Below are 115,343 nucleotides of genomic sequence, written 5' to 3'. Positions count from 1 at the left end.
TCCACATTTCCATCAAATACCTGTCGATCAGCGTCAAGGAGATTACACAAGAATCGCCCTCGGAAATTATCAGTAACTGGCTAGTCACAGAAGCTAGAGCGCAGCTCACCATTTCTACCAAAACAATCAACCAGATCTCACAAGAGTTTAATTTTTCAGATCAATATGCTTTTAGCAAGTTTTTCAAAAAACATGTCGGCATAACACCTAAGCTATTTCGTGAACAACAGGCAAATCTTGTTACCAATTGAACATCATAAAGCAGTAATCAAACATTTCTTGTCACCCCAGGGCATGCTAACTTTGTAGCACATATATAAACAAAGTTAAATACCATGAATACAAAGTCAAGAGCCCGAAAAATAGGTTTTTACTTGACGTTATGCTTCTTTACATTCTTTTGCAATCAAACATACGGTCAAGACAGCATAAACAGCCGAAAAATATCAATTGAAAAACTGTTCGAACTTGCTATCCATAACCACCCAAATCTTATTGTTTCGGCGTCGGCCGTAAGTATCGCCCAACAAAAAACGGAAGTTGCAAAATTAAGAAGGCTTCCCGAAATCAGTGCTTCAGCATCGGCTTTTTACCTCGGCAACGCTGCGTTGATCGACAAAGACCTTTCGGGGTCGGAAAAAGTCCCTTTACCCCATTTCGGTAACAACTATGCATTGGAAGCGAAAGAACTTATCTGGAAGGGCGGTGTCGTAAAAAATAGCATCAAAGCATCCTCGCTGGGCGAAGAACTGGCTGAATTGGACCATAAGAATGAAGAACAGAACATTAAAATTTTGGTTTTAGGCTATTACCTTGATCTATTTAAACTGAAAAATCAAGAAGCTGTCTACAATCAAAATATTGAGCTTGCGCACAAGAGACTGGACCTGACGGAAAAATTATATAAACAGGGCATGATCACCAAAAATGATGTTATCCGCAACCAATTGCAAATATCCGAGTTGGAGTTAGCCAAAGAGGTGATTCAGAATAATCGGAAAATCCTGAATGACGAGCTTATAGTCGCATTAGGGCTACCGGAGGGCACAGTAATTGAGCCGGATGACAAACTATTAAACAGCAACTTTCAGCTGGCAGACCTCGCGAGCTTAAAACAAGACGCTTACGTTTCCAGTCCCGGTCTACAGCTTGCGGCCAAGGAAACCGAACTTTTACTGACAGAAAAGGCTATTACAAAATCAGAGCGATCCCCTGCCCTCAGCCTATTCGCGGGAAACAGTCTTGTGAAACCTATCACCAATGTGATGCCGGTGATCGACAAGTATATGAATACCTGGAATACCGGTATCTCCCTGAATTATACGATTTCTTCCATCTACACGACAGGAAAAAAGCTTAAACTAAATGATCTACAAATTGAAAAGAACGAAAAATACACAAGTGCTCTGAAACAAAAAACCAGCGTCGCTGTTAATACTGCATACATTAAATACAATGAGGCCTACTCACAACGCAAGACGCTGGAGTACAATAAAGCTCTTGCAGATGAGAACTATCGTATTATTGAGAAAAAGTACTTGAACCAATTGGCGTTGATCGTCGATATCATGGATGCTTCAAACTCAAAACTTGAAGCGGAATTGAAATACACAAATGCTGAAATCAATATTGTGTATGCATATTACAAACTTTTAAAAGAGACTGGAAAGATCTAGTACATTTTCCTTTTGCCTAATTTAATCAGTTTTATATATGTAAGGCCTCATTAAGTAATTAATGGGGCTTTTTTATCGACAATACTGCATCATCTTAACTCATTATTATGGCAAATTCATTTTTTAAAACAATCAGATCATCCATCAAGCACTGGTATATTCCATTGATTATCGGCATTCTATTAATTCTTTTGGGGTTCTATACCATTTACACACCTGTTGCCGCATTTCTTACATTAGCGATTCTATTTTCATGGTCATTTATTATTTCCGGTATTTTGGAAATTATCTTTGCCGTGCAGAACAAAGATGAAGTGGACGGTTGGGGTTGGTACCTCACCGGAGGGATTCTTTATACCCTATTCGGCATATTACTGATTGCCAACCCGTTGCTTTCAGCCAGCACGTTGGCGTTTATTGTAGGCTTTTATGCGCTCTTTAAATCCTTTCAGTTGCTATCCTTTTCTTTTGACCTCAAAAATTACGGCAGTAAATCTTGGGGCTGGAATTTATTATTTGCCATTTTAGGCATTATTTTCAGCTTTATCTTACTTTGGAATCCGCTATTTGCAGGTTTTTCGCTGGTCATATGGACCGGAATGGCCATAAGTACGGTGGGCTTTGCAGCCTGTGTCTTTGCATTTCAGCTGAAAAGTCTCAAAGACATCCCGAGCAAGCTGCCAGACGAGTGGAAAGAGCGTTATCAGAAGCTTAAAGAAGAATTTGATCAACACCGCAAATAGAAAAAGGGCTTAATTGCCCTTTTTTTATCAATATTGCTCCGACTGTTAAGTTTATTTACTTATTTCGACAATCTTAAAAGGCACATTATGAAGTGGAAAATCTTGTTTATCCGTCTTTACCCGACTGATTTTCATGATCACCTCTAATCCCTCATAAATCTCGCCAAAAACGGTAAAATCGTGATCAAGTCTTGGCTGTCCGCCACGAGCCAAGTACTCCTGACGTTGTGCTGCAGTATATTTTATCCCTTTCTTCAATTCCAGACTATCCAGTTCTGCTGCCGTGATTTTCTTTCCGACCACGAAATAGATCTGATTCAAAAAAGATGCTTTTGCGGGGTTTCCATCCCGTCCTGCACCCAAGGCACCTATTTTATGATACGCCCGGTCATCGAACTCTGCCGCCAATCGCGGTTTTCTATGAAGAGGATCTGCCGCCTCACGTTTTTCAATATCGATATCATGCTCTCCGCCCTGCACAACAAAATTTTCGATAATGCGATTAAACAATGCTCCTTGATAGACCGTATCCCGAATAGATCGCAACATCAAATCGCGATGATTGGGGGTATAATCATAAAGTACAACTTTAAAATCGCCAAAATCAGTCTTGAAAAGTAAATGTTTTGATTGGGCATAACAATTCCCCAATACAATAAAAACAAAGCTTAGGATGGTTAGAATTTTCCTCATCGTATGAATTAATCGTTTTCTTAGATTTCATATAAAAATACATTAAATTTCGATTTTTGAAAGACATTGAGCGGCAGTTTTCCAAATGCTCTCGAAGAATATCTGTACAGGATACTTCCAAAACTTTTCCTGCACTAAAAAATTACAGCCATGGTATGGAATTAAAACTTGCAAATAAGCGTAAATTTATCTTAGTTTGGATTAAAACTATTCAAGACTATGCAGTATACAGCAAATCCAGACCGATATCAAGATATGATCTATAATCGTTGTGGTCAATCCGGTCTTCTATTGCCTGCCATCTCATTGGGAATGTGGCATAATTTCGGTGACGACACAGCCCATCAAACGAAAGTTGATATTTGCACAACAGCGTTTGACCTGGGAATTACCCATTTCGATCTCGCAAACAATTATGGTCCGCCTGCTGGAAGTGCCGAAAGGGCCTTCGGACAAATATTAAAAGAACAATTTTACGGTTTACGCGATGAGATGATTATTTCATCAAAAGCGGGATATCACATGTGGAATGGGCCTTACGGAGAATGGGGAAGCCGTAAATATGTGATATCAAGCTGTGAGCAATCACTTAAACGCCTGGGTATCGATTACGTCGATATTTTCTATTCACATCGTTTCGACCCCAATACCCCCTTGGAGGAGACCATGCTGGCGCTAGATCAGCTTGTCCGTAGCGGAAAAGCGCTTTATGTCGGTATTTCATCCTATAATTCGCAACGCACAAAAGAAGCCCATGCAATCCTGAAATCATTGGGCACACCTTTTATTATTCATCAGCCTAGCTATTCTATGCTAAACAGATGGGTAGAAACCGATGGCTTGCTCGATACCTTGGATGAGATAGGCATTGGTTCTATCGTCTTTTCCCCTTTGGCACAGGGCATGCTCACCGATAAATATTTACAGCATATCCCCGAGAATAGCCGTGCGGCGCAATCCAAATCACTTCAGACAAAATTTCTGAATGAAGAAAATCAAAAGAACATCCAGGCCTTACATGCAATTGCACAGCGTAGAGGGCAATCACTGGCACAAATGGCTATAGCATGGGTTTTACGCAAGAAGCAAGTTACATCGGCGCTAATTGGCGCCTCAAGACCACAACAGGTCATTGATTGCGTGGGTGCGCTGAAGAATCTGACGTTTAGCCCGGAAGAAATTCACGAAATTGATCTTTATGCAAAAGACGGCCATATTAACATCTGGGCTAAATCGGCTGAGATTGATTAAGATCAATGCCATAAAAGTTTTCATCCGAGGAACTACTTCACGCATGGCTGAATTCCATAAACTAAAAACGAGCCCGGATAATACCGGGCTCATTCCGTTAATTAACCCATTTTTTTCAATATCTTTTCAAAGGTGTTGATATTCCGGCTTGTCATCTTATCTTTCAGATTCTTTTTCCCCAACACCTTTCCGAAGCTGGAATCCAAGGTATTGCCCTTGGGTACGCGCCAATAAAAGACCGTATCGACAATTTCTCCCTTCTCTCCCGGCACATGTGTCGAATTGCTGAATTCATCCATCAGTATTGTTTCGACACCTGTTGTCCCTACAAAAGCATAGACATGGAAGTCTGTATGTATTTCAAAAGGAATATTTGCCTGCAGCAATTCCACTTCTTCCTGTGATCGGATGAACAAAAAAGCTTCATAAGAAAAATAGGCCGACATGGAATCCTCTAGTAACTGCTTGAGCGAGGCGGGCGCTTTGTCCGACGAAAAAACAATATTTCCAGAAGCCAGTACCGAAGTAACGTCCGTTACACCGGCGTCCTTAAAAACCTGACTGACATCTGACATCTTCATATTGGTTCCCTTCACATTGACGCCGCGTAGAAAAGCACAGTATTTCATAGTATTACATTAATCGATTATTTCGTCCATCGGATCCCAAAACAGCTTTCTAAAGTCCTTGATCCGTAAATTATTGACAACAAGCCCCTCGGCTTCAAGCCGTTCTTGAAATTCAGGCACTGCAAGCGTGCCGCCACTGGATACAACACGGTGGGCAGGTACATCGCTGGGACATCCTCCCATAGCCTTTCCGACATGTCGCGAATGATTTGGATAGCCCAAGGCTTTTGCTATCGATCCATAGGTCGTCACTCTTCCTTTCGGAATCAGCTTTGCAACCTCATATACCTGCTGTTTGAATTGCTCATCCATGGTAATTTATATTTTATTTGCCTTGATTATACATGTCAAAAAATTTTCTTTCGCTATTTCTACAGCAAAAAAGGAAAGTAAACTAAGTTACAAAAAGCTACTATAAGCTGTACAGTCTTTAGTTGATTCAATTGTCTAATTTTTTATTTCCATATGCTTGTGGGGGAAAATATTCTTCCAATTGTTTATATACACGATTCCAGCTAGGGTTATCGTCAGCATTCAGTTTTACATATTGCCCCTTTTTTGTTGTAATGCTTATTTTTATATCTATTCCGTCGTATGGCTGACGCGATTCCTCTTCTTTAGCGGCAATAAATTTTTCCAAATCAATTTTATTTAATAGCAAGTTCCATTTATCTTCCGTGTTGACATATGATTTTAGGGTACTCTGCGCTGTATCAATTGCAGAAAACAGACAATAAATACTATCTCTTGTTATCTTCATCGTATAACCTTTTGAAGGTGTTACTGTAAATCCGCCAACCATAGAAATTGACACTGCTGTAATCTCATCTTTAGTATTTTCTGCCGTCACCCGATGTGAGTTATGGGTACAGCTTTCTCCTAAGAATAGCTGTCCGACCAAAAGTGAGAACTGTAGGATCAATTTTCCGCCCATATCTTGTTCCTTTAAACGTTAATAAGTATATAATCAAACAAAAAAAACGTTATCTGTTGTCAACAGACAACGTCTTTTGCTGCTTTCCTAATTTACAAAAGTTATTAGGATTTCGCGCTCCCAATCGCTATATTCCTTACGTATCAAATCGATCCCTCGAAATACAATCTCAGCGTAAAACCCACCAATAAGCAAAGCCGCAACTATCGTCATGACCAGCCTTGCCAGACTAAAGGCAACGCAGACTATTGCAGTAACATCTCCTAGGAAAAATACATTAGCGGTTAATTTTTCTTCATTCTCTTCGCTCTTTTCGTCGGGCTGTAATTGCAGGATCTGATTGCTGTATATTCAATTTTATATTCAGACAAAAGCTGTACAATTATTTCGTTGGTTTCGTTTTCGTTCAATTCCATTTTTTCTCCGAGATCAATTTCGTTTAGTTGACCATCATTGTCTATTAGTGCCCAGTAATATTTGTCTTTATTTTCCATGGTTATATGTTTTTTGTACCGCTATCATCATATGTGGACTGAACGGAAGAAGGTAGCTATCATTTTCAGTAATTTGAATAAGCTCCATGAGTACTCTCCGCCGTTGGTAGTTCTGCATATTGGCAAAAAAGTCTTTGTCCAACCATGCCATACCTTCAACTGCGTACGTATTTAAATAGGTTAATTGTTGATTTAAAAATTCATTCTTTAATTGTTCGGGCCTATGATAAAATGCTTCTGCTAAAAGCCAAGGGAAATCAGGGGGCGGATTATGTTTGCTAAGTGTTAGTTCTTCCTTACACATTTCAAAAAATGACTTTTTGTGGATTAACCCATTTAAAAGACCTACCAAAGTGGATGCAGTATAATTAATGGCAAAACCCAATATAACGCCGTTGTTTTTCAAAACTCGTTTGGCTTCACAAATGGTTAAATCCCGGTCCTCTTTCTCTTGAAGATGATAAAGTGGACCGTGTAGTATAATAAGGTCGGCATAATTATTTGAGAACTCTAATTTTCGAGATTCTCCTTTGTGCACAGCAAATTTGTTTTTCAATTTATTAGCTCTGTCGCGGGCTATTTTTAAATGTTTTGTAACGGGCTCTACCAAATGAACTCGATGTCCTTTCTTTGCAAGCCATTCCGAATACTTCCCTGTGCCACCACCGATATCAATTATGGTTAATGGTGAAGAGATGATGTATTTTTCAATAAGTGATTTTATTCTTTCAAACTCAAATACTCCCATTCCCTTATCAAGTCTGGTTTCTTCCGATACTTTATCGTAGAATAACTCTATTTCTCTACTTATTAATTGTTTACTATTCATTATATTCCTTGTATAATAAGCATTTTAAATGCTATAACATCGTAAAATGATAAACCAATCGATTTGATAATCAATTTTTCGGTTGTGATTTAATAAAATATGGGGATACAATTATCTGTGCACTGAAAGTCAAAAGATTTCATGCAGTTATAGCTCTTTTTCGAGCATGTCTTTTTTAGTTAAGACGCAGATAATATGTTAGATATAGTATAACAGACTACAAAGATAGATTTTTTTTTGAAAAAATTAATCTTTCTCACAAACTACTACTTGTGATTCAGCATGATACTTGAGCCTTTCAACAAAGTAATCTGGGCTTTCTAACAAACCTTCAAGGATGGCAGCGATGTAATTTTGTGTCAATAATAACGATGCTTTTGAGCGAAGTTTTAAAAGACAACAAAATGAAAATAATTAACCAACATTATGTCGATGGGCAATTTCGGCCTTCGACTGGTACCGAGAAGATGGATATCATTAATCCTTCGGATGAAAGCCTCATCGGTCATGTCATCTTGGGCAATGAGCAGGATATGGAGGCTGCAATAGTTGCTGCATCAGCAGCTTTACCTTCTTTTTCACAAACAATCAGAGCACAACGCATGGATTACCTACAGCAACTGCATGATGCGCTGATGGAGCGGCTCGATGACCTGCAGGAAGCAACCACAACAGAGTATGGTGCAACAGTACAACGGTCTCGCTGGTCAAACCAGTATGCCGCTGAGACTTTCCTCTACTTCAAGGAAATCCTTAAGGATTTTTCTTTCGAACGTCCCATAGGTCATTCGGTAATTTCTATGGTGCCAGTTGGCGTAACCGGTATTATGACGGCCTGGAATGCCAATTCAGGTTCCATATGTGTGAAGCTGGCTGCTGCGATAGCAGCTGGCTGTACCGTAGTAATCAAACCCAGTGAAATGAGTGCGATTCAGTCGCAAGTTTTGGCAGAGTGCTTCCACCAGGCAGGACTTCCAGCCGGCGTAATCAATATGGTACATGGACGCGGAGATATTTTGGGAACGCTATTGTCTACCCACCCTGCTGTGGCTAAAATCCTATTCACAGGTTCTACAATAGTCGGCAAGATCATTGCCCGCAATGCAGTAGATACGATGAAGCGCGTCACGCTGGAACTCAGTGGAAAATCACCCAATATTATTCTTGATGATGCGGATCTTGATACTGCAATACCAATGGCGGTAAGTGCAGCCTTTATGAATAGTGGTCAAGCCTGTATTGCTGGCACACGACTGCTGGTACCGGAAGCTGTCCTTCCAGAAGTTAAAGCTATCTTGCTGAAAACAATGGCTACACAAATAGTTGGTGACCCAAGAGATGAGCAGACGGTCATTGGACCAATGGCCAGTCAGAAACAGTTTGACCGGATACAACATTATATCAGGCTGGGTATCGACGAGGGCGCGGAACTTTTAGTTGGTGGTTTGGGTAAACCGGATGGATTACAGAGCGGATTTTACGTCAAACCCACTATATTTACAGGTGTAAGTAATGACATGACGATTGCGCAAGAAGAAATTTTCGGACCTGTATTATCCGTTATTACCTACAAAACTGAAGAAGAAGCTATTGCCATTGCCAACGATACCATATATGGATTGCATGCTTATGTAAGCAGTTCATACATGGAGCGGGCGCAACGAGTTGCTGCACAGATTAATGCCGGCAGGGTCGCGATCAATACGATCTATCACGATGCGCTGGCACCATTCGGCGGATTTAAACAATCAGGCCTGGGCAGAGAAGGAGGATTATATGGACTCGAAGAACAATTAGAACCAAAAGTAATCATAAGCTAATCGCTATGGAATGTAAAAATGATATTTCCGAAAAAGCAAAAGATGCAGCTAAAGGCCCCAGAATAGTGCTAAATACCTATTCCGGAAACACGATCGAGGGCGAAGCTTTTGTAGCAGATCATATCTTCAGTTATATTCTCCAGGGGAAACAGGATGTCTGGCTTGCTGATCAAAAGCATTCCTATCGGGAAGGTGACTTCCGCTTTTTTCGACGCAATCAATTAACAAAATACGTGAAAAGTACCACCGATGGAAGTTTCAGGTCTATAGCAGTGCATATCGATCAGTGCACCTTAAAGGAAATGAGCGAACAATATGGACTGAAAGCTGATAGCATAATTGATCCCCATTCCACACTGCTTATCCAGCCAGGTGCATTGCTGAAAGGTTTTGTAGATTCCTTGGTTCCTTATCTGCAACAGCAAACGGATGACCGTATTGTTGCGCTTAAAGCCAGAGAGCTTGTTTTACTACTTATTCAGCATAATCCTGCATTTAAAAATGTGCTGTTTGATTTTAATGAACCGGGTAAGATTGACCTGGAAGCCTTTATGAACAGCCATTATCGCTACAATGTACCAATGGAACGTTTTGCTTTTCTTACAGGCCGCAGCCTTTCGGGTTTTAAGCGCGATTTTGAAAAGCAGTTTCATACCAGCCCGGGCAGGTGGCTGTTGCAGAAGCGCCTGGATACAGCCCGCTTCTTGATCGAACAGCAAAAAGGGAAGCCGTCCGATGTATACTTGGATCTGGGTTTTGAGGACCTCTCCCACTTTTCCTTTGCCTACAAAAAGGAATTTGGTTATGCGCCAAATAAAAAACATTCATAGCATAAAAATCAATTAAAATGGACATACAATTAAAGGGTAAACGTGCCCTGGTAACCGGATCTAGTTCCGGGTTGGGCGAAGCCATTGCTAAAATGCTCGCAAGTGAAGGCGCCATGGTAATTATACATGGACGTAACCTTAAACGGGCCGAGGATGTAGCTGCACAGATTAACGCTTCCGGTGGATCTGCCACAGTAGCGATCGGAGACCTTGGGACGGATGAAGGCGCCGATGCTGTAGCTGCAGCGGCACTCTCCTCCGGACCGGTGGATATACTGGTTAATAATGCCGGAGTTACTTCCCACAAATCATGGGGCGAAGCCAGTACAGAGGACTGGTTAGCGCTGTACAACACAAATGTGGTTTCATATGTACGTATGATACAGCGCATCGTCCCACAGATGAAGGAGCTTGGTTGGGGCAGGTTAATACACATTGGAGGTGGATTGGCCATACAGCCCATAAAGGAACAGCCACATTATAATGCGACTCTTGCCGCGCGACATAATATGTCTGTATCGCTAGCTAGACAGCTTAAAGAGACAGGCATCACTTCGAATATCGTATCTCCCGGAGCCATTATCAATCCAATGGTAGAACAATGGCTCGAGCAGGCAGCACCTAAATTTGGATGGGGAACGGATAGGGAAGAGATTAAGTACAAAGCAGTTCAGGAGCTTATCCCAAATGATACGGGCAGGTTTGGTGCACCTGAAGAAATTGCGGGTGCCGTTGTCTACCTCTGTAGTCGTTTTGCTGACTATGTCAGCGGTTCTGTACTACGGGTCGACGGAGGGACGATCCGTTGTTTATAAAATCAGACCGACAAAGTGAAACAGCGGTTTATTTACCGCTGTTTTTCTGTTTTTGAAACTTTTTGCTTTCATATTTACTGTAATGCATCTGCTCTATAGACCAATATAAGATCTTCCTCACCTTTTCATCAAAGATGTGCAGCAAACGCCACAGTTACCACCGGTTCGAACATTTGTCTAAGTTACACGCAATTTATAAATATATCATTCAAAACGATCAATTATAGCATCATCTTGTTCGCGGATTAAAATAACCAACTCGACAGCTAATATGTCCGGTTCAACCGATTGTTTCTTTCCATAGCCTTTGGCTTGGTCTACATTTGTCTCAACAAAAAGAAATCAGGACAAAAATTCAAAACAAGAAACAATGAAAACAAAACTTACAACCGTACTCTTAGCAGCAGCAGCATTCTCGCTAAGTCTACCTACCATTGCCAGTGCTCAAAACAACAAAACTACCAGTACTGTTTTAAAAACAGACACCAGCATCCGGCCATTTAAGATCAACATTCCACAGTCAAAGCTTGACGAGCTCAAACGCCGTATCGCGGAAACTCGCTTTCCCGATAAAGAAACTGTGAATGATGAATCTCAAGGCATTCAATTAGCACAGTTGAAGGAACTGGTAACCTATTGGGGGAAAGGATATGACTGGAGAAAACTTGAAAAAAAATTAAATGCTCTTCCACAATACATAACAAAAATTGATGGTTTGGATATCCAGTTCATCCATGTACGCTCAAAAGAACCCAATGCACTACCGGTAGTCCTTACCCACGGTTGGCCAGGGTCACCGCTAGAATTCATAGATGCCATTGGCCCGCTGACTGATCCTCTAAAATATGGTGGAAAAGCAGAAGATGCGTTCGATGTGATTATCCCTGCAATTCCAGGATATGGCTTTTCAGAAATCCCCAAAGAAACAGGCTGGAATCCAGACCGCGTTGCCAAAGCTTGGGATGTATTGGTAAAACGCCTTGGCTACACAAAATATGTTTCGGAAGGTGGTGATCATGGTTCAGTGATCTCCGATGCATTGGCAAAGCAGGCTCCGTCCGGACTTCTTGGAATACACCTTACGATGCCCGCAACAATTCCCGCTGAATTGGTAAAACCGATTAACGCGGGTGACCCTACTCCTATCGGACTTTCAGAAGACGAAGCTAAAGCATATAATTCTCTAAGTACATTCTTTGGAAGAAATGCAGCCTATGGCGGAATGATGGTTACAAGACCACAGACAACAGGTTATCTTCTGTCTGATTCTCCGAGTGCACTTGCAGCATTCTTGTCCGAAAAAATTGCAGAATGGACAGAAAGTGACCTACAACCCGAAAAAGTAATCCATAGAGATGCAATATTAGATGACATTACATTGTATTGGTTGACGAATACCGGTGCTTCATCTTCACGGTTCTATTGGGAAAACAATAACAATAATTTCAGTTCAGATCATCAAAAAACCAAGACTATAAAAGTTCCTGTGGCTATTTCCGTATTCCCACATGAAATCTACCAAGCACCCGAAAGCTGGTCAAAAGCCGCTTATCCCACCTTGTATTACTACCATAAAGCAAAAAAAGGAGGACACTTTGCAGCATGGGAGCAACCTCAAATTTTTACGGAAGAGCTTAGAGCTGCATTCAAATCCCTTAGATAATTTAGTTTAATCCCTTATAAAATTCCAACAATGAAAAAGACCATAATCACAGCAACATTTTTAGCGATGTTTGTATTAGGAACTGTACCTACCCACGCGCAAATTGCCTCTAACAATACAGTTCAACTAGATCAGAGCATTCGACCATTCCACATCCGAATACCGGATGAAAAGATCTCAGATCTGAAAGCACGGCTACGGAATACAAAATGGCCGGACAAGGAACTTGTCAACAACGAAACACAAGGGGTCGAACTTGCTACCATGAAGTCACTTGCGGACTATTGGTTGACAAAATATGACTGGCGAAAAATAGAATCAAAACTAAATTCTTACCCGCAGTACATTACAAATATTGACGGAGTGGATATTCATTTTATTCATGTCCGCTCAAAGAATAAAAATGCGCTTCCAATAATTATTACCCATGGCTGGCCAGGATCGATTATCGAGCAATTAAAGATCATTGAACCGCTTACCAATCCGGAGAAATTCGGAGGAAAAAGAGAAGATGCTTTTGATGTGGTAATTCCGTCCATTCCCGGGCATGGTTTTTCGGGGAAACCCACAGAACTTGGGTGGAACCCTGTACGGGTAGCCAAGGCATGGATCACACTCATGGACAGACTGGGCTATCATAAATATGTAGCCCAAGGTGGTGACTGGGGAAATGCAATCTCCGAAAATATGGCGCTGATTGCTCCCAAATCATTACTTGGAATTCATACCAATATGGCAGCCACAGTACCAAGTGAAATATCGCAGGCCTTGGCAAAAGGTATTATACCTGCGGATTTAGGCCCAGATGAAAAGAATGCGTTCACGCAACTGGACTTTTTCTATAAAAAAGGTTTGGGCTACGCCAATGAAATGAGTCTACGCCCTCAAACGCTTTATGCAATTGATGATTCACCGGTCGGATTGGCAGCCTGGATGCTTGACCATGATGACCGGAGCCAAAAATTGATTACACGTGTATTCGCAGGTCAGCAAGAAGGACTATCCAAGGATGACATCCTTGACAATATATCCTTGTATTGGTTTACAAATACCGGAATATCTTCAGCGCGTCTGTACTGGGAGGCTTCTCAGGGATCCACAGCGGGATTTTTTGATCCAAGGAGATTAAAGATTCCGGTAGCGGTAAGTGCTTTCCCCGATGAGATCTATGCTGTTCCAAAAACTTGGGCCCAACGCGCCTATCCGAAACTGATCTACTTCAACAAATTGGAAAAGGGCGGGCATTTCGCTGCCTGGGAACAACCGGAACTCTTTACAAAAGAAATGAGAAATGCTTTCCGATCATTAAGATCAGACTTATAATGGCCATCATGAAAAACTAAAATAAATCATTTGTTTTGATTGTGCTGTTTTTATCCCGTCCACTTTTTCAATTTTGAAATAGTGGACTTTTTTTATCGCATTTCCCCTAAAATTTTTGATGTCCATAAGTGCCGGCTTCAATGGGAAAAAAGTCCGTTCTAACCACTTTTCACTATTCTGAAACTGTTATTTACCGTCTATTTGCATAACAAAACAACAGTTTTTAACTAAAAAAATAAGAAAAATGAACAAGCTAGCAATTTTAATGATCACAGTCCTAATGATTTTCTGCGGTTATTCCAAAGGTCAGACTTCCAATGGTCAGATAACATGGGAATGTATTCTCAAAAGAAAATCCCCTGACGAAGGAGAAATTTCAATGAAAGCAAAGATACCCCAAGCGTGGCATATGTATGCGCTGGGCAATAGTCCCCAGAGCCCCATTAAAATGAACTTTAAATTCCAGCCTGATAAATCTTATGAACTGGTAGGGAAAGTGGCCCAGCCCACACCACTCCGAAAGTTCGAAAAAGTATTGGGTATTCCTGTGACCTATTTTGAGAACGATGTTGAGTTTAGTCAAAGAATCAAAATAAAAGGAAAGAATGGCACGATCAGGGGGACAATTCAGTTTATGCAATGCAGCGATGAAATCTGCATCCCGCCTCAAGACTTCGGTTTTTCCCTCAAAATCTTCAGTTTATAATTGTCATATAAAAAACCCTTAATTCATCTTTTCATCAATAAAATAAAAATCAATAGCATGAAATCGATAAAAGAAATATTATACGTCTTAAGTCTTCCTTTGATCATCACACTGATTATGGCTTTCAAAGGATTTGCAGATGACCAGAAAATGGAAAACATCAAAGCAAAAAATTCGGATAAAAGCTTCGCTGTAGTCGAACTGTTTACTTCCGAAGGTTGCTGGAGCTGTCCTCCGGCAGACGAACTGATTGCTAAGCTCGAAAAGGATAACGAAAACAAGAAACTTTTTATTCTGGCATACCATGTAGATTATTGGGATCATCAGGGATGGAAAGACCGTTTCAGCAAAGCCAGGTTCACAGAAAGACAAAAAGAATATGCAACGTGGATGAACCTAGGGACGTTATACACGCCTCAGATGGTAATCAATGGCAAGACAGAAACAGTTGGCTCCGAATCCACCAAAGTATTACGCAGCATTCAATCGGCAATGCTGGAGACCCATGCGGAAAACCTGATTGTAAAAATTGAAAAATCCGAAGGTAAATCTATTCAGATCGGCTACACATCAAAATCAGCATTGAAAAACTCCACAATCCTCATGGCACTTGTTCAAAAGAAAGCCTCTTCGCAGGTCTCAGCAGGTGAAAACGCCGGAAAAGCGCTTTCACATGTACAAATTGTAAGGGACTTGCAAAGCCGAACACTTCAAGCCAATGGCAGCTTCTCATTCAAACTTCCGGATACCAAAGAAGATTGGGAAATTATCGCTTTTGAACAGAACCAGAATTCTGGAGAAATCATTGATGCGACCAGCGTAAGTTTATAGGAAACCCTGTCCGGTTCAACACCAGAAATGCTTTATTCACCTTTCAATATGTCCGGTTCATCGCCTTTGATCTTTTCGACTGGCATTGTTTACTCTAATTTTATCAAAACAAAAAAGAAAATATCATGAAGCACGCAAAACAAATAAGATTATTACCCATTGTATTACTCTGTATCTTAGCAGCTTTTATAGCCTTACAGTTTTTCAATGCGCCGATCGAACAAAGGCCGGTAACCGGGCCTATGAAAAATGTACCTAAAGAGGTCACTCAGATTTTAGAACGTTCCTGCTATGACTGTCATTCAAATGCGCAACATCTCACCTTCTTAGATAAACTCGCTCCGATTTCCTGGATCGTCAATAAAGACATCAGGAGAGCCCGCGAAGTAATGAATTTTTCGGAATGGGACAAATTATCCGAAGCTGAGCAAAAGGGAAAATTCTACGCAATATTCAATATGGTTCGTGCCGAGAAGATGCCTCTTCCCTCCTATGCCATGACGCACCCAGGAGCTAAACTCTCACAAAATGAGATTGAGACCATTAAGCAGTTTGCTTTGTCTCTTTCAGAAAAAGACAGTTTTATTCCTGCACATAGGACAATAAGCCCTGTTCAAGCTGGTCCTAAAGTAGAACCTTTGACCACTACCGTACAAGCTGGAGTCCCCGTTTCTCCCAATGGGATCAGCTACAATGCCGACTTCAAAAATTGGAAAGTGATCGGCATGAGCACACTCATTGACAACAGCATACGGGTAATCTACGGAAATGACATCGCTGTAAAAGCGATTCAGGAAGAAAATTTTCATCCATGGCCAGATGGAAGCGCAGTAGCAAAGGCAGTTTTCAAGCAGACAAAAAAAGCGAATGGTGAAATTGTACCGGGTGACTTTGTGAACATGCAATACATGGTCAAAGACGGGAAAGAATATACGGAAACTGAAGGCTGGGGATTTGCAAAATTCAATGGACAGGAATTGAAACCAACAGGGAAAACAGCATTGTTCGCGCAACAGTCCTGCATCAGTTGCCACAGGCAGCTAGCAGAATCGACAGGCTTTCTTTTCAATGTGCCGCCAAAAGTAAATTCCAGAAAATTAATTGAACACTATTTAAAAACCGCTCAAAATGAAAAAAGTCTTATCCATAGTTCTATTAACTAGTTTAATTTTTGGCTCATGTACCAAAAATCCTGAAAAAGAAACTGGAAAAATCCGCTTTATGTTTGATCCGGGAAGCCTGAAGTTTATTTCATCTTCCTTTAATCCAAACTTACAGACCATGTCTGCGCTTTATGGCAATCAAAAGGGAATTTCAGCACTGGAAACAAAAAAAGGAATCATAGGAGTAGATCTTAAGCTCGTGACCTATAAAATGCAGGATGACCCAAATTATTTTGGAAGTAAGGTCAGTGGTGAGCTGTTAAGTGTCGAGACCGTTAAAACCGATCAAATGGGAAATCTCAAATATGGAATCGAATTCGGAAAGGTTTCTTCTAATGAATCTAGCAGGCAACGTATTAATTCGATCCTTGAATACCAGCCCCTAAAATTACCTAAATAATACTTCGACCTTAAAAATTTAAATCAACTTAAATACTGAAACAATGAAAATCCAACTAAATACAATGTTAAAGATCCTCACATTTTCCATCATCATGATGATAGGTGCTGGAATCTCAAGATTAAATGCGCAAACTTCGGTTAATGAGAAAAACAGCGAAACAGAAGATATGATGAATTTTCAGCAGACTAAAACTATCCAAGCGGGACTCCTAAATGTAGGATATGCTGAAATCGGACCAAGTAAAGGTAAGCCGGTTATCCTTCTTCATGGATGGCCATACGACATCCACAGCTTTGAACAGTCCTCCGCTATCCTTGCTAAAAAGGGATACCGTGTACTGGTACCTTACCTTCGGGGGTATGGAACCACCACATTCCTTTCTGATAAAACCATGCGAAACGGGCAACAGTCTGCGGTCGCAATTGATATCATCAAATATATGGATGCACTGAAAATTGAAAAGGCGATTATCGGTGGGTTCGACTGGGGAGCCAGAACCGCGGATATTATCGCAGCATTATGGCCTGAACGTTGTTCGGCATTGGTCGCTGTAAGTGGATATCTTATTGGTAGCCCCAAAGCGAACGAAAACCCGCTTCCCCCAAATGCCGAATTTTTATGGTGGTATCAATATTATTTCGCCACTGAACGGGGCTATAAAGGCTACAAAGCAAATATACAGGCATTCAATAAACTGATCTGGAAAACAGCTTCACCAAAATGGAACTTTGATGACCAGACCTATAAACGTTCCTCAAAGTCATTCGATAACCCCGACCATGTGGATATTGTCATCCATAATTACCGTTGGCGGTTGGGACTGGCCAAAGGCGAAGAACAATATGACGAACTTGAAGAAAAGCTTGCCAAAGCTCCGGATATTATTGTTCCTACTGTAACCCTTGAAGGTGATGCAAATGGGGCAGCCTTTCCGCCACCAGCAAGTTATGCATCAAAATATAAAGGTAAGTATAAGCATCATACTTTAAACGGTGGTATTGGCCATAACCTGCCACAGGAAGCACCGGAGGCTTTCGCTGAGGCGATCATTGAAGCCGACCTAATGGCACAGTAAACAACGATTATTCATCATAACAGTATACAATAATTTTAATAACTCGCTCAAAAGGCAAAAATAATTGATCATGCAACATTCAACTTACACAAAAATTTATCTTGGCGGACGCATCTTTATGTCATTATGGTTCGGCGCAAGCGGTTTCTTTGAACTCACAAGGAATCCGGTGGTCTGGGATATTACGCTACAACTTGGATATCCTCCACATTTCATTTATATACTAGGTATATTTAAAATTGTAGGCAGTATCATTTTCCTTATTCCAAATCGTTTCAATAGGTTGAAGGAATGGATCTTTGCAGGGATGTTTTTTGACATCACTTTCGCTTTCTTCTCAAAGATTTTGGTGCTTGGCCTACCTTCGACAATCGATGCGATAATCGCCTTTTTAGTCCTGGCCATTACATACTACGCGTTTAACAAACTCCACTTAATTGATTACACTGAAAATTTGTCTCAAGATTAAAAAATGATTTTTTATGCGTTTTGATTTAAATAATCCATAAAAAGCATAACTTCAAACAGAAAATAACCTTCATTAAAATGTTTAAACCCAAAAAGCAAATACCTTTTGAGATTTCAGGTCGTCTGATATGGATTAGTTCAATTTCATTGGGAATATTAACCTCAATCCCTAAAATTGTAGACCATCACTTTGTTATGGCCGAAGGTATAGCCGATTTCGCTGTAACATCCGGTTTTGCATTATTGATCTGGTATTATAATATCTATTCGATACCTGCATATACAAAGAAAACAGGCAGTAAAAAAGTACTGTCGGGTCAGCTATTTAGGGGATTGGGAGTGGGTTTAATATTGATGTTTTTCCTTTCTTCTATACAGTATTACATTCTATCTCACCTAAATTTTGGCCCCCAAATATTAATGTACGAAGTAAGAGGGATATTGATCAACCTCACATTTTATATGTTTATCCATATATTATACCAGACTTATCTTAATCAACAATTTGTACGAGAACTTGAACGCTCGATGGCTGCAAATCTTGAAGCTCAATATGAACTTTTAAAACAACAGGTAAATCCCCATTTTCTTTTTAATAGTCTCAATACCCTAAAATACATGGTAGAGAGCCACGATGACCAATCTTCAGAATTTATACTAAAACTTGCTGACTTCTACAGATTTACTCTTGGAAGTCTAAAGCTTAAAGTCCTAACATTAAAAGAAGAACTGGCTATTATGGAATCGTACGTATATCTATTGAAAGCCCGTTTTGAAGAAGGCCTTTTTGTGAGACAAAATCTTGGGAGTGATAGCTATGACTCTTACATTCCTCCTTTTACACTGCAGCTATTAGTAGAAAACTGCATCAAACATAATATTGTTTCGTTGGAGAAACCACTTTACATTGCGATCTATCAGCAGGAAGATTATTTGGTTATCGAGAACAATCTGCAGGAAAGGAAAATTCCAGAACCCTCCACCGGACTGGGGCTCAAAAATATCAATCAACGGTACCTTCATCTTAGCCAGAAAAATATTATCATTACGGCGACTGACGAAAAATTTACCATAAAACTTCCCATATTATATGAACATCCTAATAATTGAAGACGAAATTAAAGCTGCGCGTTCACTGGAAAATCTGATATTGCATTTGCAGCCAGGTTCCCGGATTCTGGCAAAGATCCAAAGTGTAGAGGGCGCTATAGACTATTTGTCCAATAACCCATCGCCAGAGCTGATCTTTATGGATATCCAGCTGTCCGATGGTATTAGCTTTGACATCTTTAAAGCTGTCAAAATCGTATGTCCAGTAATTTTTTGCACAGCTTTCGGTGAATACGCCATGGAAGCAATTAAAGAAAACGGGATTGATTATCTGCTTAAACCATTTTCGGAAGATGATCTAAAAAATGCTTTTGAGAAAGTGCATAATTTTAAAAATATTTTCCAGAAAGCCTCTGCCAATGATCTTAACGATATAATCAGTCGGATCGGTGATCAAGAAAGGAAGAAAACGAGTTTCCTGGTTTTTAAAAACAATAAATACCTTACAGTCAAAACGGATGATATCGCCTATATTTATATCAATTATACCTCCCCTTCCCTTGTCACCTTTAAAGGCGAACAATATGATATGAACCAATCTTTGGATCATTTGGGAAGCATCCTTTCCGATAAACAGTTTTTTAGGCTCAATAGACAGTACCTCATCAATTTTTCTGCCGTAAAGGAAGTTGAGCATTATTTTGGAAGAAAGCTCTTTGTAAAACTGACCGTTCCAACAGAAGAAAAGCTTTTGATCGGCAAAGATAAAACTGCCATGTTCCTGAATTGGTTGGAAGACCGCTAAACTAGATCGGGGTAAATGGGATAAGAAATGACATATTTTATGCGGCAATGAACGGATACGGATTCCCATTTGCATATTTTTATCTGCTATAAAGTTCCGATATAAATATTCTTGACAAGCGAACAAACGACTTTGGCATCAGGAAAATTAAAGTTTTGACCAAATCGATAAAAGATCACAAAGGCTCCTTACTGGAGACATTCTGTGCTAGAGTCTTTCCTCAAAAAAGGTATTCTATTAAAGTAATACGATCTTTAAACCTAACAGGCGATGATGTCCTGTTAGGTTTTGATCAATTATACGCTGCCCGAAATTGCCTGAGCAATACACACGATCTTAACCATTCGATTTTCGAGCAGCCTGTTAACCTAAAAAGTGCAGCTTAACGCTAACAAAATTTCCGCTAAGAGTTTATTGACACTATCCAATTAATACAACACGGTCTTAAAAATATAGTTAATCAAGACATAAATAAATCTTGATTTTTTTTGCTGTCAGATATATAGTATTGTCGCAAATCCTCATTGTCCATTTCATTATTTTATTTGTCCACTTTAACCGCTATTATGTCCATCTGGGGCACTTTACACTAGTTTGATAGGATATTTTATGGTCTCTTTGTACTATCAAAATAGTAGAAAAGACACCGAAAAAAATAAAAAATAAGGTCTAACAATAAAATAAATAAGAAAATGAATAACATCGAAAAAGTACTCTACACAGCAAAAACCCATACGGTTGGAGGTAGAGAAGGGAATGCTAAAAGCAGCGACGAAAAATTGGATATCATACTTTCCGCACCAGGATCCATTGGGAAAGGAACTAATCCTGAACAGCTATTTGCCGCAGGTTGGTCGGCCTGTTATATTGGAGCACTTGGTTTAGCAGCAAAAAAACTTGGTACAATACTACCAAAAGATGCTTTCGTCGATGCCGAAGTCGATTTGGGATTGACAGGTGATGCATTTCTTCTGCAAGCAAGATTATCTGTCGGTCTTCCAGGAATTGACAAAGAAATCGCCGAACAGCTTATTGAACTTGCACACCAAACCTGTCCATATTCCAAAGCAATAAAAGGAAACATCAATATTTCAACAACACTAATCTAAACAGTCATGCTAAAAAAAATCCACTTTGCAATTTTACTTTTAGTAACTATATTTTTGGGCTTAGGTAATGCACAAGCTCAAAAAAAGAACACCAATACCAAAATTAAAAACATAGTACTTGTACATGGTGCTTTTGTTGATGGATCAGGATGGAGAAGCGTATATGATATCCTTTCAAAAAATGGCTACAATGTAACAATTGCCCAGATTCCATTGACTTCATTAAAGGATGATAATGCAACTGTACGAAGAATATTGGATAAACTTGATGGACCGGCAGTACTTGTAGGCCACTCATGGGGCGGTACAGTAATTACGGAATCAAGTTCACATGCCAATGTTGCCTCTCTAGTTTACGTAACTGCATTTCAACCTGATAAAGGTGAAACAACAGATAAATGGTATTCGTCCCAACCGGGTCTTCCAGAAGCTGGTATTTTACCTCCGGATAATGAAGGGTTTGCCTATTATGACCTGGAAAAATTCCATGCGGGATTTGCGGCTGATCTTAGCCATGAACAAGCAACTTTTATGGCACATGCCCAAAAACCGATCCTTGCTTCATCGTTTACCACAGCAGTAACAGCTGCAGACTGGCATACAAAACCGACATTCGGAATTGTTCCAACGGCGGATAAGAGCATCAATCCTATTATATTAAGAAATATGTACAAAAGGTCAGATACGAAGATCACCGAGATCAAAGGAGCGAGCCATGCCGTATTCATCTCACATCCTCAAGAAGTCGCCAATATAATTATGGCAGCCTCAAAATAAGCCGCATTTTATCCCTGGTCCATATAGTTTAATTTATTCGTTTTGAAATAATTTTAAGTAATTATTTCAGCAAGAATGCCCGGTAGTTTTATCGGGCATTTTTGCATTTATGTTTTATCTATAGCCAGCATATAATAACCACGAGCAATTTACCTCAGCAATGACCGTCAACAGAAAACCATTCATAAACTTCTCATCGATCATTTCCACTAGGCATTAAAATGTCTTCTATAAATTTGAGAATCTTCACAATATTATAAATAGATCAGCTCAAGGAAGTCTAAATGGTAAGGTCATTACAAAATGATGTTTGCTTTTAATTCGAAAAGATACTTTTCCTTTTTCCCATTCAACCTTAAACAGTTCTCTACTTTAAAAATTATATTCCCGGGTATTATTTAAAATAAAAATGGGCAGATCAACTTTAGTGTTGATCTGCCCCGGAATTAAAGCTTTTTGATATTTAGTATGTTATTGAGCTAAAAATGCGCATGCTTTTGTTATGAATGCTTCATGATTCTGATAAAAAGCCGCATGTCCAGAATCTGAGAACTCAACTAATACAGCGTTCTCTAAATTTTGTTTCATATTATATGCATTTTGAACAGAAATTGGAAGATCCTTATCTCCATGAACGATTAGAACAGGTTTTTTAATGGTTTTAATTTCCTCAAGTGCATTTGCATCAGGTTGCGCCCATGCTAATACTGCAGTAAATTGAGCGGTTGAAGTAGCATCACTTAGTGCCGGATCTCGATCAACAGTGCGTTGATGGACACGGGCAAACGACGCTTTTCCTGCTGCAATGCTTGTTTGTGAATCAGTAAATCCGAATTTTAAGTAGGATTCTTCTGCGCTAAGTCCAGCAGTTCCTGCAACAATATTTGGAAGATTGGCAAGACCGATTGCTCCTTTAGGTCCACTATCGGCCAAAATAATCTTATTAACTATCGCTGGCTCCGTTAACACAATTCTTTGGGCAACAAATCCTCCCATTGAGAATCCCATGATATTTACTCTTCCAAGGTTCATTGCTTTGATAAAATCAATAGCGTCATTAGCCATTGCTTGGACAGAATTAGGAGTGGTCCCTTTGGATGAAGCTACTCCCTTGTTATCAAAAATGATTATTTTATATTGTTTTGCGAGTCCATTGGTGACCGCGGGATCCCAATCGTCCATAGAACCTCCAGTTCCTGGCAATAACACTAGAGGTATTCCACCTTCCTTCCCCCAGCTGCGATAAGCAAACTCTACTCCTTTCACGTTGATAAAGTTAGTTTTTGCATTGTTATGATTTGCAGGCGACGATTCCTGTTCTGTCGGAAATTCGTTATCATCACTACATGAAATTGCTACGGCGGAAAATAGGGATACGCATAACGCACTTGCGATTGTAAATTTTCTAATTGTTTTCATTATTGTCTTTTTTAGTATTATTATAAAACAAACTTAGACCAATCACACAAGTTAAATAAGAACAAAATAGTTAAACCGGACACACTAGCACCTGGATTAGACATTCTAGATGGTAAAGAAACAATGGGCCCCAAAATGATTCTAAAAAGATATTGAGTTCTTTAGCCTCTCCTTGGTACCTATTACTTTCTCCTCCTTTTGGTTCCATCTGTTAATATCCCACTTCCTTTTTGTTGATGTTTCTTTAGGGATACAATCTACTGTAATCCGAACATAGATGAAGTGGATTGATTTGCTCTTCACGTTTAAGCTCCTTAAAAAGAAAGAAAGCCATAAACAAAAAAATCCTGCAAATCATTGATTTTGCAGGATTTATCTATTTTTTAGTGCTTTTTAAAAACTTTAAATTTGCACCTGGCGGAGAGTGAGGGATTGCCACCTACCCTTCTATCAATCTACAAACCAACTAGTTACGAATTGTAAATCGAAAGATGCCACATATGGGCCACCCGCTCATCTATCTTGTTAATTCTCTTAAAATCTTAATTACAATAAACTAAGTTCTTTACGCAAATATAAGCATTTTTAGGTCAAAACCCTAAATTCTTAGCTATTTGTATTTTCACGTAAATCCCTCTCACTGGGGATGGTGGGCTTCAGTCGAGGACTTGATTCCACTATTATCCTTCTTTGAAAGCATTAAATAAGATAAATCTACTAGAGGACTCGCGAAGTGATTCAGGGCCATTTTCTGGAAATTTGGCAGCCGGGTCAAAGGTCTATTGGGTCCTTCCATCCGTAAGGTCAATCATATCAAGCGCACAATTTCTCTAGAAACATTCAACTTCGCAAGCCAGTATTTACGTAATCAGAAAATGGCAAAATTGATGAAATTTTTCAAACATGGCTAAGGCTTTTTCCTTTTCATTCATTGCTGCGTAAACGTAGATCATTTTGTAAAACGAACCATGGCCGCCGTTATTAATCAGAAAAGATTCCATCTGGTCTTTTGTATTCGGATTTTCCAGACAACATGCCACCCCCAGCTCGAAGTATTTTGAATTGGAAATTCCCCAGAAACCGGATGTTAGGAATTGTTGTTTATCCGTCAAAGCCATAAAAAGATCAATATTCCCGTCGATGGATACCATTTTTTCGATCCACCTTCGCCATATCTCTTTATCTTTAATTTCGATTTTATTATGATAATTACCGTACATTGAACATAAGTCCTGAAGACCATTATGATCCACGACCTTATCTATGAGCGCCGAAAATTCACCTTGGCTGATGTCCTTATCGCTTCCATAGCTATCTGTTTTGGTAACTAATATATTTTTCTTTCCATAGAGTGTACAGTAAAAATCATATAACTCATAGTAATTGTCCAATACCCCGTCCTGATAATCAAACTTACCCTTTACCATATCAACAATATTATATGCTTTATCAAAGGAGAGCTTTTTGACCTGATCATCATAAAAATCACTGCTAAGGACCTCCATTTCGACGTTAAATAAGGACTGTTCATACTTATTACGGAATCTCCAACTATTTAGGATGTCACCCACTTTATGATAAGGAATTGCGTTGTTTTTAATGTCCTGTATCAAAAGGGCTATGATCGACAGGTTCTCGACGTGTTTCTCGAGATTCTTTTCTTTAAACTTTTCCAGAAATTTGTAAGAAAGTTTTAGATCATACGGGGCCATAGCTTCCAGAAAATTTAAAATTCCATAGCGCGTATGATCTCGGTCCGTAATTTCATATAACCGTAAGTTCATTATATATACCGATGCGGCATACTTCTTGAGTTCTTTCTTTGTTAACCAGTTTCTCGACAGGATCTTAGCAAAAGACTCATTAAAAAATTCTGATATATAAATATCTTTCCTCCAGCCATGACGGAGTTTGCTATTGATTAACGCTTCTTTTATGTAGCTTAAGGATTTTTCCGTATTGAACTGCGAATACATTCCACTCAATGCAAAGCATCGGTCAATATATTCCGAATAGTCCTGCTTCCAATTTTTTAAGGAATTTTCATACGGCAAAAGTTCCGTTTCTGTGACAATGCTGGCAAAGTACTCCGCATCTATTTTGTTTAGCCGGCTAAAAAAGGCCAGCTCGTCAAAATCAAAAGTCAGTTTGGCGGTCAGTTGCAAATATTCAGTTCTGTTTCCTTGAGAGAAATAAAAAATATAAGCCCACAGCTCTGAAAGCAGTGTTTTTACCCTTGACCTACTGTGGTAAAAATGTTTAAACCTGTCTCTATAAGCGACCAGATTTTTGGAAAAGGATGTGGGTTGCTCTAAAGCATTACAATAGAAATCATACAGCACGGAATATTTAACAACATCTTCCGATGCGGGGAAATCTCCAGATGAATCCACTTCCTGGATAAACCTTCCGTCGCCTGCTATAAAATAACTAATGGCAAACGGATGGATAAGCCTCTTAAAACTAAATTCCCGCACATGACCGTGACTTGGCCGAAGAAGGGTAAATATTTCATTCACTTGTTTGTCTGTCACTGTCGTTTTTAGTAGTTTCCTAAAGAAAAATACCGATAGATTGTCAAGGGTGGGCCTTCTCCTGTATCTGGCAAGCTGCTCTGAAATAGCCTCCTGCAACGTTTTGTTCTTAAAAAATAACGGCAAAAACTCTACGCTCGACAACAGGTCCAGTAAAAAGCACAGTTCAACACCCGTTAGCTCCTTGACCAATGTGGTCATTTGCTGTTTAAAATGCTTTAAGCCTACTTTAAAATAAGATTTTATCACATATTCCATGGGGGACTGATTATCCAGCAGTGAATTGGAGTCTGTATCAAAGTCCTTATAGGATTTGCGATATTTTTTTAAGAAGAATGAAACATACGTTTTCGATCCTTCCCCCTGAATGGAGAATTTGTAGTACAGTTGGCCCTCAAGATCTTTCATTTCAGTGGTGGTTTCAAACCTGCCGAATTCTCCATTGCACTTCTCAATTACACTTAATGCCGCCTCGATTTTTCCGTGTTCAAAGAACCTGAGCGCATTTTCATAGGTTCCGTATATGTAGCTCTTCGTATTCAGTATATCATCATTAAGCAAAAACTCCAAAGTTCTGGGCTTCTGACAGGCTAACGCATCAATAAACTGTGATGAATCACTGATATACCACTGATCTCCGTTTTTTTGGTAATATTTGATACTTGCCAGCAGAGCCAGGGCAGGAAAGTTATTTGTTTTTTTATATTCTTTCTGAAGATATTTCATGAATATATCATCAAAGAAATCCGGACTAAGGACAACGCCGGTCTTGCGGATGATACCCATATCCCTTTCAAACGTTTTCTTTAATCTCCTCGCATAAAAATACTCCTGGTATCTCCGGTGCTGATAGATATACGTATCATTGTTTTCATCCGCTGTATTTTTATCGAAAAACGTATTTAAAATGTAGCTGGCAATCGCGTTGATGTCCTTGAAATCCAGTTGCGGGAACTCCCTGCTTAAAAATTTGCCGATGGAGGAATGTTTAAATCTATACTGGTATTTTTTAGAAAAACGGTAGGATAATTTTTCGTTGATCCTTATGATTTCCTTTTCCTTCGGAACCAGCAGGTTAAGGGCGTCGAGGTCTTTACGGTGCTGTACTGCTTTGAGCAGACCACTTATTTTCAATTCCAACAGATCAATGATCGTTGTATTTTCTGTAATATCATCAATGGTATCCCACAGCAGTTTTACCAGAAAAATATCCGTGATTCCTTCAATGAGCTGACGGTTCTCTTCTTTGAGCCGGTGCAGTTTATCGGTTTTTTGCTGGTCATCTTTCTGTTGGAAATAGCGTTCGATGTCCTCAAGTGTCAGGTCACTAATATCATAACTGTCAAATGTTTCAAAGTATTCATTGATTATAAGCTTGTTAAGGCTTCCCCTTCGGCAGGAGATCATAATTTTATCCGTACTGTCCGCTTCCGCAAGCCTCTTTACAAAGCGCAGGGCGAGATCCGCATGTAACCTGCTCAATTCGTCCAATCCATCGAGGATATAAATAAAACGGATACTTTGATTCCGAACCCGGTAATCTTTCTGACGTTGTCTGACCAAGTCTTCCAGGCTATCGGAATAACAATCCTTGAGGTTAACCAGCATGGGCAAAACACGATTTTTATCAAATATCATTTTTCCCTCGAACAATTTGGCATACTCACAAAACAAGTATTTTATCAAAATACTCTTTCCCGAACCGGCATTTCCAGTCAGTACTGAGAGCTTTGCACTAAGCTTTCTTTCAGTCAGCTCTCTATCTGGAAGCCTGACAATCGGCAGTATGAGAAACCCTGACGATTGTATAAAGTTGGAGTCTGCTATTGAAATATTGCTTTTAATAAAATTCCGCTCATCGCCAAACCCGAAGTAAAGCTGAGCAATATCCAGATTATGAGGTTGATTCAGAGCAATCTGAAACTTGCTCTGCGTAAACCAGTTGATCCTGATATTTTTTTTCCTGGCAATCGATACAATTTCTTTTGCGCCTTCTGACGTTAATTTCGCGTTTGAGTTTAGAAAAATTGTGATCTCATCCAGTTCATTCGCAAATAATTTCAGTGCTTTTTCAATGGATTTCTTGATTTGGCTGTAGTCCGTCTGGTGTTCAAAAAATTTAGACTGAAAGCCGACGATTTTGCTTGTTGATGCTGATTTCTTGGGATACGTTTCGAGTCCTGCCTGATTAAAATCGGCTCTGATACCATCTGAAAATTTATGCTTTCTGCAAAAAATCTGATAACATAATTCTTCAAACGCTTTCGTGTAATTTTCATTTTTAACTCTAAATGAATTCCAGTCTATCTTATTCATCAATAGTATTTTTATAGGGATCAGAAAACAAATACAATGGCTATCTGCTGTTATTCGCAAATTAATTATTTTTGACGAGAATTCGTGCACTGACAGGATTAAATCCGCATTGAGGCATGCAACGAACCCAAAGCGTAATCAGGGACATCATATTGAAGGCATTCAGTACACTTCTTACCATTTTATGGATGGAATAACCTGAACATTTCTTTACCGATGAAAGTGCCTGAGAGCTGGCCGCACTTTCCGTTTTAGATCCTCGATGCGCTGCAGATTTCTCCTCCAACCGCTCATCTAGTATTTGATACATTTCTGTTCTTGCAGCAAAGCACATTGCCCCCCTGCATATTCCGTTATTTAAATTACATTTAGTTCAAATTAAGTAGCTTGCTGCTGAATGATGATTAATTTTAAACAACAATATAGATTAAATGGAAAAGTCAAATTGAATTCTGCTATTCTAACTGCGTACTACCGAAAAAAAAAAGATAGATCAAACTGTCTATACATCATAATTTTTAAAAACCTTCTCGATATCATCTTCGACTAAGCTGTACACCCAGTTTCTTAAAACACAGAATTTATCGACCTCAGGAGTTCTGAACTCATAAAAAGTCTGTCTATGGTTCAAAAGATTATCATTATAAATAAAATTACCAAATGAAAATACCCTGAGAACAGATATGTCGGCCTCTTTATGAGCCGATTTTGATCTAAAAACTTCCTCTGCAGGAATTTTACTGATATGAACACCTACCCGACCCTGTTTTGAAGGTTTATAGCCAAAAAATCCACGACCGCGAAGGCCATCTTTATCACAATAAAAGAAGTATTCGTGCGGACAATTGTTATAAAATTGGAACTCTTTTTTATAAGCTGGAAAATTTTCTTCCACAAAACTTTTATAACACGATTCAACATGATTGAAAAAGGATTCGGTATATAATTTAGCCTGTGACTGACTAAATTGATAAACTCTCAACTGATTATAATTTCTTCCCTTAGCGCTTTTTTCAAACTCCTGTGCTTCAAAGACAGACTTGTCCGGCAAAGGCAGATGATGATTTTCTATTATTGAGTATCCCCTTTCTAATAAAATATCTACAATTTTACCCAGTTCTTCAAATGGTGGGAAATCTCCTACTGTATGTAAATCTGGTGCGATAAAGTTTTCTCGTAAGGCCTTTTCCACAGCTATGTCCAAATCTTCTGCGAAGAGTCCTTCCCTATTTCTAAAATGATAGAAAACTTTAAAGAGATAAATTTTATCTTTAAGTTCAGTGAGGTTAATAGGATATATCTGTTCAAACCGTGGAATATAGTAATCGTCTATTTTATAATCATAATTTAGTTTTTTATGATAATAGTATATTATTAATGATACCTGTTCTAAGAGCAATATATCTGAACTATAGCCAGGTAATCGGCCTTTTTTCAGCAGTTCCTTCAATTGTTTAAGTATATTTTGCTTTAATATTTTTTGCTGGTCAGCTACTAAGAATTCCTGATTGCTTCCATGTACACAATTTACTCCCAGATTTAGAAGGTAATCATAGTTATCTTCTGAAAAAGAATCTTTAAGATCTTCCAGTCTAATTTTATCCGAAGACTCCTTTTGCATTTGGTATAGCGCATAGCCATTCTCATGTAATTCATCGTTAGAAAGGATTATCCCTATTTCTCCATTTGTCTTTGGGTCAAACAGAGCTTTTGTATTCTTAAAATGTTTATCTAAATATTTATTGTATTTTTTTACATACTTGATCGCTTTGTCTTTTTTAAATTTCGATAATGTTCTTCTATGGGAAAAAGATGCATTTTCCATATAGAAAGCGAGAGCGCTCTGACCGATATAATTCTGATAAAATTTTTCAAGTAGTCCGTAGAACTCATCATCGCTTAATTTATTCAATTTATAACTATGAAAACAAATAACATAATCGCGAATTTTTGAAAAGTAAAATGATATGTTGAATGAATCTTCCTTGTTTGATCTAATAAGGATATTTCTGGCGAATAAATCCTCGGACAGACCCTCGTTCACACCAAGCTTAAGACCTGTCAGAACATTGTTTATATCGATTCCGTTGTCATCCCGCGATTCACGGGAAGTGTATTTACTGTTCAGCAATACTTTTCCTATTTTTGAAAGTATTCTCAGCGCAGGTTGTATACCGATTTCTGTTTTTTCCAGTGATTCCTGCAAATAAGTTCGTATCAATTTTATATCGTTAATTTTTTCAGGAACTTCCTTACCTTTATATACTTGACTAAAGATTTTTAAAAAGAATCCATTTTTCAATTCTTCCAACAAACTCTTTGAGATAGGGCCTTTAAACCCAAAAATACTTTCATACTTGGGGATGACGTTTATCAGATCCAATTCCGTAAAGTCCTGCAATAAAAACCCTGTTTTATGTAGTGGATGGTTGGTAATCTCAGGATATTTCTCCAGTTCTTCATGTAGGTGAGATTTTGTTCCATTTATCTTTAAAATACTATCCCAAATAGTTAATTTACAGCTAATACAAATTTTAACATTGTCAAAATTTCTACAGGATAGTGCTATTTCACTTAATTCGTATGAGATATTTTGATTTGTACTTTCATCTATTGCATCAATAAAAATTAGAACTGTTTTATTGATGCTTCTACCTAACTCGTTAAGCTTCTTAAGTACCAGCATGCTGTCGCTCTTTCCCGAAAAAACAACATTTAAATCTTGGGCAATGTGCTCAAGGGGGGATTTGTGTAACAATGCGGCATTATAGAAAAACACAAATTTGTCTTCCAGACTTTGTAGAGCAAGTGAGCACACAGAATTTGTTTTTCCAACTCCAGCCGCACCCACAATCGCATAAATCTTAGCGTCGGAATTCAGGAAATTATTAAAATGTGCAAAAAGGTCTTCCCTTTCACAATAAAGTTCACTTATGAATTTAGCAGAGGGCGAATCTTTCGATCCTATAATAGGGCCCATCCTATCTTGCACCTGACCTTTACAAAACAATCTTAAATTTTCGGAAGAAAAGGAGATAAACTTAGCTAAAGCCTCATATCTTATTCGAAGATCTTCGTCCATTGATAAAGAATAGCCATTTTTAAAGAATTCAGAATATTCTGATATATTTTTACCAGTCAGCTCTTCTTTTGACACTGAATCGAAAATCTTTGTATCCTTTCCACTAGTAATTATTGTAAAAGGAGCAATATTTCCTTCCAAGGCCCTGGCATATGATATTCCCTGCTCTATATCATTTTGATCAATTAAAATTGAATCATTCTTCAACTCTACAATAAATAGGTTTTGCCCATTTCTTTTACAGAGGATATCAGAACGTCCGTTAATCGGACGAACCGTTTTGCCTAACCTAATTTTAAAATTACGTTCTAAAGAAATTTCAGATTCGTCAAATCCTAAATCTTTCAAAAAAGGCAATAATAACTTCCCACGGATTTCTTCTTCGTTCATTGAAAAATATTAATTATACGGTTTCAGTATATCATTTATCAGCTAAACTCAAATATACAAAATCCTTTAGTGCAAACAGGAACAGCAGGTACTCTATAACTTCATAAAAGCTGTCTGAGAAGTAGGTACGAAACAAAAGCTGACCTGCGTCATGAATTAAATATTTATTTAGTCAGTTCGTCAGATTTAGTTTATCCTAGTATACAATTATTCATCCATATTTACAGAAAAAAATTGGATTTTAAATTCATCTATGGAGCACAAAATTTTTGATTTGAATCTTCCGGAAATTCTAGGAATAAGCAGGTGGAAATAATATCAAAGTATCATTTCAGGTCTTTATTGTTGTCCAGAGATTCGTTATAAAGGAAGAAGCTATGGACCAGACACTATTAAAACTGAAAACAGAGATCATTGATCAAAGCTATAATAATGTCGAATCATGGAAAAGCATTTCAAAAACTCGATTTCTTCCAATGCAATTCCTTTAAATTAAATTTCTTTTTTATTATATTTACCGAGCATCTCCAATCAAAGAGTGCTTTTTAGTTATTATGGAGAGTATTATACCAATTATTGACAGCAATGTCAACTTCACTCCACTTGTTTTCTATCGTGATTTTCTAAAAAAATTGGCAAATTATTATAGAGAACATCCTTCTGAAGAGATTGCCTTCAGATTATTTGGAAATGGGGATGACGAAATTTATAGTTCGAACTACAGGATTGACCCTATAACTATTCCATTATTATTAAGCATCTTAGAGCAGTTAAGTAAATTTCATAAAAGTCCCCTAAGATTATTCTTAAATAATAACCATGCAACAAGTTCAGCATTGGAATTTCTTTATAGAGCAAACTTTTTTAAAACTGCTGGAGACAAGGACTACTACCATCAATATGGAAATAGTATAATTTCCTATAATGAAGAGTATCTAGGCGCCTTCAAGGGGAAGGAAATAAGAAAAGATCACTTAGTTAGGTCTTATAAAAAAGATGATTATTCAACTATTGACTTTCAGCTCTTCAATGATATTCTTCTACGGGACCAAATAAACTCAATGACCTCCTATTACGTACAGGAACACTTTCGAGAATTATTATTTGATAACCCTAATACCATTGAGTATCATAATACATATATCGACATCTTGTCCGAGCTCATCACCAATGGAGTCATTCATTCTGGATCAACCACTTACGCCATGATGTTTGTTGACAGGTATCGAACCAAATTTTCGATTTCTGATAATGGGATTGGATTAAAAAAATCGCTGGATTCAAAAGTTTTCTTTCCATTTTATTACAGCAAGAATGAATTTAGAAATTTGTTAGAGAAAATAGAAACTAAGTTTTCACCTGCTTTTATTGAAAATTTGATCGACATATTTGAGGCTTTGTTTTACTCTTCTCTTAAAGAAAGAGAAGGAATCTTTGATCTGATGCTAAATGTGGTTTTAAATTCGCAGGGTTCCTTTAGGCTTCATACCGATAATTGCCAGATTATAGTAACAAATAGAATCTTTAAATATCTTTCATCACTTCAAAAAATTAGGACATCAATTTTATATACCCATAAACTCAATGAAAATACGGATTTGGATAAATCGTTATATCAAAAGAGTATAATAGAGTCTAAAAATCAGATCAAGAAACTTTTTGCAAAAATGCTCACAGTAACAATCGATTATTACTCTGAGGAAACACAATTTTCCTCTATTAGATTTTTCAACGTAAAATTCAAGGGAGTTCATATCGAAGTAGAAATTCCTAATCGTTAAATTATGATCATATCCAAAATGAACGCAGGGGATTTCATGTACTATAATCTCCATAGTGAAGAGGTAATCACATCGAATTTTTTAGAAGATATTAATCTGGGCATTTTTTGTGATAGACTCCAGTCAATAACAATGGAGCGAGTCAATAAAGACATTATGGAATCCGCTCCAAAAAGCAGCAACATAGCTTTCGATTTTCGCAAAATTGAAGCCATCCAGCCTAACTTGGATACATATTTCAATGACCTCAGGAAAGATTATAATATCGTATTTTTAAATATTACAAAAGAAATTGCAAAAGCGCTGTGCCATGGTTTTTTCAATCATCCGGACAACCTGGCCAAGGATATCATCTTTTTCGATAAAATAACGCTGGATCCCCGCATAAAAGAAGGATTTCATAGATTTTATTTCTATGAAAATGAAAATAATTTTTACCCGGAAAAGTTCAGAATTGAGGACATTTTTAAAGAGCATTTTAAAAATGAACTAAAACCATTTTCAGAGGAGCATGGAAAACAGCATACATCTTCCTTTGTTTACCTAACATCATACATCAACGTTAAAAGTTTTATGTCTGAAAAAAAAGGATTGTTGATGTACGCCATCTACCTTCTTGCTTCTAAGGTTTTGAAAGAATGGAGAAAAAAAGGCCCAATTCCATTTTATTCAAAGGAAAATAATGAGAAACAGGACACTCCTATCCTAGTCTGTCAAAGTTTAAACAGTGCATATATCGTATCCATTCTTTCAAACTTGCTTAAACTGGATGTTTTAATTCTTGATAAAATTGGGCCGATTAATAAACTGTATAGTTCGCTTGGCAAAAACATCATTGATAAAAAAAATTATATTGTTGTTTCAGACATGGTTTGCTTGGGAACGGAAGTAAAAATTGTGAAAAATATCATCCAGTTCCTTGGAGGGTCATATTTGGGAAATATATCTCTAATCAAAACTGAGACCCTTAAAAAATGTCACATCGATAAAAAAGATGCAACTTTAGCAATTTTTTCCATTGACAAGACAAATTACAAAGACTTAAACTACGAAATTAAAACTGATTTGACTGACGAGGTTGAAGATGAATTAATCGATACAAAAAATAATGTTTCATCCAACGAAGTTAATACTATACAAGAAGATGAAATTAAAACGGATTTAAGAGATGAATGATCTAATTTTACATATTTCAGATTTGCATGTTTCTGATCAAAGTGGTGATCTTGGCCCTGCTAACAGTAATTCCCACTTAACCTTAGAACGAGCAAATAACACAGCCTATATCAAACTATTTACAGATAAGGTTAAAGAATTAGAGTATAACAAACTGTATCTTTTGGTCACCGGCGATATTTCTAATATTGGCGAATCCGCGGAATTTGAGGAAGCATCTCATTTGCTGGATCTATTAATGGCAGAACTGCGGCTTCCTAAGGAGCAGATACTGTTAATCCCAGGTGATCACGACGTTCATAGAGACACCATTAAAGATGCAATAAGAAAAAAAATTGCCAGAGAAGACCATCAAATTTTAAAATTTAAAAACTTCAATGAGTTTTACCATAAAATAAAAGGTGAAGACTTCGATTATAAGAAAAGCATCTTTGATCATCTAATAATAGGTGACATTCTGCTACTTGCAGTTAACTCAAATTTTAACGTTGATCAGAATGGAGGTCATGGTTTCCTGCCGACTGTTGAATTTGAAAAAGAATTAGAGAAGTTTAGAGAGGAATATAAAAATCATGAACTCATACTTTGTCTACACCATAATTTAGAAGGGGAACACGAGGATAAACAATTTGGACAATGGCAGGAGACCAACCGAAGACTATTATCGACTATTCTTGAAAGGAACAGGGTAAAATGTGTTCTTAATGGAAATGAACATACTGCAAACTCGAAAACCCTTGCAGATAGCGAAGGTGTTATCTTAAGTGATTCTGGGCCATTTTCCTCAAAAGGTAATCCTCGAGCAACTTTTAAAGTATATGAAATAGAAACCTCAGGTGGTAATCTTATTCTTCAGAATAAAGTCTATGAACTTCGCACAATAAGCAGCACCAGAGAAGGAGCATTTGGTGCATGGGCAAAATACAGTTATGAAGATATCAAGAAAGTTGAGTTAGAAAATTTTGTATTAAGAAAGGTCCCAGAAAGGCAAGAAAACGATCAAATTGATTTTTTGCCAGAAAACACTGATCAACAGGAAATTCTATCAGCGGAACCATTTCCACTACTCCCAACTGATACAGATGGTGATCGTGAAGCAGAGCCCTCTGTAACACACGAAGAAGAGAGAAAAACTGAAATTCGAATTTACGAAAATAAGGTCTTACAGAAAAACCTTTACGAAATTGTAAAAGAAAAAAAGCTTTTCCACCAAGGTCATTTTCACTGGAGTGAAACCTCACGTGCACATAACTGGATAGATATTGGACGGTTACTAGAAAATTTCGAAGATTTATATTTTGCACAGAATACTATAATTGATGTTCTCGAGAAAATGGAGCTTGTCGAGCAAGCGGACCTAATCATAGGACTAGGATATGAAGGAAATATGATTGCAAGCAAGGCTTCATTAAAATATCCACAAAAATATACATACTTACCATATTCATATAGGTGGCTCGATCACAACAAGTTTGAAAATAAGCTTAATCTTAAAAATGAGGACAAGAAATATAAAACAGTTATTCTTATAACTGATGTAGTTAACGACGGTAGAACAATCAGAAAACTCGTAGGAAAAGAAGACCGCGAAAAGACGTTTTTTGATAACGTTGAAAAAATAATTGTTGTTTCATTATTCTATACAGGTGATCAAAAACTGAATCATGATATCTTGAATTATGACCGGTTACCTAAAGAATATCAAAAAAATGATGAAGTGATCAATAACATAGAATTTTATTCCGTTAGACAGCTTAAAATTGAAAAATGCCCATATGGTGACGATTATAAAACGGAGTGCTTTATCTTAAGAGATAACTTACATTGTGTCCATAAATTTTATACTGAACAATAATTTTAAGCGATGGGCCATCATTTAGTTGCTTAACAAAGTAACAATGAACGCTAAACAAGACAAAATTCGCGATATCGACTACGTAACATAAACTTGTGGCATTATTTTTTGAAAATATGTTTGAGATAGAAGTTCAGGGCTTGAAAATTGCTGTATATGAACATGTAGTAAATGACCAGCAGGTCTTCAGGCTTTCATTTGCCGATAATAGAAAACCCCTGGTCGTTGCGCGCGTGAAAACATGGAATGGCGATACATGGACAAGCATTCCGCAGGGCCGTCAGAAGGAGGCCGAAGAGTTTGGAAAAGAAATTAGTAAACACTTAAAGGAATAAAACTATGTGTTATTACAATGGACAACGCGTATCAAGGGAAGAATTCATCAGATTAATGGATCTTGAAAAAGCCGTTATGAACTATGATTTCCTCGATCAGGAAATACATGAAGGTTTTAATTACGGAAATATTGCCGTTTTAAGACCCACCGAAGACAAATGCAATTTTGACATTGTGCAAATGGAATGGGGTTTCATTCCGTCGTACGTCAAAAATAGAGAAGATGTCAAAAAAATGCGCTTTGGGTACAAGGACGGTACCGGTAAATGGCGGCAGCCCTATACGACATTGAATGCAAAAGGCGAGGAACTATTATTGATCGATGAAAACACTGGCCGTGAAAAAATGTTCCGGAAGGCTGCACTGGAAAGAAGATGTCTGATCTTATCAAGTGAGTTCTATGAATGGCGACATATTTATCGTCTGAACAAAAAAACCAACCAGCCGCTGAAAACAGCCGATAAATATCCATACCATATCGGATTAAAAGATAAGGCATATTTCTTTATTGCTGCAATTTGGCAGCCCTGGGTAGATAAAGATACCGGGGAGACCGTTGATACTGTTGCCCTTGTAACCACGGAAGCAAATTCACTCATGAGACAGATCCATAATTCAAAGAACAGAATGCCAACTATGCTTCCTGACGAGCTTGCATGGCAATGGATGATGGAGGATCTGACAGAGCAGCGGATCACGGACATTGCAACTTATCAGATCAAAGCTTCCGACATGCAAGCCTATACCGTTGAAAAAGACTTTAGAACAACAGGAAGCCCATCAAAAGCATTTGTCTATTCCGAAGTCCCGGAATTATCATATGAGGTTTAAAACTAATCATCAATACAAATTAAATGATGCAACTTTTTTAATGGTTTCCTTTTCCGTAATTTGTAATTTTATAAGCAAATCAATATTATGGAAAGTACAGCACGAATTAAAGTTGATAAAGATATCAAGCCTTTGAAAGATCTTAAGTCTTGGAAACCTTTTGAGTTTATTGTTGGTGAAAAGTATTATGTCTCATTTCAAACGGGTTATGCAGTTCCTTGTAAATTGGTCGAGGTTTATCAAGAAGGACACCGGACGAGGCTTTTGATCGACTGTAAAAATCCAAGCTATAATGGAACTTATACTTTGTTTCAGGAAGAACTTGGACGTACACCAGAGGAAGCTGCGATCAATAAATTTGGACTTTTTTAGAAAGATCCATTTTTATTAAGTAACATCCCATACGCAGCTTGTATTTTTATACCTTGTATCTCCACAAATGCTTCAAATAATCCTGGGTAGCTCTTCACTATACCTTGCTGCTCCACAACTATTATAGCGGAGAAATCGGAACCAACGTTTTCATCTAGTTATTCGTACTTAGAGCCGCGTAAATACCGTTGCCTTACCCGTTTGATTTCGTTTTTCACAATGTTAAAATACAAGACAACGATTTCGCGGGCCTCCCCAATCGTTAGATGTAAATTATTGATTGGAAAAGTATTGTTAAGAAGAATAATGCAAATATCTATAAACACTAAACCGTTAAATCCCCTACGATTCTTTCCATTAACTATCCGGTCTTCTTCAACTTTCCTCCACTTTTAGCGGATTCAGCTACGTCAATATCAGATGTGATATTGAATACTTGCAAGTGCCGCCTGAGTCTAATTCAATAAAATGTCTAAAACACTATTTTTAATTATTAAAAGCCTTGAGAAAGTCAAGGCAAAGCTCCATTTATCGCTTACACATATTGTGATACAAAAGTGATTTTTGATAAAAGAAAAAAAGAGCAATATAAAAGCGCATGCAGTTACTATCGTATAAAAAAGTAATTGTCCTAACTAATTGTTACAATCGGGAGCGATATTCCAACTTATGAAATAATTTCTATAGCTTAAAGTACATTTTTACGGAAAGTAAAAATAATATTACATAACCTTCAATATATTTTATTTATACTTGACAATATAAAGTAAACCAAATGCAATTTTTCAACTATTTACACCAGGGGAAAAATGTTATAAACATAACTATTTATTTATATGAAAAGAATCTATTTTGTCCTATTGTTTTTCGCTATGTTTTTTATGTTCAATGGATGCCAAAAGGATCACACACCGATTAATCTAGAACAGACAGCTCTCCAATCTGAACAAGAAATAACTAGTTTATATCAGGTTACTTCAAAATACGGTTTGCACCGTTTTACAAAGAGGTATGGAAATCTTACACCAGATTATAAAGCAATAAGTATAACGAAAGTTGACGGTCAAGATGTTATCTCACTTCCATTAAGAATGGATATTAGCAGCAATGTTACGCTCCAGCTGGTTATGATTAAGAAGCAAGGAGAAACTTATGCACAAGTCTCAGAATTTATTTCTGATGCAACCTCGAAAAAAGATGCAAGTGAAGTAAATGGAACACTTACGATTTATCGTGTAAACGGAATCCTTTATAAGAAATATCAAGTAATTGATGGAAAGACTTCGTTGATTACTGATAGTGCGATAAAAAAAGCTGGCGCGGGTGCTTCAAATAATGGTGACGATGACGAAGACGGTGATGGAGTTCCTAATAAAGAAGATAAATGCCCCAATACTCCTGCCGATACTTGGGTTGATCCAGAGGGCTGTCCTGTTGACAACGACCTGCCAGAGGTTGTGGTACCAAATCCAAACCCTGGACCAGGCACAGGTCTTCCCGGTGATGGCGGTTACAATCCTGATCCAGGCCCCGACCCAGGCTGGCCCGGAGATGGCGGCGATGGAACTGGAGGTGATGGCGGTTCATCCGGTGGCAGCGAGGGATATTTCTATATATACAATAAAGTCTCGAATCCCTGTTTGAGAGCTTTGGTAGCCGGAATTATTGATCGTGATATTAATTTTAAAGCCAACGAATCCATGAAATCAATTTTTGGAGTAGGAGGAAAATTTAATCTTATTTTCCATGATACGACAGGCTTGGCTAATGATGTAAACGGCAATGCAACTCCTAGCAAATTATATTTTGACAATAATGGTAATTTGCTCAGTATGGACGTCGATATCCAGCTGAATGTGAATAATTTACCTGGGTCCTCTCAGGAATACATAGCTATGGTCGCTGTTCATGAGGCAATACATGCCTACCTCAGCTATAAAGGATATGCATTTGCTAATAACCAACACGATCTTATGCTAGCAAATTATGTAGAACTTATGGCAAAATACCTAACAGACAATTATAATATGCCAGCAGCAGATGCATACTCTGTTGCTATGGGCGGTCTATTCGATGCATTCCAGAATAGCGTCAATAACCAGACATGGGATAATATAGCAGCAAAACTTGGAAATAAATTACCATCTTTGAATGAGCGCTCCAGAATCCTTGCCGATTACGAGACTGGGCACAAAGGAAAAAAATGTAATTAAAGAAGTCGATATGAAAATAAGAATTATAATTGCAATCCTGTTAGCTTTCAACTACTGCACTGTTTTTGGCCAAAAGAATGATGAATTTCCTTCATACGAAAAATTCAATTCAAGCTTCGCAGAACACTTAAAATATCCTGCTGAACTTCAAAAAAAGTGTGCTACGACCTTTACACTCATGAAAGTAACTTTTGATAGTGGGGGCCAAGTTGAATTTCTTAGTTTTTCTGATAGTGCTGCACCCGAGTTTATAAGTTTGATGCAAGAAATTAAAGATAAACTCGATTTCAAAAGTATTTATACAGACCTAAAAACAAAAAAGAAAGATATTAAACAGGTTTTAATTCCAATCCACATTGATTTTGAAAAGATGGATGGATGCAAATCAACAATTTCGTCTGCAAACCTACAAAAAGTATATCGTTTTGCTGGAACACCAATTTCAGGAGAATATTTTATGTATCCAGCTCTTTACGGCAGGTACGTCTTAGGAAGAACATTTGAGTAAGGAAACTGAATAAGAAACTAGCTATTATGTAATCCTTCTGTTTGACAGTTTACATAATAGCTTGGTTTGAGTTTAGAAAAGTAAATAGCTATGAAAGAAAACATTTCTAAAAATTTACTTAAAAAATATTGCGAAGATAAATGCAGTAACGAGGAAATTGTTCTCGTGGAAAGCTGGTATATTGCCCTTAGCAGACAAAGGGAAGATATACCTGTTAAACTAGATGACCTTTTACACACAAAAAAGTTGCTGGATGAAGCAGTATCTGAAAAAATATACTTTCGTACAAAAAATAATAAAATATAACCTAGGTCCATTACTCAGAATAGAATTTTATAACTTAAATAAATTATTATGACTAAGCAGATTTTAAAGTTTACAGCATTTGCCTTCGCATTGGTAATGCTTTCATCAAGTGCCGTTCCAGCACCTGGCGATCAAGATCAGGATGGTGTCGCAGATGATGTGGATAGATGCCCCAATACCCCGATTGGTACTCCAGTAGATGCGTATGGATGTCCGCTTTTTTAGTGTGCGAAGACTCTCTGAAGTTTTATAGCTCTTAATATTACAGAACTATAATAAGGGCAACAGATTCAGACGAATGAGAACCTTCTGTTTCTGTTGCCAATTATCAATATTTGTCGATTAAAAAAAAAGGATTTAAAAATCAATTATTATCTTTTTTTTACTATCATTTTGTAGAATATTTTTCGATGGCCGTTTTTAGATCTATACCTTTTCCAAGAACCGGTTTAAAAATATCGCCTTCACTAGCTAATCTTTCCGTTGCATTGAAGATGTGAAAATCGGTCATTTTAAGGCCTTTTTGTAGCTCGCCCTATTTTTGAAATAAAATTATTATATTTAAATACTCCGTAAGTGAATTGTATTTAGGGCTTGATAAAAAGGGTCAGGCTCTATTTTTTTAAGTGCATATTCGTCCATGGATATATTCTAATTTAGTTAAAGGTTAATCTCATGATTGGCCTTTTTTTATATTTATTAAAACCAAACGTTATTCGATATTGTATAATATGTACTTTTCAAAAATATAGGTTAATAATGGCAAAAGCCTTGGGTTCCCCACTCAAGGCTTTTTTCATTTTTATCAAAGCAAGATTATTTGGCTGTTGTCCACAAATTGACGATCCATCAAGTGTTCCGTTTTTACCCAACAAGATATAAGTTTCCACCGAGCTGGCACTACACTATCCTGATCCTTGTTTAAAGTAACAGGGAGGTATGGCCGAGTAAATCCACTCACATGAAAAATCTCTTCATTTGATAGTGAACGTTTTTTCCTCGTAAAGCGTCTACTAATTGCTTGGTGCTGGGCGTGGAAGTATGGTAACACATAATTTTGTATATTTAATTATAAGTAACAAGAAAAATGAAGTTTGTCAAGGTTACACACACAGTATTGAAAGAGCTTCAGAGCAAGGGGTATAATGTTCTTATTGCTCCAAGCGAATGCGAGGATAACGAAAATGTAACCTGGAAGGCTATCTCGGTGCCTAATATTATGGACTGGCTGGTTGCTTTAGATTGTGAAGGTTGGACAAACGTGCCGCTCAAAGAACCGCATATATTGGTTATCCCAGATGCCTTAGACAATATTGAAAACGAAGCACTATTTGGAAGTGTTTTTATAGAAAATGGTATGAAGACACTACAAGACTATAGAAATGAACTAGGTAATTACGGTGAAAAGTTATACTTAAGGAATGCAGCTATCCGCACTGGTGATTTTAGTAAGTACGAGACTTTTTTGATTATTGCTTTTCCTGATTCCGCCAGCGATGATCTGCAGGAAGCTCAAGACGTGGCCGGCCGAGTTAAGCAAATGACTAAGGAAGAGTTGAAAGAATGGATTAATAAGAACCGAATAAACCTGATTGAGACAGATTTATATTTCCTCGATGAAGGCGTCATTATTTCAGGAGCAAAAGCCATAGAGGAAAATCTACAGTTCATTATTGGCGACGGCGTTGAAGATATTGTCGATTGCTTAATCTCGCCAGGGGACGTCCTCACACTGACCGACTATCACGTTTATTGGGTTGATCCGATAATAAAAACGTAGATTTTAGGGGGCCAAATAACCCCCGTCGAAATCATGTTGTTTTATTAGCGATTTTTGTAAATAAATTAAACAAATTATAATAAATTAGAAAAAGGTAGTCATATTTCTGCCATATCTTCTAATGATGGAAGTGAGCCAATCCATTACAACTTTATCCATGTAAATGGTGATCCATTGGTACAGGGATTTGAATTGGCAAACATGAGGATTTCCTAACAACAATTTTTAAAAATGCGAAAGGTGAAAAAGAAGTTATTATTAAAATAATATCAGCGCATCCTTCTGACAAGTATTGAAGAGCTTGAAAGTACATTAAACAAAGTCCACTGGTAAACAAAAATGTCAAAATATTAAAATATATGCGAGGATTCCAGATCCACAACATCAGGTCTGATAGTGGTCCTCAGCTACCGATTGATGTCTATTAATAACTTTGGATCTGTCATAAAAATCTTACTTTGAAAATTCCCAGTGCCAGTAGATTCAACTTTGAAAAAGGCTCTTGTACTTTAAATAAACAGCTTTCCCACAACTTATAGACCAGACCCTATTTCCCTGAATAGGTCTCAATCGCTTTTTTGAGGTCAATGCCTTTCCCCAGGACTGGGTTAAAGATATCGCCTTCACTAGCTAATCTTTCCATTGCATTGAAGATGTGAAAATCGCTCATTTTAAGTCCTTTCTTTACTTCATCCCAATGCAAGGGCATTGAAACCGTAGCTCCCGGCTTAGGACGGACAGAATACACGGAAGCAATTGTCGCATGTGGCCTATTTTGAAGAAAATCAAGATACATTCTACCTTTGCGGTCCTTAATGGCCCTCTCCAAGCTTGTATAATTTGGCAGTTCGCGATGAACAAGCGTAACAATTACGCGCGCGAACTCCTTGGACTGCTCGTAAGTATATTTATTTCCCAAAGGAATATAGATATGAAGACCCGTAGAGCCACTTGTTTTACAAAAAGAGTCAATACCCATGTCATCTAAAATCTGCTTTGTGACCTGTGCCGCTTCAATGACCTGATCGAACGAATTTTTATCGGGGTCCAAATCAATAATACAATATGTCGGATATTCCGGCTTTTTCACAGTGCTGTTCCAGGGGTTCATTTCAATACAGCCAAGATTGGCCATATAAAGCAAGGTTGCTTCATCTTTTCCGACAAGATAATGTTTGTCTTGCTCGTTGGTTTCACTTTTATAGAGGTACGTTTCAGCCCAGTCCGGTGCTGTATCGGTCACGTTCTTAAAATAAAAGCTTTTCCCTTCTATACCGTTCGGAAAGCGGTTCATACTCTGTGGCCGGTCTTTCAGATATGGCAGAATAAAGGGTGCAACCTGATAATAATAATTGATCAGGTCTCGTTTGGTTATCTTCTCTTTCGGCCAAAAAATTTTATCCAGGTTCGTAAATTTCAGTTCATGTTTATTAACTGTTTTGACCTGTGTTTTTTCTTTGGGGTTCAACAGTGTTTTCCGTTTTATTTTTCCCTGCGGTTCAATGATCCTCTCATTCCCCTCATCAATTATCTGCTCTGTTTCTGCCTCCCTTTCTAAGACAATCTTTTTAGGATCCTTATCTTCCCGCATCCCTTCAAAGGACGGATGGCGCATAACGCCGTCACTTGTCATTTCCGTGAAGTTCACTTCGCAGATCAGTTTTGGCTTTAACCACGTAACAGACGCATGCGGTGGGTTGGGACGGAACCGTGAAGGTTTGTTAACATCCGGTTCTTCTGAGAAAGGGGGCTTGTCAGTGATCAAAGGTTTAAAAAGCTCCATCATTTCCTTCTGCATTTTATCATTAAAACCTGTACCGACTTTACCCGTATAGATCAGATCCTTGCCCTGATAAACTCCGACCAGAATACTGCTGAAAGATTTGCGGGAGTCGTCGTTCAATGTAAAACCTCCAATGACTACTTCCTGCCTTTTATTGGCTTTAATTTTTAACCAGTCTTTCGTGCGCACATGTGTATGATAGAGGCTGTCCTTCTTTTTCGCCATAATTCCTTCAAGCCCCATCTGCTTGGCAGCTTCCAAAAATTCAATTCCTGAGGTATAGAATGGCGCACTTATTTTAATAATATCGTTCACTGGTAGGGTTTCTTTTAGGACAGCCTTCCGCTCACATAGAGTCAGATCGGTCAGGTCTTTTCCCTTGTACCATAATATATCAAAAACATAGTACAGTAAAATACCATCAGATTCACTCCGCCAGTTTTGTAGCGAACCAAAGTCCGCCTGTCCATTCTCGCCTACAACAACGATTTCCCCATCCAGAATGGCATCGAATTTCAGTTCTTTTAAAGCATCATAAACCGGATAAAATTTCTCATTAAAGCTTTTATCATTCCTGGATTTAATCTCCGCCTTCCCTCCTTTCAGAAAGGATACTGCCCGATAACCATCCCATTTAACCTCATACAACCAGTCCTTATCATCGAAGGGTTTATCGACCAATGTAGCAAGCATGGGTTCGATGTGGTCGTAAAAAGCTTTTTTAGGGGCATCTTTTAACACTTTTGCCACATCAATAGCCGTTTCATCCTCTTGGTCAGGACCAAATTGTTCATCTATAAGTACGGCAGCGCGCTTATTTGCGGCAGGTTTATCCTTGACCGTGCTTTTCTTTTTCACAATATTTTTGCCATATACCTTATCAGGTGCTTTTTCCATCTGCGCAATGGTTTTATCAGAAAGAACAGATTTATCTTTTAAGGTGACATCATTTGTTGTGGCAAATTGATCATCGAGCTTCATCAGTAGCCAGCTGTTCTCTCCCCTACCATATGCTTTCACAAGCGCAAATTCACCCTTAAGCTTCTCACCGTTCAGCTTAATTTTCAGCTTTCCTTTATGTAACTGGTGCAGTAAATTTTTCTCCTGTTTCTTAAGGTCTCCTTCAACAGGTTCAGCCGCTTCATAAGTTCCCTCATCCCAAACAATTACCGTCCCTCCACCGTACTGCCCCTTTGGAATGACACCCTCAAAATCCCTGTAATCATAAGGATGATCCTCAACCATCATAGCAAGTCTTTTGACTCCTGGGTCAAGGGAAGGACCCTTCGGAACTGCCCAGCTTTTGAGCACTCCATCCATTTCTAGGCGGAAATCGTAATGCAGATGCGACGCGTCGTGTTTCTGTACGACAAATCGCAGCTCCTTCCCTGACCCAGTGCCGCCAAATGGTTCTGGAGTTTTATCTGCTGATCGTTTTTCACGGTATTTATCTAATGCCATTTTGATTGGTTTTGAATGATGGATATTAGGGATTATGATTCTACCGCACTTGGAAACAGAACGGTTAACAAAAAAGAGTCATTTTGCTCTAATTATTTGTTGTGACGCTTTTTTAAGTATTCTTCAAGCGTTTTCCTATCGTTGGAACCGGTCGCTTTGATAGCGCCAACTACAGCTTGGGAACTTACGCCCATTTTGTCCCTAAAATACTGGATTTCGTAATTCTCAGAACTGCTAACTTTATTTCTGTCTGCCTTTCCTTTTTTTGATTTATTGTCTGCCATGATATTGGTGTTTAGTGATTTATATATATTAATGATAAGTTGCAAAAAATGCGCCGTTGCAGTTTAATAACATAACCGGAAATCAAATGGTTGTATACTTCTACAATTTAGTTGACAAAATACTTCTGTCGTGCGGACAAAACAAATTGCTTCTCGAAGCGTTAGAAATGATAAGATTATTAATACAGATAATTAGCGATCAAACAACATCGATAGATACCAAGGCTTCGCAATATGAATGGAATAAAATTTTATGGCAAATCTGCTAAAATAGGCTGTCCTGCTGAATTTCTTTTCGAACCAGACATGACCGGACAGCCAGAGCAGGCAATAGCCGAGTTCAGTACAGGCGAAAAGGCATATGCACAAATATCGCGTAAGCTAACCAATGAACTTAGCGTTAGGATCGGCGAACATTTAAGCAATAAAGGAAAGAAGATTTCCGAAAAGGTCTGGCAATTAAGCTAAAATAAGCAGCAAAACGTTTGGGAAGTGGTCAGGAATTTAACGTAATTTTGAGCATCTCTCAGAACTCCTCATTTGTATTGATATCAGCAGAAAAATTACGATCGAGTAGCCCCAAGAAACTACAGGCACTCCCTAACAAGATAATTTTTTTTATATTTATAAGTCAGATTATAATTCAACAATCATTAGGAATACTATATCTGAAAACTTTGGCAATGTTAAACAAAGGTCAGGGATGGGTGGCGAAGTGATTTCAGACCCATCCGAGACTAATAATTAGGTGAGTACGTTAGATCATCAAAAGGTACAACGGATTATAAATATTTGAAAATCGCCAGAACCTTCCCAATGTAATCCTCAGCTGTATTCCTATCGATCACATCATGGGTACAGATAGCGTCATTATAGGTATGACCTGCACAATTTCTAAGATCTTTTATATATCTGAACGTACCAAATAGGCTTTCTGCATTATTGTAGTCCCTCCAAAAACTTCTTAGAAAATTGGAAAACTCCAATACTAATGGTACAGAATTATAATTGTACATAGGATTGCTTGTTGGCGATATGCTATGTAGTAATTCAAAGATTTGGGTCAAATTCCCGAACTTATAACCAGCAGTGGAATTTTTGCTATAATTCTTCAAGTGATCGATCATTACATTATTTCCATTAATTAAAATTGTGCTATTGCCGTTTCCCCGAGCTAGCGGTAAATTATCAATAATGTGATTAATTTTGTCTTTATAGTGCGCATCTTCTGACCATATAGTCACGTTCGAACTGTCGATATAGTTCGTGAAATCATCCATCCATTTGATCATTTCAAATTCCACTGCACGACCAAACTGTATGATAACAGGAGCAAAATCGGCGTCATTATCTAACGTTATCAATAGGAATTTACCTGTTGCTAAATATTGTAGCGTTTTATTATTATCGATTTTGCTTTCATCAATTAATATTTTTACTTCTGCTACGTATTTTGAATAATCGGTTTTTTCCAGGAAACGGTCAATCATTTGCTGCTGTTGCTCTAACCCTAGCTGTAATTCAGATTCTATTTTATCTTTCTGCCTTTTGGCTTCATTGATTTCTTCTTTAAGCTTAGCATGATCAGAATATGCACCTTCCAATTTATGCTGAAGCTGTTCCAATTCTCTATTTTTTTGATCAAGAGCAGTTTTGGACGCTATTTGCTTTTCTTTTATTTCGTCATAATCTTCAATAAAATGGTTTCTTTGAATGTTGAACAAGCTTAGCTTTAGATTATTCTGCTCATCAAAGAATCCCTTGCCAAAATATTGTTCATAGTCTATACTGCCATCTTTCTCAATCTTTACGTGACTTATATAATTTTGTTTGAGACCTGCTTTAACGTCATGGGGCTGATTAAAATAATACATCTTGACCTCACTGGGAGAAATTACTTTATTGCCTATGTATTCCTGGAATTTATAGATAAGATATTCACTATGGGTTTCAATGAGAAATTGGATATTGAACCTGCTGGCGGCATCTATAAATAACTCTGCCATTTTTGACTGTAAAGATGGATGAAGATTGGCCTCCGGCTCTTCTATCAAAAGCGTCGATGGCATATAATAAATAGCTTCCTTTTCATAATAACCTTCATTATGATTAAAGTTGTATTCATGGTTCCTTTGGTACATAAAGGCAAGCGTAGCTATCTTCAGTATGATAGGAAGAAGTTGTGACACACCGTATCCCAGATCGACCAATGCTGTCCTTGTACCGTCAAAATTGACTAGGAAAATTTTAGTCAATCCGATAGACTCGTCCCTAACAACTGATAGTTCTTTTCCTATATTGAAACCTTTATTTTTGATATCACCATTTTTATCCCTTATCTCACCTACACCGATCCAAAAATTGACAAAATCCTGTATTTGTGGGTAGCTTTCTAAATAGATAGATGTGAAATCCTTTACGATCTGTACGTCTTCCCCATTCTGTTCGTCTATAAACCATGCCCTATTTCTACCGCGTGCAGTTGGCAAAAAATGAATTCGATTTAAACTCTCAACCTTTTTCTTGACAATTTCAGTAAAATCTTTCTCTATCGCCTGCGAAAGATCTGAGTAAAGATCACTATTATCTGTTGTTTTAAACCAGGGCGATTCTAAAAAACTTTGTACGGCTCCTTCTGGACGGAGCTGCTCCTCTGTTGATTCGGCTATCACAATATCTTTACAGACTCCATCATATGTTCGGGAAAAGTTGTCATGGAAACAGTCTAAGATCTTTTCATGATTGTTTTCTTTTCCTTTAAGAAGTGCTGTCGTGACCGTCTCTTCTATTTCAGAAAGTTTTGACTTTTCCTGCTCCGATACTCCCGAATAGTTGGAAAATATGCTTTTACCAGCTACCCTTTTTTTAAGAAAGTCTCTATAACTCTCCCGCTCGTAGGAAAAAAAGTTTTTCTCAAGCAAAATGGATTTGTATTTATCGATTCTGCTAAAAAGGTTAATACTGCAAATATCGACAGTCTCTTCATTCGGCTCTGATTTTTTCATCTCCTTCAAAGGATTCTTTAAGATGAGCCTGATAATTTCTTTCAGATCAATACTTGTGGACATTTCCCAGTAATCGGCTTCTTCATGACCGTATCTGAATCCAATCACATTGGACCAGTGCAAATATTTACCTTTTCTTACAATCGCAATACTTTTGATATCATGGTTTACCACATCCTCTTCAACGGCACCTTTCCTATTGATAAAGCGGTACAGCCCATACCTGATTTCAAGCGTTGCATCTATTTCTCTGCTTCCGCCTATTTTAATCGGAAATGCAAACACTAGATCTGAATCATCCTCAAAAATAGGCCTTTCCATGGTTTGTGAACTATACTTCTGATGGAAATTGGAAATTCTTGAGTACATGTGCTCGCTCTGCTGATTCGAGTCTTTATAATGTTGCAATGCTGACCGGTTAAAAATACGTTCCATATTTCCCAGTTCATGCTGCATATTCTTAAAGTCCAGGTGTTGCGAAACAATCCCGTCTTTGTAATTATGGACCATGAACTGAATTGCTTTAAAAACAGAGCTTTTTCCAGCATTATTTGACCCAGTAATAATCGTAATAGGTCCAAACTCAAGATTTTCCTTCTTGCTAAATGTCCTAAAATTCTGTAGGCCAATTCCCTCTAAATTTGGCATTATGATAGTTTAATATTTTATAAATTATGTATTTGAAGAGTCTTTTAAGCAGCTTTAATTTAAAGATCACTATACCACACTTCGTAAATATACCATGCTTTGCGGCAACATATATAGTAGCCCGTTCAATATTCCTGCTCCTACTCCGTTGTTTCTGCAAACTGCACTTACTGAAAATTAAATACTATACAATATCAGGATATCTAATGAACGGTAAACGTGCCATTCCCCTTAAGGATCAGAAAAGAACCCTGTTTCACATTTTTTCTGATACCGCTAAACTTGCTAAAACTGCCCGTCAGCACCATCTGTTCATAACGTGTGGAATCAGCCGATTCCCAGCCCGTTCCGCAGGGAACAGCATTAGCCTTCACGCTGTCCGCCATCATTTTAGACTCTAGGTTTGCCCGCTCTACCCTTGCATAACTGATGCGCATACATCCGCCCGGATCCTTTGCAACAAGATAAAATAGCTTCATTGGTTCCTTACTGTCAGGTAACTGAAGGTCAAACTGTTTCGTAATCGTATCGCCTGCCACTTTCCAGTCCGCATGGCCTGTGGCAAAGTCTTTTTCAAAAATTATTTTGGAAATTGTGCTGTTAGTGCAGGATGATGCAACTAGGTACAATAGGAACATGCCTATCACGTTTTTAATTGTTCTCATATTTTTAGGTTATTAGCTGACACTAATTTACTAAAAAAATCATTTCTATCTGTTTAAAATATAAAGAAATGGATGCTGGCTGGGATTGGCCCCTACACTCAAAAAAATACGCAAAATACTGAGGTCGCTGACCTTTGTCAGTACATATTCACATCTACATCGCAAAAAGTAAAATAAGTGTCTTCGTCAAAAAACTGAAAATCTATATTTATTGCAATCTAGTAAATAAGTGATTTACGTTTTTTTTTATCGGGTTTTACGGATTGAGCAATAACAAAATTTGCTTAGTAAAATATTAGAAGGTTCGTCTTTAACAATTTAACTCACATTGTTAATTAATATGCTACTAAAAAGATACAAATCCTACTCAAGACCGTACTTCGATTGAACTTTACCAATAAGATCTGTCAGATGGGCTCCTAGGTAGGTGCTGTTATACTTTCCATTCTGCCAGATTTCAATGCACCAAAAACCAATCCCGTCCTTCCACCAGAAAAGCCCGTGAAAATGTTTTGCAGTATATTCTGCGGTTAGAGATTCATTGATGAACCCTTGGCCCAATATCTATATATTAAGAAAATGCCTGATCCTTTTGATAATGGACCGTGTTGGTTTTTCTAAATCTACAATTCGATGGGATTCAGTAATATTACGCAGCTTTAGATAATTTTCAAAACTAAAGTAGGTATCTTCATCGCCGTATTTTTGAAGACAAATCGCATAATAATTGCTCTGAAAATATTCGATTGCGTATTCCTCCTTATTAATAATATCTGCCCATTGATAAATTTTTTCAAGCAGGTCACGTTTGAGCAGGTTTTCCAGCGGATCATTCAGATCCTGATCCTCCAATACCCTCAAACAGCAATCAATTGTTTCTAAATTCAGCATTAAATCGAATTCTCTTTTTTGCGGGAAATCTTTAAAAGAATAACCAAAATACCCCTCCCTAATGCAGCGTTTTTCGACAGGGTGCATCTTTAAATACTTGTATAACAATCCAGCCTCAATATCATTGATGCTAACTCTTATGCGAATATCATATAAAACTTCCATTACAAATATTTATATAAAACCTTCTTGCGATCAGTAGGCCAGATACGGAGCGTTTGGCTGGCGGAGTTAAAAATTCTTATTGATACCCAAGACGATATGGAAAGGTATCAGCTTCTGGGTGTACAGGCTCTCACTGATATTATCGATAGAATACTTGGTGATGCTATTGGAATTGAGCAAATTATTCCCCTGCAGATAAATATCGCTATTGTATTTTTTCCACGTGTAATTAAGCTTAATATCCCAAAAATGAGTTCGATCCTGACCGGTATTCCCAAATTTGTAATATTCCATTGAGGACTCGATCCTGAACACTGGATTTACCCTAAAATATACATTCGCAAACGCTTTCTGATCCTGATAATTGTTTGAGTTTACCTCCGAGACAATCTTATTGAAAGCAATCTCATAGCCGAGTTCATAATTGAAAAATCCCATAAAACCTGATTTCATCTCAAAACCTGTTTTAAGGTTAGAAAACCGTGATCTGATTAGTGGCCCGCTATTGATGCTGTTTTCATATTCCGATTCCGAATAGGAGCCTAAAAGACTTATTCTGGTCTTGATAAAATTCAGGTATTTGCGAAGTTCCAGGTTAGCGGAATAAGTGCTGTTATTCATTACAAGAATCGCCTGACTGAACGTAAAAGTTGGATTCACGATCATATTATTTGAAAGGTAACTGTCATTTTTTGAAAAATTAGCATTGAAGGACAGGTACTGCGAGCTGATCTGCCCAATGTTGTAGCTTAGGTTAAAGCTGTAGCTTGGTAGCACTGTAAACCCTACCTCACTTTTGTTAAAATTCCGGTTTCCCTGATAAATGTATCCGTTATAGACATCATTGATGCTTACTGTTGAAAATTTTCTGGATGCGCTTAAACTGATATTTCCGGTCCTGCTGTTTTCATACCCAATATTGACGGTCGGAAACAGATGAAATCCTGCCGTATTCTCGTCTCTGAGATCCGAGTAAATAAACTGCCCCAGCATCGTAGCGCCATAACGCCACTTCTTGTTTTTCCGCAGGTATTTTCCCTGCGCAAACAGGTTATTCTGCTCAAGTGACAGATCATTGCTGAAATCCCGGTCATCGTAATTGATCCTGTTATTATCCGCATCAAAAAGCGAAAGATTTGAAGATAACCGGTTCCTCCTGTATTCATTTCCAGCCTGAATCTCAACCGATTCTTTTTCCGAATATTTTTTAAGATAAGAAACTTTAACTCCACCAAAATTCATTTTGGAGCTGATGGTCTGCCGGGATTTTCTGACGTCCGGATTGCCGGTGACTTTTTGGAATACATCATTATCATCAGTGAAATCATAAGGCCTATCCTGAAAAATATATCTTGCAACGGCAACTACAGCTTTGGAAGAGTCAATTTTCTTGGTATAGACAAATTTATTCTCAGTGGACATAAGCCTGTTGGTTCCTATCTGGTTATTTAGCTGTTCATTGAAGACAAAAATATTATCGTTGCTTTCTCTCAGGGATGATGTTTTACTGTAAAACTGAAAATTCGAATTATTCCTGAATTCCTTTGAAATTTCCAGTTTTCCGACCAGATTCGTGTTGTTCTGCTTCCAGGTCTTATCCTCCACGTTTGCGAAATTTTGTCCCGCATAGTTGAACCGGTAAAAACTGGAGATGTAATTTCTGTTCTCGATGTCGTTGAACACGGTGATGAATTTAATTTTCCAGTCATTCTTGAAATTGTAGATATAATTAAGTGAACCCAGTTTATCATTGTTGAAGTTGGTACGCTTATCCTGAAAGATGCTGTTTTTTTGATGAAGATTCACAACCGATAGTATGCCCACATTCGTCCCCACATTCTCAACCTCATTCTCCGAAGCCGGATCAATCAGGTATTCAACGCCTTTCATTTCGTTCAGTCCGAGATTGTTCGCATTAAGAAGAAAATAGACCTTTCGTCTCTTGGTGAAATTCATCACGTTGACCTTCCCCTGTCTCATGTCCTCTTTGTAACTTGTCGAAGCAAGTAATAAATTCCCGAACCATTTTCCCTTCGCATCTTCTTTTAGTGTAAGATTAAGGGCAATACGGTTTGTATTTTCGATGTTCTTTAGCAGTTTGTTCTTGGAGTAGTTCTCCAGCACCTGAACTTTTTCAAGTGGTTTGGAAGGCATATTCTGTGTAAGGGTCTGATAACCTTTTTCAAAGAGGTCATCATTTTCTATCATGACCCGCTCAACCTCCCTGTTCCTGAATTTTATTTTCCCGTCACTTTCAACCGTGAGGCCGGGAAGTTTTTTTAGCAGTTCTTCCACATTGCGTTCTGTTCCGTTGGAGAAACTCTGCACATTATATTCAGTCGTATCTTTTTTTTGCCTGACCGGTGTGTTTCTGGTAATGACAACTTCTTTGATTTCCTTGACTTTATCCCTGCTAAGTTCGATAGCGTTAAGATCAATAACCGAATTCTTTTTGATGAACGAGATTGGAATATTTTTCTTTTCATGCCCCGCCGCGGTAACCTGCAGGTTAAAGCTGCCATACTGATCCGTATTTAACGAAAAGCTTCCGTCCTTATTGCTAAAGACGAAAGCTATGATATTATCATGTGTATCCGTAAGAATGATACTGGCTCTAAGAAGCGGCTGCTTACTATCTGAAAGTACAGTTCCTGCAATCTTCGCTTGCGCGGAGATCTTAAGAATTAGTATAAAGAATAATAAACATAAATATTTCATTAAGGCTTCTTGGTGTCAGGTTCCCATTCAAAGTGGGTTTCCATTGACATCTCTCTGATGTTGGGCACTTCGTACTCGGTTCCTGCTGGTAATGCAGCGATAGATTTATTCATATCGTCCTGCAAAATAACATTTTCCAATTCTATCATTTTTTTGAACGGCATGATGGGGTCAGTCGTTTTTTTCTCAAAAATTGCTAGAATTTTAGGTGGGAACTTATCCTGCGAATTTAATGAAATTGTTTTTGCAGTACCTCTTATAAAACCATCTTTATCCTGAAATTCCAGAATAACACCAGGTAGTCCCTTAAGTTTCCAAGGAAACACTTCGACATTTAGATCCTTGGTGAACCATACCGTATATTCTCTTCCCCTAAAATTAGCGGTGGCCAGAAAGGCTTTGTAACCGAGAATATCCTTTGATTCCTTCGAGATCTTCCAGTCAAGGTTCTTCAGCTTTTCGGAAGCCAATCTCGGGAGCGGCTGCTTTTCATTTTTCGGAACCATGTACACCCGCTGGTAGAGATTTTCGCTGGAAAGATCATAGTCATAAACATGATACGGATTAATTGATGTAAAGTCAGTTTCTATTAATTTTTTATAACTGACAGACGGATCACTGGCAAAGAAAAAATAGGAGTTTTTTTGATCACTTATGACAAATGATTTTAAATTACTCATATGGGCAAAAGTATAATCGTACTCCACGATAATCTTATCCTGAGCGTCAGCATATCCAAAAATGGTCAGAAATAAAAAAATTAATACGTTTTTTAAGGCCATAGATCAATATAAGGATGTAATTGATGAACATAGGTCGTTGTGGTAGAACCCTCAAGTTGTCCAGATGCGCACGGAGCCGAGACTCTCGGTCCCACAGAAGAACTGATGTAGTTCCCCTGATGGTCTTCATATTGTGTAACTGTCTGCGTAAAACAGCCAGCAAGCTTCTTTACATTAACTTTTTTCACTCCTGGAGCGGCATATGTTAAGCCACTTAAACCCGGAACGGTCGCTGTTAAAATGATTCTTTTCATATTTTTTTATTTTATTCTATGGACATGATGTCGCTTGGTTAGGATCTGAGCCTGGGTTCCATCCACCCTCTGTTCTGACTTCGTAATAAGTAGATGTTGAGCCTTCCGCCTGTCCCTGTCTGCAATTGACAGTATATTTTGGACTAGCCGAAGAATACAGATACTGTCCGCACGTATTTTCAACGTTTACAATAACTTGCGCGTAGCAGTTTCCTAAATAAGACTGATCCTGATCAAGATCCTGTTCGATCTCAATGGTGTTAGCAAGAGCAAACGATGATGATCCTGCAACTAGGAATAAACCTAAAATGAGTTTTTTCATAAGATAAGATTTTTGTTGTTTATTGGTAATTACACATATTCCTTACTCAGGTGAGTAATGATTTTTATTTTTCAATCTGCTTTTCTGACAGATCAATAACTGACCTATATGGCTGTTAAGGAAAACCTAGCCAATACACAGCGAGCGGAGAGATCTGATGGACATAAGTTGTCTGGGTGGAGCCTTCAAGCTGTCCCTGCGCGCACTCAACTGACACTCTCGGTCCAACAGAAGAACTTACGTAGTTGCCCTGAAGATCTTCATATTGGGTTACTGTCTGCGTAAAGCATCCGGCAAGTCTCTTTTCAGCGGCCACTTTTTTTACAATAGGTGAAGAAGCAGAAGATAAACCAGCAAACCCTAAAACGGTCACGGTCAAAATGAATTTTTTCATAGATTTTAATTTAATTAGGATTGGATTAGTTACAGCTTGATGGTGTTTGCAAGCACGTAAGAAATTGTGCCTGACAGCGGGGATAATCCCAGGAAGAGTTTTTTCATAAGTTTTTAGTTATTTATTGGTGGTCAAATATATAAATTTTTATCACACAAAAATGATATTTTTAACTTATATTTAATATTTTATGTAATATTTTCTCCTAAAGACCGTCGATACGGCATTTTTTAAAATACTTACTTCACCAGTCTTAGATAAAATACAAGTTATTATTGCTCGCAATAAAACAATTTTCAATAAAACATTGCCTTCTGTAATAGAGGGTCTCCACTCTGAGCGCTTACAATTAAGAATATTGGGCAGCTAATAGCCACGATTTCAAAAAACTTGGCAAATATGTTTTTGATAATTGAAGTAATAATCGTAATATTGCGATATATAAAATTTAAAGATGGGACTTACTAAAACAGAAATTTTCACGGACAAGCACAATAAATTGGCTCTAGCTTTTAAGGTCCTGGGCCATCCTGCACGTATTTCTATACTTCAGTATATTATTGATAAGAAAGCTTGTATCTGCAATGACCTGGTTGAAGAACTCGGACTAGCGCAGGCAACCATTTCACAACATTTAAAAGAGCTCAAGAGTACGGGTATTATCCAGGGGACCATTGAAGGAAAATCAGTTTGCTACTGTATTGATGAACAGGTGTGGAATAAGGTTCAGGGGGATTTCAACGGGTTCTTTAATCAGGATGTTAAAGTAAATAGCTGCTGTTCCTAGCACTTTTTTTATTCATTAATATCGTAATATTGCAATATATAATTCTAATAATTAAAATTCAGTAAAATGAAGCTATCAGAAATTAAAGAAATTCTGCCAACATTGGAAAATGTTGAATTTCAATTGGAGAATGGAACGTTTGTTCCGGAACACTTCCATGTCACAGAAGTGGGCCAGATCACGAAAAATTTTATAGACTGCGGCGGTGTAGTTCGAAACGAAAAAGCCGTGAACTTTCAGTTGTGGAATGCCGATGATTATGAGCACCGCTTGAAACCTGGAAAGCTGCTGCATATCATTACCCTTTCGGAGGAAAAGCTAGGCATAGAAGATGCGGAGATTGAAGTGGAATACCAAAGCGGTACAATCGGCAAATACGGTCTTGATTTCAATGGAAAGACCTTTGTTTTGAAAAGCCTGACAACAGCATGTCTTGCTCAGGATGCTTGTGGTATCCCTGCTGAAAAGCAAAAGAAAAACCTGGCGGAACTACCGGTTAATCAATCATCCTGCTGTACTCCGGGATCGGGATGCTGTTAAAATAAGTCGATTATGATATATCCTAAACTATCAGAAACCATAGCTCATCTTGAATGGGAAAAACTCATAAGCAAAGAGCGCAAGGGCATATTGCTTCCATTGTTTGATTTTATACAGCAAAAAGTTGATAACGCACAACAGGTCAATCTGAACTTCATCTGTACGCACAATTCAAGGCGTAGCCATTTGTCCCAGATATGGGCGCAAACAGCCTCGCTGTACTTTAAAATACCGTCTGTAAATTGCTATTCTGGTGGCACGGATGAAACAGCCTTATTTCCGAAAGTGGCGGAGACGTTAATTGCCCAAGGTTATAACATTTTTAAAATTTCCGAAGGCGGTAATCCGGTATATGCGATAAAGGCGGGTGACAATACGGAACCTATAATAGGTTTTTCAAAGAAATACGATAGTGCTTTCAATCCTGCATCGAATTTTGCTGCGATCATGACCTGCTCTCAGGCAGATGATGGCTGTCCTTTTATTGCAGGTGCAGAAAAACGGATACCGGTGACTTATGAAGATCCCAAAAGCTCTGATGAAACTGCTGAGCAAGATCAGGTGTATGCAAGTCGTAGTTTACAGATCGCACAGGAAATGTTTTATGTTTTTTCCAAAATCAACCACTAGTAAATGAAATCAAAACTAAAATTCCTTGATCGCTACCTTACCTTGTGGATCTTTCTGGCGATGGCACTAGGGATTGCATTGGGAAAAATCTTTCCTTCCTCCACTAACTGGATCAACAGTTTTAGTAGTGGTACAACTAATGTTCCTTTAGCCATCGGTTTGATCCTGATGATGTACCCACCTTTAGCAAAGGTTCGCTACGAACAGATCGGCAAAGTTTTCCGTAACGTAAAAATTTTGGGAACTTCCTTGCTACTGAATTGGGTGATCGGTCCGATACTGATGTTTGTACTGGCGATCCTTTTCTTAAACGGCTATCCGGAATATATGGCTGGATTAATACTGATTGGTCTTGCAAGGTGTATTGCTATGGTAGTTGTTTGGAATGAGCTTGCTGAGGGGAACAGGGAATACGCAGCAGGGCTAATTGCACTCAACAGTATCTTTCAGGTTCTTCTGTATAGCCTTTATGCTTATCTGTTTATCACCGTTCTTCCACCGGTTTTTGGTATCGAAGGACTTTCAGTAGATATCTCAATCGCTGAAATTGCAAAAAGTGTAGGAATTTACTTGGGCATTCCATTTATTGCGGGTATAGTGAGTAGATATGGACTGATTGCTTTAAAAGGTGAGAACTGGTTTCAGCACCGTTTTATTCCATTTATTTCCCCTATAACACTGATTTCACTGCTATTTACAATTATCGTTATGTTCAGTCTTAAGGGTGAAATGATACTGGAACTTCCTTTCGATGTACTTCGTATCGCAGTTCCGCTGGTTATCTACTTTGCGCTAATGTTCGTTGTAAGTTTCATCGCTGGTAAAAAGGCAGGTGCAGATTACTCACAGAGTACGGCCGTTGCTTTTACCGCTGCAGGAAATAATTTCGAGCTGGCGATTGCCGTGGCAATCGGTGTCTTTGGAATTAATAGCGGTCAGGCTTTTGTTGGCGTTATTGGACCATTGGTTGAAGTTCCTGCTTTGATTGCATTAGTCAATCTTGCTTTCTGGTTCAGGAAAAGATATTTCGGTCCACAATCTGCTATATAAAATATTATAATTGAAATTATTTGAGCCATGCCATGTGCATGGCTTTTTTTATGGCGTGTGCCAGGCGGCACCGTGCTTTACGTTACAAGTCCTCGTTTCTGTGGGCTTTCCACTTCTATCACTCACGCAGAATCTTATTTCTGATAGCTATTTTCAGATAAGCTCAAAAATCCTTCCCTTCCGGCAAAGCACATTTCCTCCAGCGCCAAAGCCCTAAGCAAAAAAGAGCTTTTTATGCTGCCCGTCATAGCAAATCGTAAGCTATCCAGATCCGGTCCCACGGGCGAATACCTTTCAATTACCTATGAAATAGCACTGCCTTTAAAACTCTTGAGAATCTATTGGTTGGATAAGGATTTGGAAATCACTTTTTATCAAAAGAACAGTCGAAAAAGACATTCAAAGGTACATCGTGCAGCCAACCCACATCCCGCAAAAGACTACGGCATAAACACATGCCGCCACCCTTTCCCATCCTTTATTCCGTTTCCTTTTGCCTTACAGCAATTGCCCGATTTACTGATTGACTTTCTTTTTTTTCCTGTTTTTTCTTTTGAAAAAAATGATTCGGGGCCGAGGCACAGCAGGACAGGAAGAATGAAAAACTTAACAGGATTGTAGAACAACTAAAACAAAAAGTTATGAACATTTCAGGAAGACTGACACAAGATGCAACGGTCAGTAAAACAACAACAGGTAAGGAAGTGGTAAACTTCAGTGTAGCGGTAAATGATGGCTACAAAAACAGACAAGGGGAATGGGTGGACAATACCGCATTTATTGAATGTGCCTACTGGCGAAGCGCAAAGCCAGTTTCATGGCTCAAACAGGGGCTATATGTCGAACTAACGGGGCACATCAGCGCAAGGGCGTGGACTGGAAAGGACGGCAACCTAAAAGCAGGGCTGAACTTCACAACCTCCAATATCAAACCCGCTTGGGGAACAGCATCGGAAAAAGATTCCGTACAGGTCAGTAACAAACAGCAGAACGGCAGTCCTGAAAAAGGGGACGATAAAGACGACCTCCCATTCTAAGCAGGATAGCGAAAAATCAAATCATTTTAACCCTTTAATAAATAGAAATCATGGGACATAATTTAAATTTCAACAATAGAACGGGTAGATATTCATTTTTCAGTGTTAAGGAAAAGGCTTGGCACGGCTTGGGGCAGATCGTGCAGGATTACCCGACCAGTGCAGAAGCAATCAGACACGCAGGGCTGGACTACGAAGTGCAAAAAAGCCCTCTTTATACAAAAGGTTCGGGCATAGTGGAAATTTCGGACGGCATCGTTATACAGGACGCTGAAATTGAAGTGCCTAACTATTTTGCCAATATCCGCACGGATAACAATACTGTACTGGGTGTAGTGGGTAGAGACTACCACATCGTACAGAATAAAGATGCGTTTTCATTTTTTGATTCTATCGTAGGCGGTGGTAGTGGAATACTTTACGAAACCGCAGGGGCACTCGGACAGGGCGAACGCATATTCATCACCGCAAAGCTTCCCAACTATATCCGCATTGGAAATTCAGACGATGTCATTGAAAAATACATCTTCCTGACCACAAGCCATGACGGAAGCGGAAGCATAACGGCAGCCTTCACTCCTATCCGTATCGTCTGTCAGAACACCCTGAATGCTTCACTCCGAAATATGAGCAACGTTGTACGCATCAAGCACACCGCAGGTGCTAAACAACGGCTCAACGATGCGCACAAAGTCATGGGACTGGCGAATAATATGACCACGCAAATGGACGGTATTTTCAACCACTGGTCAACGATCAAAGTAAAGGACAGCGAGGTCAGAAAACTGATACAGCTCGCCTTGTGCCCGAACAAGGAATCCTACAACCTGCTCAAAAAAGGTGCGGAAGACGAACTCTCAACAATGTTTAAAAATACCGTGGATGATGCCTTTGCCTATGCCATGATGAACGACACACAGCAACTGGAAACGACTAAAGGAACCCTGTTCGGAGCATATAATGCCGTTACTGGCTACTTTCAGAATGTCCGCAATTACAAGGATGGAGAAGCGAAGTTACAGAGCATTGTACTCGGTGGTACTGCACAGCTCAAATCACAAAAGGCATTTGACCTCTGCACTTCATTTGAGAAGATAGGAACGGACATATTTCAATTGAATTAAGCAAATCTTAAAAGGTGGCAGGATTGTAAAAACTGCCACCTACAAAAAACATACAATCATGAAAGCATTAACAGAAATGAACAACACGGAAAGGGCGTTTGCGGTAGCAAGGCTTTTCCCCGATCACCTTGGAACGTTGACCGACTTTATAAAAAGTGAAATAGCACACCTGCGGGAAAAAGAGCAGGATATCAGAAAAGCGTGGCCACCCAATTGCGTTGCAAGCGCTGATTATTGGTACAGGCTTGTAGAGAATGCGGAGCGGACGATCGAAAAATTCGGTGTTCTCCTTTACCGAAACCCGAGAATTTTTGCAGATCATTTTTTCTATCAGGACAACAGCGTTTTTGGTATCCACTGTCTGATCAGACTGGCAGGTTCGCAGGACTTACCACCAATGCTCAGACTGGCAATAGAACTCTATTTCGGGGACGACAAGGTCGTCACCATCGACTTTAAAAAGAAACCTTAAAATTTAGAAAAATGAAAAACCTAAAACAGATGAACAACTTGGATAGGGCATATTTACTGGCAAACCTATTTCCCGATGAACTGAAAGGGCTGACCGAGTTCATGAAAAAGGAAGCCGACCTATTCACGGTCAATCGGGAGAAGGTCTATGCGCAGTGGACAGAAAAAAATATAGATGTTGATCTCTGGTTCAGGTTTATAGCAAATTTTCAGAAAAGCTACAACAGGAACGGTACAAGACTGTATAGAAATAAGAAAACGTTCAGGGACCAATTATTTGATGGTTACGATTCCCTGTTTACTTTACACGCTATCCTGCATTATACCGAACAGAAAGAATGTAGCAGTGAATTAAAGTATGCCATATACATGCTATTCGGAACAAGGAAACTTATTGAAATCAACTTCAATACTTCGCCATGAAAAAATCAGCTAAAATGACGGATGTCATGCTTTTAAAAGCATTCAGCGAGAAAGGGCGGAATAATCACGAGGTAGCCATTATCCCCCTTTGGGGGGACTGGCTAAAAAAGTCAGTGGAAACAACAGACCTGCTCGAACTGCTGAACGTGGAATCCTTTTCGGGCTACATCGCCCGAAAAGATCACGGCATTTCTTTCCTGCTTTGTAGAACTGCAAAAGAGCCATTCTACGAGCAGTGGCTCGATGGAAATGAAATTGCTTTCTTGGAAGCTCAGGCAAGCGAAATAGAACAGCTATGCAGACATTTTGACTGCATCAAAAGTGACAGCCTTCGGGTACATCCAAGCGGGATGGCAAATTATGAAGCATTTGAGGACATCAAATTCAGAACGGTTGATTTCGACCTCAGACTGATACAGGAAATACTAACCTCCAAAAATTAAACATCATGACACGATCAAACTTACATATCACCTTATCAGGCGGACAGCAGATTATCTGTGTTGCCGAAAGTTCGAGCGCACCCGAACAGGGCTACATCGTAGAGCAATTAATCATTCCCCTGCTCAGCTTTAACAACAGTCATAGCGAAATTGAACTGCTTAAAAAACACTGTACAATGGACGAGAGACGAGCTAATGCAGATTACCGCTATTATATCAATTTGGTAGATAAAGAGGTAACCATGTTCGAGGAACATTTTAATTACACTTCGGATAAGTTCAGAAAAGGGAAAGAAATAACGCAACGCTATACAAGCTACGTAGAAAATCTAAATGCCAAAGATCATGGATAATCAAACTGATACCGAACCGAAAGTATTACAGACTATTGCTGAAATGCTGATGCAGTTCGGACTTCTCCACGTTCTGAACATTCGTCAAGAAGACCGGAAACAACTGCACATGGTCAGGGAATGCCTTGAAAAAATAATCCATGACAACGGCTTCCGCATGAACTACGACAAGAATTTAAAAAACAATCTCATAAAAATTAAAAATGGAAACACTGGCAAAATATAAGTTCGCAGACTGGCTCTATAACAGGTTTGTGGAAAATTACAAAAATCAGAACATTGCCGAAGCATTCACTTTCTTGGACATTCTATCAAGGTATCAGATGTTCGCAATGGAAGAACGTAAACTTTCCGATCAGCGAAGGCATATCAAAGAACTGTATCGGGATATTCAAAAGGCACTGAAAAATGGAACGGCACATAAACTATTTCTCACAGGCGAGGAAGGTACAGCTGAATTTAAAAGGGAAATGAAAGCTTATGAAAATTACCTACGGGAACAGGGCTTTTCAGAATCCTATATCACAGAATGCGTAAGCGATAAAGCAATGAACTATTATGGAAACAGCTAATTTTTTCAGACAGATTGCGAAGATGGACATTAACAGCAAATTGACGCTATCCATTACAAAGGCAACAGAAAGCACGATACTCGTTTCTATCTTGATTGAAAACGACAGTTGCGGGGACAAAGCGAAGAATATCATTCCCCCTTTTAACCTGAAAGGAAGCCCCGAAGAACTGGACAGCGGATTCTTTGAACACATCAAAAAGCCAGTTCAGATGGCAGACGGACTGATTTCAAATATGCAGCACTTTCTTAAAGGTCTGGAGACGGCTCAGGCGAGTTCCGCAATGGAAAAACAGAAATCGGACAAAGAAAAGGCTAACGGCAAAAAATACAGCGAAGCAGTCCAAAAAGCCGATGCCCTCGCTAATGCAGGTAAATACAAGGAAGCTTGGTCTGCTCTACCAAAAGTCGCGGACTACCCTGAGCTTAAAGAAGAAATCAGAAAAAAACAGGACAGCTACGAAAAACAGTTTGTCCCCGATCTCTGGTCAGCTTCGGAGCCAAAAGCAGAACAGCCCGAACAACAGGAGTTTAACCCTTAAAATACAATATTATGTTAGTAGCAACAACACTTCAGCGGGTATTTATCCTCAAAGAAAAAGAACAGGAGATCAGGCTTGATGATCCTGAACCGAAATGGAATCTACAGGCGGTACTCAATTTTTATTCGAGCAACTACCCTGCCCTGACCACAGCGAAAATTTCACGTCCGACAATCGTTGACGATATCGTAGAATATCGCTTCGAGACGGTAATCGGAACAAAAGGTTAATCCAAAATTCAAAACCCATGAACCATGCAAAAAAAATATCCGCAGACGGTAAAACTTCCTACGCTCGAAAGCCAGTCACAACTGCACCGCCAGTTGGGCGAGTTCACGAAATGGATGAAACGTCCAAAAGATGCAGGCGAACTCCGCAGGGACAGACGGCAGTCTGTACCACCTGCGATGTTACCAATGCCTTTTTGAAAGTACAATTCTATCCTAGATTGCAGGAGCCTGAAATTGGAGAAAAACAGCACAGTCCAACATTGGAGAGGGAATTTTATCAGTCCCTCTCCATGATCTCCAAAAAACTGAATATTTCGGTACAGGATTGTAAAAGCCTTCCTTTTCCGTACAACGTTTCTGAATCGCTCAAAAATTTTAAAGAGCAACTTAAAACCCATACCAACGACTGGAAAGAAATTAGGTTGGTCAACGATGGGACAAGTACATTTTTTGCTCGGGAAGACAGATATAACACAGGTTCCACATTATACTATATCCCTGTAATTCCACTTTATACGATCTTACATAAAAGAAAGACAGCAAAATCCAGTAAATTGTTGATCTCGGTTTATGCTTATATCTATCAGGTACTTGCTGTACCCTATTATAGAAATGAAGACAGCTATCTGCACTCCATGTATGACATGCTTGAAAACTCCTACGCAGAAGAGGATGAGGACGAAGAGTTTAACGACGAAAGTTCATTGGAGTTCGGTGATGCCGAGCTGATCGGTGACTATATCAAAGAATTAATTGCAGATAAAAAGCATCTGCTGTCCTTTCAGAAACTCCTTAGCATCTTTGAACCAAAAAATAATTTTGAGAGCGATGTCCATCGGATTGCCAGTTCATTCTACGAACTTTATCACACCTACACAAATGTGCGTATAGACCGCAAATACTTCCCCTTGCGATACAGGGAAATAACCGATGAATATGACCGCCCTGTCACATTGGACAACTATGTTTCATTCTGCGCATCTATTACTGGAAATCTATTTGAAACACTCTGCGACTTCGTAAACAATGACTTGCAGGAATGTTCAGAAGTAGATGAACCAACACGTTTTTTACCGATTGACAACAGAAAAATTGAAAACAACAACTTCGATTTTGAAACCAAGGTTTTCGATTCCATCGACAACCTGATCAGACTTTGGCAGGAACATAATTTTTAAAACTTGAAATCATGGAAGATATTACAAACAGTTTTGGAACCTACTTTGACCCAATATGCGCACTGGTATTTTATCAGGGTAATAGCGGACATAATGAATCTTATGTCGAATACTTTGATATGGAAAATGGCATGCCTGTAAATCCGCATCCCCTTTCAGTCATGGAAGGTCAAAGGCTTTCCACGGCATTACAGGTCAATGAGGAAAATCTGAACCTCCTAAAATCGGACGGCATCCTGCAAAGCAACCTGCTTTCCTTTGATGCAACATCATCGACAATAGTCTGGTTTACAAAAGCAGGATTTCGGGAACTTTTCTTTGATAAGAACCTCGGTATAAAGTCAGGTAAAGCGCATATTCCACCCTTGATATGGATAGCAGACCGACAGACACTACATCTGTATGCCCTTTCAGCAAACAGAAAACCCACGCTCAACACCCCCCTCTATTATGCCCCATTTTTTAATGTTTATGAAAATGGATCAGTTTGCATGGGTACGGTAGATATTGCCACCACCGAAACAGGATCAGTCAATGAGCTGATGACCTTGTGGGAGAATTACTTTTTCAACAGCTACTTTTCCCATCTGATGGCTGACCATAACCCTGTTAACGGGAATTGCGTGATACTGTGGGAAAATCTTGTAGGCAGTGGAAAAACTTTTCCAAATGACAAGCTCGTAAAAACAGCTAAAAAACTTAAAGACATATTGTTATGAGAACAGCCAAAACAAATATCCATTTTTTGGACAATTATCTGTTAAGTCCCACAAATCCGATTCGTGTACATGTAATCGGTGCGGGTGGTACAGGTTCCAAATTTATGACAGCGCTGATGGAAATCAATCACAGCCTGTTGGAACTTGAACACCCAGGATTGGACGTGCATCTTTGGGATGATGATATAGTAACAGGTTCCAATATCGGAAGACAACGTTTTGCCGAATCCGAAAAAAATCTTTATAAATCACAGGCAATTATAAACCGTCTTAACCGATGGGCAGGAACAAACTGGAAAGCAGAGACAAAAAAATTTCAGCGAGATTCCGACGGAAAAATACCGAGTGGTGCAGGAGCATCAATTTATGTATCCTGTACAGACACAGTCGCATCAAGAATAGAAATCTCCGAAATAATTAATCAGCTTGCTGATGGATATGGATTCCACAGGGACACAGGTCGATATTGGCTTGATCTGGGCAACACCAAATTTTCAGGACAGGGATTATTGTCCACGATTGGAAAAATAGAACAGCCTACCTCAAAAAAATTTAAGACATTTGAAAAAATGCCGTCAGTCATTGAAGAATATGGCGAAGTTATGCAAAACTCCGAGCAAAATGATGATACGCCAAGCTGTTCACTTGCTGAATCACTAGCCAGACAGGATCTTTTCATTAACAGTACCATTGCACAATTGGGGGCCTCCCTTCTTTGGAACCTGCTGAAAAATGGAATGACAGAAAATCGGGGCTTTTTCCTCAACCTGCAAAATTTTAAATCACAACCTATCGCGGTCGGCAGTTGAAAAACTGCCGGCGGCCAAAAGCCGTTGGCTTTTGGCGCGAAAATCGGCTGCAACGGCTTTCTCCATCTACTTATCCCCGCTTCGACAGCCGTTGCGGGTTATTTGTGGGATACACAGTATCCCAGTGGCTTCGCAGATAGGTTCTCTAATAATTTTAATCTTGACAGTCATTTCAATCGTAATTGTTTCCTCAATTTTTGGAGTGGTACAACGTCAATTATAACGTTTGGAATTCCCTATATTCTAAATTGATGTTAATCTGCATAAGCTTCATTGAACTTATCCTGTAGATTATGGTCTTATTTATATGAAATTGTTGATTTCTTACAGAAGCAAGTTTCTGGTTACAATCGTCCAAAAGTTCAATTTCCTTTCAACTTTTGTTTTTCACTCCACTTTTTTGGCTTCATTCCAAAATATTGCTCAAATAACCTCCCGAAATAGCTCAGATTAGTGAAACCTAACTGATATCCGGCCTCAGAGACAGAAAGATGTTTCTCCCGTATCAACCTTGCCGCTTCCTGCATCCTTAGGTATTGACCATATTCATAAATGCCCTTTCCAAAAACCTGCATAAAAAGCTTCCTGAGTTTAAGCACATTCATACCACTAATTTTTACAAGTTCTCCCTGAGTCAAAGGTTGTTCGAGCGAAGATGAAATCGCATCGCTGACACGGTAAAGACCTGCTATTTCATTACTTCGGAGGCTCTGATGAATAACATGCTCCCTTTTGGAAAGGTTTTTAAAAAGCAGGTAAAGCAATTCCAATGATTTCAATTTGTAATATGCTTCGGAAAGTGTCCCCAATATTGGAAAATTGGCAATCTCGCTAACAAGATCAGCAATCTCAGGTGACATAAATTCTTCGATCAGTAATGTTTTTTCATCATTAAAAAGATAACCGAAAGTCTCCTGATCTTTACCTATAAATCGTTTGAGAAAATCGAGTTCGATCAGTATCGTGATCTGGCTAATTGCAAAACCTTTAGGAAATACCACTTCACTTTCCAGGTGAAAAGGCGTTATCCGGACGTGAGGTTGTGTGGGAAGGAATTTTTCGCCATGAGAGTTCTCATTATGATATGAAGAATCACTAATAATGTTTTGGAAAGAAAAAAGCAGACCTTTTTTAGCAACATTAATAGGTTTTCTCCGGTAAGTAAAAGTTTCTTCCGCAATGACACACCGGATCATCAACAATATTTCCGGAAGCATATCAACGATATGAATCTCGTTAAGTCGCAGAAAATCTAGGGAGCCGTTAAAATCAGATGCCGGCATCCCCAATCTCTCAGCCAGATCAAGCATCTGTTTTTTCTTATCTGTCGAATTCACTTTATGGACTATTTTTATTGCAATGAGGACTATTTTATCCTTAAATGTAAAACTAATTTTGCAATAAGCATTTAAAATATTATAAAAATGAGAAAGAAAATTTTAATATCTGGCGGAGGAATTGCAGGATTAACAGCAGCAAAATTACTATCAGGACAAGGTCATCAAGTTACGGTGATCGATAGAGCTCCTTCTTTTACTAAAGCAGGTTTCCTTATCTCCCTGAAAAGTTTCGGTGTACGGATTATGGAAGAACTTGGTTTGATGGAGGAATTGCATGCCGCGTCTTCCCCATCCGAGTTTGTGAGCTTTTTAGAAAAAGACGAGCATCTAATTCAACGCATCAGCTATGAAAAAATGAACCAGAATATCGAACGCTCAGTGCTTATTTCCCGCGGCGGACTTCATAACGTACTATATGACAACTTAAAAGACCACGTCAACGTACTTTTTAACACCACGATTTCTGAGATTACTTCAACAGATCACAAAACGGTGGTGACACTATCTGACGGACACAGAATGGAAGCTGACCTTGTTATTGTTTCTGAAGGTTTACGTTCTTCAACACGCGAACGTTATTTTACAGATTCACAAATGGAAGATTTCAATACACTATATATGGGTGGAAGACTACAGATGGAACATTCATATGCTGTGGGCGATTTTAAAATCTACATTGATGTGGATAAAATGCTATCGGTCTACCCGATTGCAGACAATGAAATTGCCATTCAGTGCTACATCCGCCATACTGGTGACCTAGCAACTTTAAAACAAAAAGCCCTGGAACTATTACAAAACTCTTTCAATGACTATAGCGTCGAGGTGAAGGATCTGCTCAGTCGTTTTGCAGAAGATGGTATAATCTTCATCGATAAAATGGGAATGGTAGATGCTCCGGACTTGGTCAATGGAAACATGGTTCTGCTGGGTGACGCAGGATATTGCCCTACGGCACTGTCAGGGATGGGAGCTTCACTTTCAATTTATGGAGCAAAGGCTTTGTCTCATTTTATCAGTAAAACACCCGATGATTTAAAATCTGCATGCAGCAATTTTAACATCCTGATGCGGCCGATCATCCGTAAATTCCAGAGCAATGCTAGAAATAACGCTGCATCTTTTATCCCCGCCGATGCACAAAAGCTTGATCAGTTTGTGAATACATTCAGGGCTGCATCCGACATCCAAATAAAAGGAATAATGACCGATCCGATCGTACTTACGGAAGAACAGTTAAATTTTAAAACAGCTGAGTGATGAATTTCAAAAAAATACTTTCCATCATCATTGGATTTGGAACCATTGGACTTTTAAGTTCAATATTTGCGAAAATACAGGGCATCATTTTTCCAGCTTCTCTGTTACTTTTTAATCAGGATACTTGGAGTTTTTCCGATATCATTCAGCTTGTCGTCAAATTAACTTGTGTTTATCTAAGCTGTATCGCAGGAGGTATTGTAACATCGTTGTGCGGTGGAAGAATCAGAGAGCAGTATATGATAGGTATCAGCATAATGCTCGTCATTATATGGCTCTGGATAAGTGCCATTCATCCATTTTGGTTCTGGGCATTATTGCTCACGGGAATCCTTCCTTGTGTTCTTATCGGAGCTAAAATGAAAAATGATACTGAACGATAATTCTAAATACGGATAATTCAAATGTAAAACAAAGTGAACCAGCAACAAACACATGCTTTATAGAAAAACATTCCTTCATTTTTATGGTTTGTATTAAAATTAATTTTAATAATTACATATTGTTACGGTTTTCCGCAAGGATTGAAATGATAAATTATTACGGATCGATGATCATTCCGTTCTCATACTTATTTTTGCGGATAAAATCTGAAAATGATATTCCGTTTATTTCCGTAAATAGCGCGGAAAAATTTGTTCGGGAAGCAATTCCGCATTCCTTCGCAAGCGTCGCACTGCTATATTTCCGGTAAAGTGGATCGGTAATCAGTTTTTCAGTAATGTAATTTATGCGCAATTCACTAAGATATCGATTGAAGCTTGCTCCCTTATGCTCATTGATGACATTGGAGAGGTAATTTGAATTGACCTCAAACTTTTTTGCGACGGATTTCAGATCTATCTTTGGCTCAAGAAATTCTTTATTCAGTTCGAACTCTTCCAACTTGCTCAGAATTTCATCAATGACGTCCTGACCTATTTCAGTTCTGCTATAATGGCGGATTCTAAAAGTACCATCCTGAATCGGTATAGGAGAACTACTGCCAAAGTTAATACCAAACAGGCTGTTATTTCCTGCACCCTTCTTTCTTGACCTGATGCGCAAGACGATATAGAAGGCAGTGAAAGCAGTAATAAAAATTGCCGTTATAATCAGCCAACCTCTCATTGTTATCTGTCTTTCAAGTAGCGCTTTCTCCTGCAGAAGCCTCTTGGTATCATATTCTTTATGGATTTTAGATGAGAGGTAAATAAAATCTTTTTCCAAAACCTTATCAACTTTAATAAGCTGGGTAGTATAATACAAAGCTTTACTGGCATCATTTTTATCTTTATAATAAACGATAAGATCCTCATAAACATCCCTCACTTCAGGTAGCACGAAAGAATGACGGTTAAAGATCGAATCAATTTTATCAAAATTCTTAATACCCTCTTCGGCGTGCCCCAACTTCCACTGAGCCTTTCCCAGATAAGCATAAGATACCGTCAACCATGAAAAGTCATTAATTGTTATCAGGTTCTGCAATGAATTTTGGAGCGATTGGATTGCGCCGTCAAAATCCCCTTTACTGTACCTGTTTATGCCCTCTTCCTTTAAAAAATAACTGTGTTCCTGCTTATAATCACTGTTCTTCCATGTATTCCCCAACCCTATGGCAACTAGCGAATCGGACTTTTTATAATCATGCAGGTTCCGATAGCACACCGCCATCTGGTGCAGGGTATTGTTATATCCGCGCTGGTTTCCATACATGAGGTTCGGGTGCAGGTCTTTCTTGGTTTCATTCTCGAAAAATTGCCGTGCCTCCTCGAAATCACTCAGTGCATCGGCATAATATCCGATATAACTTTTTACAACTCCGATATGGTAATTGATCTTATTGCGGTAATATGGATCTTTTCTGCTCTTGTTTTTTTCAAAAGCTTTTAAATATTCATTCAGTGCAAGCTTATATTTTTTTAGATAGAAATAGTAAACAACTCCCTTACTCAGATAGGCACTGCTAAGAAGGCTGTCATTCTTCTTTTTTACAGCAACGGATATTGCACTATCTGCATACTGTAATTTTAGTGCGGGATCAGGTGAATAGTACCTTGCGTCAGTGTAACCCAGGTACAATTGCATCTGGTTTTCTTTGGCTTTTGCCATTCTGATCAGCTCTTGAACGAGCGGTAATGCAGTTGAATCATTTTCTGCCCTGCTTTCATATTGTCTTTGAATTAGATAAAATTCGCTCAGTTTTTCCTTCTGTGCAAACAATGACTCACACAGAAAAAGGAATATGATTGACAAAAAACGAACTGGCAGATGGTTCATGGCTAAGTATTACCATAAAATTAAGAAAAAATACAATATACCACATAAATCACCGCACAGATTGTTTATTCACCATCCACTTCACTTAATTAGTATTGATTATCAGATAATTACAATTCTCTAAATGGCAAATTATATCACCGTCCGAGGATTCTAATACACGTCCGCGCTTGCTAATACACTACTAAAATGATCGCAACGCAATAATTTTTTAGGGTTGTAATAGTTCATTTTCTTTCAGTTCGTTACACTTCGGGAAACCACTATTAATAGACCGTCCGTGTATGTCCTAAGACCACAAACTGTTTCAAACTAGCGCCAAGACTGATAATTTGGTCATCAGAATTCAACACGTCTCGGCCGAGATAATCCTAAAAATTTTAACATGAAAAAAAAGACGGTTATCTCAATATCGATAATCCTTTTTTCCCTTTGCTCGATGGAATCGTGCAGACAGGACGAAATGGATATGGCACCGGAAAATACCAGCATGGTGCAAAAAGAAAAACAGAAAACGACGTATCAAAAAACAGAGAATGATACGGTGAAAACAGCATCTAATTTACAGTTCGACGATAGCGGCGTCGAGATAGCAGATCCGCCTCCAAAAGATAAGGATCAGTGGAGACACTAACCTGTCCGTGCGATTTAATACGCTGTCCGTGTCCCTTCTGATACAACAAGTTCTTGGAATTGACCAAAAAGGCACTCTAAATTTGATGAAATAAAAATTTTGAAAACAGAATTTTGAATATTCAAATAAAACCTGCCTTCGAAAAATTTATAACAACCACCAAACTATCACATCATGAGAATTAAGAACATCATTTCCGAACTGATCATTTTTATCCTCATCTTATTATGGGCATATACATTCGCCAGTAAAATCTTTGATTTCGACACATTCAACAGGCAGATTAAGGGTGCTTACCTGTTATCTACAGGAGGATCTGTCTTACCCTATGTTTTGCAGGCTGCACACCTTGGTATTGTTATATTACTGATCAAGAAGAACTGGAGAGGCTTAGGACTGTTAGCTTCCATTTTAGTTATAGTCATCTATACCGCATACCTCATTTACATTTTGAAATTTGCACCGAGCATTCCATGCTCATGTATAGCAGTATTCCATGGTATGAACTGGAACGACCAGCTTTATTTTAATTTCATTGCACTGGCAATTAATAGCATTGGTCTGATCACTTTTTCATCGCTAAAGCGAGCCCCACACGATAGTGTTCAGACCACTTATAACTAAACTAATAACCAAGCAGGGGTAGCCGAAAACCTGAACCAAGAGTAGGCGAAAAACTAACCAAAGTTTAGCTTTTTGATTTAAAAAGCACCAATATCATGAAAAATTTAAGAATTACACTAGGAGTTGCAGCAATTGCAATCGGAAGTTTCGCAGCTTTCTCTTTTGCTCCCGCAAACACGGTGAAAGCAGATGAGACAGGAATTTTTTACGTGAATCCGGATGGATCAATGGGTGATCCTGTAGGTGCGATTAATGAATGTAGAGGTCCAGGAGGTCTTTGCTCTCAAGAATATGATTTGGAAACAGAACTACCTACCAATAATCATAAAGTTAATGGCACAAGGCAATCGGGAAATTAAAACTGATTTTTAAGAGGTATCTTCTCGATACCTCTTTTATTTTAATTAAGAAGATTTTTAACATAGGCTTTAAAACCTTCCAAATCATTTCTAGGATCAGGGGGAATTCCCGCAATATTTCCATGCTTATCAACTATTATCAACCTTGGATATGCATTAATTTTAGCAAATTTAACTAATGGATGATCAAATCTTTGTTCTTCTGTATAAAGTTGCACTGCATTTCTACTTGAATATTCACCTATTCCAAGCTTCCAAGTTGATTTGGAATCAACATTAATAGATATAAATTGTACCGGGTCATTTTCAAATGACTTCTCCGCTTTATCGAGATAGGGTGTTAAAAATTTACATCCAGAACATCCAGTAAACCAGAAATCCAAAATTAATACCTTACCCCCGTAGTCTTCCAATTTGTGAATGTTACCCAAAGTGTCTGGTAATTGAAAATTATAAAATTTTTTCCCTACCTTCAAATTATTATTTACGTGTTTAAACGCATCTGTTACGCTCTGATAATAAGAATTTTTCTTATCAGCATTTGCGAGATAATATCTATACAGGTCATGGGATTCAGATGAGTCCCACTTTTCGCTAAAAAAATCTAGAGCAAAACTAGATAACAGATAATCTTTCACGGCAGAAAAGCGACCAAACTCTTTAACAACAAACGAACTGTATTCCATTGGATATTTAAACCGGAATTTTTCAAGCCTTCCTTTAATTACATTCATGTTCCTCAAATACATATAATCTGGAAGAACATGATTCCCACCAAAATAATTTATTGTGCGAGCATTAAGTAAGGGCAGTATTCTATTTTTTGAGATTATGTATTTATCAAATAAAATTTTTACGGAATCACTGTAATGCTGAACGGAATGATATAACAGCATATCCAGTTCTTGATCTACTAGCTGTGATCTTATTAATTGGAAATCTGTAGAATTTACAATTTTAGTATTCTTAAACATAGAATCAATTATAGAAAGATATCGGTCAGTTTTAAGATACTTCTCCGTTATACTCATTTTGTTCCAAGGCTTTTTAGAAAGCCCAGTCGATACTATATTCTGCATAATCTTCTGCATAAAACGAAGCTTCTCCGATCCTCTTCCATTTATCTCCATATTTACTAATCCGACGTCTTTTACAGTGGGAACATTAAAATTAATACTATCACCAGGATTTATCACCACTGAAAAAGCTCCGGGTAAAAAAGCAAGATTATTGTTGACATATAGAATTGCGGTTGAAGTTTTTTTAATAACAAAATCAAAATTGAAACTTCCATTCTTGGTCTTAATAGTATATTCTTGATCTTTCTCTCCTTTATTCGCATCAGCATTTATTCGCAAATTAATAGTAATTATGGAATCCTGCGGAGTTTGTATTGATCCCGATATTATCGATTTTTCTTGGCATAGCACCAAATTTATTGTAAAGATGTAAAGTATAATTAAATAAAATATATTTTTCATAATAAAATCCAAAAAGTTAAAAACTGATTAATTTTGGTCAATACCATTGTAATTAATAACATATTGAGGTATTGGTAAAACATATCTTTTATCGTTTGGAGGAAGGGTATATATTTTATCTCCAACAATCCTAGTTATAGTCTTTGCATAGCGTGATTCTTTGTTCAGCCTTTTAAGGTCTTGAAAGCGTAATCCCCTTTTCAAAATTTCCTTATGACGCTCCTTTAAAACTAAGTCAAGTGCTACTTCATTACTGATTGCTCTCAATGGAACAAAAGTTCCTTTTTTAAAACGAGTCTCCAACAACACATTTAGTAATTCAATAGCTTTCTCTTTGTTTCCTAGTCTTGCAGCGCACTCCGCCCCGATCAATAGCACCTCATCGGTTGCAGTTCCTGCAAGTTGGTTAGGCAGTAAATCACCACGCCATAAAACCTTCCCACCAGAATTTTTAAAAAATAACGTTTTTCTTAAATCGTTATCCTCGTATTGATTATATAATTCATTCGGAATAGAACCAGTTGAGCCCACAGCAGTATTATACGGACATGTTAATTGAATCTGCAAGTGCATTTCTTTACTCTTCGCGGAAAGTGGATAAGAACTACTTGGATTGAAACTATTGTAATCATCAAGAACAGGGTATAATTTGAAAGAATTTTGCGACGCATCAAAAGCTTTTTGATAATTATTCATATATAAGTATGCTCTTGCCAGCAACGCATATGCTCCGGCAGCAGTGATATGAGTATTTGATATTGCATTATTAGGGAGGAAACTTGTAGCTAATTCCAAGTCTTCTATTATTCGATCGTAGGTTTGCTTTACTGTACTTCTGAATATTGGCTCATGAATATCATCATTAATTTTCAGTGGAATTCCTAAATCTTTTTCAGCTGTTGCATTATCGTAATATTTACAAAAAGTCATTGCCAAGTTCAAAAATGCGCGTGACCTATGATATAAAGCAGTTCCCTTAATTCTGTCATATACTTGCCCATTACTTTCGGTTCTCGAAATCTTCTCAAGAGCTGTCAAAGCAACATTGCATGACTCTATTTGAGAATATGCATAATCCCATTCATCAGTATAGCTTCCATCTAACTTAGGAAACTCATCTACACTCCAAGTTAATAATTTACGTTCAAAGTCATAATAAAGTGAATTAAAATCCTCTAAAGTAACTTCAACGTCATCACAGGAGGCTTCCATTGCACCTCTTCCATCAAAGGAAAAAATTGACGTATTCATTAAAAGATCTAAGTCGTTTAATGTCGTAGGTATAATCAGTTTTATATCTTGCTTCTCTTCCAGCCATTCTTTCGAACATCCATAAAAAAATATTGCTGTCAATATTAGCAGAGATTTAATTATCTTTTTCATAGGATTAGTTTTTACAGGTTACAGTTTAGTCCCAGTGCAATTGAACGTATGGGTTTTGTCGTTGGAAAATCTGGATCAAGATTAACTTTATTTGCCTTCCAAATCATACAAACGTTATTGACATAAGCAAAAACACGTACATTCTTAAGATGAATACTTTTTAGAATATCTGGAGATAACGTATAGGATAAATTAATATCTTGAAGTCTTATATGATCTCCCTTACTTACCAATACCTCAGAATTACGATAAAACTGGTCTGCAACATTTACAGCAGGGTACGTCATAGCTGGAACATTGGTCTTAAGTTCATCACCAGGAACCTGCCACCGATCATAATAGTCTCCATTTATACCGTAGCTATTATACAATGCAGAATACAAAATCGAATTTCTTCTGAAATAATAACCAAAGCGGTAAGTGATGTTGAAAGATAGATCAATTCCTTTATAACTAAATGTGTTGCGCAAAGCACCAAAATAAGGAGGTAAAGCATTCCCATTATAAACCAAATTATTTGCTGGATCGATAGCTAGCTGCTGGGTTATTTTTGCGTATTGTGTAGAAGGCTCGCCGTCTAAGAATCCTCGGGCTTGTCCCGTTTGCGGATCAAGTCCAGCCCAGGGATAACTGTAAATTCCGAACAGTGATCTTCCCTCAACAGGATTATACCCACTGGTTACGCGACCAACGCTATTGTCAGTCAGAAAGTTTGTGATCGTTGTAGACCTTTTATATTTGGTTACAACATCTTTTGCATAAGAGAAAAGCAACGTAGTTTTCCAACTAAATTCCTTGCTCTGGACGTTTATTGAATTGAGCTCTACGTCAACACCTTTACCATTCATATTAGCAAGATTCCCCCTAAATGACGTAAAACCAGTAGTTGGATCAATATCGCCATTACCAATTAGATCAGTTCCTTTCCGGTTAAAATATTCAATGCTTCCTGAAATACGATTATCAAGTGAAGTAAAATCAACACCTATATTGAGCATTCTATTTCTCTCCCACCGTAGCTCATTGTTTGGAGGAGTCACTAAATCTGCGGCAGGTAAACCATTGTCAGGGTTTCTAGTTAATCTTGCAGTTGTATAAGCTGTAGTGGTACGGTCAATATTACCGCTATAACCAAAGGTCGATCGTATACTTAATTCCCTTAGAAAATTAATATTGTAGAAACTTTCCTTGTTTATATTCCATTTGAAACCTGCAGACCATAATGGTACCGACTTCTGATTTGTATTTACTCCAAAAAGATTCGACTGATCAATCCTTGCACTTGCAGACACAACGTATCGCAAATCATAATTGTATGCTCCATTAATATAATATGAACGAATTCTGTCGACAGTACCGGAATAGTTATCATTATTCGGAATTGTCGCAGTAGTTCCTTTTCCATACAAAGAAAAGCGTGTCAGGTAATCGACTAAAACACTTGAACCTACATTGGGATCAAAGCCATATTGTCGAGAGCTAATACTATTGGCTTTTGTTTCTCTAATTTCAAATCCAGCGATAGCATTCACTTGGTGCTTATTCCACTTTTGATCAAAATTTAGTTGAAAACGACCATTTAATGAATTAAGTTCACTATTTGTGTTATCAAATCTTCCCCCCAATGGAATATTTCGGGTTAAAACATTGTTATTATAACTAGAATATCTATTGATTAAATCCCGCATAACGTATGTATCCTGGTCAAAAAAGTTTCGACGCCTTCCCTGCTGGTTCTCATATTGAAAGCGAATTTCTGCCGAAAGAGATGATATAATATTGTATTTAAGAGCAGTATTTAACCTTAATTCCGATTGTTTTAATCGGTTGTTTTGTAAATTCAACTCGTTAAGTGGTACAAAGTCCCAATTAAGCAATCCAGCTGACAATGCCTTTTGCTTTAAAACTGTGCTATGATCTTTAATAACTACTGCCGGATTTCCATTATCATCGACCAGTCTTGCATATGGGTACATTAGCTCTGCTCCCATATTGGTCAGCATAGATGCAACATTTGATGTTGACTGATTATTTTGATTGTAAGTCAATCCTGCTGAAATCTCGAGCTTATCAATAGGACGGAAAACTTGATTACTGTTTAAACTTACCCTACTAAATCCCTCACCTTTTTCTGAATTTTGGTTCTTATCAAATCCGGCCGAAAAATAGTAGTTATATTTATTGGTCCCTCCATTGAAATTTAAGGAATATTGTTGTTTCACACTTTCCCGATACAAGTATTTAGTTAAATCGTCACGGATGTCATATTTTCTAAGTGCATCTATTTTGTAAGTAGCTTCTTCCGACGTTAAAATCCCATTCTTTTGATCATTAAGGATACTGACTACAGGGGAATATGGTCTATTACTAGAGGTATTACTGATAATCGAATTGTAATAACCTTTTTCAAAGAGCATTTTTTCAATATCAATGAAATCAGTAGATGCGATCTTAGGCAAATAATAAAGGTCAGGTTTTTGCCCTATGGTAACATTTGAAGTAAAACCTATATTCATCGGCTGGTCTGCTCGTCCTTTTTTAGTCTTTATGACGATCACACCATTACCAGCACGAACTCCCCAGATAGATGCCGCTGCCGCATCCTTCAAAATATCAATATCCTCAATATCGTTCGGATTGATATTGTTGATATCACCCTCATAAGGAAAATTGTCAACAACAATTAGCGGCTGATCGTTTCCAAAGATCGTTGCCTGTCCCCGAATTGTTAGCTTCGAAGAACCTGAACGTTCGTCAAACAGGATCGAAGGGGCAATACCTTTCAGCCTGCTGATCACATCGGTCGAAACCTGACGGTTAAAAGTCGCATTGTCAACCTTTGAAAAAGATCCTGTCGCCCTCTCCTTTGGAATCGACTGATAACCACTGGCTACAACACTCACCTCCTCTATCCTATTGGAATTCGTAACAAGTACGATTCTTTCGGCGTTTTTTGCTGCAACCTCCATCCGTGCGTAGCCCAGATAGGATATCAGCAGATCGGAATCAGAAAATTCACCGGGCAATTCGAAAGATCCCGCACTGTCGGAAGTAACTGTAAAATTTGTTCCTTTTACCTGAATGGTTGCGCCAACAAGTGGATTGCCATTTTCATCTACAACCCTCCCTTTAATTGTTTCCTTATTTTTTGAAGAAGGCGTATTTCCGTTTGCTGCTTTTTCCTTTAAAATGATAATGCCGTCGGCGATCTTGTAGGAAATTGGTTGGTCAGCAAACATCTTATTCAGTACCTCGTTAATGTTGGCATTTTTAAGGTTGATGGAAATTGGACCTGCTTTTTTTAATAGTTCTTCACTATAGGCAAAGTCATACTTTGTACTCTTCCGTATTTCGGAAATCGCCTTTGAAAGTGGAGCTTTCTGCAGTGAAAGGCTGATCTGCTGCGCCTTAATAGCAGTACCGCTAGCAAGAAGCATAAAGAATAGGGTACTCTTTAAGCCTGCACGCAGCAATTTTTTCCTGCCCGAAAACATATCCGCCACCTGCGGTATATTTTCCCTGTTGGAAAAATCATGTTTTTTCATAGATTTGTGTAGGGTTAATTATTAGTTGCTCGAAACTCTAGTATATAGACCCGATCGCCGGAGTGCGCTAACACTCCGGCATTATTTCAGGCCAACATATGAAACAGTAAATCTTTATTTCTTGATCTCAATCCTCCTTCCAGTCATTTTAAAATTTAAATCTGTAATTTCTCCAAGCGCATAGAGTACGCTCGTCAATTTTTTATCCCGGCTAATCGTAGCATAGACTTTTGTACTCGGAACATTCTTATAATCCACATCGATATCATACCACCGCTCCAGTTGCCTCAGAACCTCCACAAGTTGAGCTCCTTTAAATTGGAATTCATTCTCAGTCCATCCTATAAAAGACTCCGCATCAACTTTTTTCACGTCAATACCGCCCAGCACAAATCTACCCTGCTCCCCGGGTTTCAGTCTTACTAACAACTTATTTTGCAAATTTCTTAGCTCAACACTTCCGCTAATAAGTGTTGTCCTCGAATATTCCTCGTTAGCATACGAATTGATATTGAACTTTGTTCCAAGAACCTTGACCCGCTGGCCTTTTGATTCAACTATAAATGGACTTGAAGCATTATGCGTAACCTCAAAATAGCCCTCACCCTCAAGTTCAACCAGACGTTCCGCACCTGCAAATTTTGTAGGATACTTAAGTTTGGATTCGGCATTAAGCCAAACGGTTGTTCCATCCGGTAGTACCGCTTTATATTGTCCTTTACGTGGTGTTGTAAGTGTCGCAAACTGCATCTTTGACGATGAAACAGCTTTGCCATTCAGATAGGTTACACCACTGGCATCGCTCTTCACGGTCTTTCCTTCCAGATCAATGACCTGACCATCGTCGAAAGTCAATGTTGCCTGATCCTTACCCGGGTCAATGTCGGCCGTGGCCATAGTGACGGTCTCATGAGTGGACTGTCTGGACTGATAATACCTGTAAAGAAGCAGGGTAAGCGAAAAAAACAGCAGTACGGCAGCAGCGGAGGTCCAAAATACAACACGCTTATAATGAGATTGGCGTTTCTTCAAAACCCCATGTAATTTTTCAAGTTCCGAAGTAGTGCTGCCACCTGCAAGCTCCCGCTTTAAAAGTTCACGGGCAACATGCTCGTCGTCTTTCAGGTGTTCAAAGAAAGCACGGTTCTCACTGCTCTGACTGAGCCAGACCTCAACCGTCTTCTCTTCGAGAACGGTCAGATCCTCTCTTCGTAAAAACTTTGTCAGAAGGGGGACAATCTTTAACTCATCAAGAATACGTTGCTCATCCATCGGTTTCATTTTAAATAGAAACCCGAAAAGATATGGCGTTGTCCCAAAAAAGTTAAAAAATTATGAATAAATCATTAAAAGTGCGATTCCGGCACCTGAGAGGGATTTTTTCAGTAGCGAAAGCGCTCTTGATTTTTGGGTATTTATCGTACTGACGGGAATACCGAGCTCCTCGGATATTTCTTTTGGTGTATCACCGCTGACAAGCCTGCCCATGATAAGCCGGTATTGTTCAGGCAACAGATCAATTGCTCTGTAAAGCTCTTCATATACTTCGGTCTGCACGATACTATCCAGTACATTTTTTTCAAACTCATCAAAGTTTTTGGAGTATAGGTCAAAACGTTTCTGATTTACCTTCTCCTTTTCAATAGTTTTGATACAGCTATTTCTTACGGATATGTATAGAAACGCTTTGATATTTGACAGCGTTTCAAATCCTTCCCTCCTGTCATATAATTTCAGAAAGATGTCCAGTACGATCTCCTTGGAAATTTCCATCCCGATATTCAGAAGTAACCGATCTGCAAAAAATACCAATGAAGAATGAAACATCGTGAAGATACGGTCAAAAGCCAGTTTATCACCGCTTTGAAATTGGGAAAGCAGTGCCCTTTCGTCGATCACATTTCGGGATGTCATAATAGGGCAATTGGTAAATGATTAAGTAAAGTTAGAAAATAATAGTTGTAAAAAAAAAAATGCGATGATCGATCAGTTCAATAAAAACTGAATTCTTACTTGATTTCAAATGTCATGGCGTAAAAATTCATTCAAATTAGTGTAGTCTGCTTGTACAATGCAAAAGAGATTAAAGTAATTTTAGCAGAACTATCAATAGGTTCCGCGCAGAAAGCATTTCTAGTTGGGAAGATAAATCTTACGAAGATAATACTGCTTAACAGCAGTGGTAATATAGGCTTATGTACCCAATACAAAAATTACGTATGACGGTATACGCAGGTCTTTAATAAAAAGTTATAGGCCAAAACTTTATGAGGCTTCAGCCTATATTTTTTTGCTAAGTCAATTATTAATGTCCAATTCTTGAACTTTGGTTTCCAACCATTTAACCATATTATTTTTTCTTTCATCCATAGGGATCAGATTTTCATCAAGAAAGGACGAATAATAAACATTTTGAAAATCGTTAAAAATATCAAAACTATTCATCTTGATAAATTCGAGATTGCGCTCTTCATGCTCTTTCAATATTCGGTAGAGGTTATTGATCAGCTCGTCGTTAATTGGGGAAGCGAACTCAATATGGCTCAGTGATCCAAGAGAAACAATTACATTATTGTTATCGGTTCGCAAAATTCGACGGGACCATTTAAATTGCAGACAGAACACAGAGTTAGAAACTTTTTTCAGTTCCATATCTGTTTCAGAATCCATCACAAACCTGCCACCTTTAGAACTTATGGAATCAAGTTGGTAATTCGTAATTGTGTATTTTCCTTCGTCTTGTTGCATAATTAAAATTACATTTAATTTTTTGGTATATAAAGAGATCCAGTCCATTCGACCTGTTTGGTCCGTACTATCTCGTTATATTCATAAATTACATAATTAGCATATCCCCTCCACTGCCCGGTGCTCCCCACCACCCATCGTGTTACGCCAAAAAGGCTTCTCATCACCTTAATATAACTATATTCATCAATCGGATTATTTACATACTCAGTTTGATAATAACTGTTCTCCTCCCTAATATACTTACCTGTTAACGTAATTATTGCTCCTGGAATCTGATTTCCGGGTAAGGAAGGATCGGGCTGTGTAATGTCAATAGTAGTGTTAGCATTTGCCTTTTTGGAAATGTTTTCTCCATTTGAACGGGAAATACGGTATACCTTTTTTGTTCCGTCGGGCATGGTATGTATTTCGCGCCCATTGACGTAGTCCAGCTCCATTTTGTCCGGAAGCGCATTAAAAAACGAATCGACGGCTCGCTTTGCTGCCTCAGCAGAAATCTTGGGAGCAGTTAGTTTTTTCTCTTCTAATTTTTCGGTTTGTTGCTGTACAGGATCATCTTTTCTACAGGAATACATTATCACCAAAAGGGTAATGATAAAAAAAATGTTAGTTTTCATTAAAATGGCTTTTAAATATTTATTGATATCCATACAACACCAGCTCAAACAAATTGTTTGAATATTGGCATTATTTATTTTAGAAAATAAATATTTGAGACTTTGCGCTAGATTATTAGATCATCTAATAAAAATTACCAAAGGAAAATGCTGCCGGGCAGTACTTCCAACCTCCAAGATCATAGGACTAAATTCTCCACCAATTTGTTCAATAAAGCACTAATTCTAGGCGTAAACATTTTTTTTCATTTTCATCTGTATTTGACAGAGATACTACTTTTCGCCTCCATTTATTATATAGAAAAGATATTTCTTAACAAATTTCGCTAGACCAATTTTTTGCCTTTTGTCAAAAGTTTATAAAATTCTTGCGCGTAAATTAGTGTAATAATTCAATTGATGAAGAAATAGCCGATACACTAATCATAAAACCTATAATATGATCACATCAATTTTCAGAAAATTAATTTACGCAGTATTCGCAATTATAGTACTGCAATCTTGTGAAAGGGATACCAATTCATATTCACAAAGCGATGAAACCTCAATAGCACAAAAATGGTATGAGGATAATGGGAAACCTTTTCCCTTAGATTGGTCGAAAGCAGAGTTAGTAGCAGGAAATAATAATGAGAGTTCAACACTTGTCGTCCCCTTGGAAAACGGAACAACCCTCGGAGCAGATAACTCCATGCAACAAATCTTGGTTTTCACTATGGAAGCAAATAAAGTCATCAAAGGGAATAAAGTAAATTTTTTCTCAAATACTCGTACAGTATCGGTATTTTCCGGTGTTGCGATTTCCAATTTGATAAAAAACCAGACCTCCCGGAGCAAAGATCTGGGAAAAGTGTATTATATGATATACGATCTAAATGACACCTTGTTGTACAGCCAATCACTTGACTCAAGTGGCCTTAAAAAGGTAAACCTTCAATTGAAGATAAACGACGTCGATACTAACGTAAACAAAGAAAACAGCAAACCTGACACAAATAAAAATATACCTGTTGTATGCAGCGAGTGGTATCTTGTGGAATACTTTGATGACGGTACTGCATATTGGACTTATCTATATACAACCTGCAGTGGCACCGCTTCTGGAGGTGGTGGCGGTGGCGGAAATGGCAGCAATGGCGGTGGAAGTGGTGGAACGGCCTCCTATTTCGTTGAATCTCCAACAGAACCTATCAACCTCCAGCAGCTCATCGACTGCTTTAACAATATTCCCTCAAATGCACAAACAACATACAAGGTAACTATTCATACAGCACTTGCCGAACCAGGTAAACCCAATCAGGTATACAATGCTACAGATAAAACACCGGGACATGCTTATATAACTATGCAGAAAACCAACGGATCTGCGAGTCGTTCGCTGACTTTTGGATTTTATCCTTCTGCGGATTCCTGGATGAGCATACTAAAAAATGCAGAAGACTCATCAATTGGAAAGGAAGATGACGAAAAACGCAGAAGCGATGCCAGTTATACGATAAATGTAACTTCAACAGCATTTAATAACGCACGTAATGTTGCTTTATCTGGAAGTCTTCAAAAATATGATCTTAACGATTTTAACTGTACGAATTACGCCATACAGGTTTTTGAGGCTGCAATGGGGGGCGGAACGGGATTGCAAGTACCCAATAGCGCGGTTGGATATAAGACACCCTCAAGTTTATATTTAAGGTTAAGTGATATGAAGACAGCGGGAACCGCTGGTATCTCAACTACTACCACTCTGGCTCCAACCAGTACACCACCTTGCAACTAAACAAATTAAATAATAATATGAAGAAGAAAACAATGATGACGAAAACAATTATTATAGTTCTTACCGCTATGGTCGTAATTCCCAATCTGCCTTTTATAGGTAAGGACATTTCTCATCGGTTAGATGAGGGATATTTCAGATATTCCAATTTAGATGGTTCATACCAGATAACGCAAGATTTTCACTTTAAAAGCCCTGGTTTCGAAACATTTGGTTTCGAACAATGGATAAAAAGAACATCTCCCACCGAAGAGAACCGGAAGCTTTACAGATTGTACAAAATCAATCCATTATGCTTTTGGCGATGGAGCAATTATCTTAAACATGGTGTTCATTTTGACTATAAGGATCCCAGTATCATCGAAAAGAATATGGAGAAGAAAAAGGTCGATACCACTAAAGTAATGTAGTATTAGGTCGTGTTTGGTCAGAAAAGGATATGAAAAGAAAATTTATTACAGGAATTATACTATCTGTTCTGGTGATACCCAATACACCGGTTATAGGTACGGAGATATTGAAGGCCATTGATGGTGACCATTTTCGATATGCTAATGCAAACGCTTCTTTTACCGGTGTAGAGTATATGGATACATATACTCCTTGGATGAGCAAGTGGGTAACATTTGGATTTATCTATGATACTAAGCCGGAAATGGTCAATATGGAAATTTTTAGGTTGTATAGAATTAACCCACTGTGTTTATGGCGCTGGCGCTATTATTTAACCGTAAGCAAAAATTTCGAATACCGCGACTGGGAAAAAATAAAGCCGAACAGAGTACCCTTCAAACCATCAAATAGATGGCAGGACTTCTAATTTTCCTAAAAAGATCAAATGGAAGTAGCCTAGTATTGTTCTATAATAAGCGACCTTACACTTATAAAAACTCTCATTTAATGGGAGTTTTTCTAATAATAAGATCATAACCAAAAATACGTGCAACGGTCTTTCATACCTTAAGTAATGAGGATCGCCTGCAACTAAACAAAAGAGAGATGAAGAAGAGAAATATGAAGAAAGCAATTATAATAGTCCTTGGCACTATTCTCCTGATTCCAAATCTACCTTTTATCGGTAAGGATATCTCCCACCGGTTAGATGAGGGATATTATCGATATGCAAATTTAGATGGGTCATATACAATAATCCAGGATTTTAATTTTAAAAGCCCAGGTTTCTCAGACCTTCATTTTGAATATTGGGTAAAAATGAAATCTCCCGCCCAGGAAAATCGGAAGCTTTATAGATTGTACAAAATCAATCCATTATGTTTTTGGAGGTGGAAAAACTATTTAGTTAATGGTGTGCATTTTGACTATATGGACCCCGATATCATCGAAAAGAATATGGAGAAGAAAAAGGTCGATGTCTCTAAAGTAATGTAACATTAGGTCGTGTAGTTCCGCCAGTTAGCACGAATTGTCAGAAAAGGATATGAAAAGAAAATTCATTAAAGGAATTGTACTATTTGTGTTGGTTATACCCAATACACCAATTATAGGTACGGAAATATTGAAGGCCATAGATAGTGATCATTTTCGATATGCTAATGCAAACGCCGCTTTTACCAGCATTGAATACATGGAAGTTTATTCCCCTTGGATGAGCAAATGGACAACTTATGGATTTATCCATGATACGAAACCGGAAATGGTCAATATGGAAATTTTTAGGTTGTATAGAATTAATCCACTGTGCTTTTGGCGGTGGCGATATTATTTAACTGTTAGCAGACATTTCGCGTATCGCGATTGGGAAAAAATAAATAAAAACAGAGTTCCCTTCAAACCATCTAATAGATGGCAGAAGTTTTAATTTTATATAATTAGGAATCTTTCCGCTTGGAAAAACTCTCATTACATGGGAGTTTTTTTAAAATACATCAATAAAAAAACGCATCTTTAAAAGATGCGTTTAAAAACTAATAACCATGAAACGTATTAAAACTGTAAGCAGCCTAATACGTATGTTTGAAAAATATTATATTCTTAATATTGGCAAATTACATGACCTTTATTCGAGATAAGATTCTCAATTTTCAATTGCAAATTTAAGCATTAATTTCAAATCTGCCTACGGATTTCCATAATCTCATTAATTCATTTTCCTTATTGATAGCACTTAAAACATCTTTTTTCTCGGAAGACCAATTTCACTTTCCTGTGGATAAGGAGCACGAAAAGTCATACTGACATCTTCTTTGATCCGTTGCTGGGCCTCATATTTCTTTTCCTCATCATGCGAATACCTTGGATCAGCAATAAATGGCATCTTTGCCATCTTAGTAATGGTGATCGTCGGAAAATGGAAATCCACCTCCACTATGCCCAATAAAAGATAACATCCCCCACCCTGAAAGGGATACTTTTCGAGGCAGTCCGGAAAATGGGCTGTGTCAAAATAATTCCCGTTGGCATCTATCCACGTTCCAAAAAACATTGTTCCCCGCTTGGTCGGAACATGTTTCCTTGAAATAAGGTAAGCCAGCATCTTTACTTCTTTTTTGTGATGTACAGTGAGATCTTTCGCCATAACAGTTCCTCTATATTTTGTCTGAAGTAGATCGAAAGGTGTACAGGATACCGGAAAACTCAAAATCTCGATTTCGTCGAAAGCATCCTCAAACACATTTCTTTTTAACTCCGGAAATTTGTATTCCTTGATCGGTTCTTCAAAAAGAGTCTGAAATCTTTTCTCCGGTTTAAAATCACCCAACAGAACTCTTGCCTTCAATAAAAGCTCGTTCTTTGGAACACCTGAAAAACGGAATGCTCCGATAAAGATCAGCGTCTGCAGCGTTTCAATACCAATTGGAATACGTTTAATAAAATCTTCCATAGATTTATAATCGCCATTCCTTCTCCTCTCCTCCGGAATCAATTGAGCAATCCTAGATTCTACCTTTTCAAGCAACATCAGTCCCAGATATATTTCATCACCGTAGATCGTTGTTTCATACTCACTTTTATTGACACAGGGATTCAAAATCTTCCCGCCCGACATCCTGGCTTCATGGATATACACTTCAGTCCTATAGAATCCCCCCATATTGTTTATGGCAGATACCATGAACTCCAATGGATAATAAACCTTAAGATATAAGCTCTGATAACTTTCTACGGCATAAGAAGCTGAATGGGCTTTACAGAAAGAATATCCTGCAAAAGATTCGATCTGCCTGTAGATTTCTTTACTCAATTCCTCGGGATGCCCCTGTTTTCTGCAAGATGCAAAAAAATCATCCTTAACTTTTTGAAGTGCCGAAAGTGACCTACCTTTTCCTGACATAGCCCTTCTGAGAATATCACCATCTGCAGCCGATACCCCTCCATAATGAAGCGCGATCTTGATCACATCTTCTTGATAAACCATAATGCCGTAGGTCTCCCCTAACTGCTTCTCAAAAACAGGATGGAAATATTCAAACTTGTCAGGATTATTGTGCCTGAAAATATATTCACGCATCATTCCCGATTGCGCAACTCCCGGTCTGATAATAGACGAAGCAGCAACCAATACTTTGTAATTATCGCATTTCAATCTTCGCAGTAATCCCCTCATCGCGGGTGATTCAATATAAAAACAGCCTATCGTCCTACCCTCACTTAAATATTCATTGCATTTTGCCTCATCTTTTGAAATAGTGGTATCCTTAATATTAACCTTGATTCCCCTTTTTTCTTCGAGCAGCCGAACAGTATCGTTGATCGTGCCAAGACCCCTTTGCGATAAAATGTCAAACTTTTCAAACCCGATTTCCTCGGCGACATGCATATCCCATTGTACAATGGGAAATCCTTTTGGTGGCATTTCAAGCGATGTAAAATTTGTCAATGGTTCTTCGGAAATAATAATCCCACAGGAATGCATAGATCGCTGGTTCGGAAATTTCTCGAGCAGCTTACCATACTTCTGCACCTGTTTTACAACATCATCGCGAAATACCCGTTCCGGATTTTTGCTCAGCTCATCAAGTTCCTCCTTGGGTAAACCGAATGCTTTTCCGACTTCCCGAATAATCGAACGGTATTTAAATTCTACATTGGTTCCACAAAAAGCTACAAACTCCTTTCCATATCTATTGAAAATATAATCCAGAATGATATCTCTTTCCTGCCATGACCAGTCGATATCAAAGTCAGGTGGACTTTTCCGGTTAAGGTTAAGGAACCTCTCAAAATAAAGGTCAAGCTCAATCGGACAGATATCAGTAATGCCGAGGCAGTATGCTACAATAGAATTAGCCCCACTTCCCCTTCCCACATGCATAAACCCCATGCTATTGCTATATCTGATGATATCCCAGGTGATGAGAAAATAACCACTAAAGTTTAATTCATTTATGACTTTTAGCTCCTTTTCGATTCGCTGTTTTGCCTGTTCATGATTTCTCCCATATCGTCGCTCCAAACCTGCATAAGCTAATCGGGTAAGTAATTTAAGATCATCTGCCTTTGTTCCCGTATAGTGTTTTCTGTTTCTTGGCGCTCCAAATTCAAATTCAAACCTGCATTGTGAAAGCAACTTTTTCGTATTCTCAATAATTTGGGGATGGTGCCGATAAATTTCATGTACTGATTGAACGGTACGGAAATATTCAGATTTTCTGCACACTTCGGTATCTGAAAGCTTGGACAGCAGGGTATTGTTATCGATCGCACGTAAAATCCGGTGGAGATTATACTCTTTCTTTGTGCTGAATGTAATGGGACAAAGAATAACCATTTTGGATATCAACCTTTTCAATTCAGGTCGTATCAACAGATTGAGCTCATCCTCGCATATTCCAACATATTCATTGTCACCAAGGTTTTTAGGAATATTACTCAAAGGATAAATAATAAAATTGTTTGCTAAATCCGGCTGTAAAGGTAAATCAGCACCATCGCAATTATATGAGGTCAGCATTTTGTTTACTTCTGACAGCCCTGTAAATTCCTTAGCAATTGTAATATAGTAGAGTTCACTTCCCTTGCGCACTTCGACCCCTACAATCGGACGGATATTATTTTCTTCACATTTCTTTTTGAATTCATAGACGCCGGTCACCGTGTTGATGTCTGTCAATACGAGTTCCTTTATCCCCAAGGCTAAAGCCTGAGAAATCAGGTCGTCTATGGAAAGTGTTCCATAGCGAAGGCTATGAAAAGAATGACAGTTCAAAAACATACCTGCGCATTTATCGTGAAAAATTAAACCCTACTGCACGACCCACCGCATCTTTACCAAAACGGTTTTTGATATTATCCATCGCCTGATATAAATTGATCAGCTCAGCATTGTCCTCAAAAAGATTCATCTGGTAACTTCCGTGAACAAGATCGGTAAATCGTAAACCCACCAAACGCAGACGCATACGTCTTGTGTAAATTTTATCAAAGAGCTCCAGCGCAACGCGCGCCAATGTATGATCCGAGGAAGTATAGGACACTCGGCATTGCTTGGACTCCGTATCAAAATTGGAGTATCTGATCTTAATCACTACAGTGGAAGTCAGCCACTTTTCCTGACGGAGCTGATGAGCAAGTTGTTCTGCCATACCTGATATCAGGCTTTTAACCTCAAAGACATCCATCGTATCACTGCTAAAGGTTCTTTCTTTAGAAATTGACTTTCTTTCGGAATATGGAATAACAGGAGTTTCATCGATACCGTTCGCCTTCTTCCAAAGATCTACTCCATTTTTTCCGATCATCTGCTGTAGGACATCGACAGGCATTTCTGAAAGTGTGCCGATAGTCCGGATACCGACTCTCGAAAAAAGCTGGAAAGTTGCACTGCCGACCATAGGCATTTTTTTTATAGACAAAGGATTTAAAAATGACTGAACACCAAATGAAGGAATCTCTCGATGTCCATGAGGCTTTGACTCGCCAGTCCCGATCTTACTTACAGTTTTATTCGTCGATAGTGCATAACTGATAGGTAAACCTGTTTCCTTCTCGATCTTGGCTCCGAGTTCATTGGTCCATTTATAAGCTCCGAAAAACCTGTCCATCCCAGTTAGATCTAGATAAAACTCATCGATTGAAGCTTTTTCCATTACTGGGGCACTTCCCTCTATCACCTCAGTAACCATATGTGACATCTTGGAATACAGTTCCATATCTCCTTTGACAACTTTTGCTTGCGGGCAGAGACGAAGCGCCATTTTCATGGGCATAGCTGACCGTACTCCAAACGTTCTTGCTTCATAGCTACATGAAGAAACAACACCCCTGTCACCTCCACCAATGATCAGTGGAATCCCGTCTAAACTGGAATTTATCAGTCTTTCGCAGGATACGAAAAACGTATCCAGATCCAAATGCACTATCGATCGCTCCATATTGTTTACTAATTTATTTAGCAAAATTGATAAGATTTTTCACAATTTATATTACATTTGTTGTGAAAAATATTCACAAAATGTCAACACGCTCTATTTTAGCTGATAACATAAGGTATTTAAGGATGCAGCAGATACCGGAACTCTCGCAACAGCAGATTGCCGACAGGCTGTTTGTGACAAGAGTTTCTTATGCAAAATATGAGACCGCAAAAGCTTCGCCCCCGCTGGAAGTTTTGCTAGCGATTTCAAGATATTATCACATCAGTACAGATCTGCTGCTGACCGTAGATCTTAGAAAATACAAGCTGGAAGAAATGCTCAATCTTCCCGACAATAGAATTTTACTGCCGATAAAAACAGATTTACTTGGCGAAAATAAAATTGAAATTGTCCCCTACAAAGCCTCAATGGGCTACCTGTCAGGATATGCTGATCCAGAATATATTGAAGGTCTGCAAACAATGTCACTACCATTCCTTCATAATGGAAAGTATAGAGCTTTTCCAGCAGTAGGCGACTCAATGCCTCCCTATCAGGATGGCACTTACATTGTTGGAAAATACGTAGAGAGTATTCAAGATATCAGTGTAGGTAAAACGCATGTACTGGTAACCCGCACAGGATTTACTTTCAAACGCATTGAAACTATCAACGACAGATCCATTACCGTAAAATCTGACAATACATTTTATGATAGTTACGATATTTCATTTGCCGACCTTTGGGAGATTTGGCAATATGCAGGCAGCTTTTCATCTAGAGAACAGGAAATAATTGACTTCGCTGGAAATGACATAAAATCAATGCTGATAAAGCTCCTGGGTGAAGTTAACGATCTTCGAAAATCTTTTGAAAAATAATTTTAGCATTCACCTTAATGAACCCTTTGATAACGCCACTATTCTATTTAGATATAAGTTTTTATCCACTTCGCAGACTTCAAAAATCGTTTTGCTGTGTCATCACTCCATTGTAGCCCATCAGGAAAATTGTAATTTTTACAGTTATCATTATCCAGAATGTAACTCGAGATTTGTAATAGTTTGCTAGCTCCAATGCTTACGCACAATTCTTGCAATTTTTTATTCCAACTCGCTGAAGGATTTGTACCTCTACCTGTATCTAAAAAATGGATGAGAGCAACTTTAATCTCAAAATCATTCCAAATGTTTTCTGACAAGTACAAAGACAGGATATCGCTAATAATTTTATAACACCCCTGCCTATTTTCTACTTGAAACTCTTTTAGATAATCGATCAATTCATTATCTTTTTCTGTTACTAACTTTAAAATTTTCTTGAAACAGATAATATTATGATGGTATTCGATCTGAGATATAATAAGCGATATGTTTTTCACAGTTTCAAACTTCAACCTTGGAGAGGCCCGTTTAAAAATGCCACGGACATGTTGAATTTTCAATATATCTTCAAGAAAATTACTGTTTGGGGAAACAAAATAATTATATTTAAGATACTCGGATGTATGTAAAAAATCTTCTGCTGAAAATACTATGTTTTTATCATCCACAAATTTGGGAATCAAATTGTTTTGCAGTAAAGAACCTAATCTTGCAATATACAGCGATCTTAAAAATGCTCCATTGAATGCATTGTTGTAATGAAGAAGCTTTGGAAGTATATACTTATGGCTCGCGCTCTCAATTTCAGATGAAACAATTTCATTGAACAGGATTTCTAATTTCTTTTCTGTATTAAACTGCTCCTCAGTATTGCTAGTTAATTGTTCATGATGCCAAAGTAGTAAGTCAAACCAACATTGAATCTTTTCAAAATCATCGTTAGAAATATTCAATTCTTGCGCTAAAATCCTCGATTTAACCAATTCATCATTTTTGAAAATTGTGTACTGATCATTCATTATCACATATTTAGTTCTTTCTCACAAGCTAATATCATAAATAAAACTTTACAAGATAGTTTTTATCATTCAAACTGCGGATAAACAAAATTATAACTCCCAGTTTTCACTCTTTCTACTATAGCGAATGGTGGTATCACAATTCCGATTTCTGCTTTCCGGTTTTCACCGACCAGCTTACCAACCTTTGTGAAATTTTTATCGCTTATCTTCCATATATACCAATTATCAGATACTTCTATCATAACCTCACCAGCTCTTTTACCATAATCATTTGTATCTCTAAAAATGACATTCCGCAAAGTGTGTTTAACGGGACTCGTCCCTTCTTTTGTAAAGTAATTTTGCTTTACCCCGAGATTTATGATGGTATGGGCATGAAAGTCAATTTCACCTGATAATACAGAAAATATATCTCCAATCTTAGTTCTTATTCTTTTCTCCATACCTTGCTTTTATTGATTTGTACTCAGTGGGAAAGTCGTGTATCCTCATATTTACTTCTTTCCGTTTTCAACGATACAAGCCAATCCAAATACATATTTTCAGGCATATTTCTATATCCAATTTTATGAATATGCTTGTACTCTTTATTCATCAACGTAAACAGCTTCTTTGCATCGGGGTTACTGAGGGCAGCTTCGATATCAGCTGCATTCTCGTGCTTCATTATTTTTTCAAATTGGCTTTTGTGAGTCTCCGCCTGCAAGATCAAAGCGGTGGCTAAAAATGGATATATCTCAATTGCCCTTTCAGCACATTTTAATGGAAAAAATCCATCGTTATCTGGAAAATTTCTATTATAGGCATTTGCTAAATCAACCAGACATAGAGCAAGACTTTCTTTGTCATTTAGAGCCTTCATATAAACACCGTTTTGAATAGCGTCTAAATGGATAAAGCCTGATGCCATGAGCCATGCGTCTTGCGGAAATATACCACTGGTAAGTTCTGTATTAAACCATCCAATAGATTTGATATTATGTTTGATATAAACATGATTTGGTGCAAGCGCCAAATTAGCGGTTACGCCGAGCTCTTCAGCCAAAATTTTATATAAATAAGGCATCGAATTACAATTTCCTTTCTGAGATCCCAATAGTTTTGAAACAAACAAATTTGGTAAATCTTTGTGTCCGAATACATCTTCGAAATCATAGCTGAACGGTTTGTAATTTAAAGTATCTTTCCCAACTATTACCTGCGTTTGTTGTGTTAACACTGTATATATAGCTGCATATTTAGTAACCGTTTCCTGGTCATTTTCCGAATATAGAAGCTTTCTATTCTTCGTTAGCTGATTACAAAATCTAGTTAGAAAACTGATTTTTTGATTCAGCATAGCTGTATCTAATTTCCCTTGGTAATATGCGTTTTCGACACTGAAAACCGCTGTTTTAAAGCTATAAGGCTGTTTGCCATTTAACATATTGTCGATAGCCTGATAGGCATCTGAATAAAACATGTTATTTTGACTCTTAACTATGCTAAATGCAAGCAACAATAGCCCACAAAAAAGGTTTTTCATAAGTACTAAAAATTGTTTTCGATATGATCAACAATATCAATTGCCAAAATATCACTTGTTTTTCTTGGGTAAATTTTTGAATATTCTCTTACTAGCTCATCCAGAACGGACAACTGACAGAGTACTTCGTAATATGTGTTATTTTCCCTGTAATCTTTTCCACTCACAGTCTCGTCAATTATAAGATGATACTCAGCATCGACATTGACCGAGAGTTCAGCATATATAAAAATTAGATTATGACCCATTAAACCCGAGGTTTGGTCTAATAGATTGTTAATGAAACCTGTTTTAAGTGCCTCGATTATTTCAGCTAATTTCATTTCTTATTATTTAACGGCGATCTGCCATCCGTCAAATGCGCAATTGTACTTTGTTGCAACTTGTGACATTCCCTTACTCCACCCTACCAGTGCACCAACTTCAAGAGGAGTAGTATACCCCATAACAACAAACTCTTTTTTATCCGCAGAAATTTGATATTCCGCAGTGTACTTCATATATCTTAAATGATCTGTAAGTTGCTTTGCCTGCTCTTCTTCTTTACAGTAAAAATAAAATTCAATATTACGCTTAGAATTTTTGTCAATACCAGCTTTCTCTAAATTTTTTATCGCTTGAGCATCCAAATCTTCGGTAGATAAACCGTTATCGGGTGTTGCAGTTTCAACTATCTTATAATTTACAACTGACGAGGCATCCTTTAGTTGTTCATCTTTCTTTTGGCTACAAGAAAATAGAATAATCGTAGCAAAAAATAGAAATATTTTCTTTCCCATAAGCTCACGTTCTATTATTCAAAATCAGGATAAAAAAAATTATAATTGCCCGTTTTCATTCTATCAACAATATCATAAGGATTTACTATTACTCCTAATTCAGCTTTTTTATAGTCTCCTTCTAGCTTACCTACATGTGTAAACTTCGCATCATTAATGCGCCATACGTACCAATTTTGAGATATCTTAATCGGTTCATCTCCCCGTCTATGCCCAGAATCACTTGATCCTCTAAATAAAATATCTTGAATATTGCCGACATTCTGGCTATTTCCAACGGATTCCCACAGATTAAATTTTACGCCGAATTTTGTGACACAATGTGCATAAAAAAATATTTCTCCATTAACTATTTCATCAAGATTTGGTTTTGCATTAATAGGGTATATTTTTTTAAATGCCCTAATTACATCACTGTTCAATTGGGTTTCATCGAAAGCGATTAACTGCATATATCTTTTTTCTGTTTCGTTTATTGGAACGGAAAAAATGTCTCCTATTTTGGTATTTACTCGTTTAGCCATAATTATTATTTTGGTGGTGTAACACCGTATTTAGTCCACTTTGACGGGGCAATTGAATTTATTTTATTTAAAAGCTGTCCACCATTTTTCTGTAAACCGTACTGATTTATCAGATTTTGTTCTGCCACCCTTGCCTGTTGCAAAGTTAATCCTTCCTGGACAACCTCGTATCTTAATAAACTTTTCTCTCCACCTTTTGCTAAGTGCTCGCCAAATCTAACAGTAGGTCTAACTGATCTACCTACATAGCTAACTTCTCCTGCAGCATTAACACCCTGATATATTGAATGAGCTCCTTCTGCGGCTTCGGACACAACCGCCGCTTTTCTGAGCGCGCTGAAAACACCGCCTGTTGCAGCTCCAAGTACTGCGTCCTGAACTAATGGATTTTCAGCTACGAGCATTTGAATATCTGTCTTTCCCCGGGAATCAGGAATCGGACCAATTGTGGCTTGGCTAGTGCCTAACTGCCCTTCAATCGTTGCCGCACCAGTTTCAATATTTCCGGTTTGATAAACGCTTGTCGTAGTTGACACAATATTAGCAAAATTTGTACTGATAGAACCATCCTGTCCTAGTGCGTAGCTTGTCTTAATACCATTTTTTGTAACGTGATATCCTTCAATCGATTCGGCATTGCTTCCGTATTTAGCCTGCACCTGAGAATTTCCTGTAACACTGGGATCGAAGAAAATCCGATTCCCGTCTTTAACCCAGTCTTCAGGGGCCATTCCCGTTGGATCGGCGTTTCTAAGCGGATTATTTAATGCATAGTTATACGGAGACCAGCTTGAAAATTCTTCACTCAATGGATCAGGGCTGATCCAACGTCCGTGGGTATCACCAATAGGTTGCGCATCGGGATCATCTAAATTAATCTCCATTAACCCAGAAATGCTATCCTTTTTTACATTGTATTTGACAGAGCCTATAATAACAATGCTGTCCTGATCATGAAATTCAAGGTATTTACCCTTACTCAGCGTAGCTACCTTCGGATAATAGCCATATTTTTTAAATGGGTTACCCGCCTCGATATTTTTTCTTCTTCTTTCCGCCTCAACTGGCGTTAAGGAATCTCTGGTTTTTAGCACCTCACTCATGTAAGGTCTCGCTTTTTCTTCTTTGGTAAGTTTTACCGGATTGACCCACTCCTTTTTACCGGTCAATTTCTTATTCTGTTTTACCTGCGCTTGGTTAAATCCAATAAAAAACAGCAGAATAAATAATAAAATCCTTCTCATATTTAAGTTTGTATTTCGAATTATATGGTTATAAAAATTCCTTTGGAATAGCATACACTTTAGGACTTTCCTTCTTCGGTGTAATTGCTTTTACCTTTTTAGCTTCTTCACGCTGCTTTTGGGCGTTGAGTAGTCTTACCCGTTCCGCAATCTCATCACTTTTTTGCTTATTTTCGGTACTATTCAATGATCCTAACCATTGTTCATACTGCTCCGGAGGCATCTGGGCAAAACCTGATTGATCGATGTAATCAAAACCAGCCTTGATACCCAGAAACTGATCTTCCAGGGGCGGATAGCTTCTGATCTTTTGCAGCTGTTCTTTATTTTCAGGATCGATACCTAGACGGTTACAGGCTTGCATAAACCTCATTTGGTCAGTATTGCTTTTCCATAGGGTTGCATTAATATTGTTCGGATTCAGCTCCAGCGCCTTACCTAGAACTTTGGCAACAAACTCGTCATAGCCAAATTTGTGGATATACCCGCTGGCGAGATCCACATAAGTCTGCGAAAGAACATCTTTCTTTGTTAAATTTTGCATATAAAGCTTATTCTTGAGGGCTTCAGCTTTAATATATCCAGAATTCAGAACAAACGAATTTGCTGAAAACATCCCGTTGGTCAACTCTACGCTCAACACTTCGCCATCATTATCCTTAAAACGTATATAAGAATGGTTAGGTGACATAACCAAAAAGGCTTCTGCACCGATCTGTTCTGCCAAGATCAAATACAACAATGGCATAGAATGACATTGGCCACTGTTGGATTTCATCAGTTTGGAAACAAACATTTTACTGTAGTCTTTTGCCCCCATATAGTCATCAAAATCATATTTGACCGCTTTGTGGACAACTTTTCCATTCTGCTTGGTATCCTGTGCAAAGTATTTGAAAATTGAAAGGTTTTTAGCAACATTGTCAGATTCATCAATACCATTTTTCTTAATATCTTGCCTGATTATCGAAGTAGCTTTCTGTATCTGCTGCTGATAATCCGACTGAAAATTCCTGTCATTATTGTTGTATGCATTTTCAACGATAAATACAGCATCTGCAAGTGTATACCCGTCGGGATCGAGCTTTAGTAAATTATCATAGGCCCTGTAGTAAGAATCAGTTCCTTTCTTTTCGGATAAAGAGCTGAGATTATAGCGTTTTGCATCAGCTTCTTCCCTGATTAAAGCTATCTGACGTTCAACCTCTTTGTTAATCTCTTCCTGATCGTCTTGGTGGGTAGTCTTTTTTTTATAAAGATTTGAATTAGCATTAATATTTGGGGAGGCAGGTCTAGGGGTGGGTTGATTATTCAGACCCGCAGGTATATTGTAAAGATTGGTGACACTAGGTCTTTGCGGCAGATTTGGAATCTGTCCATAGATATAGTGATAGCATAAAAATAAGCTAAATAATAATATTTGTCTCATCTCATAGGTGTGTTTTTTAAGGTTAATTTTGGCTTCGCAATATATTTTAATTTATAACACTACGGTATCCGTATTTTCACGGAAATATTATCAGATTCTCTGATCGATTGTTGTTTATCAAAGATCTATAAGCGAAATTATACTGTCAGAACGACAAAACATGTCGTATAATAGATAAAATTATAAGGTATTAAACTGATGCATTCCTGGAAAATACAAAAGGCATGAAACCAGATACGTCATCTTTGAGAGGTACTGCGAAGAACCCATAACCTAATGACGACCTAGCCCATGCCCGTATGACGATGCACAGGCGTAAGTCTGTCAATAGGAGGTTATTTGGAAGTTTCGCAGTTTTCTCAAACCTTTTTGACAGCTTACGCTTTATTTTCGATAAAATTTAGGGTGCTAAGATATAAATATTTTTATAAACGATAATTATTATCACTAAAATATGAAATAGATTTCAAAAATTCTGATAAATGGGAAAAAACGCCCATAAAGTACAATTGAGCTCAGTGTTTACACCACAACAATGCAAATATATTACTAAAATAAATAATTTTAATAAATTATACTTAAATTTGTAGAACTGCGAAATTCCTAAATAACCTAGAATGCCGTTATTTTCACGTCATACAAACAATCACGATCTTATGTTTCAGCAAATTTATGATACATATTGGAATCGTATTTTTGTTATGGTGGCCCGTAAAGTCAAAGACCGCGATGATGTATTCGACGTTATGCAGAATATCTTTTTTCATCTATGGATCTACAGGAATTCACTTACCGAGCACAACACTGAAAGTGCAATCGTAAAAACTTGCGTTCAGGAGATTTCAAAATACTTCTCGAATCTGAATAAGCAACCTTATACCACAGAAATAAGTAATCTCCAATTACCCGATGACTCTGCCGAACTTCTCCAGGCTCAGCTTGAAAAAGACAGAGAACTCGAACTTTTACAGTTGAATATTGACCAGCTTCCTCCCATAAGAAGGAAAATTTTCACCATGAACAAGTATGAGGGCATTACTCAGGAAAAAATCGCAACACACCTCAATATATCCACTAAAGCTGTAAAAAAGCAGATTGGAAAGGCACTTATATTTCTTCGAGAACATCAAAACCATTCTTAAATTTTGTTAATTTCAGTTAATTTCAGTTAAAGTTTTGTTTACAGGGGGGCTATTATTGCCGTTTTCGGGTATACATAATAAAGCCATTTATTATGAACAGGAGAAAACACTCCCAACAAACTGCGATAGATGAAGCAAAAGACTTATGGGATAGCCTCACAAATGATTCAGATGCAGATATAGAGCCTCCTACAGAGAAGGAAGCAAAGGAATTTCATCAAAAACTTTATGCGAGAATAGAAGGACATGAAGCAAAAAAGAGAAGGAGAAAGACGTTTCGTTATTCTTCCATGCTGATCGCCGCTTCCCTGGTCATTATTTTCAGTATAATAGCCTACAGAACGCTCTTTCTACCTGAAGTATATAGGGCATATCATGATGATTTGAAAGTTACTTTAAAGGATGGATCAACAGCTATCTTGGCAAAGGGAGCCATATTAACGGTCGAGAAATCATTTCCAGCAGCAACAAGAGAAGTCTTTCTCACAGGGGATGCAGTTTTTAATGTAACCAAATCCAAAAATCATCCCTTCATCGTACATGCGGGACTTTATGAAACAAAAGTTCTGGGTACAGTTTTTAAAATCACCCAGCATAAAACAGCCTTCAATGTTGATCTGTATGAGGGCAAAGTGCAGGTTATAAAAACTGAAAAACCAGCAGAAACATTTATTATACATCCGAAAGAGACATTCTCCAATCAAGGCTCTAAAGATGTTGCAACAATTGTTGATACTAAAAGTAAAGGTCAATCTCAAACCAACAATTCGGCGACTGTTTCATTAACTGATTTAGAACTTTCTAATGCCATAAAAATTTTAGAAAATACCTACGGCATAAAAATTCTGTTCCCGTCAGCGGTTGCAGATTCAAAAATTAGTGCTACAAAAGAAAAAGCCACAGCAGCAGATTTGATAAGACTCATCTCACTCAAACTAAACCTAAAAACCACAAAAATAAATGATAAAACATTTCAATTGGAGGAATAGACTATGGTCGATCAATACTCCTGCCCTGATTCCGTACTCCTAATGAAACTGGTGTGGAAGAATACAATAAAGAGACCGACGGGTGCAACCGTCGGCCAAGAAGTATTCAACCAATAATTGTTCGATAGATTACTAATTATAAATACTAATGCAAAAATAATGAAAAAAATTTGCAGTGCAGTACTATTGATTCTCTTCTTATCAATAGCCTGCCAAGGGCTTTATGCCCAAGAAAAACTCTCCACAAAGAGGGTAAATTTTGAAACTGGAAAAACGACTGCATCAGAAGCTGTAGGGAAATTTCTATCAGAAAATGTAAAAGATAAGATTTACTCAAACGATGATCTTAAAGATTATTCGGTTCAGCCAACTAAATGTAAAAATGAACTGTTAATGGACTGTCTCAATAAAATTTTGAGGGATGTTCCCGTCGAAACTTTTATTGACAATAATAGCGTTATCATCAGGCCGAAAAAAAATAAATCAACCTCGGCAATAATCGAAAGCTCACCCCCTATACTTGCTAAAGCCGATACCACATCCACAGTCTATAATACAAAAGTTATTGATGAAGTTATCCTGAACGCCGGATACTATAAGGTCAGCAAAAAAGAACAAACCGGAAGTATTGCTAAAGTTAGCGCTAAAGAAATCGAAAACCAGCCTATATCAAATGTGCTGGCAGCTGCACAGGGACGTATGGCTGGGGTCAGCATTGTGCAGAGCAGTGGTGTTCCTGGCAGTGGCTTTCAGGTCCAGATTAGAGGTAAAAACTCGTTAAGAAGTGATGGCAACAATCCACTGTATATTGTCGACGGCGTTCCAATAGGCAATGAAGTGAAAACGTTTGGATTTACATCTGCAATATTGCCTATGTCAAGTATCAGCCCTTTAAATAGTATCAATCCGAATGATATCGAAAGTATTGAGGTCCTAAAAGATGCGGATGCAACCGCAATCTACGGTTCCCGCGGTGCAAATGGGGTCATTCTAGTCACAACGAAAAAGGGTAAATCGGGCAGGCTAAGCGTGTCACTAAACTCATCATACGCACTCAGTAACGTAATGTCGAGATTGAAAATGATGAATACTGAACAATATCTCAGTATGCGGAAGCAGGCATTTTTCAATAGTGGAATCAGCACATATCCAGCAAATGCTTATGACGTTAATGGTACATGGAAAGCGGACAGGTATACTGACTGGTCTAAAAGACTAATAGGAAATACAGCAACCGCATCCAATACCCAACTACAATTAACAGGTGGTAGTGAGACAACATCATTTCTTCTAAGCTTGGGGCATAATGAACAGTCCACTGTTTTTGGCAATGATTTTAAATATACCACAAATAGTATCACCACTAATATTGCACACCGGTCAAAAGACAAAAAGCTGAATCTTGCGGTTTCAAATATGTTCAGCATTCAAAAAAACAATGTTATAAATTCGGACATTACCCGAAGTGCATTTTCTCTGTCTCCGAATGCACCTGCCCTTTACAATGATGATGGAACACTGAATTGGGAGAATAATACCTGGAGCAATCCCGTTGCAGCATACAATGCTACATACTCGAACCAAAACATCCAGTATTTGACAAATCTTAACATCGCATATGATCTGTTTAAAAATATCACACTAAAACTAGGTGGAGGGGTTAATTATCAAGCTTTTGAGGAATGGAATATCAGTCCGAATACCATCTATAATCCTGCGTATGTAACCGGACAGTCAAGTGCCTATTCAAAGGCTTCCAAAAATAATCAGAATAGACTATCTTATATTCTGGAACCACAGATTAACTGGAAATTCAGTCATGAAAACCATGCCCTTGATATTTTGGTAGGAGGCACATTTCAAAATGAAAACAACTCCTATGGCTCAATGAGCGGTACAGGCTTCGAAAGTAATGCACTTATCCACAATATATCCGCAGCAAAAACAAAAACGATCGAAGATCAATACAACACGCAATACAGATATGTCGCATTTTTTGGAAGAGTAAACTACCAACTTGATAAAAAATATATCCTGAATATCACCGGGAGGCGTGACGGATCAAGCCGTTTTGGACCAAATAAGAAATTTGCAAATTTTGGCGCGGTAGGTGCAGCATGGCTATTTTCTGAGGAGAATTTTCTGAAAAATTCGAGTTGGCTCAGTTTTGGAAAATTACGTGGAAGTTTTGGAACAACAGGTAGCGACAATATTGGAGATTATGGGTATCTGGATACCTATACCGTCTCTTCATCCATTTACGATGGTGTAACAGGTCTGGTCCCTTCCCGTCTGTTCAATCCTGATTTCAGTTGGGAAAAAACCAAGAAACTTGAAGCTGCAATCGAAGTGGGATTATTCAGGAATAAAGTAAATATTAATACCGCCTGGTACCGCAACCGTTCATCCAATCAATTAGTCGGCTACCAACTACCTACAATGACTGGCTTTTCCTCTGTACTTGCGAACTTGGATGCCACGGTGCAGAATACTGGATGGGAATTTGAATTGAACGCGAAACCTTTTTCCAAGGGAAAATTCCAATGGGAAACTTCATTTAACATAACTTTTCCCAAAAATAAACTAATTTCTTTTCCGGGACTCGAGGGCTCAACATATAGTAATACCTATGTTATTGGCCAACCTACCTCAATTGTTAAGTTATTTAATCTTGAAGGAATCGACCCTAAAACAGGCACTTATATTTTCACAGACTACAATGGAGACGGCAAAATCTCTTCTGCGGACGATGCCAAAATAGTAGAAAACATCGGAGTAAATTTCTTTGGCGGTTTAAGTAGCAGCTTACATTATGAGAACTGGGATTTCTCTTTCTTATTTCAGTTTGTAAAACAGAAAAGTAGAAATTACAACTACATCATACCTTCCCCGGGGATAATGAACAATCTTCCAGTTGAAGCGTTGGATGTCTGGTCGCCAGAAAATCCGGGCGGCTTTTATCAGCCTTATAAGGCCAATGCATCGCCTAACCATTCCATATTCCAGAATAGTACTGCATCGGTATCAGATGGGTCCTTTATCAGGCTAAAAAATGTGGAATTGGCTTACAATATCCCTTTAAAAAACACATCATTCAGAAGTATAAGAATATACTTTCAAGGCCAAAATCTCATCACGTGGACAAAGTATTTTGGCATCGATCCGGAATTCGCAACTATTGGCTACCTCCCGCCTTTACGCACATTCTCATTTGGTTTAAAATTAAATCTTTAAAATATCTCAAAATGAAAACACACATATTCATATATACAATACTGGCAATTTTACTACTACAGGTTAGTTTATCATGTGAAAAAATGCTGGAAGTAGACGTGCCCGAAAACCAGATTCCTACTGAATCGGTTTTTGAGACCGTGCAGACAGCTAATGCTGCACTTGCTGAACTATACGCGGGGTTATGGAACAGTTCACCGCTCGCTGGGAACCAAACAGGTAGATTACTGGGAAGTTATACAGACGACCTTACCTATTATGGAACAAATTCTACGACGGGACTGTACGATATCTTTCAAAATCAGCAGATTGATAGCAATGCCGCAATAAGTACATACTGGGCCTCAGCATACAGATTGGTGTATGTATCGAACGCCATATTGGAAGGAACAGAAAAATCTTCAACAATTCCTGCCACTGAAAAGCAGCGAATAAAAGGTGAAGCACTGATGGTAAGGTCAATACTGTTTTTCTACCTACACCAAATTTTTGGCGATATTCCCTATCCTACTTCAACAGATTATCAGATAAATCAATCCTTATCAAAAATCCAATCATCAGAAGTGATGACGCAATTGGAAAATGATCTCAACACTAGCATATCATTACTAACGGATACTTACAGAAGTACAGAAAGGATCATCCCTAACCGTAAGGTTGCCCAGCTGATGCTTGCAAAAATCTATATGCTACAATCCAAATGGAATAATGCTGAAACTTTATTGCGAACTATAATTCAAAGCTCCCTTTATCAACCTGAAAATGATCTCAGCAAGGTTTTTACAAAAAGTGGATCACATATTCTGTGGCAATTAAAACCAAAAAACAATGGCGATGCAACCCAGGAAGTAACTGCCTATTATTTTACAGGCGCAGCCCCTTCCAATTATGCGTTATCCCAAAATTTGGTAAACATCTTCACTGCTGGCGACCAGCGTAAAAATCAGTGGATGGCAACTGTTACTGTAGGACAAAATACATGGTACAGGGCCGCAAAATATAAGGCACTTACAAATAATACATCGGAATTTTCAGTTGTATTTAGATTAGAAGAGGTGTATCTCCTTTTAGCTGAAACGCTTGCCCAACAGGATAAAATAGCTGAAGCACTTCCTTACCTGAACGTAACACGACAACGCGCAACATTGGCAGCACTTGTGATACCGATTTCAAAACAGAGCTTACTTGATGAAATCCTATTAGAAAATAGAAAAGAATTCTTTACCGAAATGGGGCATCGATTCCTCGACCTTAAAAGGATGAATAGACTAAATGATCTTCTATCCATTAAAACAAATTGGAAAAGCTACCATAGCTATTGGCCTTTGCCGCAAAAGGAGTTATTGCTAAATCCTAATCTGAACCCACAAAATACCGGATACTGATTATGAAAAAGATATTAATTTTCCTACTAATCCTTCTAAATATTATAGGAAACTGCCAATCTAGGGTTACTAATGATACTTTACAGCAATGGATATCAAGATATCACACCATAAATAACCTTACCTATTCGCCCGATACAAACTATGTGGCTATGCGAAAAATATATTCGACCAACAGCGATACCGCTGTAGTATTGGACGCCAACAGAACAAATAACCAGCTGGCAACCATACTTAAAATGCCAAATAATATTTTCTTAAAAAACAGCAGTTTATTCTCCTACGGAAATGGAATAGCACAGCATAGCAATTTACATAAACAAACAACGGTTAAATATGAAAATATGAGGTTTGCAGATATCCTTTTTGAACTAAATCAGTACTTTATTATTGATAACAGTGGAACATTGAAACTTTATGGTGCAGCGAATCAATTATTGCAATCAGTGGCAAATAGCCAAATGTTTACAACAGATAAAAAAACTTCGTTGTTTCTGAATTTTAAAGAAGGTCCAATGAATAAAGTGGCACGTATAGAAGGTGATAAAAGAGTAATTTTATTTGAAACCCAGCAGGAAATTAAGCAAATGATCCTGCCTTCTGACAAAGATCTGATACTCTGCCTAACTGATCCGAAGACAAAGAAATTGCAGCTGGAAATTATTGATACCCAGCATGGAAAACAAACAATATTATCAGGTATTGAGCCTCAAAAAGCTGACTTCGTTGAAGTATCTCAGGTTAAAGATGGTAAAGCGTATTTTATTACCTTCGCAAGTAGACGAAAACCATCAAAGGAGAATTTTTTGGATATCTGGTATGGAAAAGACAATGATCTAGGCGCAAAACAGGCAGGATCAACAGACTACCTTTATTATCTATGGAACAAGGATACAAACAGGACATATAAGTTACCCGACACTTATCCGATCTACAGTAACATTGACAGTGAAAGGTATGTTTTGGCTTTTAATCCATTGGAGGAATTTAAGAATCTAACATTGCATCCCTTTTTAAATCTGAAACTATATGATACATCAAGCGGAACCTTTACCGAAATTTTTCATCAGGTTACAAAGGACATCGTACATTCATCCGACGGACGTTTTATTATGTCTCTAAACCCCAATGATCAAAAATGGAATCTCTATGACGTTAAAACTGCCAGCAACTTTATTATTGATAAGCAAAGTTTACAGAATCCGACATTTTCCGAGGATTTTAAAACCATCCTTTTTGAAAGTTTCAATGACATCTGGATTTTTGATATAAAAAGCCAAACACTCTTCGCTGCTGGAATATCAAAAAAGCAGGAGGCTAGAATTTTAAATGCTGAGCGAAAAACCACGAATCCCGTATTCGGGTTTAAAATGAATATGCTAAACAACAAGCACCCACTGTTGATAAGAGCAGTAAATAAGATCACAAATAGCAGTACTTATAGTACGTTTTATAAGGGTGAAAAAAAGATTGCCTTTCCTTCAACAGAAAATCGCATCAAAGAAATTAAATACGACCAAGATCTGAAGAATTTTGCAACAATCGAAGAGAATTTCAACATGGCACCCAAGATCTTCACTTCAAAAGTTGGAAGCAAAAACAAAACTGAAATTTTTGATACTGAGGATAAAACTGGACCAACTCTTAAACAGGAAATTGTACAATATAAAAATTCTCTTGGAACACCTTTGAAGGGAGTCCTTTACTATCCGACGGGATATGATCACAGTAAAAAATACCCAATGGTGGTCTACATATACCAGATAAAAAGTACCCTATCCAATTTTTATCCCCTTCCAGCAAATGAACCGACGGGGGTCAACAGACGAACCCTCTTGGAACATGGTTATTTTGTATATGAACCGGATATCGTCTTTGATGTAAGAGGGCCTGGTCTTGCCGCATTGGATTGCGTAAATAGTGCACTCGATGTATTATCCACTTACACTGCCATTAATAAAAATAAGATTGGACTGACTGGCCATTCTCTTGGCGGATATGAAACCAATTTTATTGCAACGCACTCCGACCGATTCGCCGCTTTTATTGCAGGTGCAGGATATAGTGATATAACTTCCCGCTATTTTTCCTATGATTATCATGAACAAAAGCCTAATCACACCAGATTTGAGACCGGACAGTATGAAATGAACAAACCTTTTTCAGAGGATAAACAACTTTATCTAAAAAACAGTCCAATAAATTACGTGGAAATGGTTAAAGCGCCTGTTCTGATCTGGAACGGTGTCAAAGACGATATTGTACCTGCTGAACAGGCTATGGAATTCTTTATGGGACTAAAGCGGAACAATCTTCCTACAATTGCCCTATTCTATCAACAGCGAGAACATGATCTGGGATGGAACACCAAAGAAAGTATGGACATGAACAGAAGAGCACTTGAATGGTGGGATTATTTTCTAAAAAATAAAACCGATATTCCTTGGATCGAAAAAGAAATTAAAAGGGATGCTTCATAGCATCCCCTTACTAATAAAGCCAACGACTAAGGTAGGATTTCGTGAAGAACCTTTCCACATTCAGTTGGACTGATAAATCTTTGCAATTCCACAGAATTATCAGCAGACCAGGTACAAACAGGATTGGTTTCCTCTTCTCCACACATTTGTTCAGTCTCAATACACAGCCCTTGGCTTTCATCAAAGCGATAAGCTGTTTCGTTAAATTTTGCCATGTTTCCGGCAACTGCTGCACCGGCACCCATTGCTACAATGAGTGCAGGCAATAACAATTTTTTCATCTTAATTTGTTTATAATTTCTCTGCCTACTCTTAGTGGAGGTTTTCGGCTTCCCCTCTTAAGTAATTTTTTTTGATGATATCGCGAATCCGGTACCTTACTACTTCGTCTCCACGCAGAACATACATATATTTCTCAGTTATCAAGAAATCGTGCATTTTCATCTCCTTTTTATTATAAATGTAAAAGCTTCCAATATATTCCTGGCGGTCGGTCCGATACATATCTATAACCTTTGCGGCTTTCCAAGCCTCTCTCGATTCAAGCTTACCCATAAGATCAGACTGGTTAAAGAGTACTCCACCGAATGCAACACTCTGACGGTTTACCTTCAACGGGGGTGCGTTCATTTTGTGTCTACCGTCAGCAAGTTTTGTTATTTTGATCTGGGCAATACGTGTTGTATCAATAGTATTGAACGTATTCTTTAACCTAAACCGATCATCCATAATTAGGTATTCATTTCTATAGAGGTAGGTGTAAATCAAGTTGTTCTGAGACTTATCATAAGTTATGTTTCCATCTACATCGAACACACCATCTATTTGCTTTTTTAAAAGCTCTGGAAATAACTTTATCTTAGGGTTTGAATTTAGATCAAGAAGTGCCAGTGTAAATTGTTTCGTCGCGCTGCTCTGTGTTCTCAGCGCAAACCGTGCTGTATCCAAAACAATAAGCTGATTAAAATAGGCATCTTGAAAACTTAAAGTTTTAGCGTTTGGATTTCCTAATTTACCACTGTAAATTATTGGTATAGTACCATCATAAAAATAGTAAAATCCATTATTTACCTGCATCCTCAAATTGGAAAATTTATGGTTCATATTATCTGGCTCGATCTTCATTAACTGCTCGTTGTTGAGTGCTGTATCTGCGGTTATCAGGATCTGCGGAAAGATCCTACTACCAAGATAGATATGTCCAGCATCATAACCAGCAAAATAATAGTCAGGATTACCCAAGTCCAGAATCTTTTTTTCCTCAATAACTGGATGCACGAGGAAGCGTCTTGTGAAATTATTTTCCTTTTTCACAATGTGCTCTGACCCTAGAAACAATACAATCACAATTCCGCAGCTCAGCACAGTTGTAATAGTGGTAAAAGCGAAAGTTGTGCGCATATTAAAACCGCGGTTCCTACTGAGCGCCACGATTGCTCCAAGAGATAATAAAACAAAGCAAATATTGAATATAAGATGTTCTTTCCAACCCAATTTTTCCAATATACCGCCACAACTACAAGGTATGAAATCACTATAATTCAATATGAGGTAGATGTAAATAGTGAAAGCGACCATTAATGCCAGAGAACCGTATAACGCTAGAAGCCTGCTTATGGGTAAACATAACGCAATTGCTACCAGAAATTCGATTATCAGGATCAGGTACGATATAATTCCCGCATAAGCACTTAATAAAGGAGACTGCGCAAGTTGTACCTGGAAGTTTTCAAAGTCCAACAACTTACTGGTAGCAGCATATATGAAAAGCAATGCAAGAAGAATGCTTACCGTCTGTACAAAATACTTTTTTATGAAGCTTATCATAATCATTGGCATTGATTATGACAAATTTCGGTGCTGTGCTAAAAATAAATATTGACAATATTGACAATTATATACCAATATGTGATAAAATTATACCAATATGCAACAAAAGTATGTACAATAGTAACTGAAGGAATTATAAATTAGCTAATCGAGGAATTGTTGTCAGACCGACACCATGACGTGTAAAAGCTTTATACATATTCTGATAATCCAAAAATCTGTTCTTAAATGCTACTTCCTTTAAGCTCATCGGTGTAAAGATTATATCGCCTGCAGCATCCAGCATCTTTCCCTTTAACCAGAAACTGTAGAAAGAATCACCAAAGCAGATTTTACAGTCACGTTGAAAATGAGTATAATTAAATCCTTTGGCTTCGATAAACTCCTTTAAAGTCTGACTATTATTGGGATTATATGATTCCAATATCTCCTTTACATAAATTACATTTTGAGGAGTGTTTTTAATTTCTTCTTTAGGTAAATTGAGATCAACTATGTGCAAAAAGCCCCTCTTTACACTCTCTGCCCGGCATAAACCTACAACCAAATGCATATTACTTTTATCCGTGTATCGCACCTGAACCGGAAATACATCATTAAAAACAGGTTTAGTTAGGTTAAGATTACGTAAGACCTCATTAATCGACTGATCATAATCATTGTCTTCGGCAAAGCTATAATAACCAAAATGATCTCTGGTAAACGCATTTTCCGGTATGAATTCAAGGTTTTTTAAAAAAGAAAAATAAAAATCAGTAACGACTTTAAAGTGATTTGATATTACATGCAGATCAGAAAAAAGTACTGCGGACTTTACAAAATTTAGTTTGCAAAAAACAGATAGATTTTGCTCAGCTAAAGCATCCAATAATGAGACGATGTAGAAATTCATTGTATCTTCTTTTGTTATCTTAAAAGACCGATGTCAGCGTCAGCAATAAAATAAGTTTCCGTATAGTGTAATTTATGGTCTATCGTATGGTTAATTTAATCTTTTTACCCTAATAATGAAATAATAATGTACAAATCACATTTAATGTGCCCCGAACTTAATGGCCAAACTATTAATTGTAACAAGAAAGGACAGCCTATTGGCTGTCCTGACAAGCATGCTTCCACTCTGGTAGTGTATGGTTTCTGCTTTACAAATATCAAAAAATTTATGAAAACAAATTATCTAACTGGCCCAATAATGATCGGACCTAGCTTTTTGTTATTAAATTGAAAAGAAATTTGCTTTTCATTACCAAAACTATCAACTATCCAAACGTCAAATTGTTGTGAAACTAAAGATTCTGATGTATAATACAGACGAAATTCTTTTTCCGCCAACGGATACAAATCGTTTGGCAAATAAGGTTTATATCCTGCATAATTTAAACTACCTTGCCCATCATTTTGAAAATATCTTAGCCTGTACGTATTACCTGTGTAGTTTCCAGAGGAAATTATGGAAAAGCGTATTTCCACACTTTCACCAATCCCGATCTCCTTTGGAACAGGCATCACCTTCACTTCAAAAGGAAAAACCTCCTGCACATCCAAAACCTCTTTCTCACAGCCGGAAAGTAATGCAATTCCCAGAATTGCAATAAAGCCTAAAAAAACCGATCCTATCGACATTTTCATAGTATTAAATATATTTTTCATTATTCTCTGATTTTCAAAAATTAAAACGTAAACCGACCCCCGTTGATGGTCTAAATTTCTCCAGATCGGTGCCCCATAATATCCTGATCCGACTTTGCAGCATAAAAACAACCCGGTCTGAAATATAGGTCTCCAACGACAATCGGCCTCCAGTACCAAAAACAAATCCATTTTGGTTTTTCAGAACTCCACCGTCCAAAAGGATGCTATCTCCCCTATTCACAGATTCGTAGCCACCGATACCCGTTAAAGCTCCGTTTAATGTTATAAACTTTTTTGAATCGGAAAGAAGCTTTATACTATAGCCAACCTCTCCAAAGTAGTTTTCTAAAGGGATTTCCCAATTTTTATAGTCTACGGCCTTCTTTTGATATTCAAGCCCCCAGATCCAGTAGTTGCCGTGCTTTGCAAAACTGTTCAATGTCAGATTGATATAGAAATTTTTGCCGACTTTATCTGTATTTAAAAGTCCCGCATTAATTTCCAAAGATTTCTGTTTATACACCATGCGTTGCGCACACAATGGACTGCTCATAATGGCTAGTACCAAAAAGATGATATACTTTTTCATGATTCCCTGCTTATTGCTTAATCTTGATATTCATTTCAGATACAGGCTTTGCTGTCACCAGGTCCGAATTCTCAACCTCCAGCACCTGGTTTCTTGCTCCATTTTTTTCAAAAATTTCAATCCGGAGTACCTGCTCATCGGTGATTGTAAACTGATCAAGAAGTATCACGTTGCCAGCGATCGAATTATCTGAGATTACATCAAGACCTGGATACTGCCGTAAAGGAACTAATTGTTTTTCCTGAGAAACCGTCCTTTTTGCAATTTGCTTATCCTCGATTTTATAGGTACAAAAATCTACCACAAAAGGTACGTTCGATCTATTTTTCACTTCCAGATGGAAGTAAAACTTACCGTTATGCACGTAGATACCCTTCAGAAGCGACTGGATTCCATACGATTTGGAAGCGATGTGACGGACATATCTTTTATTCTGCTGATATATAGTTTTTAGCGCAACTTCTGTTAAAGATGGTGGATTAAAGCCAAGCTCTTCAAATTGAACGTTTCTTCCTTCCTCACGCTCAAGGTCATTTTTCATTTTCTTAAGATCGTAACTTAAGGTGTATGGATCAGCATTATAGATAACATTAAAGCTATAAAAATGCCCATCCTCCGTAATTACGGTAAAGTTGGTTTCCTCTGCAAAATCCTTGACCGCTGCCTTTATACGAAGAACGTTCTGAGCGTCCTCTGCCTTCTCAGCAATCAGATAACTTGATCCCAGATCTGTGTACCTGATAGCTGATGGAAAAATAAGGTGGCAGGTTTTGTTATATGTTACTTCCAGCCTAAAAGGGTCTACCCTTCCCTGTTCGAGGGACTGCTGACCAAAGGTCTTGATAAACAGTCCCACAAAAAGCAGTATCATAAGTATATTTTTAATTGTTATCATAGTATGATTATTATTGTTAATACATTAATTTTTGTTGAGCAGCAATACTTCAAGACCTGAGGGCACTGTTACCTTGACAGCTCTTAATTTTTTCGAAAAAAACCCAGAGACACCCTGTATCAAGCCCCTGCTCAGATCACTTGCAACCTGCTGTCCCGCCGAGCGCGACATTGAAATGTTCATTCCGGAACTCTGGCTCATGTTCGCCGCTATTTCTCCTGCAGCGTTGATCTCATCCGATCTTGGTACAAGCAAACCAAGCTGCCCATCTGTCCCATAAACAAGCATTTCAACTGGCATTATATTTCCCGAAACTTTAACTGAGCTGACCTTTAACTGTAACCTGTTTCCCTGAAATTTTGTCTCGGCAACCAATTCTGTTCCTATGGGTATATTACGGCCGCCGATACTTGCATTTTCAGATAAACGTAACTTAAGTGCCCCCTCTCCTGACAATGTTTTCGTTTCCACCACCATTGCACGAATACTGTTTTTGGCAATATCACTCTGGACAACTTGTCCAGGCGTAATAAAGTCTATATTACGCTCACCGATCCCATTTAAAATCTCCGTTGCTTCCTCTTCCCGGTGCAAGGCTGATACTACATTCTTCTTTATACCTTTCAAACTTTCGGTTTTCGCTTTTTTGACAGGTAAAGTTGCTGTTTTCACTGCTGTTGAATCAGTAGATAAACCGGCATTGGCTACGGGACTACCCTGTAGACCGTTAGCTGAGGGAAGATAGCGGGAAGCCATTTCGTACGATTTTTCCATTAGTGCAAGCTGGTCCTTATAGGTCGGTGCCTGCGGAACATCTTTTTCTGAAAGGCGATCTTTGAGTTCATCGACCTGTTTGCGCAGCGCCAATTTTTCGCGGTCATCATCCCTATAAAACGAACCAAGCGTTTGCTGTGCATGCTGATAGCTGCTCAAGGAATTATTCTGTGGACCGCTGCTCATTGCATATCCTGTTGAGTTGCTTCCAATAACTTTTGCCACCGGAACTTCACCGCTAGCAGAGGTATCGGTGCTATTCCAATAATCTGACAATGACATCAGTGAATTGCGCTTCGCGGCTTCCCTCTCCTCTATCATTTCCTTCTCATAAGCTTTCTGTTTATCCGCCTGCAGCCCCTTGTCTGTTGCCTCAGGAACTGCATTTTTTAACCCTTTATCTTTATTTTCCTCGCCTCCGTTTTTAGGCTTAAAGATTAAATAAAGGCATGCGATAAAAACCACTGCCATCAAGCCAAAGATTATCGGTTTTTTATATTTGTCTTTTTTTGAGGAACTGCCTTCTCTGCCTTCTGCAGAATCATCATCCACAATAAGACTAACTCGCTTATTCTCTTTATCTTCCATTCTCGATATGTTTAGAATTTGTGACCGAATCTTTCTGAGAGGATTCATTATGAATCACAGCCGGTACTTCGATGTGACTAATGTCAATTTTATCACCTCTGCCCAGATCATAAAAGACCTTGACAAGTACACCTACACCCATAAGCAGGTAGAATGCGAATAGATAAAGTACATATCTGATCTGCTTTTTGACTGGTAAATTCCGCCATCTTAAATCGAGCTTATCAAGCTCATTATCAATTGCTGTTCTAATATTTTTCATGTTCTAAATTTTACATCTATCGCTCTATTACTTCCTCATCCTTATTGGAAAGGACTGAGAACTTTAAAATCTGGAAGCCCTGTGGATTGCTGTCTGACCGAACACTATTGAGTAAATTGCAGGACGTTATAAGGCTCCTTCTGGTTAGATTACTGGACCGGATAATAAACTGCTTGGCGTAAGTGGTCACAGAATAAGGGTAAGTATTAAAATCACAGATAACACTGTCCACTTCAATTCGCTGCTGAATGTTCCCGGATATGACCCTGTTATAATAACCCTTTTCCGAAAGATCACGATAATAATCAAAAGCACTTTTGTCCGCCAGATCGAATGCCCGTTTCATATTGCTTTCAATCGCTGCCTTATCTGGTGCCAGTGTGAAAAAGAGCTCATGGAACCTCCTAACATGCTCGCGTGCCTCTACGGGGCGATTTATGCTTGCATCTTGTGACAGCGCCAGCATCAGCGATTTTCCTTGATCCAGGACATATATTTTCTCCCGTTGTGCCGAAGCAAAGGAA

General features: G+C 38.1%; 115 protein-coding genes (2 of these 115 cut by a window edge). 65 read left to right on the top strand and 50 right to left on the bottom strand.

Features of this window, described 5'->3' with window-relative positions:
- The 3 genes from B3600_RS00790 to B3600_RS00780 all read left to right on the top strand — a co-directional run.
- Window positions 1–251 carry the final stretch of a helix-turn-helix domain-containing protein gene (locus B3600_RS00790; RefSeq protein WP_286751778.1) on the top strand. The gene continues 598 nt to the left of window position 1, outside the view, so only the last 251 of its 849 coding nucleotides appear in the window; its start codon lies beyond the left edge, outside the window; it ends in the stop codon at window positions 249–251.
- A gap of 84 nt (window positions 252–335) precedes the next feature.
- Window positions 336–1,676 carry a TolC family protein gene (locus B3600_RS00785; protein ID WP_286751777.1) on the top strand — a complete coding sequence of 447 codons (1,341 nt, stop codon included), beginning with the start codon at window positions 336–338 and terminating at the stop codon, window positions 1,674–1,676.
- Window positions 1,677–1,783: 107 nt separating this feature from the next.
- Window positions 1,784–2,419, top strand: a complete 636-nt coding sequence (locus tag B3600_RS00780) for an HdeD family acid-resistance protein (RefSeq protein WP_046676237.1) — start codon at window positions 1,784–1,786, stop codon at window positions 2,417–2,419.
- Between the two features lie 51 nt (window positions 2,420–2,470).
- On the opposite strand, the gene B3600_RS00775 is transcribed toward B3600_RS00780, so the two are convergent.
- Window positions 2,471–3,112 carry a peptidylprolyl isomerase gene (locus B3600_RS00775; protein ID WP_115048508.1) on the bottom strand — a complete coding sequence of 214 codons (642 nt, stop codon included), beginning with the start codon at window positions 3,110–3,112 and terminating at the stop codon, window positions 2,471–2,473.
- Between the two features lie 219 nt (window positions 3,113–3,331).
- On the opposite strand from B3600_RS00775, the gene mgrA reads away from it, so the two are divergent.
- Complete coding sequence (mgrA, locus tag B3600_RS00770) at window positions 3,332–4,363, top strand: L-glyceraldehyde 3-phosphate reductase (protein WP_204991172.1); 1,032 nt, start codon at window positions 3,332–3,334, stop codon at window positions 4,361–4,363.
- A gap of 101 nt (window positions 4,364–4,464) precedes the next feature.
- Here the strand turns inward: mgrA and B3600_RS00765 are convergent, their stop codons facing one another.
- From B3600_RS00765 to B3600_RS00745, 5 genes are all read right to left on the bottom strand, one after another.
- Window positions 4,465–4,992: a DUF1697 domain-containing protein gene (locus B3600_RS00765; RefSeq protein ID WP_070560882.1), complete on the bottom strand. Its 528-nt coding sequence runs from the start codon at window positions 4,990–4,992 to the stop codon at window positions 4,465–4,467.
- Between the two features lie 9 nt (window positions 4,993–5,001).
- Window positions 5,002–5,304 carry an MGMT family protein gene (locus B3600_RS00760; RefSeq protein ID WP_112374679.1) on the bottom strand — a complete coding sequence of 101 codons (303 nt, stop codon included), beginning with the start codon at window positions 5,302–5,304 and terminating at the stop codon, window positions 5,002–5,004.
- Window positions 5,305–5,431: 127 nt separating this feature from the next.
- Complete coding sequence (locus tag B3600_RS00755; protein ID WP_286751776.1) at window positions 5,432–5,926, bottom strand: hypothetical protein; 495 nt, start codon at window positions 5,924–5,926, stop codon at window positions 5,432–5,434.
- Between the two features lie 284 nt (window positions 5,927–6,210).
- A complete protein-coding gene (locus tag B3600_RS00750) occupies window positions 6,211–6,420 on the bottom strand; it encodes a hypothetical protein (RefSeq protein ID WP_286751775.1) in 210 nt (69 codons plus the stop codon).
- The gene (locus B3600_RS00745; protein WP_286751774.1) at window positions 6,410–7,249 is read right to left on the bottom strand and encodes a class I SAM-dependent methyltransferase; all 840 of its coding nucleotides are present in this window, start codon (window positions 7,247–7,249) and stop codon (window positions 6,410–6,412) included. The genes B3600_RS00750 and B3600_RS00745 overlap by 11 nt, the downstream gene beginning before the upstream one ends.
- A gap of 404 nt (window positions 7,250–7,653) precedes the next feature.
- On the opposite strand from B3600_RS00745, the gene B3600_RS00740 reads away from it, so the two are divergent.
- The 15 genes from B3600_RS00740 to B3600_RS00670 all read left to right on the top strand — a co-directional run bounded on the left by B3600_RS00740 (window position 7,654) and on the right by B3600_RS00670 (window position 22,087).
- On the top strand, window positions 7,654–9,069 hold the full coding sequence (locus B3600_RS00740; RefSeq protein ID WP_286751773.1) for an aldehyde dehydrogenase family protein: 1,416 nt from the start codon (window positions 7,654–7,656) through the stop codon (window positions 9,067–9,069).
- A 5-nt stretch (window positions 9,070–9,074) separates the two neighbouring features.
- Entirely contained in the window at window positions 9,075–9,899 is an 825-nt protein-coding gene (locus B3600_RS00735) for a helix-turn-helix domain-containing protein (RefSeq protein WP_286751772.1), read from the top strand.
- A gap of 17 nt (window positions 9,900–9,916) precedes the next feature.
- Window positions 9,917–10,714, top strand: coding sequence for an SDR family NAD(P)-dependent oxidoreductase (locus B3600_RS00730; RefSeq protein WP_286751771.1), 798 nt, complete (start codon window positions 9,917–9,919; stop codon window positions 10,712–10,714).
- Between the two features lie 370 nt (window positions 10,715–11,084).
- Complete coding sequence (locus tag B3600_RS00725; protein WP_286751770.1) at window positions 11,085–12,377, top strand: epoxide hydrolase family protein; 1,293 nt, start codon at window positions 11,085–11,087, stop codon at window positions 12,375–12,377.
- A 30-nt stretch (window positions 12,378–12,407) separates the two neighbouring features.
- Window positions 12,408–13,700: an epoxide hydrolase family protein gene (locus B3600_RS00720; RefSeq protein ID WP_286751769.1), complete on the top strand. Its 1,293-nt coding sequence runs from the start codon at window positions 12,408–12,410 to the stop codon at window positions 13,698–13,700.
- Window positions 13,701–13,944: 244 nt separating this feature from the next.
- Window positions 13,945–14,406 carry a protein-disulfide reductase DsbD domain-containing protein gene (locus tag B3600_RS00715; protein ID WP_286751768.1) on the top strand — a complete coding sequence of 154 codons (462 nt, stop codon included), beginning with the start codon at window positions 13,945–13,947 and terminating at the stop codon, window positions 14,404–14,406.
- A gap of 57 nt (window positions 14,407–14,463) precedes the next feature.
- Entirely contained in the window at window positions 14,464–15,237 is a 774-nt protein-coding gene (locus B3600_RS00710; protein WP_286751767.1) for a DUF1223 domain-containing protein, read from the top strand.
- Window positions 15,238–15,362: 125 nt separating this feature from the next.
- Window positions 15,363–16,400 carry a heme-binding domain-containing protein gene (locus B3600_RS00705; RefSeq protein ID WP_286751766.1) on the top strand — a complete coding sequence of 346 codons (1,038 nt, stop codon included), beginning with the start codon at window positions 15,363–15,365 and terminating at the stop codon, window positions 16,398–16,400.
- On the top strand, window positions 16,366–16,800 hold the full coding sequence (locus B3600_RS00700; RefSeq protein ID WP_286751765.1) for a hypothetical protein: 435 nt from the start codon (window positions 16,366–16,368) through the stop codon (window positions 16,798–16,800). Before B3600_RS00705 ends, B3600_RS00700 begins: the two co-directional genes overlap by 35 nt.
- Window positions 16,801–16,843: 43 nt before the next feature.
- The gene (locus B3600_RS00695; protein ID WP_286751764.1) at window positions 16,844–17,878 is read left to right on the top strand and encodes an alpha/beta fold hydrolase; all 1,035 of its coding nucleotides are present in this window, start codon (window positions 16,844–16,846) and stop codon (window positions 17,876–17,878) included.
- Between the two features lie 70 nt (window positions 17,879–17,948).
- Window positions 17,949–18,347 (top strand): DoxX family protein, encoded by a 399-nt coding sequence (locus B3600_RS00690; protein ID WP_286751763.1) that lies wholly within the window; start codon window positions 17,949–17,951, stop codon window positions 18,345–18,347.
- Window positions 18,348–18,424: 77 nt separating this feature from the next.
- On the top strand, window positions 18,425–19,456 hold the full coding sequence (locus tag B3600_RS00685) for a sensor histidine kinase (protein ID WP_286751762.1): 1,032 nt from the start codon (window positions 18,425–18,427) through the stop codon (window positions 19,454–19,456).
- The gene (locus B3600_RS00680) at window positions 19,437–20,201 is read left to right on the top strand and encodes a LytR/AlgR family response regulator transcription factor (protein WP_286751761.1); all 765 of its coding nucleotides are present in this window, start codon (window positions 19,437–19,439) and stop codon (window positions 20,199–20,201) included. The genes B3600_RS00685 and B3600_RS00680 overlap by 20 nt, the downstream gene beginning before the upstream one ends.
- Window positions 20,202–20,893: 692 nt before the next feature.
- Window positions 20,894–21,310 (top strand): organic hydroperoxide resistance protein, encoded by a 417-nt coding sequence (locus B3600_RS00675; RefSeq protein WP_286751760.1) that lies wholly within the window; start codon window positions 20,894–20,896, stop codon window positions 21,308–21,310.
- A 6-nt stretch (window positions 21,311–21,316) separates the two neighbouring features.
- On the top strand, window positions 21,317–22,087 hold the full coding sequence (locus B3600_RS00670; protein WP_286751759.1) for an alpha/beta hydrolase: 771 nt from the start codon (window positions 21,317–21,319) through the stop codon (window positions 22,085–22,087).
- A gap of 471 nt (window positions 22,088–22,558) precedes the next feature.
- On the opposite strand, the gene B3600_RS00665 is transcribed toward B3600_RS00670, so the two are convergent.
- The 4 genes from B3600_RS00665 to B3600_RS00650 all read right to left on the bottom strand — a co-directional run bounded on the left by B3600_RS00665 (window position 22,559) and on the right by B3600_RS00650 (window position 31,828).
- Window positions 22,559–23,506, bottom strand: coding sequence for an alpha/beta fold hydrolase (locus tag B3600_RS00665; protein WP_286751758.1), 948 nt, complete (start codon window positions 23,504–23,506; stop codon window positions 22,559–22,561).
- A gap of 860 nt (window positions 23,507–24,366) precedes the next feature.
- Complete coding sequence (locus tag B3600_RS00660) at window positions 24,367–28,356, bottom strand: NACHT domain-containing protein (protein WP_286751757.1); 3,990 nt, start codon at window positions 28,354–28,356, stop codon at window positions 24,367–24,369.
- 61 nt (window positions 28,357–28,417) lie between these two features.
- The gene (locus B3600_RS00655) at window positions 28,418–28,666 is read right to left on the bottom strand and encodes a hypothetical protein (RefSeq protein ID WP_286751756.1); all 249 of its coding nucleotides are present in this window, start codon (window positions 28,664–28,666) and stop codon (window positions 28,418–28,420) included.
- Window positions 28,667–28,858: 192 nt separating this feature from the next.
- A complete protein-coding gene (locus tag B3600_RS00650) occupies window positions 28,859–31,828 on the bottom strand; it encodes a type I restriction enzyme HsdR N-terminal domain-containing protein (protein WP_286751755.1) in 2,970 nt (989 codons plus the stop codon).
- 554 nt (window positions 31,829–32,382) lie between these two features.
- Here B3600_RS00650 and B3600_RS00645 point away from each other — a divergent pair.
- From B3600_RS00645 to B3600_RS00620, 6 genes are all read left to right on the top strand, one after another.
- Window positions 32,383–33,609, top strand: coding sequence for an ATP-binding protein (locus B3600_RS00645; protein ID WP_120230732.1), 1,227 nt, complete (start codon window positions 32,383–32,385; stop codon window positions 33,607–33,609).
- A 3-nt stretch (window positions 33,610–33,612) separates the two neighbouring features.
- On the top strand, window positions 33,613–34,785 hold the full coding sequence (locus B3600_RS00640) for a hypothetical protein (RefSeq protein ID WP_286751754.1): 1,173 nt from the start codon (window positions 33,613–33,615) through the stop codon (window positions 34,783–34,785).
- Window positions 34,778–36,640 carry a metallophosphoesterase family protein gene (locus B3600_RS00635; protein WP_286751753.1) on the top strand — a complete coding sequence of 621 codons (1,863 nt, stop codon included), beginning with the start codon at window positions 34,778–34,780 and terminating at the stop codon, window positions 36,638–36,640. The genes B3600_RS00640 and B3600_RS00635 overlap by 8 nt, the downstream gene beginning before the upstream one ends.
- Window positions 36,641–36,756: 116 nt before the next feature.
- Complete coding sequence (locus B3600_RS00630; protein ID WP_286751752.1) at window positions 36,757–36,975, top strand: hypothetical protein; 219 nt, start codon at window positions 36,757–36,759, stop codon at window positions 36,973–36,975.
- Window positions 36,976–36,979: 4 nt separating this feature from the next.
- Window positions 36,980–37,807 carry an SOS response-associated peptidase gene (locus B3600_RS00625; RefSeq protein WP_286751751.1) on the top strand — a complete coding sequence of 276 codons (828 nt, stop codon included), beginning with the start codon at window positions 36,980–36,982 and terminating at the stop codon, window positions 37,805–37,807.
- 87 nt (window positions 37,808–37,894) lie between these two features.
- Complete coding sequence (locus B3600_RS00620) at window positions 37,895–38,179, top strand: hypothetical protein (RefSeq protein WP_027374886.1); 285 nt, start codon at window positions 37,895–37,897, stop codon at window positions 38,177–38,179.
- Between the two features lie 158 nt (window positions 38,180–38,337).
- Here B3600_RS00620 and B3600_RS25550 read toward each other — a convergent pair whose 3' ends face one another.
- Window positions 38,338–38,544: a putative glycolipid-binding domain-containing protein gene (locus B3600_RS25550; RefSeq protein ID WP_376749772.1), complete on the bottom strand. Its 207-nt coding sequence runs from the start codon at window positions 38,542–38,544 to the stop codon at window positions 38,338–38,340.
- Between the two features lie 471 nt (window positions 38,545–39,015).
- Here B3600_RS25550 and B3600_RS00615 point away from each other — a divergent pair, with 471 nt between their 5' ends.
- The 4 genes from B3600_RS00615 to B3600_RS00600 all read left to right on the top strand — a co-directional run bounded on the left by B3600_RS00615 (window position 39,016) and on the right by B3600_RS00600 (window position 41,431).
- Complete coding sequence (locus B3600_RS00615) at window positions 39,016–40,392, top strand: hypothetical protein (protein ID WP_286751750.1); 1,377 nt, start codon at window positions 39,016–39,018, stop codon at window positions 40,390–40,392.
- A gap of 10 nt (window positions 40,393–40,402) precedes the next feature.
- Window positions 40,403–40,900 (top strand): hypothetical protein, encoded by a 498-nt coding sequence (locus B3600_RS00610; RefSeq protein ID WP_286751749.1) that lies wholly within the window; start codon window positions 40,403–40,405, stop codon window positions 40,898–40,900.
- 90 nt (window positions 40,901–40,990) lie between these two features.
- On the top strand, window positions 40,991–41,206 hold the full coding sequence (locus tag B3600_RS00605; protein ID WP_286751748.1) for a hypothetical protein: 216 nt from the start codon (window positions 40,991–40,993) through the stop codon (window positions 41,204–41,206).
- A 48-nt stretch (window positions 41,207–41,254) separates the two neighbouring features.
- The gene (locus B3600_RS00600; RefSeq protein WP_286752227.1) at window positions 41,255–41,431 is read left to right on the top strand and encodes a hypothetical protein; all 177 of its coding nucleotides are present in this window, start codon (window positions 41,255–41,257) and stop codon (window positions 41,429–41,431) included.
- 163 nt (window positions 41,432–41,594) lie between these two features.
- Here B3600_RS00600 and B3600_RS00595 read toward each other — a convergent pair whose 3' ends face one another.
- Window positions 41,595–41,717: a hypothetical protein gene (locus B3600_RS00595; RefSeq protein ID WP_286751747.1), complete on the bottom strand. Its 123-nt coding sequence runs from the start codon at window positions 41,715–41,717 to the stop codon at window positions 41,595–41,597.
- 576 nt (window positions 41,718–42,293) lie between these two features.
- On the opposite strand from B3600_RS00595, the gene B3600_RS00590 reads away from it, so the two are divergent.
- On the top strand, window positions 42,294–42,986 hold the full coding sequence (locus B3600_RS00590; protein WP_286751746.1) for a hypothetical protein: 693 nt from the start codon (window positions 42,294–42,296) through the stop codon (window positions 42,984–42,986).
- Window positions 42,987–43,533: 547 nt separating this feature from the next.
- On the opposite strand, the gene ligD is transcribed toward B3600_RS00590, so the two are convergent.
- The gene (ligD, locus tag B3600_RS00585) at window positions 43,534–46,230 is read right to left on the bottom strand and encodes a DNA ligase D (protein WP_286751745.1); all 2,697 of its coding nucleotides are present in this window, start codon (window positions 46,228–46,230) and stop codon (window positions 43,534–43,536) included.
- A 92-nt stretch (window positions 46,231–46,322) separates the two neighbouring features.
- Complete coding sequence (locus B3600_RS00580; protein WP_286751744.1) at window positions 46,323–46,514, bottom strand: DUF3606 domain-containing protein; 192 nt, start codon at window positions 46,512–46,514, stop codon at window positions 46,323–46,325.
- Between the two features lie 234 nt (window positions 46,515–46,748).
- On the opposite strand from B3600_RS00580, the gene B3600_RS00575 reads away from it, so the two are divergent.
- On the top strand, window positions 46,749–46,982 hold the full coding sequence (locus B3600_RS00575) for a hypothetical protein (protein WP_286751743.1): 234 nt from the start codon (window positions 46,749–46,751) through the stop codon (window positions 46,980–46,982).
- A gap of 314 nt (window positions 46,983–47,296) precedes the next feature.
- On the opposite strand, the gene B3600_RS00570 is transcribed toward B3600_RS00575, so the two are convergent.
- The 8 genes from B3600_RS00570 to B3600_RS00535 all read right to left on the bottom strand — a co-directional run bounded on the left by B3600_RS00570 (window position 47,297) and on the right by B3600_RS00535 (window position 56,358).
- Window positions 47,297–50,167: a DUF3696 domain-containing protein gene (locus B3600_RS00570; RefSeq protein WP_286751742.1), complete on the bottom strand. Its 2,871-nt coding sequence runs from the start codon at window positions 50,165–50,167 to the stop codon at window positions 47,297–47,299.
- Window positions 50,168–50,370: 203 nt separating this feature from the next.
- Window positions 50,371–50,832 (bottom strand): hypothetical protein, encoded by a 462-nt coding sequence (locus B3600_RS00565; protein WP_286751741.1) that lies wholly within the window; start codon window positions 50,830–50,832, stop codon window positions 50,371–50,373.
- Between the two features lie 564 nt (window positions 50,833–51,396).
- The gene (locus tag B3600_RS00560; protein ID WP_286751740.1) at window positions 51,397–51,888 is read right to left on the bottom strand and encodes a hypothetical protein; all 492 of its coding nucleotides are present in this window, start codon (window positions 51,886–51,888) and stop codon (window positions 51,397–51,399) included.
- 66 nt (window positions 51,889–51,954) lie between these two features.
- Window positions 51,955–54,606 carry a TonB-dependent receptor gene (locus tag B3600_RS00555; RefSeq protein WP_286751739.1) on the bottom strand — a complete coding sequence of 884 codons (2,652 nt, stop codon included), beginning with the start codon at window positions 54,604–54,606 and terminating at the stop codon, window positions 51,955–51,957.
- Window positions 54,606–55,388, bottom strand: coding sequence for a GLPGLI family protein (locus tag B3600_RS00550; protein ID WP_286751738.1), 783 nt, complete (start codon window positions 55,386–55,388; stop codon window positions 54,606–54,608). The genes B3600_RS00555 and B3600_RS00550 overlap by 1 nt, the downstream gene beginning before the upstream one ends.
- Window positions 55,379–55,642 carry a hypothetical protein gene (locus B3600_RS00545; RefSeq protein WP_286751737.1) on the bottom strand — a complete coding sequence of 88 codons (264 nt, stop codon included), beginning with the start codon at window positions 55,640–55,642 and terminating at the stop codon, window positions 55,379–55,381. Before B3600_RS00545 ends, B3600_RS00550 begins: the two co-directional genes overlap by 10 nt.
- 16 nt (window positions 55,643–55,658) lie before the next feature.
- On the bottom strand, window positions 55,659–55,964 hold the full coding sequence (locus tag B3600_RS00540; protein WP_286751736.1) for a hypothetical protein: 306 nt from the start codon (window positions 55,962–55,964) through the stop codon (window positions 55,659–55,661).
- 115 nt (window positions 55,965–56,079) lie between these two features.
- Complete coding sequence (locus tag B3600_RS00535) at window positions 56,080–56,358, bottom strand: hypothetical protein (protein ID WP_286751735.1); 279 nt, start codon at window positions 56,356–56,358, stop codon at window positions 56,080–56,082.
- A gap of 454 nt (window positions 56,359–56,812) precedes the next feature.
- On the opposite strand from B3600_RS00535, the gene B3600_RS00530 reads away from it, so the two are divergent.
- From B3600_RS00530 to B3600_RS00445, 18 genes are all read left to right on the top strand, one after another.
- Complete coding sequence (locus tag B3600_RS00530) at window positions 56,813–57,145, top strand: ArsR/SmtB family transcription factor (RefSeq protein ID WP_286751734.1); 333 nt, start codon at window positions 56,813–56,815, stop codon at window positions 57,143–57,145.
- Window positions 57,146–57,211: 66 nt separating this feature from the next.
- The gene (locus tag B3600_RS00525) at window positions 57,212–57,685 is read left to right on the top strand and encodes a DUF6428 family protein (RefSeq protein ID WP_286751733.1); all 474 of its coding nucleotides are present in this window, start codon (window positions 57,212–57,214) and stop codon (window positions 57,683–57,685) included.
- Between the two features lie 15 nt (window positions 57,686–57,700).
- The gene (locus B3600_RS00520) at window positions 57,701–58,315 is read left to right on the top strand and encodes a protein-tyrosine-phosphatase (protein ID WP_286752223.1); all 615 of its coding nucleotides are present in this window, start codon (window positions 57,701–57,703) and stop codon (window positions 58,313–58,315) included.
- Window positions 58,316–58,318: 3 nt separating this feature from the next.
- A complete protein-coding gene (arsB, locus tag B3600_RS00515; protein ID WP_286751732.1) occupies window positions 58,319–59,365 on the top strand; it encodes an ACR3 family arsenite efflux transporter in 1,047 nt (348 codons plus the stop codon).
- A 234-nt stretch (window positions 59,366–59,599) separates the two neighbouring features.
- Window positions 59,600–59,986 (top strand): hypothetical protein, encoded by a 387-nt coding sequence (locus B3600_RS00510; protein WP_286751731.1) that lies wholly within the window; start codon window positions 59,600–59,602, stop codon window positions 59,984–59,986.
- A gap of 20 nt (window positions 59,987–60,006) precedes the next feature.
- Window positions 60,007–60,402, top strand: coding sequence for a single-stranded DNA-binding protein (locus tag B3600_RS00505; protein WP_286751730.1), 396 nt, complete (start codon window positions 60,007–60,009; stop codon window positions 60,400–60,402).
- A 50-nt stretch (window positions 60,403–60,452) separates the two neighbouring features.
- Entirely contained in the window at window positions 60,453–61,526 is a 1,074-nt protein-coding gene (locus tag B3600_RS00500) for a DUF932 domain-containing protein (RefSeq protein WP_286751729.1), read from the top strand.
- Window positions 61,527–61,584: 58 nt separating this feature from the next.
- The gene (locus B3600_RS00495) at window positions 61,585–61,998 is read left to right on the top strand and encodes a hypothetical protein (RefSeq protein ID WP_286751728.1); all 414 of its coding nucleotides are present in this window, start codon (window positions 61,585–61,587) and stop codon (window positions 61,996–61,998) included.
- Between the two features lie 11 nt (window positions 61,999–62,009).
- Window positions 62,010–62,420 (top strand): hypothetical protein, encoded by a 411-nt coding sequence (locus B3600_RS00490; protein ID WP_286751727.1) that lies wholly within the window; start codon window positions 62,010–62,012, stop codon window positions 62,418–62,420.
- A complete protein-coding gene (locus tag B3600_RS00485; protein WP_286751726.1) occupies window positions 62,417–62,863 on the top strand; it encodes a hypothetical protein in 447 nt (148 codons plus the stop codon). Before B3600_RS00490 ends, B3600_RS00485 begins: the two co-directional genes overlap by 4 nt.
- Window positions 62,864–62,868: 5 nt before the next feature.
- Window positions 62,869–63,216: a penicillin-binding protein gene (locus B3600_RS00480; protein ID WP_286751725.1), complete on the top strand. Its 348-nt coding sequence runs from the start codon at window positions 62,869–62,871 to the stop codon at window positions 63,214–63,216.
- Entirely contained in the window at window positions 63,209–63,442 is a 234-nt protein-coding gene (locus tag B3600_RS00475) for a hypothetical protein (protein ID WP_286751724.1), read from the top strand. The genes B3600_RS00480 and B3600_RS00475 overlap by 8 nt, the downstream gene beginning before the upstream one ends.
- Window positions 63,420–63,788 (top strand): hypothetical protein, encoded by a 369-nt coding sequence (locus B3600_RS00470; RefSeq protein ID WP_286751723.1) that lies wholly within the window; start codon window positions 63,420–63,422, stop codon window positions 63,786–63,788. The genes B3600_RS00475 and B3600_RS00470 overlap by 23 nt, the downstream gene beginning before the upstream one ends.
- Window positions 63,775–64,329, top strand: coding sequence for a PRTRC system protein E (locus B3600_RS00465; protein WP_286751722.1), 555 nt, complete (start codon window positions 63,775–63,777; stop codon window positions 64,327–64,329). Before B3600_RS00470 ends, B3600_RS00465 begins: the two co-directional genes overlap by 14 nt.
- A gap of 11 nt (window positions 64,330–64,340) precedes the next feature.
- A complete protein-coding gene (locus B3600_RS00460; RefSeq protein WP_027374866.1) occupies window positions 64,341–64,559 on the top strand; it encodes a PRTRC system protein C in 219 nt (72 codons plus the stop codon).
- Window positions 64,560–64,576: 17 nt separating this feature from the next.
- A complete protein-coding gene (locus B3600_RS00455; protein ID WP_286751721.1) occupies window positions 64,577–65,737 on the top strand; it encodes a hypothetical protein in 1,161 nt (386 codons plus the stop codon).
- Between the two features lie 11 nt (window positions 65,738–65,748).
- Window positions 65,749–66,456 carry a PRTRC system protein B gene (locus tag B3600_RS00450; protein ID WP_286751720.1) on the top strand — a complete coding sequence of 236 codons (708 nt, stop codon included), beginning with the start codon at window positions 65,749–65,751 and terminating at the stop codon, window positions 66,454–66,456.
- A complete protein-coding gene (locus B3600_RS00445) occupies window positions 66,453–67,265 on the top strand; it encodes a PRTRC system ThiF family protein (RefSeq protein WP_286751719.1) in 813 nt (270 codons plus the stop codon). Before B3600_RS00450 ends, B3600_RS00445 begins: the two co-directional genes overlap by 4 nt.
- A gap of 362 nt (window positions 67,266–67,627) precedes the next feature.
- Here the strand turns inward: B3600_RS00445 and B3600_RS00440 are convergent, their stop codons facing one another.
- Entirely contained in the window at window positions 67,628–68,602 is a 975-nt protein-coding gene (locus B3600_RS00440) for a helix-turn-helix transcriptional regulator (RefSeq protein ID WP_286751718.1), read from the bottom strand.
- A gap of 87 nt (window positions 68,603–68,689) precedes the next feature.
- On the opposite strand from B3600_RS00440, the gene B3600_RS00435 reads away from it, so the two are divergent.
- On the top strand, window positions 68,690–69,865 hold the full coding sequence (locus B3600_RS00435; RefSeq protein ID WP_286751717.1) for an FAD-dependent monooxygenase: 1,176 nt from the start codon (window positions 68,690–68,692) through the stop codon (window positions 69,863–69,865).
- Complete coding sequence (locus tag B3600_RS00430) at window positions 69,865–70,248, top strand: hypothetical protein (protein ID WP_286751716.1); 384 nt, start codon at window positions 69,865–69,867, stop codon at window positions 70,246–70,248. Before B3600_RS00435 ends, B3600_RS00430 begins: the two co-directional genes overlap by 1 nt.
- 157 nt (window positions 70,249–70,405) lie before the next feature.
- Here B3600_RS00430 and B3600_RS00425 read toward each other — a convergent pair whose 3' ends face one another.
- Window positions 70,406–71,959: a helix-turn-helix domain-containing protein gene (locus B3600_RS00425; protein WP_286751715.1), complete on the bottom strand. Its 1,554-nt coding sequence runs from the start codon at window positions 71,957–71,959 to the stop codon at window positions 70,406–70,408.
- A 607-nt stretch (window positions 71,960–72,566) separates the two neighbouring features.
- On the opposite strand from B3600_RS00425, the gene B3600_RS00420 reads away from it, so the two are divergent.
- From B3600_RS00420 to B3600_RS00410, 3 genes are all read left to right on the top strand, one after another.
- Window positions 72,567–72,761: a hypothetical protein gene (locus B3600_RS00420; RefSeq protein ID WP_286751714.1), complete on the top strand. Its 195-nt coding sequence runs from the start codon at window positions 72,567–72,569 to the stop codon at window positions 72,759–72,761.
- A gap of 174 nt (window positions 72,762–72,935) precedes the next feature.
- The gene (locus B3600_RS00415; RefSeq protein ID WP_286751713.1) at window positions 72,936–73,385 is read left to right on the top strand and encodes a MauE/DoxX family redox-associated membrane protein; all 450 of its coding nucleotides are present in this window, start codon (window positions 72,936–72,938) and stop codon (window positions 73,383–73,385) included.
- A 95-nt stretch (window positions 73,386–73,480) separates the two neighbouring features.
- Complete coding sequence (locus tag B3600_RS00410; RefSeq protein ID WP_286751712.1) at window positions 73,481–73,744, top strand: hypothetical protein; 264 nt, start codon at window positions 73,481–73,483, stop codon at window positions 73,742–73,744.
- Window positions 73,745–73,785: 41 nt separating this feature from the next.
- Here the strand turns inward: B3600_RS00410 and B3600_RS00405 are convergent, their stop codons facing one another.
- The 7 genes from B3600_RS00405 to B3600_RS00375 form a co-directional block, all read right to left on the bottom strand.
- A complete protein-coding gene (locus B3600_RS00405) occupies window positions 73,786–75,225 on the bottom strand; it encodes a TlpA family protein disulfide reductase (RefSeq protein WP_286751711.1) in 1,440 nt (479 codons plus the stop codon).
- Window positions 75,226–75,252: 27 nt separating this feature from the next.
- The gene (locus tag B3600_RS00400; RefSeq protein WP_286751710.1) at window positions 75,253–76,608 is read right to left on the bottom strand and encodes a RagB/SusD family nutrient uptake outer membrane protein; all 1,356 of its coding nucleotides are present in this window, start codon (window positions 76,606–76,608) and stop codon (window positions 75,253–75,255) included.
- An 11-nt stretch (window positions 76,609–76,619) separates the two neighbouring features.
- Window positions 76,620–80,153, bottom strand: coding sequence for a SusC/RagA family TonB-linked outer membrane protein (locus B3600_RS00395; RefSeq protein WP_286751709.1), 3,534 nt, complete (start codon window positions 80,151–80,153; stop codon window positions 76,620–76,622).
- A gap of 114 nt (window positions 80,154–80,267) precedes the next feature.
- Window positions 80,268–81,425 carry a FecR family protein gene (locus tag B3600_RS00390; RefSeq protein WP_286751708.1) on the bottom strand — a complete coding sequence of 386 codons (1,158 nt, stop codon included), beginning with the start codon at window positions 81,423–81,425 and terminating at the stop codon, window positions 80,268–80,270.
- Between the two features lie 60 nt (window positions 81,426–81,485).
- On the bottom strand, window positions 81,486–82,067 hold the full coding sequence (locus B3600_RS00385) for an RNA polymerase sigma factor (protein ID WP_286751707.1): 582 nt from the start codon (window positions 82,065–82,067) through the stop codon (window positions 81,486–81,488).
- Between the two features lie 384 nt (window positions 82,068–82,451).
- Complete coding sequence (locus tag B3600_RS00380; RefSeq protein ID WP_286751706.1) at window positions 82,452–82,901, bottom strand: hypothetical protein; 450 nt, start codon at window positions 82,899–82,901, stop codon at window positions 82,452–82,454.
- 14 nt (window positions 82,902–82,915) lie between these two features.
- Window positions 82,916–83,521 carry a hypothetical protein gene (locus tag B3600_RS00375; protein ID WP_286751705.1) on the bottom strand — a complete coding sequence of 202 codons (606 nt, stop codon included), beginning with the start codon at window positions 83,519–83,521 and terminating at the stop codon, window positions 82,916–82,918.
- Between the two features lie 439 nt (window positions 83,522–83,960).
- On the opposite strand from B3600_RS00375, the gene B3600_RS00370 reads away from it, so the two are divergent.
- From B3600_RS00370 to B3600_RS00350, 5 genes are all read left to right on the top strand, one after another.
- Window positions 83,961–85,298 carry a hypothetical protein gene (locus B3600_RS00370; protein ID WP_286751704.1) on the top strand — a complete coding sequence of 446 codons (1,338 nt, stop codon included), beginning with the start codon at window positions 83,961–83,963 and terminating at the stop codon, window positions 85,296–85,298.
- A 17-nt stretch (window positions 85,299–85,315) separates the two neighbouring features.
- A complete protein-coding gene (locus B3600_RS00365; RefSeq protein ID WP_286751703.1) occupies window positions 85,316–85,708 on the top strand; it encodes a hypothetical protein in 393 nt (130 codons plus the stop codon).
- A 29-nt stretch (window positions 85,709–85,737) separates the two neighbouring features.
- Window positions 85,738–86,118 (top strand): hypothetical protein, encoded by a 381-nt coding sequence (locus B3600_RS00360; RefSeq protein ID WP_286751702.1) that lies wholly within the window; start codon window positions 85,738–85,740, stop codon window positions 86,116–86,118.
- Window positions 86,119–86,297: 179 nt separating this feature from the next.
- Window positions 86,298–86,687 (top strand): hypothetical protein, encoded by a 390-nt coding sequence (locus tag B3600_RS00355; RefSeq protein WP_286751701.1) that lies wholly within the window; start codon window positions 86,298–86,300, stop codon window positions 86,685–86,687.
- Window positions 86,688–86,736: 49 nt separating this feature from the next.
- Entirely contained in the window at window positions 86,737–87,117 is a 381-nt protein-coding gene (locus tag B3600_RS00350; protein WP_286751700.1) for a hypothetical protein, read from the top strand.
- A gap of 306 nt (window positions 87,118–87,423) precedes the next feature.
- Here B3600_RS00350 and B3600_RS00345 read toward each other — a convergent pair whose 3' ends face one another.
- The gene (locus tag B3600_RS00345; RefSeq protein ID WP_286751699.1) at window positions 87,424–90,471 is read right to left on the bottom strand and encodes a DNA polymerase III subunit alpha; all 3,048 of its coding nucleotides are present in this window, start codon (window positions 90,469–90,471) and stop codon (window positions 87,424–87,426) included.
- Between the two features lie 10 nt (window positions 90,472–90,481).
- Complete coding sequence (dinB, locus tag B3600_RS00340; protein WP_286751698.1) at window positions 90,482–91,630, bottom strand: DNA polymerase IV; 1,149 nt, start codon at window positions 91,628–91,630, stop codon at window positions 90,482–90,484.
- Window positions 91,631–91,692: 62 nt separating this feature from the next.
- Between dinB and B3600_RS00335 the strand changes: the two genes are divergently transcribed.
- Window positions 91,693–92,493: an XRE family transcriptional regulator gene (locus B3600_RS00335; RefSeq protein ID WP_286751697.1), complete on the top strand. Its 801-nt coding sequence runs from the start codon at window positions 91,693–91,695 to the stop codon at window positions 92,491–92,493.
- Window positions 92,494–92,540: 47 nt separating this feature from the next.
- On the opposite strand, the gene B3600_RS00330 is transcribed toward B3600_RS00335, so the two are convergent.
- The 8 genes from B3600_RS00330 to B3600_RS00295 all read right to left on the bottom strand — a co-directional run bounded on the left by B3600_RS00330 (window position 92,541) and on the right by B3600_RS00295 (window position 99,019).
- Window positions 92,541–93,515: a hypothetical protein gene (locus B3600_RS00330; protein WP_286751696.1), complete on the bottom strand. Its 975-nt coding sequence runs from the start codon at window positions 93,513–93,515 to the stop codon at window positions 92,541–92,543.
- Between the two features lie 65 nt (window positions 93,516–93,580).
- The gene (locus B3600_RS00325) at window positions 93,581–93,961 is read right to left on the bottom strand and encodes a hypothetical protein (RefSeq protein ID WP_286751695.1); all 381 of its coding nucleotides are present in this window, start codon (window positions 93,959–93,961) and stop codon (window positions 93,581–93,583) included.
- Between the two features lie 23 nt (window positions 93,962–93,984).
- Window positions 93,985–95,043, bottom strand: a complete 1,059-nt coding sequence (locus tag B3600_RS00320) for a hypothetical protein (protein WP_286751694.1) — start codon at window positions 95,041–95,043, stop codon at window positions 93,985–93,987.
- Between the two features lie 5 nt (window positions 95,044–95,048).
- Window positions 95,049–95,366, bottom strand: a complete 318-nt coding sequence (locus B3600_RS00315) for a hypothetical protein (protein WP_286751693.1) — start codon at window positions 95,364–95,366, stop codon at window positions 95,049–95,051.
- Window positions 95,367–95,372: 6 nt separating this feature from the next.
- Window positions 95,373–95,822 (bottom strand): ribonuclease E inhibitor RraB, encoded by a 450-nt coding sequence (locus tag B3600_RS00310; protein WP_286751692.1) that lies wholly within the window; start codon window positions 95,820–95,822, stop codon window positions 95,373–95,375.
- A gap of 14 nt (window positions 95,823–95,836) precedes the next feature.
- Window positions 95,837–96,346 carry a hypothetical protein gene (locus B3600_RS00305; RefSeq protein WP_286751691.1) on the bottom strand — a complete coding sequence of 170 codons (510 nt, stop codon included), beginning with the start codon at window positions 96,344–96,346 and terminating at the stop codon, window positions 95,837–95,839.
- Window positions 96,347–96,351: 5 nt separating this feature from the next.
- Window positions 96,352–97,590 carry a hypothetical protein gene (locus B3600_RS00300; RefSeq protein ID WP_286751690.1) on the bottom strand — a complete coding sequence of 413 codons (1,239 nt, stop codon included), beginning with the start codon at window positions 97,588–97,590 and terminating at the stop codon, window positions 96,352–96,354.
- Window positions 97,591–97,618: 28 nt separating this feature from the next.
- Window positions 97,619–99,019, bottom strand: coding sequence for a hypothetical protein (locus tag B3600_RS00295; RefSeq protein WP_286751689.1), 1,401 nt, complete (start codon window positions 99,017–99,019; stop codon window positions 97,619–97,621).
- A 656-nt stretch (window positions 99,020–99,675) separates the two neighbouring features.
- Here B3600_RS00295 and B3600_RS00290 point away from each other — a divergent pair.
- From B3600_RS00290 to B3600_RS00270, 5 genes are all read left to right on the top strand, one after another.
- Window positions 99,676–100,161, top strand: a complete 486-nt coding sequence (locus B3600_RS00290) for a sigma-70 family RNA polymerase sigma factor (RefSeq protein WP_286751688.1) — start codon at window positions 99,676–99,678, stop codon at window positions 100,159–100,161.
- A gap of 92 nt (window positions 100,162–100,253) precedes the next feature.
- On the top strand, window positions 100,254–101,150 hold the full coding sequence (locus tag B3600_RS00285; RefSeq protein ID WP_286751687.1) for a FecR family protein: 897 nt from the start codon (window positions 100,254–100,256) through the stop codon (window positions 101,148–101,150).
- Window positions 101,151–101,309: 159 nt separating this feature from the next.
- On the top strand, window positions 101,310–104,384 hold the full coding sequence (locus B3600_RS00280) for a SusC/RagA family TonB-linked outer membrane protein (protein WP_286751686.1): 3,075 nt from the start codon (window positions 101,310–101,312) through the stop codon (window positions 104,382–104,384).
- Between the two features lie 11 nt (window positions 104,385–104,395).
- A complete protein-coding gene (locus B3600_RS00275) occupies window positions 104,396–105,769 on the top strand; it encodes a RagB/SusD family nutrient uptake outer membrane protein (RefSeq protein ID WP_286751685.1) in 1,374 nt (457 codons plus the stop codon).
- A 152-nt stretch (window positions 105,770–105,921) separates the two neighbouring features.
- Window positions 105,922–108,249 (top strand): alpha/beta hydrolase family protein, encoded by a 2,328-nt coding sequence (locus B3600_RS00270; RefSeq protein ID WP_286751684.1) that lies wholly within the window; start codon window positions 105,922–105,924, stop codon window positions 108,247–108,249.
- A 26-nt stretch (window positions 108,250–108,275) separates the two neighbouring features.
- Here the strand turns inward: B3600_RS00270 and B3600_RS00265 are convergent, their stop codons facing one another.
- The 9 genes from B3600_RS00265 to traK all read right to left on the bottom strand — a co-directional run.
- Window positions 108,276–108,530: a hypothetical protein gene (locus B3600_RS00265; RefSeq protein ID WP_100075202.1), complete on the bottom strand. Its 255-nt coding sequence runs from the start codon at window positions 108,528–108,530 to the stop codon at window positions 108,276–108,278.
- Between the two features lie 31 nt (window positions 108,531–108,561).
- Window positions 108,562–110,076, bottom strand: coding sequence for a MauE/DoxX family redox-associated membrane protein (locus B3600_RS00260; RefSeq protein WP_286751683.1), 1,515 nt, complete (start codon window positions 110,074–110,076; stop codon window positions 108,562–108,564).
- A 136-nt stretch (window positions 110,077–110,212) separates the two neighbouring features.
- A complete protein-coding gene (locus B3600_RS00255; RefSeq protein ID WP_286751682.1) occupies window positions 110,213–110,971 on the bottom strand; it encodes a helix-turn-helix domain-containing protein in 759 nt (252 codons plus the stop codon).
- A gap of 281 nt (window positions 110,972–111,252) precedes the next feature.
- Window positions 111,253–111,729, bottom strand: coding sequence for a DUF3872 domain-containing protein (locus tag B3600_RS00250; protein ID WP_286751681.1), 477 nt, complete (start codon window positions 111,727–111,729; stop codon window positions 111,253–111,255).
- Between the two features lie 13 nt (window positions 111,730–111,742).
- Complete coding sequence (locus tag B3600_RS00245; RefSeq protein WP_286751680.1) at window positions 111,743–112,300, bottom strand: conjugal transfer protein TraO; 558 nt, start codon at window positions 112,298–112,300, stop codon at window positions 111,743–111,745.
- Window positions 112,301–112,310: 10 nt separating this feature from the next.
- The gene (gene traN, locus B3600_RS00240) at window positions 112,311–113,171 is read right to left on the bottom strand and encodes a conjugative transposon protein TraN (protein ID WP_286751679.1); all 861 of its coding nucleotides are present in this window, start codon (window positions 113,169–113,171) and stop codon (window positions 112,311–112,313) included.
- A gap of 48 nt (window positions 113,172–113,219) precedes the next feature.
- A complete protein-coding gene (traM, locus tag B3600_RS00235) occupies window positions 113,220–114,557 on the bottom strand; it encodes a conjugative transposon protein TraM (protein WP_286751678.1) in 1,338 nt (445 codons plus the stop codon).
- A complete protein-coding gene (locus B3600_RS00230) occupies window positions 114,547–114,819 on the bottom strand; it encodes a nitrogen regulatory IIA protein (protein ID WP_286751677.1) in 273 nt (90 codons plus the stop codon). Before B3600_RS00230 ends, traM begins: the two co-directional genes overlap by 11 nt.
- Before the next feature lie 16 nt (window positions 114,820–114,835).
- Window positions 114,836–115,343, bottom strand: the 3' portion of a protein-coding gene (gene traK / locus B3600_RS00225; protein WP_286751676.1) for a conjugative transposon protein TraK. 116 nt of this gene lie beyond the right edge of the window; the window shows 508 of its 624 coding nt (coding positions 117–624); its start codon lies beyond the right edge, outside the window — the gene reads right to left on this strand; the stop codon is at window positions 114,836–114,838.

The sequence above is a fragment of the Sphingobacterium sp. UBA2480 genome (assembly GCF_002341965.1).
GTDB lineage: Bacteria > Bacteroidota > Bacteroidia > Sphingobacteriales > Sphingobacteriaceae > Sphingobacterium > Sphingobacterium multivorum.
Note: the sequence above shows the minus strand (reverse complement) of the source record. Positions and strands in the feature narration are given on the sequence as shown.

Coding starts and splice junctions, on each gene's coding strand:
- B3600_RS00785 (WP_286751777.1), top strand. CDS start 336: ATGAATACAAAGTCAAGAGCCCGAAAAATAGGTTTTTACTTGACGTTA.
- B3600_RS00420 (WP_286751714.1), top strand. CDS start 72,567: ATGGAATCGTGCAGACAGGACGAAATGGATATGGCACCGGAAAATACC.
- B3600_RS00405 (WP_286751711.1), bottom strand. CDS start 75,225: ATGAAAAATATATTTTATTTAATTATACTTTACATCTTTACAATAAAT.
- B3600_RS00765 (WP_070560882.1), bottom strand. CDS start 4,992: ATGAAATACTGTGCTTTTCTACGCGGCGTCAATGTGAAGGGAACCAAT.
- B3600_RS00510 (WP_286751731.1), top strand. CDS start 59,600: ATGCTGCCCGTCATAGCAAATCGTAAGCTATCCAGATCCGGTCCCACG.
- B3600_RS00270 (WP_286751684.1), top strand. CDS start 105,922: ATGCGAAAAATATATTCGACCAACAGCGATACCGCTGTAGTATTGGAC.
- B3600_RS00540 (WP_286751736.1), bottom strand. CDS start 55,964: ATGAAAAAACTCATTTTAGGTTTATTCCTAGTTGCAGGATCATCATCG.
- B3600_RS00460 (WP_027374866.1), top strand. CDS start 64,341: ATGTTAGTAGCAACAACACTTCAGCGGGTATTTATCCTCAAAGAAAAA.
- B3600_RS00265 (WP_100075202.1), bottom strand. CDS start 108,530: ATGAAAAAATTGTTATTGCCTGCACTCATTGTAGCAATGGGTGCCGGT.
- B3600_RS00255 (WP_286751682.1), bottom strand. CDS start 110,971: ATGAATTTCTACATCGTCTCATTATTGGATGCTTTAGCTGAGCAAAAT.
- B3600_RS00325 (WP_286751695.1), bottom strand. CDS start 93,961: ATGGAGAAAAGAATAAGAACTAAGATTGGAGATATATTTTCTGTATTA.
- B3600_RS00485 (WP_286751726.1), top strand. CDS start 62,417: ATGAAAAAATCAGCTAAAATGACGGATGTCATGCTTTTAAAAGCATTC.
- B3600_RS00735 (WP_286751772.1), top strand. CDS start 9,075: ATGGAATGTAAAAATGATATTTCCGAAAAAGCAAAAGATGCAGCTAAA.
- B3600_RS00530 (WP_286751734.1), top strand. CDS start 56,813: ATGGGACTTACTAAAACAGAAATTTTCACGGACAAGCACAATAAATTG.
- B3600_RS00315 (WP_286751693.1), bottom strand. CDS start 95,366: ATGAAATTAGCTGAAATAATCGAGGCACTTAAAACAGGTTTCATTAAC.
- B3600_RS00555 (WP_286751739.1), bottom strand. CDS start 54,606: ATGAAATATTTATGTTTATTATTCTTTATACTAATTCTTAAGATCTCC.
- B3600_RS00560 (WP_286751740.1), bottom strand. CDS start 51,888: ATGGAAGTTTTATATGATATTCGCATAAGAGTTAGCATCAATGATATT.
- B3600_RS00400 (WP_286751710.1), bottom strand. CDS start 76,608: ATGAAAAAGATAATTAAATCTCTGCTAATATTGACAGCAATATTTTTT.
- B3600_RS00360 (WP_286751702.1), top strand. CDS start 85,738: ATGAAAAGAAAATTTATTACAGGAATTATACTATCTGTTCTGGTGATA.
- B3600_RS00745 (WP_286751774.1), bottom strand. CDS start 7,249: ATGAATAGTAAACAATTAATAAGTAGAGAAATAGAGTTATTCTACGAT.
- B3600_RS00730 (WP_286751771.1), top strand. CDS start 9,917: ATGGACATACAATTAAAGGGTAAACGTGCCCTGGTAACCGGATCTAGT.
- B3600_RS00425 (WP_286751715.1), bottom strand. CDS start 71,959: ATGGCAAAAGCCAAAGAAAACCAGATGCAATTGTACCTGGGTTACACT.
- traN (WP_286751679.1), bottom strand. CDS start 113,171: ATGATACTGCTTTTTGTGGGACTGTTTATCAAGACCTTTGGTCAGCAG.
- B3600_RS00430 (WP_286751716.1), top strand. CDS start 69,865: ATGAATTTCAAAAAAATACTTTCCATCATCATTGGATTTGGAACCATT.
- B3600_RS00275 (WP_286751685.1), top strand. CDS start 104,396: ATGAAAACACACATATTCATATATACAATACTGGCAATTTTACTACTA.
- B3600_RS00470 (WP_286751723.1), top strand. CDS start 63,420: ATGGAAACACTGGCAAAATATAAGTTCGCAGACTGGCTCTATAACAGG.
- B3600_RS00655 (WP_286751756.1), bottom strand. CDS start 28,666: ATGTATCAAATACTAGATGAGCGGTTGGAGGAGAAATCTGCAGCGCAT.
- B3600_RS00285 (WP_286751687.1), top strand. CDS start 100,254: ATGAACAGGAGAAAACACTCCCAACAAACTGCGATAGATGAAGCAAAA.
- B3600_RS00465 (WP_286751722.1), top strand. CDS start 63,775: ATGGAAACAGCTAATTTTTTCAGACAGATTGCGAAGATGGACATTAAC.
- B3600_RS00685 (WP_286751762.1), top strand. CDS start 18,425: ATGTTTAAACCCAAAAAGCAAATACCTTTTGAGATTTCAGGTCGTCTG.
- B3600_RS00490 (WP_286751727.1), top strand. CDS start 62,010: ATGAAAAACCTAAAACAGATGAACAACTTGGATAGGGCATATTTACTG.
- traM (WP_286751678.1), bottom strand. CDS start 114,557: ATGGAAGATAAAGAGAATAAGCGAGTTAGTCTTATTGTGGATGATGAT.
- B3600_RS00310 (WP_286751692.1), bottom strand. CDS start 95,822: ATGGGAAAGAAAATATTTCTATTTTTTGCTACGATTATTCTATTTTCT.
- B3600_RS00620 (WP_027374886.1), top strand. CDS start 37,895: ATGGAAAGTACAGCACGAATTAAAGTTGATAAAGATATCAAGCCTTTG.
- B3600_RS00590 (WP_286751746.1), top strand. CDS start 42,294: ATGAAGTTTGTCAAGGTTACACACACAGTATTGAAAGAGCTTCAGAGC.
- B3600_RS00475 (WP_286751724.1), top strand. CDS start 63,209: ATGGATAATCAAACTGATACCGAACCGAAAGTATTACAGACTATTGCT.
- B3600_RS00500 (WP_286751729.1), top strand. CDS start 60,453: ATGGGACATAATTTAAATTTCAACAATAGAACGGGTAGATATTCATTT.
- B3600_RS00600 (WP_286752227.1), top strand. CDS start 41,255: ATGACTAAGCAGATTTTAAAGTTTACAGCATTTGCCTTCGCATTGGTA.
- B3600_RS00260 (WP_286751683.1), bottom strand. CDS start 110,076: ATGATAAGCTTCATAAAAAAGTATTTTGTACAGACGGTAAGCATTCTT.
- B3600_RS00750 (WP_286751775.1), bottom strand. CDS start 6,420: ATGGAAAATAAAGACAAATATTACTGGGCACTAATAGACAATGATGGT.
- B3600_RS00545 (WP_286751737.1), bottom strand. CDS start 55,642: ATGAAAAGAATCATTTTAACAGCGACCGTTCCGGGTTTAAGTGGCTTA.
- B3600_RS00525 (WP_286751733.1), top strand. CDS start 57,212: ATGAAGCTATCAGAAATTAAAGAAATTCTGCCAACATTGGAAAATGTT.
- arsB (WP_286751732.1), top strand. CDS start 58,319: ATGAAATCAAAACTAAAATTCCTTGATCGCTACCTTACCTTGTGGATC.
- B3600_RS00305 (WP_286751691.1), bottom strand. CDS start 96,346: ATGGCTAAACGAGTAAATACCAAAATAGGAGACATTTTTTCCGTTCCA.
- B3600_RS00595 (WP_286751747.1), bottom strand. CDS start 41,717: ATGACCGATTTTCACATCTTCAATGCAACGGAAAGATTAGCTAGTGAA.
- dinB (WP_286751698.1), bottom strand. CDS start 91,630: ATGGAGCGATCGATAGTGCATTTGGATCTGGATACGTTTTTCGTATCC.
- B3600_RS00775 (WP_115048508.1), bottom strand. CDS start 3,112: ATGAGGAAAATTCTAACCATCCTAAGCTTTGTTTTTATTGTATTGGGG.
- B3600_RS00640 (WP_286751754.1), top strand. CDS start 33,613: ATGATCATATCCAAAATGAACGCAGGGGATTTCATGTACTATAATCTC.
- B3600_RS00755 (WP_286751776.1), bottom strand. CDS start 5,926: ATGGGCGGAAAATTGATCCTACAGTTCTCACTTTTGGTCGGACAGCTA.
- B3600_RS00415 (WP_286751713.1), top strand. CDS start 72,936: ATGAGAATTAAGAACATCATTTCCGAACTGATCATTTTTATCCTCATC.
- B3600_RS00650 (WP_286751755.1), bottom strand. CDS start 31,828: ATGAACGAAGAAGAAATCCGTGGGAAGTTATTATTGCCTTTTTTGAAA.
- B3600_RS00550 (WP_286751738.1), bottom strand. CDS start 55,388: ATGGCCTTAAAAAACGTATTAATTTTTTTATTTCTGACCATTTTTGGA.
- B3600_RS00320 (WP_286751694.1), bottom strand. CDS start 95,043: ATGAAAAACCTTTTTTGTGGGCTATTGTTGCTTGCATTTAGCATAGTT.
- B3600_RS00575 (WP_286751743.1), top strand. CDS start 46,749: ATGAATGGAATAAAATTTTATGGCAAATCTGCTAAAATAGGCTGTCCT.
- B3600_RS00715 (WP_286751768.1), top strand. CDS start 13,945: ATGAACAAGCTAGCAATTTTAATGATCACAGTCCTAATGATTTTCTGC.
- B3600_RS00245 (WP_286751680.1), bottom strand. CDS start 112,300: ATGAAAAAGTATATCATCTTTTTGGTACTAGCCATTATGAGCAGTCCA.
- B3600_RS00700 (WP_286751765.1), top strand. CDS start 16,366: ATGAAAAAAGTCTTATCCATAGTTCTATTAACTAGTTTAATTTTTGGC.
- B3600_RS00690 (WP_286751763.1), top strand. CDS start 17,949: ATGCAACATTCAACTTACACAAAAATTTATCTTGGCGGACGCATCTTT.
- B3600_RS00580 (WP_286751744.1), bottom strand. CDS start 46,514: ATGGCAGACAATAAATCAAAAAAAGGAAAGGCAGACAGAAATAAAGTT.
- B3600_RS00610 (WP_286751749.1), top strand. CDS start 40,403: ATGAAAATAAGAATTATAATTGCAATCCTGTTAGCTTTCAACTACTGC.
- B3600_RS00630 (WP_286751752.1), top strand. CDS start 36,757: ATGTTTGAGATAGAAGTTCAGGGCTTGAAAATTGCTGTATATGAACAT.
- B3600_RS00725 (WP_286751770.1), top strand. CDS start 11,085: ATGAAAACAAAACTTACAACCGTACTCTTAGCAGCAGCAGCATTCTCG.
- B3600_RS00665 (WP_286751758.1), bottom strand. CDS start 23,506: ATGAAAACAATTAGAAAATTTACAATCGCAAGTGCGTTATGCGTATCC.
- B3600_RS00450 (WP_286751720.1), top strand. CDS start 65,749: ATGGAAGATATTACAAACAGTTTTGGAACCTACTTTGACCCAATATGC.
- B3600_RS00495 (WP_286751728.1), top strand. CDS start 61,585: ATGAAAGCATTAACAGAAATGAACAACACGGAAAGGGCGTTTGCGGTA.
- B3600_RS00565 (WP_286751741.1), bottom strand. CDS start 50,832: ATGAGAACAATTAAAAACGTGATAGGCATGTTCCTATTGTACCTAGTT.
- B3600_RS00290 (WP_286751688.1), top strand. CDS start 99,676: ATGTTTCAGCAAATTTATGATACATATTGGAATCGTATTTTTGTTATG.
- B3600_RS00250 (WP_286751681.1), bottom strand. CDS start 111,729: ATGAAAAATATATTTAATACTATGAAAATGTCGATAGGATCGGTTTTT.
- B3600_RS00410 (WP_286751712.1), top strand. CDS start 73,481: ATGAAAAATTTAAGAATTACACTAGGAGTTGCAGCAATTGCAATCGGA.
- B3600_RS00370 (WP_286751704.1), top strand. CDS start 83,961: ATGATCACATCAATTTTCAGAAAATTAATTTACGCAGTATTCGCAATT.
- B3600_RS00710 (WP_286751767.1), top strand. CDS start 14,464: ATGAAATCGATAAAAGAAATATTATACGTCTTAAGTCTTCCTTTGATC.
- B3600_RS00675 (WP_286751760.1), top strand. CDS start 20,894: ATGAATAACATCGAAAAAGTACTCTACACAGCAAAAACCCATACGGTT.
- B3600_RS00695 (WP_286751764.1), top strand. CDS start 16,844: ATGAAAATCCAACTAAATACAATGTTAAAGATCCTCACATTTTCCATC.
- B3600_RS00720 (WP_286751769.1), top strand. CDS start 12,408: ATGAAAAAGACCATAATCACAGCAACATTTTTAGCGATGTTTGTATTA.
- B3600_RS00350 (WP_286751700.1), top strand. CDS start 86,737: ATGAAAAGAAAATTCATTAAAGGAATTGTACTATTTGTGTTGGTTATA.
- B3600_RS00605 (WP_286751748.1), top strand. CDS start 40,991: ATGAAAGAAAACATTTCTAAAAATTTACTTAAAAAATATTGCGAAGAT.
- B3600_RS00435 (WP_286751717.1), top strand. CDS start 68,690: ATGAGAAAGAAAATTTTAATATCTGGCGGAGGAATTGCAGGATTAACA.
- B3600_RS00615 (WP_286751750.1), top strand. CDS start 39,016: ATGAAAAGAATCTATTTTGTCCTATTGTTTTTCGCTATGTTTTTTATG.
- B3600_RS00375 (WP_286751705.1), bottom strand. CDS start 83,521: ATGAAAACTAACATTTTTTTTATCATTACCCTTTTGGTGATAATGTAT.
- B3600_RS00330 (WP_286751696.1), bottom strand. CDS start 93,515: ATGAATGATCAGTACACAATTTTCAAAAATGATGAATTGGTTAAATCG.
- B3600_RS00480 (WP_286751725.1), top strand. CDS start 62,869: ATGACACGATCAAACTTACATATCACCTTATCAGGCGGACAGCAGATT.
- B3600_RS00390 (WP_286751708.1), bottom strand. CDS start 81,425: ATGGATGAGCAACGTATTCTTGATGAGTTAAAGATTGTCCCCCTTCTG.
- B3600_RS00645 (WP_120230732.1), top strand. CDS start 32,383: ATGGAGAGTATTATACCAATTATTGACAGCAATGTCAACTTCACTCCA.
- B3600_RS00380 (WP_286751706.1), bottom strand. CDS start 82,901: ATGCAACAAGACGAAGGAAAATACACAATTACGAATTACCAACTTGAT.
- B3600_RS00295 (WP_286751689.1), bottom strand. CDS start 99,019: ATGAGACAAATATTATTATTTAGCTTATTTTTATGCTATCACTATATC.
- B3600_RS00670 (WP_286751759.1), top strand. CDS start 21,317: ATGCTAAAAAAAATCCACTTTGCAATTTTACTTTTAGTAACTATATTT.
- B3600_RS00355 (WP_286751701.1), top strand. CDS start 86,298: ATGAAGAAGAGAAATATGAAGAAAGCAATTATAATAGTCCTTGGCACT.
- B3600_RS00535 (WP_286751735.1), bottom strand. CDS start 56,358: ATGAAAAAATTCATTTTGACCGTGACCGTTTTAGGGTTTGCTGGTTTA.
- B3600_RS00570 (WP_286751742.1), bottom strand. CDS start 50,167: ATGCCAAATTTAGAGGGAATTGGCCTACAGAATTTTAGGACATTTAGC.
- B3600_RS00300 (WP_286751690.1), bottom strand. CDS start 97,590: ATGAGAAGGATTTTATTATTTATTCTGCTGTTTTTTATTGGATTTAAC.
- B3600_RS00740 (WP_286751773.1), top strand. CDS start 7,654: ATGAAAATAATTAACCAACATTATGTCGATGGGCAATTTCGGCCTTCG.
- B3600_RS00445 (WP_286751719.1), top strand. CDS start 66,453: ATGAGAACAGCCAAAACAAATATCCATTTTTTGGACAATTATCTGTTA.
- B3600_RS00395 (WP_286751709.1), bottom strand. CDS start 80,153: ATGAAAAAACATGATTTTTCCAACAGGGAAAATATACCGCAGGTGGCG.
- B3600_RS00780 (WP_046676237.1), top strand. CDS start 1,784: ATGGCAAATTCATTTTTTAAAACAATCAGATCATCCATCAAGCACTGG.
- B3600_RS00760 (WP_112374679.1), bottom strand. CDS start 5,304: ATGGATGAGCAATTCAAACAGCAGGTATATGAGGTTGCAAAGCTGATT.
- B3600_RS00280 (WP_286751686.1), top strand. CDS start 101,310: ATGAAAAAAATTTGCAGTGCAGTACTATTGATTCTCTTCTTATCAATA.
- B3600_RS00680 (WP_286751761.1), top strand. CDS start 19,437: ATGAACATCCTAATAATTGAAGACGAAATTAAAGCTGCGCGTTCACTG.
- B3600_RS00660 (WP_286751757.1), bottom strand. CDS start 28,356: ATGAATAAGATAGACTGGAATTCATTTAGAGTTAAAAATGAAAATTAC.
- B3600_RS00345 (WP_286751699.1), bottom strand. CDS start 90,471: ATGTTTTTGAACTGTCATTCTTTTCATAGCCTTCGCTATGGAACACTT.
- mgrA (WP_204991172.1), top strand. CDS start 3,332: ATGCAGTATACAGCAAATCCAGACCGATATCAAGATATGATCTATAAT.
- B3600_RS00625 (WP_286751751.1), top strand. CDS start 36,980: ATGTGTTATTACAATGGACAACGCGTATCAAGGGAAGAATTCATCAGA.
- B3600_RS00635 (WP_286751753.1), top strand. CDS start 34,778: ATGAATGATCTAATTTTACATATTTCAGATTTGCATGTTTCTGATCAA.
- ligD (WP_286751745.1), bottom strand. CDS start 46,230: ATGGCATTAGATAAATACCGTGAAAAACGATCAGCAGATAAAACTCCA.
- B3600_RS00505 (WP_286751730.1), top strand. CDS start 60,007: ATGAACATTTCAGGAAGACTGACACAAGATGCAACGGTCAGTAAAACA.
- B3600_RS00365 (WP_286751703.1), top strand. CDS start 85,316: ATGAAGAAGAAAACAATGATGACGAAAACAATTATTATAGTTCTTACC.
- B3600_RS00385 (WP_286751707.1), bottom strand. CDS start 82,067: ATGACATCCCGAAATGTGATCGACGAAAGGGCACTGCTTTCCCAATTT.
- B3600_RS00705 (WP_286751766.1), top strand. CDS start 15,363: ATGAAGCACGCAAAACAAATAAGATTATTACCCATTGTATTACTCTGT.
- B3600_RS00455 (WP_286751721.1), top strand. CDS start 64,577: ATGAACCATGCAAAAAAAATATCCGCAGACGGTAAAACTTCCTACGCT.
- B3600_RS00230 (WP_286751677.1), bottom strand. CDS start 114,819: ATGAAAAATATTAGAACAGCAATTGATAATGAGCTTGATAAGCTCGAT.